Consider the following 115,343-nt stretch of genomic DNA (forward strand, 5'->3'; position numbering starts at 1 on the left):
AGCATATAATGTTGCAGCAGAAGGTATTGATAATCCTGGGCCTTATAAATTACAAAACACTTATTATGATGTTAATTTAGGTAAAAATGATCGTAATGCTGAGATTGTTTTATATGCAGATCATACAGAAACTAGTGAGCTTTATAATGGATCAAGTTTGACTTACGGAGGTGGTGGTGCTCCTGATAATTTTGCAGGTTGGATGATGACTTGGAATTATACTGAACTTAGAAGTTCTGGAAAAAGTACTGTTCAACGTGAAGCTGAACAACACTTGGGAAGACCTTGGACTCGTATGTGCCCTACTATAGGTGTTATCGAAAACACTTTTGCAGATAAAACAAATGATTCTCGATTTGATGGAACATTTACTACAACCTATCGTGCAAATTGGCCTAAAGCTGGAATGACTGATGCAAGTTTAAATAATGCAAATGGATTACCAATTATTCCAGGAGATGCTGTGTTAACTTTCTTAAATAATGAACCAGCCACATCAATAACCTATTCAACTGGCGCTGGTGCAAGTAATATTGGAGCAGGAACTTTACCTGGAAGATCTGATTATGTTATTTCTCCACGTGGTGTAAGTAGAATAACTTATCCTGGACTTTGGAAATTAGGACCATATCGCACAGATGGTGGAACTGGTTTAGGACAACCTAATGCTGGTTCAACACGTCCTTTTAATATTGCTAAATTTTCTGAATTATATTTTATAGCTGCAGAAGCTGCCGTAAAAGGAGCAACAACTCAGGGAGATAAAAGTGCACTAAGTTTAATTAATGTTATTAGAGCACGTGCTGGAAAATGGCGTTTTGATAATAATGGAAATGTAGCAAAAATAGCAGATAATAGTGCTGCAATGATTGCTGCTACACCTGCAAATTTAACTGTAAATTATATTTTAGCTGAACGTTCTCGTGAATATTATGCAGAAGGATATCGTTGGTTTGATTTAGTTCGTACACAAAAATGGGGTGAATTAGCTTCGTCTTATGAAATTTGCGGGGCTACTAAAGGAGATCATACTCCAAAAACAATAACTAGAACAATATCTAATTACTTATATCTTCGTCCAATACCTCAAGGTCAGATTGATGGTATGATTATGACCGCTGAGGAAAAAGCGGCTTATCAAAATCCTGGTTATAAGTAATAGTTTTTAATAAATATTGAAAAACAAATAGCTGTAAATGTTATACTATTAAAACTATTTTTTTTTGATTATAATGTTATAAAGGTTTGCCTCATTGGGTAAACTATAAAAATATTTAGGTAAAGGTTGAGTTTTGAATGTAGAAATTTAACCTTTTACCTTTATAATTAGTTAGTAGTTTGTTTTTACATAAAGTCGAGAGCTGGTTACTCTCGACTTTTTTTTAAACACAATCTTTATTAATAACTAGATATTTAAAAGTTTGTTGAAATTTAGATAAAAACACCTTATTTAATTAGAGTTTATTTTCGTAATACTGATTGTCATTTTAATTGCGCACCATTACTCCATTTTATATGTGAATGAGTTATTAAGTTAGGAATTTCTATTGAAAATCAAGAGCCCTATGATATTCCAACTCTATCTTGGAACAAATCCGTTGTGGATCAAGATAGGTCTAATTATTTAAGTTAAAAGTGCATAAACAGGTTTTCAAATCTTAAAGTTTGGATAATTAAACTAGGTATAGTTCAAAAAAAATATGGATAGATGGTTTTCTACTTTGTTATTTAGGGCCTAACTAGAGTAATAATTAATGTTTTTTTAATATATAAATCATAATATGTTATGGATTTTTGTTTAAATTTTAAGTGTGTTTTTTACACGTATTTTTTTGTATATTTAAAAACTTATTAATTAATCTTATTTTATTAATTAAAATGAAAAAAATAATTTTATTAGCATTGCTTTTTGAATTTTTGATCGCTTCTTCACAGAATGGTCAAAATCTTAAACTATGGTACAATGAACCATCAGGTAAAATCTGGGAAAATGCTTTGCCTATTGGTAATGGTTTTTTAGGAGCTATGGTATATGGAAATGTTGAAAACGAAATTATTCAATTGAATGAAAATACAGTTTGGACAGGCGGACCAAATAGAAATGATAATCCAAAGGCTTTAGCTGCTCTGCCAGAAATTAGAAAATTGATTTTTGATGGAAAACATATGGATGCTGAAAAATTAGCTAATGAAGCTTTTATATCTAAAAAGTCACATGGTCAAATGTTTCAGCCTGTCGGGAATCTTAATTTGAATTTTGAAGGACATGAAAAGTATTCAAATTATAAACGTGAACTTGACATTGAGAAAGCTATTTCAAAAACAAGTTATGTTGTTGAGGGTGTAACTTATACAAGAGAAGCATTTGTGTCATTTTCTGAAAGGGTAATTGTAATACATCTTACAGCGGACAAAAAAGCAAGTATTTCATTTACGGCCAATTATACTTCGCCACATAAAATTAAAAGATTTGCTGTTAGCGGTTCAAAAGATTTGGAAATTTCAGGAACTACAAGTGATCATGAAGGTGTTGCCAGTTTAATTAAATTTAAAGGAATCACTCGTATTAAATTAGATAAAGGGACATTAGAACAAACCGAAAATTCGCTTACCGTAAAAGGGGCAAATTCAGCTACATTATATATATCGATAGCGACTAATTTTAATAATTATCATGACGTAAGTGGTAATGAAAATCAACGTGCTTTAGATTATTTGAATAAGGCTTTTGGGAAGCCTTATCAAAAACTTAAAAAAGAACATATTCTAGCATATCAAAAATATTTCAATCGGGTTAAACTTGATTTAGGAACAACTTCGGCAGTTAATTTGCCTACTGATGAACGTTTGGAAAATTTTAGAAATACAAATGACCCACAATTTGTAGCATTGTATTATCAGTATGGACGCTATTTACTTATTTCGTCTTCTCAACCTGGAGGACAACCCGCAAATTTGCAAGGAATATGGAATAATAACCTTAATCCATCATGGGATAGTAAATACACCATCAATATTAATGCGGAGATGAATTATTGGCCAGCCGAAAAAACAAATCTTTCAGAGTTGCACGAGCCTTTTTTACAAATGGTAAAAGATTTAGCTGAAACTGGTAAAGAAACTGCTAAAACAATGTATGGTGCAAGAGGCTGGATGGCACACCACAATACTGATATTTGGCGTGCAACAGGAGCTGTAGATGGCGCTTTTTGGGGATTATGGACTGCTGGCGGCGGATGGGCAAGTCAGCATTTATGGGATCATTATCTTTATTCTGGAGACAAAGAATTTTTGAAAGATATTTATCCAGTTCTAAAAGGAGCAGCCTTATTTTATGTTGATTTTCTAGTAGATCATCCAAAATACAAATGGATGGTTGTAAATCCTGGTAATTCGCCAGAGAATGCTCCGCAAGCTCATAATGGATCATCACTAGATGCTGGAACAACAATGGATACTCAAATCGTGACTGATGTTTTCAATACAACTATTCGCGCAGCAGAAATACTTAAAGAAGATGCTACTTTGATAGATACTTTAAAAGGAATACGCAGTCGATTGGCACCAATGCATATCGGTAAACACAATCAACTTCAAGAATGGTTAGACGATATTGATGATCCAAAAGACAATCACCGCCATGTGTCCCATTTATATGGATTGTTTCCATCGAATCAAATATCAGCATACAAAACTCCAGAATTATTTGCAGCATCAAAAAATACTTTATTGCAACGTGGAGATGTGTCAACAGGTTGGAGTATGGGTTGGAAAATAAACTGGTGGGCCAAATTGCAAGACGGTAATCATGCTTATACACTTATAAAAAATCAACTAACCCCCTTGGGAGTAAATCGCGGCGGTGGAGGAACTTATAACAACCTTTTTGATGCGCATCCCCCATTTCAGATAGATGGAAATTTTGGTTGTACTTCTGGAATAACAGAAATGTTAATCCAAAGTTCAGATGGCGCTATCCATTTATTGCCTGCATTACCTGATGTTTGGAGTGCAGGAACCATAGAAGGAATTCGTGCTCGTGGTGGGTTTGAAATTGTTGAAATGGTTTGGAAAGATGCTAAAATTTATAAACTAGTTGTTAAATCAACATTAGGAGGTAATCTAAGGTTGCGCTTGCCAAATAGTATGAAAGAAAAATCAGGTGCCGATTTGGAAATTGCCAAAGGAGAAAATCCGAATCCTTTCTATTTTGTAAATGAAACCGTAGAACCAATTATATCAAAAGAATCTACTATAAAGCTGCTGGAACTGAAACCAACCTTTTTGGTTGATATTTCAACAAAAAAAGGGAATATGTACACATTTGTTAGTAAATAAAACAATTTTATAAAATCTAAATACATCACTAAAATGAAAAAAAAATTGAATTTCCTGTTTGTTATAACAGTATTATTTTGTGTGTCAAATGCGTCTGCACAAAATCCAAAATTTCATATTTACTTGTGCTTCGGACAATCGAATATGGAAGGAAATGCCAAGTTTGAACCACAAGATACTCTAGTCAATAAAAGATTTAAGGTGCTAGAAGCGGTAGATTGCGAGAATTTGAATAGAAAAAAAGGACAATGGTATACTGCTGTTCCGCCATTGACACGTTGTACTACAGGTCTTACTCCTGCCGATTATTTTGGTAGAGAAATGATTGCAAATCTTCCTAGTGATGTAAAAGTGGGTGTTATAAATGTAGCCGTAGGAGGATGTAAAATTGAACTTTTTGACAAAGATAATTATGAGTCCTATGTAAGTTCGTCTCCACAGTGGTTGAAATCCACAGTAGCTCAGTACGATGGAAATCCGTATGCTAGATTAGTAGAAATGGCTAAAATAGCTCAGAAAGATGGGGTTATAAAAGGGATATTATTGCATCAAGGCGAATCGAACACCAATGATACTCTTTGGACAAAAAAAGTAAAAATTGTTTATGATAACCTTTTAAAGGATTTAAATCTTAAAGCTGAAAACACACCATTGTTAGCAGGTGAAGTGGTACATGCTGACCAAGGTGGTGTTTGTGCAAGTATGAATACAATTATTGCCACTTTGCCAGAAGTAATTCCAAATTCATATGTGATTTCTTCAAGCGGATGTCCAGATGCTGCGGATAATCTTCATTTTACTGCCGAAGGATATAGAATGTTAGGCAAACGATACGCTACAAAGATGCTTGAGGTATTAAAGAAATAAAAAACAAATTTTGCTTTGTTGCTAAAAATATTCGCTTTCCTATTGAAAAGAAGAATATAAAAAATGAATCATTCAAAACCATGAAGTTAAAAATTATTTTAGTGTCTTTTATTGTACTTAGCTTTTGTAAGGTTTGGTCACAGCAAATAGTATTAGAGTCTCCCAATAAAAAAAATGTGGTAGCTCTGTATGCTGCGGATTCAAATAATAAAGGAGAATGGTATTTGAAAATATCGTATCAAAAAGATAAAAATGCATGTGAAATAATTCCAAAGATAAATTTAGGACTTTCTCGAAGTGATCAAGACTTTTCGAAAGAACTATATTTTTTAAAGGCTTCAAAACCTAAAATGATAAAAGAACATTACACACTTCCTTTTGGAAAAAAAGAAGTGCGTGATAATGAAGCTAATGAAGTCGTTGTTTCGTTTGAAAATCCAAGCAAGGCTAAATTAAATCTTATTATTAGAGCTTATAATGATGGAATTACTTTTCGATATGAATTTCCAGAAAAAAAAGGTTCTTATACAATGAAAGATGAATTTACCTCCTATCAAATACCAAATAAAAGTATGCGATGGTTAGAAAAATGGAACACCGCTAATGAGGGGTTATATGCTGAGTCTAGCGAAGATAAAATAGTGCAACAAGAATGGTGTTATCCAGGATTATTCAATTCAATTGATAAATCTTGTTGGTATTTGCTCCACGAAGCTGATTTAGATAAAAATTATTGTGGTACAAAATTAAGTAATACTCAAGATCTAAATACCTACAAACTTACTTTTCCAGATCCTAAAGACGGTAGAGGAACTGGTGAATCAAAACCGATTATTTCACTGCCATGGCAATCGCCTTGGAGGGTAATCAGTATCGGTAGTTTAGCTGATATCGTCGAAAGTACTTTGGTTGAAGATGTATCTACTCCTACTCGTTTTAAAACTACTGATTGGATAAAACCAGGAAAAGTTTCATGGAATTACTGGTCGAGTAATCATGGTACAAAAGATTATAAAATTGTTTGCGATTTTACAGATTTAGCAGTTTCTATGAATTGGCCTTATACACTTTTAGATTGGGAATGGGATGGAATGACTAATGGTGGAAATCTTGAAGATGCCTTGAAATACATTCATTCCAAAGGAATAAAACCATTGATGTGGTATAATTCTGGGGGAGATCATACTTGGGTTTCTTCTACTCCAAAAAACCGTATGCTTACCCACGAAAATAGAGTTGAAGAATTCACAAAACTTAAAAAATTAGGTGTCGCTGGCGTCAAAATTGATTTTTTTGAAAGCGAAAAACAAAATATGATACAATACTATCTTGATATTTTGGAAGATGCTGCTCAATTTGAAATGATGGTTTACTTTCATGGCTGTATTGTGCCACGAGGTTGGTCTAGAACTTATCCTAATTTAATGACTTACGAAGCCGTTCGCGGAGCCGAATGGTATAATAATGGACCTGAATTCAGTGTTACAGCACCAGAACATAATACTATTTTACCTTTTACAAGGAATGTGGTTGGTGCTATGGATTATACCCCTGTTACGTTTACCAATTCCCAATTTCCGCACCATACTTCTTATGGTCATGAATTGGCACTTTCCGTAATTTTCGAATCTCCTTTACAACATTTAGCAGATAGACCAGAAGGGTATTATGAACTTCCGGATGAGGCTAAATCTTTTTTAAAAGAAGTGCCTACAGCTTGGGATAATACAAAACTTATTGATGGTTATCCAGGAAAAGAAGTTACTATGGCACGCCAAAAAGAAGGTGCTTGGTATATTGGTGGTATTAGTTCTTCTGAACGCGAAGAAAAAACAAAAAAAATCAAGTTAGACTTTTTGAAAGAAGGCATCAGTTATCGGGCGGTTATCATTGCTGATGGCAAGCACGATAAGGATTTTAATTCACAAGTTATGGTCGTAGATAAAACAAGTACTATTGAAGTAAAACTGCTCCGAAGAGGAGGTTTTGTAGTGTCTTTAAATCCAGTCCAAAAATAACATTAAATATCAAAACATCAGAATGAATAAACTAGTATACATTTTATTTTTAGGTATCCTTTCAATATCAATTAATGCCCAGCAGTATAAAAAACACACTTTAACCAAAGAAGGATTATCTATAGATTTAACAGAAGGAGTTTTAAATATCATTCCTCTTACAGACAAATCTATTCGAGTACAATATGAGATCGGAAATGCGAAAGAAGCGCAAGAAATTGTTTTTATTAACAAACCCAATACACCTAGTTTCAAGTTAAAAGAAACTACAAGTAGTTTACAACTTAGTACAAATTCAATAACGGTTGCATTTGATAAAAAAACGGCCGTTATTCACTATAGTGATAAATCGGGTAGAGTATTTCTTAGGGAAAAAGTAAATACGAGATTATTAAAACCAGCAACAATTATGGGAGAACCTTGTTTTGTAGCAGAGCAAGGCTTTGAATCTCCTGAGGATGAATATTTGTTTGGATTAGGCCAATTCCAAGATGGTTTTTATAATTTAAAAAACACTACTAGAAAGTTAATTCAAGTCAATACGCAAATTGCAATTCCTTTTTTGGTTTCCAATAAAGGATATGGTTTATTGTGGCATCAATACGGTTTGACTAATTTTAATCCAAGTAATCAAAGCATTTCATTGGTTAAAAATGATGTAAAAGACGGTGAAAAACGCGAAGTTGAAGTAACAACTACATCAGGAACACAGCGTGTTTCCCAACAACAATCCATATATACAGGTAGTTTTTCTCTAGGAAAAGAAGGCGAATATGCTGTAATGCTGGATCTTGGTGATATGGACAGTCGCCATTTGGTATTAATTGATGGTGTTGATGTAATTAATCAATCCAATTTATGGCTTCCTCCGGCAGTGAGTAAATTAGTAAATTTAAAAGCGGGAGAACATTCCGTAAAAGTGGTTTGTAAATCAAGTAACATACCCACTCTAGGTTTAAAACTTTCGAATAATGAAACTATTTTTAATTCACCAAATGCTAAATCACTTGATTATGTAGTTTTTGCGGGAAAAGACACGGATGAAATTATTGCTAATTATAGAAATCTAACCGGTAATGTACCTATGTTACCTAAATGGGCGTTCGGTTTTTGGCAATGTCGAGAACGCTATACTTCTGGAGAACATTTAGTTTCTACAGTTAAAGAATTTAGAAAACGAAATTTACCTGTAGATGTAATCGTGCAAGATTGGCAATATTGGGGCAAATACGGATGGGGAGTGCCTAAATTTGATGAAACGAATTACCCTGAACCAGAAAAATTTATAAAAGAAATTCATGATCTAAATGCTCATTTTTCTATTTCTGTTTGGGAAAATTTGAATAAAGATTCGGAAATAGCCAAAGAATATTTAGCTAAAAACTTATTCATTCCCAATAGTCCATGGATTGATATTTATAATCCAGAAGCACAAAAAACACATTGGAATGCCCTCAATAAAAATCTTTTCTCTCTAGGTGTAGATTCTTGGTGGATGGATGCAACGGAGCCTGAAAATGATGCATTAAAAGGCAAACAAACTTTTTTTGGATTAGGTGATTTTTACCGATTGACTTATCCATTATTTGTTAGTAAAGCCGTTTATGAAGGACAAAGAAATACCAATCCTGAGAAAAGAGTGGTCACGCTGACTCGTTCGGCATTTTTAGGACAACAGCGTTATGGCACCATCAATTGGTCTGGTGATATTGGCTGGGATTGGGATACGTATAAACGCCAAATAGTGGCTGGTTTAAATTATAATCTTACAGGAATGCCGTATTGGACTACTGATATTGGAGGGTTTTTCCGTCCAGGATCAGGACAATATAAAGATGAAAAATACCATCAAATACTTACGCGTTGGTTTCAATGGGCCGTTTTTAATCCAATATTTCGTATGCATGGATATCAAACAGAAACGGAACCTTGGAAATATGGTGAAAAAGTGGAAACTAATATGAGGTCAATGATGAACCTTAGGTATCAATTAATGCCATATATTTATTCAGAAGCATGGCAGATTTCTAAAAATAATTCCACTTTAATGCGTCCGTTAATTATGGATTTTAATGAGGATACCACTGCAGTAAGTCAAGCTTATCAATATATGTTTGGGAAAGCATTATTAATCGCTCCTGTAACTGCTTCTGATGTTACAACTTGGGATGTGTATTTGCCCAAAAATTATGCCTGGTATGATTTCTGGACAGGCAAGCGATTTGATGGGGGTCAAACCATTGCAACCGCAGCTCCATTAGATAGAATTCCAGTATTTGTAAAAGAAGGTTCTATTGTCCCTATGGGAAAAGTGATTCAAAATACACAGTCAAAACAAGACGAACTTGATATTCAGGTTTATACAGGTAAGGATGCAAGTTTTACGTATTACAATGATGAAGGAGATAATTATAATTATGAAAAAGGCAAATACATAGAGATTCCTATGACTTGGAATGAAAAGAATCAAACGCTTACTATTGGAAAGCAAATAGGTAACTATAAAAATCAAACGGCTACATATACCATGAATATTATTTATGTAACAGCTAATCAGAATAATGCTGTTGCAAAAACAATTAAATATTCAGGTAAAAAAGTAGTTGTAAATAAGTGATTTATAAAAATTTGATTTAAAATGAAATAGTGCTAAAGAACAAGAATGCTATTAACCAACTAAAAAATAAAATTATGAAATCTAAATCCAAGATTTTTGTGGCATTAATATCCTGTCTGTGTATGATAAAAATCACAGCACAAAACCCTATTATTAAGCATATATTTACTGCAGATCCAGCTCCTATTGTTCATAAAGGAACTTTGTATTTATATACAGGTCATGACGTTGCTTCGGAGACAGACACTAATTATAAAATGGCCGACTGGCATGTCTTTTCAACAACTGATATGGCTACTTGGAAAGATCATGGCGCACCACTTTCTCCAAGTACTTTTTCTTGGGCTACAGGTGATGCCTATGCAGCTCAATGCATTGAAAGAAATGGAAAATTTTACTGGTTTGTTTCTACATTTCATAAAAAAGATGAGATTAGTGGTGGCGGAGCAGCGATTGGTGTTGCTGTATCTGATAGTCCAACAGGTCCTTTTAAAGATGCTATTGGCAAAGCCTTAGTGATTAATGAAATGACTACTGATATGAAATACGGTTGGGATGATATTGATCCTACCGTATTTGTTGATGATGATGGACAAGGTTATTTGTTTTGGGGTCATGGAACCTGTAAATGGGTAAAGTTGAAAGAAAATATGATAGAAATGGAGGGAGCTATCTCAACTTTCAAACCAAAAAATTATATCGAAGGTCCATGGGTTTACAAAAGGAAAGATCTCTACTATTTAGTATATCCTGGTGCTGGTACAAAACCAGAAATGATCGAATATTGTACTGCTACTAATATTGCAGGGCCTTGGACCTATCAAGGGATTATTCAGGAAAATGTAACAAATAGTTTTACAACGCATCCTGGTATTATAGATTATAAAGGCAAATCATACTTTTTCTATCATAACGGAAGTTTACCAACTGGCGGTAGTTACAGACGTTCTGTATGTGTAGATTATATGTATTATAATGAGGATGGTACCATTCAGAAAATAATACAAACTACTGAAGGTGTAAGCAAAATCAAGTAAAGAATAATTTCAAATTAAAATAATACCTCATGAAAAATAAAATTAGTTTCATTTTTATATGTTTTGTCTTAATTACGCAAACGGTTGCTTTTGCGCAAGAAAGAAAAGCTCAAAATCCATTGATTTATGCAGATGTTCCAGATATGTCAATGATTCGAGTAGGTGATGTCTACTATATGAGTAGTACTACAATGCACGTTAATCCGGGGGTTCCAATTATGAAATCTACTGATTTAGTCAATTGGAAATTGATTAATTATGCTTATGAAACATTAGAAGATGACAATGATAGACTCAATTTAGAAAATGGAAAAAATGATTATGGAAGAGGCTCATGGGCAAGTTGCCTGCGCTATCATAATGGAATTTATTATGTTAGTACTTTTTCTGGGACAACAGGTAAAACATACATTTATTCAACAAAAAATATAGAAAAAGGTCCATGGAAAAAAAATGTATTAAATGCTTCTTACCACGATCATTCAATTCTTTTTGATGATGATGGTAAAATATATATGGTTTGGGGAGCTGGCAAACTAGAAATTATAGAATTGAATAGTGACCTTTCAGCAGTTAAGCCAGAAACTAAAAGAGTATTAATAGAAAATGCAAGTGCTCCTGCTGGGGGGAATATTATGCTAAATTCCGAAGGTTCTCAGCTTTTTAAAATAAATGAAAAATATTATTTATTTAATATTTGTTGGCCACGCGGAGGAATGCGGACTGTAATTATTCATCGTGCAGATAATATTAATGGTCCATGGGAAGGAAAAGTGGGATTACAAGATCAAGGTGTTGCCCAAGGAGGACTTATTGATACTCCAGATGGTAAATGGTTTTCTTATTTATTTAAAGATGCTGGAGGTGTAGGGCGTATTCCCTATTTAGTACCCGTTAAATGGGAAAAGGATTGGCCAATAGTAGGAGAAAACGGAAAAGTTCCCCAAACTTTAGATTTGCCTCCTAGCAAAGGATTAATTCCAGGAATTGTGAATTCAGATGAATTTACACGTAAAAAAGGAGATGCAGCTTTGTCTTTAGTTTGGCAGTGGAATCATAATCCAGATAATTCGCTTTGGTCCGTTAGAGTAAGAGAAGGCTACTTAAGATTAAAAACCGGTAGGATAGATAGCAGCTTTGTTCAAGCCAGAAACACTTTAACACAAAGAACTTTTGGACCAGAATCTTCAGCTTCAACTTCTTTGGACATTTCTAAAATGAAAGAAGGTGATATTGCAGGACTTTCCTTGTTACAAAAGGAATATGGATTTATAGCTGTAAAAATTGAAAATGGGGCTAAAAAAATTGTAATGATTGATGCTGCAAAAGGACTTCCGAAAGAAATAGCAAGTATTCCTCTAAATCAAAACAAAGTGTACTTCAAAGCAGCATGTGATTTTAAAGAAAGAGCAGATAACGGAATGTTTTATTACAGCCTAGACGGAAACAAATGGATACCTATTGGCAGCACGATAAATTTACCTTACACCCTACCTCATTTTATGGGATACCGATTTGGTTTGTTTAATTATGCGACTAAAAACATAGGTGGATTTGTGGATTTTGATTATTTCCACATTGCTGATACACTTTCAAAAATGAATTAGTTCATTCCTTGATAAAATCTTAATTATTCAATTCTAAATATAGAAAGTATGAAAATTAGTTATTTATTCTTCATAAGTTTATTTTCAATTGTTAGCATAAACGCGCAACAATTCCCTTATAAAGATCCATCGCTTACTTCAGAAGCGCGAGCCAAAGATTTAATTTCACGATTGACTCTTGAAGAAAAAGCAGCATTAATGTGTGATCAATCTGATGCTATACCAAGACTTGGAATTAAAAAATTCAATTGGTGGAGCGAAGCCTTACACGGTTATGCTAACAATGACAATGTCACCGTTTTTCCAGAACCTATAGGGATGGCAGCCTCATTTGATGATCAATTATTGTATCGTGTATTTGATGCAGTATCCGATGAAGCTAGAGCGAAATACAATCAGTGGATTAAAGACGGAAATGAGAACAAGCGTTTTTTGAGTCTTTCGGTATGGACACCTAATGTCAATATTTTTAGAGACCCACGTTGGGGTCGAGGTCAGGAAACCTATGGCGAAGATCCATATCTTACTTCTAGAATGGGCGTTTCAGTCGTTAAAGGATTACAAGGACCTGCTGATGCTAAATACCGCAAACTTTTAGCTTGTGCCAAACATTATGCGGTGCACTCAGGACCAGAATGGAGCCGACACGAATTGAATCTAAATAATGTAAATCCTAGAGAATTATACGAAACCTATTTGCCTGCATTTAAATCCCTAGTCCAAGATGCCGATGTCCGCCAGGTAATGTGCGCGTATCAACGTTTAGACGATGAGCCTTGTTGCAGTAATACGCGACTTTTACAACGCATTCTTCGTGATGAATGGGGCTATAAGTATTTGGTTGTTTCAGATTGTGGTGCCGTTACAGATTTTTATACCACACACAAAGTTTCTTCTGATGCAGTGCACGCTGCATCAAAAGCGGTTTTAGCAGGAACTGATGTAGAATGTGTTTGGGAGAAATATCCTTTTAAAAATTTGCCAGAAGCGGTTGCAAAAGATTTAATTAAAGAAGCTGATATTGATAAAAGTCTGCTTCGTGTTTTAGTAGGTCGTTTTGATTTAGGTGAAATGGATGATGATGCAATTGTACCTTGGGCTCAAATTCCTGCATCTGTTCTTAATAGTAAAAAACACCAACAATTGACCCTTGAAATGGCGCAAAAGTCAATGACACTTTTGCAAAATAAGAACAACGTTCTTCCTTTAAACAAAGCAACGAACAAAATTGCAATTATAGGTCCAAATGCTGATAATGAACCTATGTTATGGGGAAATTACAATGGTACACCTGTTAAAACAATTACCATTAAAGACGGAATAGAGTCAAAAGTAGATGCAAATAAAATCTTTTATGATAAAGCCTGCGATTTAGTAGAGGATAAAGTAACCCAATCCTATTTTGACCAATTTTCATTTGAAGGGAAAAAAGGAATGAAAGCCACCTTTTGGAATAATCCAAACAGAGAAGGTAATAGTGTAACCTCTCAACAAATTCTATATCCTATTAAAACAACTACTGCGGGGCAGCATGAGTTTGCTTCTGGAGTGAAATTAGAAGGATTTTCGGTAAAATATGAAACTGAGTTTACAGCTAAAGCAAATGACACTCTTGTTTTCAAAACAGGTGCTACAGGAGCATTTGAGCTATTGGTGAACGGAAAATCAATTGCAAAATATACGAATTGGCGTACTGTTCCAGGAAATTTTCGTTTTTCAGTTGAGGCAGGTAAGAAATACAAAATCGAAATTCTTTTTGCCCAATCCAACAATTGGCAAGCCAATCTTGAATTCGATTTTGGAAAAGAATATGATATAAATTTTAGCTCCTTGATTAAAAAATTAGATGGAATCGATACTGTAATTTTTGCTGGAGGTCTTTCTACTTTGTTAGAAGGCGAAGAAATGCCTGTTTCTTATCCTGGTTTTAAAGGTGGCGACAGAACGAATATTGATCTTCCAGCTGTTCAAAGAATGTGTTTAAAGGAACTTAAAGCTGCGGGTAAAAAAGTAATTTTCGTAAATTGTTCCGGGTCTGCAATTGCGTTAACACCAGAGACGGCCAGTTGTGATGCGATTTTACAGGCTTGGTATCCAGGAGAAGCTGGCGGACAAGCAGTTGCTGATGTTCTTTTTGGTGATTATAATCCAGCGGGAAAATTACCAATATCATTCTATAAAAACTCCGATAAATTAGGTGATTTTGAAGATTATTCTATGAAAGGTCGAACATATAGATATACAACAGATGTTTTGTTTCCTTTTGGGTTTGGTTTAAGTTACTCCAAATTTAATATCGGTTTAGGCAAATTGAGCAAAACAACTATAAAATCTACTGAAAATACACAATTAAGTTTTCCAATACAAAATAGTAGTAAACGCGAAGGAACAGAGATTGTTCAGGTGTATGTTAAAAAATTAAATGATCCTGATGGTCCTTTAAAAACATTAAAAGCTTTTAAACGAATCGAATTAAAAGCAGGAGAAAAACAAAATGTAACCATCGATTTGCCTGCTTCTTCATTTGAATTTTATGATGCTAATATTATAGGAATGAATGTTACTCCAGGTGAATACGAGGTGTATTATGGCAATAGTTCAGATGCCAAAGATTTAAAAATGACAAAAATATTTATAAAGTAATTAACTAAAAACCAATATAATTATGAATAAAATAAGTTGGCAAAACTGTTTTCGTATTAGCAGAATTATTGTAATGATTCTTGGCCTGCTAGTTCCAGTTTTAGCGATAAGCCAAAACAAGAAGAAATCAGAAAAAATGGAAAGCAAAAGACCTCAATATCGTAATCTTTTCAAAGAAGCGGGCTATAGTCAAGTTGAAATAGACAAGAAATTGGCCAAAGCCTATTATGATGTTTTTGAAGGTCCAGATCACGTTTATTTTGAAGAAGGAGATTCTTTGGGATATGTTTCAGATGTAAAAAATAATGATGCTCGTACCGAGGGTATGTCTTATGGTATGATGGTGGCGGTACAATTAGACAAGAAAGAAGTTTTTGACCGATTATGGCATTGGTCTGTAAAATATATGCAACATCAAACAGGACCAAGAGAAGCCTATTTTGCTTGGAGTGTAAATCCAACAACAAAGAAACAAAACTCACCAGGTTCAGCATCAGATGGTGAATTGTATTACATTACCAGTTTGCTTTTTGCATCTAATAAGTGGGGTAATGACACAGGTATAAACTACTATAAAGAAGCTCGAAGAATTCTTGATGCTATGTGGAAAAAAGACGGTACTGGGAATATTTATAATCTTATTAATGTAGAACACAAACAAATCACTTTTGTACCCGAAGGCAAAAGTTATAATTGGACAGATCCTTCCTATCACTTGCCTGCTTTTTATGAAGTTTGGGCATTGTATGCCAAAGATGGTCACGAGCAATTTTACAAAGAATGTGCTGATGTTTCTCGCGAGTTTTTGCACAGAGCATGTCATCCTATAACAGGATTAAATTCAGATTATACAGAGTTTAGCGGAGAACCACATCCTACACCTTGGATGCCTGGGGGTTTTCGTTATGACTCTTGGCGAGTACCTATGAATATTGCAATGGATTATACTTGGTTTGGTAAAGATAAAAAATGGCAAGAAGATTATGCGCTGAGGTTTCAGAACTTTTTAAGATCAAAAGGTTTAGAAACGTATGATGATCAATTCAATTTAGACGGTTCTACACCAGAGTTTATTCTCCAGGCTGGTCCAGTAAAAAAATTAAGACATTCAATTGGCTTAGTTTCCACCGCAGCAACTGCCTCCTTAGTTAACCATAATAAAGGGAATCTTGACTTTGTTCATGCTGTTTGGAATGCAAAATTAGAACCTTATAAAGACGGCTATTTTGATCCATATTACGATGGTTTAATGCATTTGTTTAGTATAATGCATTTAAGTGGTAAATATCAAATTATTACTCCACAATAGAATTAATTGAAAATGTTTATTAACTATTAAAAACCATAAAAATGAATTACAAATCTTTAGGTATTATCATTACATCCGTTATAACAAGTGGAATCTGTTTTGCTCAGACATCCCCAACTGCGGTTGTTGAAGACTTTAAAATTTCAGAAACGACACAGCAAGGAAAGCAATATCCTCAAGTAAATTCTGAAGGGCGAGTACGAGTGCAACTAGCGGCTCCCGAGGCGCTTAAAGTTCAGTTGGATATTGGCGCTGTAAAATATGATCTTATCAAAGACGCCAAAGGAGTTTGGACAGGAGAATCAGCGCCTCAAGACGAGGGATTTCATTACTATCAATTGAATATTGATGGAGCTGCTGTACCAGATCCAGGAAGTATGTATTATTATGGTGCAAGCCGTTGGGGCAGCGGAATAGAAGTTCCTGCTAAAGATGAAGAATTTTATGCATTAAAAAATGTACAGCACGGAGATGTAAGAGAGCATATTTATTTTTCTAAAACTAATAATGCCATGCGTCGTTGTTTTATATATACACCGCCGGGATATAATAAAGATACTAAACGTTATCCAGTACTTTACTTGCAACATGGTGGAGGTGAAAATGAAACGGGATGGTCGAGTCAAGGTCATGCAAATCTTATCCTTGATAATTTAATTGCTGAAGGAAAAGCAAATCCTTTTATTATTGTAATGGATAATGGAACTTGGACACCTCCTACTCAATCAGCCCCAGTTTCTGCAGCAGATCGTGCCAAAGGAAATTGGCCTCCAAAAGGATGGGCAGATGGGTTTTCTAAAACATTATTAGATGATATTATACCGCTGATTGACGCTAATTATCGTACGATTGCTAATCAATCTAATCGAGCAATGGCAGGATTATCAATGGGTGGGATGCAAACTCGAGTAATTACTTTGGCTAATCCTAGCATGTTTTCGCAAGTTGGTATGTTCAGCGGTGGAAGTATAAGCTTAGATGATCTTAAAGATTCAGTAAGTTTTAAAGAAAAAAATAAACTTCTGTTTGTAAGTTACGGTAGTCGTGAACTTGAAAACCGCAAAGAAGGTTTAGGGGGAGATCCAAAAGTGAATACAGAAAATTTAAAAAAGGCAGGTTTCAATACTCATTTCTATGTTTCACCTCAAACCGCACATGAATGGCAAAGCTGGAGAAGAAGTTTACATGAATTTGCACAACTAGTATTCAAAAACTAATAACCAAAACTATAAATCATGAAAAAGTATTCCATCATCTTAGTAGTATTATTAACTTTCTATGGCTCAGTTTGTATAGCACAAACAGCAATTGTTGAAGATTTTAAACCTTCAACACTTAATCAGCCAGGTCAAGATTATCCACAAGTTAATTCACAAGGTTATGTAAGATTTCGCATCGCAGCACCTGAAGCCAAATCCGTTGTTGTAAGTCTGGGATTGGGTGGAGCAAAAGGAGGAACGGAACTTTCTAAAGCGGAAGACGGTTTCTGGAAGGGAACAACAGCAGGTGCTATGGACGAAGGGTTTCATTATTATCATGTAACTGTTGATGGTGGAGTTTTTAATGACCCAGGAGCTCTAAATTTTTATGGATCTACACGTTGGGAAAGTGGAATCGAAATTCCATCCCATGATCAAGATTTTTATGCACTAAAAGAAGTTCCTCATGGAAATGTACAACAAATTCTTTTTCCTTCAAAAAGCACTAATACTTCTCTTAGAGCCTATGTTTATACACCGCCAAGTTATTTTAAAGATAAATCGAAGTCATATCCTGTTTTGTATTTACAACATGGTTGGGGTGAAGACGAAACAGCTTGGAGCAATCAAGGACGAGTAAATCTTATTATGGACAATATGATCGCCGAAGGAAAAATAAAACCATTTATCATAGTTATGACTTATGGAATGACCAATGAGATTAAATATGGAGGTATGGCTAGTTTTAAAATTGATGGTTTTCAAACGGTGCTTGTAGATGAATTGATTCCTTATGTGGATTCGAATTTTCGAACGATTGCCAATCAGAAAAATAGAGCAATGGCTGGTTTATCGATGGGAGGTATGGAAACAAAAACTATTACACTGAACAAACCTGAAGTTTTCTCTCACTATGCGCTTCTAAGTGGTGGAACTTACAAAGCACAAGATATTAAAGACAAATCAAAAGTGAAGCTTATCTTTTTAAGTTGTGGTAGTAAAGAACGCCCAGATGCAATAAAAAGCTCAGTGTCTGAACTTAAGGCTGCGGGATTTAATGCTGTTTCGTATGTATCTGAAGGAACTGGACACGAATTTCAAACTTGGCGTCGTAGTTTTAAAGAATTAGCTCCACTTTTATTTAAAGATTAGTGCTTTTTAATAATCAATGCATTGAGCAAAATAAGGAGAATAAAATCATTGTAGAACTAGCTATTTGGCTGAATAAATTAAAATTATGCGTAAACTAAAAATTACTTTGCTAGATGTATTTAATCTAAATAGGACTTTTCTAAACAAAACAATTCTCTTTTTTTGTTTTTTTAGTTTGTCAAACATTTCATTTTCTCAAAATTTAGTTTTAAATGAAAAGGAATATTTTGAAACCCAAGGCTTGAATGTTTTGGTTTTTAGTAATGAATATAATGGAATGTTTTTTGATGAAAAAACGGCTGGAGTAGAATTCATTCATCACGGTGTTAGAACGGTTACAGGTGGAGCAGTTAGACTTCACAACACACCCGAGCAATGGGATTTGATTCCTAAAATGCTTAGTCGAAAAGTAGACAAGGCGAACAATTCAATTGAAGTTATATTACGATACGAAGATTTTGATTTTGATTCCAAAATGATTGTTACTCCAAAAGGGAAAGGTTTTGTAATCAATGTTGTTTTAGATAAACCAGTTCCAAAGGAATTGGAAGGAAGAGCAGGATTTAATATGGAATTTTTACCTACCTCTTATGTTGAAGGGAATTACATCGTGGATGGAAGAGTGGGAACATTTCCAAGGTATCCTGCTAGTAATACAGAAATCAAGCCTTCCTCTCAAAAGATTCCACAGTTTGCCGGTCATAATACATTTGATGATCGTGGAAAAAACGAATATATAGTTACACTACCAATAGAGTCGGGTAGGAATTTAATTTTTGCACCAGAAAACCCAGAACGTACCGTAAAAATTCAGTCTGAGGATCAGGAAGTAATGCTTTTTGATGGAAGAAATCTTGCTCAGAATGGCTGGTTTGTAGCGCGCAGCATTCTTCCTTCTAATAAAACAGGCAAAGTACTAACTTGGTATGTGGAGCCGAATGTCATTCCAAATTGGAAAAGAGAACCTGTAATAGGATTTTCTCAAGTGGGTTATATGCCAACTCAAAATAAAGTGGCTGTTATTGAACTTGATTTAAACGATAAAGTAGTAACAACGGCATCGATTTTTAAGCTTTCTGAGGATGGAAAATTTGTTGAGAAATTTAAAGGTGATGTTAAAGTTTGGGGAAATTATCTAAGATATAATTATGCTCAATTTGATTTTAGTGCTGTTAAAGAAAAAGGACTCTATTATATACAGTACGGAAATCAAAAAACAAATACTTTCCAAATTGAGGATCACATTTATGACAATGTATGGCATCCCACTATGGATGTATGGTTTCCTGTTCAAATGGATCACATGGAAGTAAATGAAGCCTATCGCGTTTGGCACGGAAAACCATTTTTAGATGATTGTCTTCAAGCTCCATTGAATCACGAGCACTTTGATGGTTATAAACAAGGTCCTACTACCGATACTAAATACAAGCCTCTAGAACGTATACCGGGAATGTCAGTTGGAGGTTGGTTTGATGCTGGTGATTTTGATATTCAAACGTTTTCACATGTTAGTGTAATCAATAGTTTTGTAGAATCATGGGAAGAGTTCAAAGTAAATAGAGACGAAACCTATATTGATCAAAAAACACAGTACGTAGATATTCACCGTCCTGATGGTCAGCCCGACATACTGCAACAAATTGAACATGGAGTTTTGAACCTTGTAGCCCAAGTAGAAAATATTGGTCATCCTGTAAGAGGTATTGTTGTACCCAACTTACATCAATACCATCATTTGGGAGATGCGAGTACCGAAACGGATAATTTGCCTTATAATTCTTCTTTAAAACCATATGAGTCGGATGGACTTTCTAGTGGTACACTAGATGACAGATGGGCTTTCACAAACCGAAGTTCATTTCTTGATTATAGAACTGCCGGAGCATTAGCAGCTGCTAGTAGGGCTCTAAAAGGATATAATGATGAACTTTCTGCTAAATGTTTGGTCCTTGCTAAAAATTTATTCAACGAAGCAAATGAAGGCGCAAAAGACAAAAAACTAGATAACAGTCCATTTTCCGACTATAGTAGGGGAAGTGATATGGTTGCAATGCTCCAACTGTATTTAACAACGAAAGAAGATCAATATAAAACTGGGTTTTTAAATAAAATTTGGAATTCATTGGATGAAAACTTAAAAGGGAATATGAATTCAGCCCTCCTCGCTATTCCATATATGGATGACAGCTACAAAGCAAAAGTGCATGATTATGCACTTAAGTATAAAGCAAATATTGATAAAGAAACTTCTGACAATCCTTATGCCGTTCCTGTACTAAAGAGAAGTTGGGGTGGCAGTTCTCAGGTTATTACTGGGGCAATAGTAAATTATTATATTCATAAGTTTTATCCAGATGTCCTTGATAAGGAATATGTGTATAGAGGATTGAATTTTATTTTTGGTTGCCACCCTTATTCTAATTTATCTTTTGTCAATGCTGTGGGGAATAGGTCTAAGAAAGTGGCTTATGGAAATAACAGAGCCGATTTTACAACAATTGCAGGAGGAGTAGTTCCAGGACTTAGTTTCCTGAAACCTGATTTTTTTGAAAATAAAGATGATTGGCCTTTCTTCTGGGGTCAAAACGAGTGTATTATTGATGGAGGTGCTTGGTATGTTTTTCTTGCAAATGCCGCAAATGAATTGGCAGAGAAAAAATAACAATCTTAAAAAACTAAAAATGAATCGATTTCTTACTATAGTCATAATAATTTCCAGCTTGTATTTTCAAACAAGTTGGTGTCAAGTTGGCCTACTGACAGTCGATGATTTTAAACCATCTTCGGTAAATCAATTGGGGAAGCAGTATCCACAAGTAAATTCGGAAGGGCGTGTGCGCACAAGCATATCTGCTCCTCAGGCTACTAAAGTACAATTGGATCTTGGCGGTGTAAAATATGATTTAGTCAAAGATGGTAATGGCGTTTGGCAAGGAGAATCAGATCCGCAAGTGGAAGGTTTTCATTATTACCAGTTAAATATTGATGGGGCTTCGGTACCCGATCCAGGAACTATTTATTTTTATGGTGCTGGAAGATCCGGTAGTGGGATAGAAATTCCAGCTGTAGATCAAGATTTTTATGCTCTGAAGGATCTTCCTCACGGACTTGTTAGCGAAAATATTTATTTCTCAAAATTAACCAATTCATTTAGACGCTGTTTTGTATATACTCCAGCTGGTTATACCGAGAATTTAAAGAATCGTTACCCAGTGCTCTATTTACAACACGGAAGTTTTGAAGATGAAACAGGATGGGCTAGCCAAGGAAAAGCCAATTTAATATTGGATAATCTGATTGCTTCAAAAAAGGCAACTCCTATGATTATAGTAATGGATAATGGCTATGCTTATAAAGCTAATGATACAAGCCTTCGTCCAGAATCCGTATTTGAGCAAGTGGTAATCACTGAAATAATTCCGATGATTGATGCTCAATTTCGTACCATTCCAAACCGAGAGAATAGAGCAATTGCTGGACTTTCTATGGGAGCCAATCAAACGATGCGGATTATGATGAACAATCTAAATACCTTTTCATATTATGGAGGATTTAGTGGAACTGCAAATTACCCTAGTGCAGATGTAATCGATGTTGCTACGTTTTTAGATGGAAAATACAAAGATGGAAAAGAAGTCAATTCAAAAATCAAAGTTTTTTGGTTAGGATTGGGAACTAAAGAACCTACCCCTTTTCCAGGTTCTGTTGGAGCATTTAAAAACATGTTAGATAAACAAGGCATTAAATATACATTTTATGAATCGCCTGGAACAGCTCACGAATGGCTAACTTGGCGCAGGTGTTTGTACCAATATGCTCCTTTGTTATTTAAATAATCAAAAAAAAATACTATTACTAACCCAAAAACCCATGAAAAAAATAATTTTAATAATTCTATTGATTGTTAGCTGCAACATTTCAACATTTGCGCAAAAAATTGAAAATGAAGCTCCCAAAGGTTTTGACCAATTGCGCACAGGTATTGCAAAAGGTAAGCTGGACAGCATTCAATATCCATCTAAAACCGTTGGTACGATGCGTAAAGCGTTAGTTTATACTACTCCTGGTTTTTCAAAAAATAAAAAATATCCTGTACTTTATTTACTGCATGGTATTGGTGGTGATGATAAAGAGTGGTTAAAAGGAGGTAATCCACAAATAATATTAGATAATTTATTTGCTGAGGGTAAAATTGCGCCAATGATTGTAGTAATGCCAAACGGGCGTGCTATGAAAGATGACAGAGCAACTGGTGACATAAGATCGGCCGATAAAATACAAGCATTTGCTAATTTTGAGAAAGATCTTCTAAACGATCTTATCCCTTTTATTGATAAAAAATATCCAACTTTAAAAGATCGAGAAAACCGAGCTATAGCGGGGCTTTCTATGGGAGGAGGACAATCACTTAATTTTGGCTTGGGGAACCTAAATACATTTGCTTGGGTAGGTGGTTTTTCGTCTGCGCCGAATACTAAAACACCTCAAGAGTTATTGCCAAATCCTGAAGATGCCAAGAAAAAACTAAAACTACTTTGGATCTCCTGTGGAAATGCTGATGGACTGATTACTGTAAGCAAACGCACTCACGATTACTTATTTCAAAATAATGTACCTCATGTTTATTATTTAGAACCTGGCGGACATGATTTTAAAGTTTGGAAAAATGGACTGTATATGTTTTCGCAATTTTTATTCAAACCGGTTGATGTAGCTTCATTAACTAATTATTCAGTACTAGGAACTCCCGCATCAACTAATATTCGTAATGTCAAGTATCCTCAAATTTTACCAGATAATCGAGTAGTATTTAAAATAAAAGCACCTGAAGCCCAAAAAGCACAAATAGATTTGGGAAAAAAATATGACCTGATTAAAGATGGGGAAGGTTTTTGGAATGTAACCACCGATTCGATCAGTAGAGGATTTCATTATTATACATTGTTAATTGATAATGTAGCAGTAGCTGATCCAGCAAGCGAATCATTTTATGGCATGAGCCGCATGGCTAGTGGTATCGAAATCCCCTATAAAAAGGGTGGTTTTTATGAACTTAAAGAGGTGCCTCACGGTGATATTCGGATCAAAAAATACTTTTCAAAAGCAATGAATTCTTGGAGAGAAATGTATGTTTACACGCCACCAGGTTATGATACATCTACTGAAAAATATCCAGTATTATACCTATTACATGGTGGTGGAGAAGATCAACGTGGATGGGCTAGCCAAGGAAAAACAAATCTAATTCTCGATAATTTAATTGCCGAAAACAAAGCGAAACCAATGATTATCGCCATGCTTGATGGTAACATTGGAATGCAAGGAGGATTGGGCGGATTCAATGAAAAATCGTTAGTTGCTTTTGAAAATGAACTTAAAATTGGCGCTATACCTTTTGTAGAAAGTAATTTTAGAGTGTTAACAGACAATAAAAACAGAGCCTTGGCAGGATTATCGATGGGTGGTTTGCAAACACTTTATGCGGGTATGAAAAACACGGACTTATTTGCTTATTTAGGAGTATTTAGTTCTGGTTGGTGGGATAATAATCCTACTCTTGCAGACCCTCAATATGACTTTATGAAAAATAATGCCGCGACAATTAATTCGAATCTAAAAGAACTTTGGGTTTCACAAGGAGGAAAAGAAGATATAGCTTATGAGAATTGCCAAATAATGATGAGAAAAATGGATGAAAGAGGCATTAAATATAACTATTCGGAATATGCTGGCGGTCACACTTGGCCAGTTTGGCGGCATGATTTATTTCAATTTGCTCAATTATTATTCAAATAGGCTCATTAAAAAACATATTTTTCATCTAAACATTATTACCTATTTTGAACATCAATAACAAAAAATAAAATCATGAAAAAAATAATTTCAACAGTTGCATTCCTTTTTATATGTAGTAGTACCGTTTTTGCACAAAAAATTGAAAAAGAAGGTCCAAAAGGATTTGACCTAGAAAGAGCAACTATTGCTCATGGTAAAATAGAAACAATATCCTATGAATCTACAACCGTTGGTTCAACTAGAAAAGTTACGATTTATACTCCACCGGGCTTTTCGACCAATAAAAAATATCCTGTACTTTACCTTTTACACGGAATTGGTGGGGATGAAAAAGAGTGGTTAAATGGAGGTTCTCCCCAAATAATTTTGGATAATTTATTGGCCGAGGGGAAAATTAAACCGATGATTGTAGTAATGCCTAATGGACGTGCTATAAAAGACGATAGTGCCGCAGGAAATATCATGGCACCAGAAAAAGTACAAGGTTTTGCTAATTTCGAAAAAGACCTTCTTAATGATCTTATTCCGTTTATTGAAAAAACATATCCAACTTTGACTGATAGAGATAACCGCGCTATTGCTGGACTTTCAATGGGTGGTGGACAATCCTTGAATTTTGGTTTGGGTAATTTAGACACATTTGCTTGGGTTGGAGGTTTTTCTTCTGCACCCAATACTAAAGCCCCTCAAGAATTAGTGCCAAATCCTGAAGAAACAAAAAGTAAACTAAAATTACTGTGGATTTCATGTGGTGATGCAGATGGATTGCTAAATTTCAGCAAACGTACTCATGATTATTTACTTAAAAATAATGTCCCTCATGTGTATTATATAGAACCAGGTGTTCATGATTTTAAAGTTTGGAAAAATGGACTTTATATGTTTTCTCAATTTTTGTTCAAGCCAGTTGATGTTTCCTCATTAAGCAAATACACTATTATAGATACTACTAATAAGTAAAATTCAAAGTAGTATTAAGTACGTAACATTAATACTGAATTTTAAAAAAAGTGAATACATTTCATATTATTAAAAAAACAATGACTACATTTTTAAAATTTACTAAAACAAAAAAAATACTGGCCATAGGAATGTTATTTCTTTTGAAATTAACACCTATGATGGCTCAAAAGCCAATAATTCAAACAAAATTTACAGCCGATCCTGCGCCAATGGTTCACAACGACACCATATTTCTTTATACCTCACACGATGAAGATGACGCTAAAGGTTTTAAAATGCTTGATTGGTTGCTTTATACATCAACTGATATGGTCAATTGGACGGATCATGGAGTGGTTGCTTCTTTAAAAAATTTCAGTTGGGCAAAACAAGATAATGGTGCATGGGCAGTGCAGTGTATTGAACGCAATGGTAAATTTTATCTCTATTGTCCTATGCATGGAGGTGGTATTGGGGTTTTAGTTTCTGATAGTCCTTATGGACCATTTAAAGATCCGATTGGAAAGAAATTAATTAATGACGATCACGTTTGGAATGACATTGATCCTACTCCATTTATTGATGATGATGGTCAAGCCTATTTGTATTGGGGAAATCCAGATTTGTATTACGTGAAACTGAATGTAGATATGATTTCATACTCAGGTGAAATCGTAAAAGAACCTACAAAACCTAAAAATTATCAAGAAGGTCCATGGGTTTGGAAAAGAAAAAACCATTATTATTTAGCTTATGCATCTACTTGTTGTCCAGAAGGAATAGGATATGCTATGAGTACTTCGGCTACTGGACCATGGCAATACAAAGGAATGATTATCAATTCCAATAAGAAATCAAATGGGAATCATCCTGGGATAATAGATTATAAAGGGAAGTCGTACGTTTTTGGACATAATTATGAAATAAACAAAAGCCAGACCAGCACATTTTATGAAAGACGTTCTGTAGATGCTGAAACGATGGTGTATAACGAAGATGGTACCATTCAAAATTATGATTTTTTTACAGAAAATGGACCAGAACAAATTGAATCATTCAATCCTTTTAGACGTGTTGAAGCAGAAACAATGGCTTGGAGCAAAGGTGTTAAATCTGATAAAATCAAAGAAACTGGAGTTTATCTTACTCAAATTCAAAACGGAGATTTCACACAAGTAAGAGGAGTTGATTTTGCAAAAGGAGCTACGAAAATCGAGATTATTGCCGCTACGTTAAACTCAGGTAATATTGAGATTCGTTTAGATAAAGAAGATGGTGTGCTTATTGGAACAGTAAAAATAGAAAATACTGGTGGATGGCAAAACTGGAAAACAGTCAAAAATAAAGTAAAAAAAGTAAGAGATGTACACGATTTGTTCTTTATTTTTAAAGGAGGACAAGGTGAATTATATAATTTTGATGCTTGGAAATTGATTAAATAAATTAAAAAAAAGATATGAAAAAAATAATAATTTTATGCTGCTTTATAGTTTCAACGGCAGTTTTTTCGCAAAACACAGTGTCTGTTTCTAGTCCAAATGGAGAACTTACAGTACATGTTTTGGTTAAGGAGGGTAAACCAATGTATTCTGTTAGTTACAAAGGAGCAATTGTTTTAGAAAATTCTCCTTTAGGATTAATAACTAATGAAGGAGATTTTAGTACTAATATGAATTTTGTAAGTTCAACCACTGCCAAAGTAGACGAAACATACAATCAAATTAAAATTAAGCAATCAACAGTAAATTATCAAGCAAATACTTTAAATTGTTTATTCACGGGAGTTAAAGAACGTAAAGTTTCTATTTTATTTCAAGTAAGTAATAACAATATCGCTTTTAGATATGAATTACCTGCTTGGGGAGACACTAAAGTTTGTGTAATTTCAGAAGAAAAAACAGCTTATAAATTCGCTTCATCTACCACTACATTCCTTTCTTCGATGATGAGACCAATGACTGGGTTTGCTCGTACCGCTCCTAGTTATGAAAGCGGTTATGAAGCCGATTTACCATTGGATAAAACTAAATCTTCCGAAGGTTATGTATTTCCGGGACTTTTCCATTTAGGAGATAAAGCTTGGGTTTTATTATCAGAAACTGGAGTAAGTAGTTTATATACCGCCTCGCATTTGAGCAAGTTTAAAGATGGATTATTTACTGTAGAATATCCAAATCCGAAACAAAATAACGGTTTTGGGAGTTCGGGAGCACAAATAAGTCTTCCGGGCGTAACACCATGGAGAACGATTACTGTTGGCGAAACACTTAAGCCAATTGTTGAAACCACGATTCCTTTTGATGTTGTCAAACCACTTTATAAAGCTTCCCAAGAATATAAAATGGGCCGTGGTTCTTGGAGTTGGATTGTTTGGCAAGACAATAGTATGAACTATGAAGATCAAATAAAATATATTGATTTGGCTGCCGCTATGAAGTTCGAATATATCTTAATCGATGCGTGGTGGGATGATAGAATTGGCTATGAAAAAATGAAAGAATTGATTCAATATGCCAAATCCAAAAACGTAGAGGTGTTCTTATGGTACAATTCAAATGGTACTGTTAATGATGCTTTTCAGACTCCTCTCAACAAAATGAACACTTCTATTGCTCGAAAAAACGAGATGAAGTGGTTAAAAGAGGCTGGTGTTAAAGGATTGAAAGTAGATTTCTTTGGAGGTGACAAACAAGAAACGATGAAATTGTATGAAGATATTCTTTCAGACGCTAATGATTATGGCTTAATGATTATTTTTCACGGAGCTACCCTACCACGTGGTTGGGAAAAAATGTATCCAAACTATGTAGGAAGTGAAGCCGTAATTGCTTCAGAAATGCTCATTTTTTCGCAAGATGTACGAGAAAAAGAAGCCTTTTTTGCTTCCTTGCATCCTTTTATTCGAAATGCCGTCGGCAGTATGGAATTTGGAGGCGTATTATTGAATAAATACTTGAATAAAGGAAATCAAAAAGGACAAGAACGATTAACAACTGATGCTTTTCAATTGGCAACAGCAGTACTTTTTCAAAACCCTATTCAAATGTTCGGACTTACACCAAATAACCTACAAGATGTGCCGGCTTTTGAATTGGACTTTTTGAAGGATGTCCCAACTACTTGGGATGAAACCGTTTTTATTGATGGTTACCCAGGTAAGTACAGTGTAATTGCCCGTAGAAATGGAAAAAAGTGGTATGTCGTAGGTGTAAATGCCGAAAAAACAGCCAAAGTATTAAAACTTAAATTGCCAATGCTTGCTGGTCAAACTATCACTATGTATAATGATAAGGCTGATAAAGAAACTTATACAACAACTGTGAAAGTTTCTAAAAAAGGAGAATTGTCTATAACAATACAACCTAATGGAGGATTTGTATTAACAAACTAAAACAAAATGAAGCATCCTTATAAAATTGTAATTATACTAATAACCATTTTGAATTGCAGCATTGGAGAAGCTCAAAATCCTATTGTACAAACGAATTATACTGCCGATCCAGCTCCAATGGTTTTCAATGGTAAAGTATACCTGTACACCAGCCATGATGAAGATGAATCCACTTGGTTCACAATGAATGATTGGCGATTATATACCACAGAAGATATGGTCAATTGGACAGATCATGGAGCAGCATTATCCTATAAAGAGTTTAGTTGGGCAAAAATGAATGCTTGGGCTCCTCAATGCATTGAGCGAAAAGGTAAATTTTATATGTATGTGCCCAATACTACTCGAGATGGAAAAGGAGCTATAGGAGTTGCAGTTGCCGATAGTCCTTATGGACCATTCATTGATCCTTTAGGAAAACCTTTAATTTCTAATGGTAATGCCGATATAGATCCAACCGTTTTTATTGATGATGATGGTCAGGCTTATTTATTTTGGGGTAATCCAGTGTGCTATTATGTAAAGTTGAATGAAGATATGATTTCTTATGACGGAGAAATAAAGCAAATACCCAATACTACAGAAGCTTTTGGTAAACGTGAAGGAAAAGCCAATAATGAAAGACCAACAACGTATGAGGAAGGGCCTTGGATGTACAAACGCAATAGCTTGTATTATTTGTTTTTTGCCGCAGGACCAATATCGGAACACATTGGTTATTCAACCAGTAAAAATATAGAAGGACCATGGACATATAAAGGAATTGTGATGCCTACACAAGGAGGGTCTTTTACAAATCATCCTGGTATAATTGATTTTAAAGGGAAAAGCTATTTTTTCTATCACAATGCTGCTTTGCCTGGCGGTAGTGGTTTTACCCGTTCTGTATGTGTAGAAGAACTTAAGTTTAATAAGGATGGGACAATTGTCCAGATGAATATGACCGAAGGAATCAAGCAGAGTTTAAATCCTTTAAATCCTTATGCCAAAACAGAGGCGGAAACTATTGCTTGGTCTGAAGGAGTAAAATCAATGAAAAATGATGTAGTGGGTAACTTTATTACTGCCAAATACGATAACGCATATACCAAAGTAAAAGAGGTAGATTTCCGTAAGAAAGGTGCTTCAAAATTTACAGCACGAATTGGCACCACTCATAACGGAAATGTGTCTATGGAGATTCGATTAGATAGCAGGGATGGAGAACTTCTAGGAACTGTTAGAGTACCAATGACAGGAGGAAATGACAGATGGGCAGTACAAACAATTGATATTAAAAAAGTATCAGGAATTCATGATTTGTATTTTATTTTCAAAGGAAAAGCGGCGAGTCAGATTTTGTACTTTGATTATTGGATGTTTTCGAAATAGAATATTTTTTAAATAAAAAAACAATCGGTTGCTTGAAAAAGCTTAGATTTAAAACCTAAAAAAAAACACTTAGAATAAATAAAACAATAAAAAAAATAACCAATAAAAATTAACAATTAATATTTAATGTAATGAAAAACACAAAAGCAATTCTATTTTTAATAATAACTTTGTTCTCCTTTTCGGGAATTAAAAGTCAAAACAAAGTGAAAAATAATGCTCCATTATTTTCTAATTTCACATATCAAGGAGATGATCAGGTTTATAAAGATAATCCATTAAAATCAGACGAATTCTATACTCCAATTTTACAAGGATGTTACCCAGATCCAGCTATTACAAGAAAAGGAGATGATTATTATATGGTTTGTTCCTCGTTTGCAATGTTTCCAGGAGTACCTGTTTTTCACTCTAAGGATTTAGTAAACTGGACTGATTTGGGAGGAGTATTAAATGATGTTACTCAATTCAATCCGCATGATACTGGTATTAGTCAAGGAGTTTATGCACCTGGTATTACTTACAATCCTCATAATGATACTTTTTATATGATTGTAACAGCCTTTTCAGGCGGATTGAATAATATTATTGTAAAAACAAAAGATCCTAAAAAAGGTTGGGGAAATCCTATTAAACTTGATTTTGGAGGTATCGATCCTGCTATTTTCTTTGATGATAATGGTAAAGCTTATATTGTGCATAATGATGCTCCTGATAATGGAAAAGAGCGTTACAATGGCCACCGTGTGATTAAAATGTGGGAATATGATGTTGAAAAAGATAAAATAATTCCTGGAACAGACAAGATTATTGTTGATGGAGGAGTTGACCCTACTAAAAACCCAATTTGGATTGAAGCACCACATCTTTACAAAAAAGACGGAAAATATTTTTTAATGTGTGCCGAAGGAGGTACAGGAGGCAATCATACCGAAGTTATTTTTAAAAGTGATAGCCCTAAAGGACCATTTATTCCTGCATCAAACAATCCTATTTTAACGCAAAAATATTTTGGAAGAGACAGAAAAAACAAAGTAGATTGGGCTGGTCACGCTGACTTAGTTAAAGTTTCTGGAGACAAATACTATGGTGTTTTCTTAGCGGTTAGACCAAACGAAAAAAACAGAGTGAATACAGGTCGTGAAACATTCATTTTACCCGTAGATTGGTCTGGAGAATTTCCAGTTTTTGAAAATGGGTTAATTCCATTAGAGCCAAAATTGAAAATGCCACAAGGATCTACTGAAAACAAAACAGGAAAGGAAGGTTTCTTCCCTAATGGAAATTTTACTTTCAATGATAATTTTACATCAAGTAAATTGGATTACCGTTGGATTGGTCTAAGAGGACCTCGTGAACAATTTATCTCAACTTCAAAAAAAGGATTGACTATTACTCCTTTTGAAACTAACATTAAAGAGTTGAAGCCAACCTCTACCCTATTCTATCGTCAACAACACAATAGTTTTTCTTATACAACTACAATAGAATACAAACCAAAATCAGATAAAGATTTGGCAGGTGTTGTAGCCCTACAAAATGAAGGCTCTAATTATGTTTTTGGAATTACAATGAAGGACAAAGATTATTATGTGATTTTACAGAAAAATCAAAAAGTAAGAAGAGATCCAGTAACTTCAACAATTGTAGCGAGTACAAAAATCGATCTTAAGAAACCCGTACAATTGCAAATAAAAGCCAAAGGAGATGAATACACATTTAGCTATTCTCTTAACGGAGTTGATTTTGTTAGTGTTGGAGGTCCTGTTTCTGGTGATATCTTATCTACAGATGTTGCAGGTGGTTTTACTGGTTGTTTGTTAGGATTGTATGCTACATCAGCAAATGATGCTCGACCTGAATAGAAACACTATAAATTTTAACTTATGAAAAACATTTATTGGACAGGTATTTTTTTATTGTTTTTTGCAGTTTGTTCTGCAAACAATGACATACGTACAGATAATGGAATTAAGGCAGAAATAAATAATACAACTGTAGAAATTCAATTTCTTTCCTCCAAAATTGTTAGAATTTTAAAATATCCTAAAAATACCATTTTGGATAAAAAAAGTTTATCGGTTATTAAAATACCAGAAAAACTTAATTTAAAATTTACTAATGATGATAATTTTTATATAGTTAGCAGTAATAATTTAAAAGTAAAACTCGATCGAAAAACAGCTACAGTAAGTTTCTTTGATTTAAATGAAAAATCTTTTTTTCCAGAAAAGAAAGAAGCTTTTGAGTTTTTACCAACCAATGATGCTGGAGAAAAAACATTTGCGGTGAGTCAATCCTTTCAATTAGAACAAGACGAAGCAATTTATGGACTTGGGATTCTTCAAAATAGGAAAATGTCTCAAAGAAATCAAAAAGTTCGAATGATTCAAGGCAATACCGATGACTATGTGCCTTTTTTTCAATCGATAAAAGGATACGGTCTTTTTTGGGATAATTATTCGCCAACCACTTTTGAAGATAATACTAACGGAACTACTTTTCGTTCTGATGTAGGGAATTGTATCGATTACTATTTTATGCTCGGAGGAAATGCCGACGGCGTTATCGCCCAGATGAGAGAACTTACCGGACAAGCACCTATGTTTCCTTTGTGGACATTTGGTTTTTGGCAAAGTAAGGAACGTTACAAAAGCCAAGAGGAGGCTGTAGATGTGGTTAAAAAATATCGTGAATTGCAAGTTCCTTTAGACGGAATTATTCAAGATTGGCAGTATTGGGGAGATAATTATCATTGGAATGGAATGGAATTTTTAAACCCAGAATTTCCTAATCCACAAAAATTTGTAGATGATGTTCATAATCTAAATGCCCATTTAATAATATCTATTTGGTCTTCATTTGGACCTGAAACAAAACCCTATAAAGAATTGAAATCCAAAGGCATGTTGATGGATTTTGCCACTTGGCCTCTGTCTGGGAAAGATGTTTGGCCACCAGATATGAATTTCCCTTCAGGAGTTATGGTATATGATGCTTATAATCCTGAAGCAAGAAATATCTATTGGAAATACCTCAGCAAAGGTCTTTTTTCTTTAGGAATTGATGGATGGTGGATGGATTCTACAGAACCCGATCATTTAAATCAACAAGATAAAGATTTTGATAATAAAACGTTTTTAGGTTCTTTTAGAAAAGTGCGTAATGCTTATCCGCTAATGACTGTGGGTGGCGTTTATGATCACCAGCGTAAAACTTCTTCGGACAAACGTGTTTTTATACTGACTCGTTCTGCTTTTGCGGGGCAACAAAGCAAAGGAGCTAACACTTGGTCTGGAGATGTTACCGCATCTTGGGATGCTCTTAAAGATCAAATTCCAGCAGGTCTTAACTTTTCTATGACTGGTATTCCGTATTGGAATAGTGATATTGGAGGTTTCTTTTTGAATAAGTTTCCAAAAAAATTACAAGATCCAAATTATACCGAATTGTATACGCGTTGGTTACAATTTGGGACTTTTTGTCCAATGATGCGTTCTCACGGAGCCGATGCACCTCGTGAAATATATCAATTTGGCAAAAAAGGAGAGGTAGTTTATGATGCCATCGAGAAATTTATCAACCTGCGTTATAGTTTATTGCCTTATATCTACTCAACTTCTCACGACGTTACAGCAAATCAATCCAGTATGATGAGAGCGATGGTAATGGATTTTCCTTTGGATGAAAAAACACACGACATCAACAATCAATTTATGTTTGGTAAATCGATTATGGTAATTCCAGTTACAGATGCGATGTACACTAAAGACGAGGTTTCCAACGGTACTACTACAAAAGTACGAGATCTTACTACGATAAAATCGACAGCGGTGTATTTGCCTGAAAACACGATTTGGTATGATTTCTGGACCAATAAAAAATTCGAAGGTGGACAAACGATTAGTAAAGAAACGCCAATGGATATTATACCACTTTATGTAAAAGGCGGTGCTATCATTCCGATTGGTCCAAAAGTACAATACGCTGAAGAAAAAAAATGGGACAATTTAGAAATTCGTGTATATACAGGAAAAGACGGAAGTTTTGAATTATATGAAGATGAAAATGACAACTATAATTATGAAAAAGGAGCTTCTTCTTCAATTAAATTCACTTGGGATGAAGCTACAAAAAAGCTTTCTATAGCCCAAAGAAAAGGTACATTTGATGGAATGTTAGAAAGTAGAAACTTCAAAATTGTTTTTATTAGTTCGGAAAAAAATCAGCTAATTAAAACCATTAATTACAAAGGACAAGATATAAAAATAGTTGCTACTGATAAATAGCTAACCAAAAAATTGATAGAATGAATTTTAAAAATTTAAAATACGTATTACTATTTGCCTGCATGCAATCTTCTTTTGCTCAAATGCAACCTTTTAAATTGCAAGAAGTAAAGCTGACAGATGGAGTGTTTAAAAATGCACAAGATGTTGATCAAAAGTACATTTTGGAACTTAATCCAGATAAATTACTAGCTCCCTACTTGATTGATGCAGGTATACCATTAAAAGCCACACGATATGGTAACTGGGAAAGTTCTGGATTGGATGGTCATATTGCAGGACACTATTTGTCTGCTTTAGCTATGCTATATGCCAGTACTGGAAATACAGAGCTAAAAACACGTTTGGATTATATGGTTAATGAACTAGCACTTTGCCAAGCTAAAAATGGTAATGGCTATGTAGGAGGTATTCCTGATGGAAAAGTATTTTGGGACCGTATTCACAAAGGAGATATAGACGGAAGTACTTTTGGATTGAATAACACTTGGGTACCAATTTACAATATTCATAAACTTTTTGCAGGCTTACGTGATGCTTATGAAATTACCGGAAATGAACAAGCTAAAAAGGTTTTAATAGGATTAGGGGATTGGTTTATTGAACTCATAAAACCACTTTCAACCGAACAAATTCAGCAAATTTTGAATACAGAACATGGTGGAATAAATGAAACTTTTGCCGATTTATACATTATTACAAAAGAAAAAAAATACCTTGAAGCTGCTCAGAAACTTTCGCATCTTAAACTTTTGAATCCACTACTTGAAAAAGAAGATAAGCTTACGGGTCTTCATGCCAATACGCAAATACCTAAAGTAATTGGTTATGAAAAAATTGGACATTTGACAAATAATACCGCTTGGGAGCATGCCGCTGATTATTTTTGGCATAATGTCACCGAAAAGCGTAGTGTAGCATTTGGAGGGAACAGTGTACGGGAACATTTTAATCCAACTAACGATTTCAAACAAATGCTTGAATCGAATCAAGGTCCTGAAACTTGTAATACCTATAATATGCTTCGTTTGACAAAAGCCTTGTTTTTGGATAATAATGATGTGAGTTATCTGGATTTTTACGAACGCGCACTATATAACCATATTTTATCTACTGAAGAACCTGAAAAAGGAGGTTTTGTTTACTTTACGCCTATACGCCCAAATCATTACAGAGTGTATTCACAACCTGAAACGAGTATGTGGTGTTGTGTGGGATCTGGTTTAGAAAATCACACAAAATATGGCGAATTGATTTACAGTCATTCTCAAAATGATGTTTTTGTCAATCTTTTTATCCCTTCTGAATTGAGTTGGAAAGAAAAAGGACTGCAATTAATACAAACAAATAATTTTCCAAACGAAAATGCTACTGAATTAGTTTTGAAATTGAAAAAAAGCAAAAATTTTTCATTAAATATTCGTTATCCAAATTGGGCAACAAATGTCAAAATTTTTGTTAATGGAAAATCTCAAGTATTTACAGGAAATCCATCGCAATATATAAATTTGAACAGAAAATGGAAAAATGGAGATAAAATTTCATTTCAATTCAATATGGAAACCAAATTAGAATACCTTCCTGATGGTTCTAATTGGGCTGCTTTTGTACGCGGACCAATTGTTTTGGCAGCCAAAACTTCAACAAATGATTTGACAGGACTTTTTGCTGATGATAGTAGAATGGGACATGAAACGAAAGGAAAATTGTACCCGCTTAATGAAGCCTATGCACTGGTAGATGATGCTAAAAATTATGTTTCAAAATTAGTGTCAATTGACAATATGGACTTCAAGTTGGATTCGTTGACACTTCAACCTTTTTATAAGATTCACGATGCACGTTATCAAATGTATTTTCAGACTTTGACCAATAATGAATATATAAACCAAATCGAAAATCAAAAACAGCATGAAGCTGCAATTTTAGCTCTTGAGGCCATCACTGTGGATAAAATAAACTGTGGAGAACAACAACCCGAGGTGGATCATCAATACAAAGGCGAGCAAAGTAATTCTGGTTATGATGACGAGAAATTTTGGCGTACAACACGCTCTTATATTTCCTATCAGTTGCAAAACAAAAACAAAGCTGGTAAATACATTGAAATCAATACTTTGAACGATATAAATCCTGAAAATTTTGAGATTACAATCAATGGGAATGAAGTCAAAATTAACTCCATAGAAGATAAAACCATCAAAATTCAAATACCAGAGCAAGCAAACTTTCAACTGAAAATTACTGCTAAAAATAAAATACTGACACCTCGATTTTATCAAATTAGGATTTTAAAATAATCAAACAGACAAATGAAAAAACAAAAATCACGCTGGATAGTATTATCTATTTTTATGTATTTTTCTTTTATTGGAATTGCTCAAAATCCAATAATAAGAAATCAATATTCTGCTGATCCATCTGCTAGAGTATTTGGAGACAGAGTTTATGTTTATCCTTCTCATGATATATTAGCAACTGATGGAAAAGGCAGGAAGGATTGGTTTTGTATGGAAGATTATCATGTTTTCTCATCTGATAATCTTACCGATTGGACAGATCACGGCATGATTGTCACTCAAAACAAAGTACCTTGGGTACGTCCAGAAAGTTATAGTATGTGGGCTCCAGACTGTATAGAACGAAACGGAAAATATTATTTTTATTTCCCATCTACACCAAATGATAATGTTGGTAATGGTAAAGGATTTAACATAGGTGTAGCAGTTGCAGATAAACCAATTGGGCCTTTTATTCCTCAAGACAATCCTATAAAAGGAGTGCAAGGTATTGATCCTAATGTTTTTATTGATAAAGACGGTCAAGCTTATTTGTATTGGTCTTCTGGAAATATTTATGGCGCAAAACTAAAAGAGAATATGACTGAGCTAGATTCTGAAGTTAAGACTTTAGGCGATTTACCTTCTAAAGGATTAAAAGAAGGACCCTATGTGTTTGAACGAAAAGGGATTTATTACATGACATATCCACATGTTGAAGATAAAATTGAGCGATTAGAATATGCAATTAGTGATAATCCATTAGGTCCTTTTAAAGTTATGGGAGCAATTATGGATGAATCACCAACGGGTTGCTGGACAAATCACCACTCGATTATAGAATTCAAAAATCAATGGTATTTGTTTTACCATCACAATGACTATTCTCCAACATTTGATAAAGCCAGATCGGTTAGAGCGGATAGTTTGTCGTTTAATTTAAACGGTACTATTAAAAAAGTGATTCCAACTTTAAGAGGTATAGGCATTACCAAAGCTGTTAGTGAAATTCAAATTGATAGATACTCAAAAATCAGTGAAAAAGGAATTTCAATAGATTTTATTGATCCTCTTGATAATTTTAAAGGTTGGAAAACACAATTTAGTACTTCAAATGCATGGGTTGAATACGATTCTGTTGATTTTGGTGAAAATTCTTTAAAATCTGTACTTATAAAAGCAAAGTCCAACACGGGTGGTAGTATAGAGGTAAGGAATAATGGTAAAGATGGAGTTTTAATAGCTGAAGTTAAAATACCTAAAAGTACTCATTGGCAAACCATAACAGTTCCTGTAAAAAAGTTTACAACTGGAATTCAAAACTTGTATGTTGTTTTAATGGATAATAAAAAACAAGTTGAGATTGATTGGATAAGTTTTAAATAAGGCTGTGTTTAAATGGAATACACCATAATTAAAACCTCATATAAGATTACTTTCTTCGATTATTTTCACTGTTTAAATCATTTTTTAAAAAACAAATTAAAATATTTTAAACAACACAATAAATTTTTTAAATGCGAATTTAATAATTTTCATATTAATTTCTGAAAATATAATTGTTATTAAACTAGTCTTTTTTTTTACGTTTTTTACTGTCTAAATTTATTGAAACTGAATTTTTTTCAACATAATGTGTAAAAAGAACACTTATAATGTTTTTTTAAGATTATTTTAGGATTATTTTATTAGAGTAACCATTGTTGATATTTTTGTTTAAAAACCACTTTATTAAATAATTCTCAGTATTTCACTTGTTTTTTTATTTTATGTAAATTTTAATTTTAATTTTTTTGTTTTATTCTTTAAATAAATATTACACAATCGGTTGTTTTTTTATTTTATTATTTTATATTTGTCTAATAGAAATTCACAATAGTTTGTTAATTTAATTCTAGAAACAGATTGAGATATTATTTTATCTCTTTATTATATTTTAACACAACCGATTGTTATTCACTGTTTTTACTAAATTGAAATCTATTATAGTATGTTATAAACTGTTGTTATTTAAATTGATTTTTTACGATTTCTAAATGAAATTTACATTCATCAAAAATACTAGTATATTAAAAATATTATTAACTAAACCACAATAACCAAAAAGCCTATGAGATAATTATTATTTAAATAAAATCACCTTTTAGATGTACTAAATTAATGTTTTTGTATTTTTTTTACTAAAAATTAGTATAGGATCTAAATTAGTAACAGGTGTTTTTTATATCAACGAAATCATATTTTTCATTTTATTAAGATTTTAAGTTAGGAAAATTTTATACATCTAAAATTGATTTAATAAAGTGTAAAGTATTTGATATAAAAGTTAAGTGTTAATTTTTAATAAATTTAAAAATGTCAAAATATTAATATGAAAATACAATTAATAAAAATTCCACGTAAAGGTAAATTCGTGGTAATAGGAGTTTTGTTTCAGTTTATGTTTTCGAATGCAGTGTTAGCTAATGAAGGTCATAAGACTTTATCTTTATTAGTAGAAAAAAAGGTTCAAACTACACAACAACTAATAGTTACAGGCACAATTATTTCTGCTGAGGATAAGTTGCCAGTTCCAGGTGTTACAATAGTAGTTAAGGGTAACTCTACATTAGGGGTTATTTCTGATATTGATGGAAAATATAAAATTATTTTACCTAATTCAGTTGCCGTGTTAGTTTTTAGTAGCATTGGTTTCAATACTATTGAGAAAAAGATAAATGGACAATCGGAAATTAATGTTGTCATGACTCTAAATAAAACCACATTAGAAGAGGTTGTTATTGTAGGGTACGGAAAGCAAAAAAAGGCGAGTGTTGTTGCTGCAATTTCTCAGATTTCTGGATCAACATTAGAACGAGCAGGTGGAGTTCAAAGTATTGGAGCGGCTTTAACAGGTAATGCACCTGGATTAATTACTAGTGCAAGTACTGGTATGCCAGGTGAGGAAGATCCTCGTATAGTAATTCGTGGAACTAGTACTTGGAATGGTTCGTCTCCTCTTATATTGGTCGATGGAATTGAGCGTCCAATGAGTAGTGTTGATATTGGTTCTGTAGAGTCGGTTTCTATTCTAAAAGATGCTTCTGCAACTGCAGTATATGGTGTTAGAGGAGCAAACGGTGTAATTCTTATCACTACTAAACGTGGAAGTGTAGGGAAAGCATTGATTAGAGCTAGAGTTAATACAACTATGAAAGTTCCTTCGCAATTGCCTAACAAATACGATTCTTACGATGCTTTAACTGTTAAAAATCAAGCCATTGAAAATGAGTTAGCATTATCACCATCTTCTTGGAATGACTATCTTCCACAAGCAATAATTGATAAATATAGATTTCCTGCTAATCAAGGAGAAAGAGAACGCTATCCAAACGTGAATTGGGATGATACTTTATTTAAAGATTATACGATGTCTTATAATGCGAGTTTGAATGTAAGCGGTGGTACTGAATTTGTTAAGTATTTTACTAGCGCAGATTTTTTAAGTGAAGGTGATCTTTTTAGAAAATACAGTAATGATAGAGGATATGATCCAGGTTATGGATTTAACCGATTAAATGTTAGAACAAATTTAGATTTTAAAATTACTCCGACCACAACCTTTGTAGTAAACCTTTCAGGTTCACATGCGGTTAAGAAAAGTCCTTGGGGAGCTTCCGGAGGTGAATATACAATGTGGGATGCAGCTTATTCTACAGCTCCTGATGTGTTTTTACCTTATTATGAGTCAGATGGTTCTTGGGGTTATTATGCTCCAAATCCTGGTAAAGCATCAAATTCAGTTCGTAATTTAGCTATTAGCGGTATCCAATATAAAACCACTACACGTCTTACTACTGATTTTGCAATAGATCAAAAACTAGATATGTTAGTAAGAGGTTTAAATTTTAAAGGGACAATAGCTTTAGATAACACTTTTGTAGAAGGTGATCGAGGGGTTAATGATTTGTACAATGATACCCAGCAGAAATATATTGATCCAGTTTCAGGAATGGCTACTTATACACAGAACTACGATACAACCAATAGGTTTGATTTTCAAGAAGGTGTAAAATGGTCTCCTAGTGCCGGTACAGTTCAGAATTGGGGAACACAGAGAAGGCTTTTTTATCAAGGACAATTGAATTATAGTCTAAATATACAGTCTGATCATGATATTACGGCAATGGGACTTTTTAATCGTAATGAAAATGCAACTGGAAGCGAGATTCCTCATTATAGAGAAGACTGGGTTTTCCGTACTACTTATGGTTACAAAGGGAAATATTTTGCTGAATACAATGGAGCATACAATGGTTCCGAACAATTTAGTAAAAAAAATCGTTTTGCTTTCTTTTCTTCTGGAGGAATTGGTTGGATAGTATCTAAAGAAGGTTTTATGAAAAAAACAGAATCTTTCTTAGACCTACTTAAAGTGAGATTAAATTATGGAGAAATAGGTGATGATAATATTGGTGGTAGATTTGGTTATTTGACGCAATGGTCTTATGGAGGACAATCTCAATTAGGAACAAGTGGTGAAGGAGGAGAGGCCAGTCCTTACACATGGTATAAACAGAGTTCTTTAGGGAATGAATCTGTCTCTTGGGAAACGGCAAAAAAATCGAATTTAGGTATTGATTATGGATTCTTTAAAGGCTTAATAAAAGGCTCAGTTGATTTCTTTAAAGAAGATCGTTCAAATGTGTTTTTATCAGGTGGTGGTAGAGCAATTCCATCCTATTTTGGAGCCTCAGCTCCCCCAGCAAATTTAGGGAGAGTGAAAAACGAAGGTTATGAATTTGAGATTAAATTAAATCACACCTTTGCTAATGGTTTGAATTTGTGGGCTGATATGAATGTGTCCCATTCAAAAAACAAAATTATAAATGCAGATAACCCTGAATTATTGTCAGATTATCAAAAGTCTGAGGGTAAAGCCATCGGTCAAGCTTATTCCTATGTAGCACAAGGTTATTATAATACTTGGGATCAATTGTATGCAAGTACCATTCAAGATACAAATGATAATCAAAAATTACCAGGTAGTTACAATATTCTAGATTATAATGCAGATGGTGTAATTAATTCTTATGACAATATACCTTATGGATTTACTGGTACTCCTCAAAATACGGCTAGTACTACCCTTGGTTTTAACTGGAAAAAGTTTAGTGCATTTGTTCAGCTTTATGGAGTTAATAATGTTACACGACAAGTAGTACTTGGAAGTTTAACTTCGCAAAATCACGTAGTATATAATAATGGTTCATATTGGTCTAAAGAAGATACTAATGCTGATTCACCAATGCCTCGTTGGCTTTCTACTCCAAGTGGTTATAACGATGCTCAGCGTTATATGTATGATGGTTCATATTTCCGTTTAAAAAATGCTGAAATAGCTTATACTTTTGATTCAAGTACTTCATTTGTAAAATCGATAGGTATTCAAAATATAAGAGTATTTCTAAATGGTGATAATCTTTATTTCTGGTCCAAAATGCCTGACGATAGAGAGAGTAATTATGCTGGAACTGGTTGGGCATCTCAAGGAGCCTATCCAACAGTTAAACGTTTTAATCTAGGAGCTAATATTATTTTTTAAATTATAGATTATGAAAAATTATTTCAAAACAATAGTAAAATATAGCCTTTTAGTTGGCTTGGTCGCCTTTCCGATATCTTGTGAACAATATCTTGATGTATCTCCTAATACTTTGATTTCAGATACTGAAGCATTTGAGGATTTTACTAAATTTCAAGGTTTTACTGAAGAACTATATCAATGTATTCCAGATTTTACCAATGGATATTGGACAAATTCATGGAATTGGGGAGAAGATGAAATTCAATCTTCAGCTCGTGATTTCCATTTTGTATGTAAAATCGACAATGGAAATTTATGGGGTTGGCAATCGCAACAGGATGGTTGGCAAGCAGGTTGGATGAATCGTAACAATGTTTCAACAGACAACGACCGTTTTCATAAAGATTTATGGACATTAGGTTGGGCTGGTATTCGTAAAGCAAATATAGGTTTAGCCAATATTGATAAATTGAATGCAACTCAGGAAGAAAAAGATTTAATAAAAGGGCAACTTTTGTTTTTTAGAGGATGGTTTCACTTCCAGTTTATTCAATATTTTGGAGGGCTGCCATATATTGATACTGTACTTCCTAGCGATCAGCCTTTGAGATTACCAAGACTTAGTTATGCCGAATGTGCAAATAAAGCAGGGGCAGATTTTAGAGCAGCAGCAGATTTATTACCAGTTGATTGGGATAATACCACTGTTGGTAAAAGAACCCTAGGAAAAAATGCTTTGCGTATCAACAAAATTATGGCCTTAGGTTACTTAGGTAAAAATTATCTTTGGGCAGCAAGTCCGTTGATGAACAAAGAATCAACAGGAAGCGCAACTTATAATATAGAATTCTGTAAAAAAGCAGCTAAAGCTTTTGGTGAATTATTAACTAATACGGAGAAGAGTGATTCTAAATACTCATTATTGCCATTCACTAATTACAGTGATAACTTTTATACCACTGGTAAAAACTGGGCAATTCCTGGAGGAGCTGAAGCTATTTTTAGAGGACCTTATTGGGGAGCTAATGGTTCTAACTGGGGTACAAGTAAGCAATACCAACCATCACCTATACTAGCAGATGGAGATGTGAAATTCTTGCCTACTGCAAACTATGTTGATAATTATGGTATGGCAAACGGTCTTCCAATAACAAGTATTACTCAAGCTGATGCAGAGTCAGGTTATGACCCAACTCATCCTTGGCAAGGTCGTGATCCTCGTTTTTATAACGATATTGTTTATGATGGTGTAAAATGTGTTAAAGGAACATTGCCTGCAGCTTCTGAATCAGATCGTTATGCTAAATTGTTTACGGGAGGTAGTTATCGTAATATAAGTACTGGAAGTAGAACAGGTTATTTACTTTATAAATTTATTCCAATTACTGCTAATAAATACGATGGAGGTTATGACTGGGGTAATAATTTAAATATCCATATTCCATGGATGCGTTTATCAGATATTTACTTGATGTATGCCGAATCAGCCGCTATAGGTTATAATTCTCCAACTGCGAAAGATGAAGCGTATAATAAGACTGCTGTAGATGCTATCAATATTGTTAGAGATAGAGCAGGTGTAGGTCATGTTGCGAACAAGTTCTTAGCTTCTGTTGATCCTTTTATGAATGAAGTAAGACGAGAGAGAGCAGTTGAATTAGCTTTTGAAGGTCACCGCTTTAATGATCTACGTCGATGGATGCTATTTATAAAAAGTCCATATACTTTAAAGAAATCAATTGAATTTGATAGAGATCCAAGTTTTAGTACCGCAAATCCTAAAACAAATAAAGTGCTTAATATTCGCGAAACTGTTATTCTAGAAAGAAATTTAAGTGACAAGCATTATTGGTTACCATTGAAAAATGCAGATGTAAATATGTATTTGGAGTTTGCTCAAAATCCAGGATGGTAATTATTAAGATTATTTTAAAAATTATAAAAACAAATTAGAAAATAATGAGATATATACAACTAAAAATAGTGTTATGTTTTTTAATTATTGCTTTTTCTCCCACAGTTTTAATTGCTCAAGTTGTTAGAAATATTGATGTCAATGGTAGTGTTAGGAGTGCTAAAGGAGAGCCAGTTATGGGTGCTACTTTAGTTAGTAAAAAAGGTAATATTTCCACAACTACTGATTTTGCAGGTAAGTTTACAATTAATGTACCTATAAATTCAAATTTATTAATAAATGCTACGGGGTTTGTTTCAAAATCTGTAGTTGTTACTCCAAAATCGAATGAAATTGAAATATTATTAGATAAGGATCAGTCAGTACAAGTAGCTTTTAGGAAAGTTCAAGAAAAAGACCTTTTAGGAGACGTATCCTATGTTAACATTCCTGAAATTTTGAAAAATAATTACACAACATACAGTTTAGATGGTTTACAAACTTTTGTAGGTGGTTTTAATGGTAATATCTGGGGGGCTGGAGGCTATTTAGTATTAGTTGACGGGATTCCACGTGATGCAACATCTATATTACCTGTAGAGATTGAACAAGTTTCGTTTTTAAAAGGAGTTGCTGCAGTAGCATTGTATGGAAGCCGTGCTGCTAAAGGTGTTGTTTATATCACTTCTAAAAAAGGCGTTATTCAAAAACAACAAATTGCTGTCAGATTCGATGCAGGGATTAATCTAGCTAAAAGCTTCCCTAAATACTTAGGTTCAGCAGAATACATGAGCTATTACAATCAAGCGCGTTCAAATGATGGCTTATCACCATTGTATTCACAGGAGACTATCTATAATTATGCGTCTGGTAGTAATCCTTACCGTTTTCCAAATGTAGATTACTATTCATCTGATTATCTGAAAGATTTTGCTAAAAGATATGATGCCAATGTAGAAATTAAAGGCGGAAATAAAATAGCCCGATATTATACAGTAGTAAATTTCTCTAATACAGGAGATTTGTTGAATTTTGGTGAGGCTAAGAAAAACAATACAAATCGTTTTAATATAAGAGGAAATGTAGATCTTGCAATTAATGATTTCATTTCATGTACAATTGGTACTAACGCTATCTATTATAATGGTAGAGGAGTTAATACAAATTATTGGAATAGTGCAGCAAATACAAGACCTAATCGATTTTCTCCATTATTACCTACGGATATGATTGAAGAAAGCGACCAAGGTTCCCAAGGTATAATAAAAGATAGTAACTATCTTATTGATGGTAAATATTTATTAGGGGGTACGCAATTGGATTTAAATAATTCATTTGCTGCAATTTACGCGGGAGGATATAATACATATACTAATCGTCAGTTTCAATTTAATACAGGTGTAAATGCTAATTTGAATAGTCTTTTAGATGGATTGTCTTTTAAGTCTAAGTTTGCTGTGGATTATGAAACTTCCTATTCTCAATCCTACAATAATAACTATGCGGTATATGAAGCAGCGTGGAATAACTATGCAGGAAATGATCAAATAACATCTTTAACTAAATATGGTGATGATTCTAAATCAGGAATTCAGAATATTTCTAATAGTGCATACAAACAAACCATAGCTTTTTCAGGTCAATTTGATTATGAGAAAAAGATTGAAGGAGGTCATAACTTTTCAGCTATGTTGATAGCAAATGGATTTCAACAAGCCCTTTCACAAGTTTACCATAAGGTAAGTAATGCAAATTTAGGACTTAATTTAAGTTATAATTTTGCTGGAAAATATTACGCTGAATTTAATGAAGCTGTAGTGCATTCTGCTAAATTTGCTAAAGGAAAGAGACTTGCAACTTCACCTACATTGTCTTTGGGTTGGAGACTTAGTCAAGAGAATTTCCTGAAAGATTGGTCCTCTTTAGACAACTTGAAATTGACAGTTTCTGCCGGTATATTGAATACAGATTTAGATGTTTCTAACTATTATTTGTATCAAAGTATCTATACACAAACGGATGGAGCTTGGTTCAGTTGGAGAGATGGTTCTTTAAACAGAAGTACTGATTCTCGAAGAGGTGAAAATTTAGACCTTTCGTATGCTACAAGAAATGAGGTAAACGTAGGTTTAGAGGCGTCATTTCTTAAAAAACTAATAACGTTTAATGGTACTTTCTTTGCTAACAAAATTAAGGGTAATCCCATACAAGCATCTGTTTTATATCCTAATTATTTTAGTACAGGTTTTCCAAATACCTCTTTTATACCTTATGTTAATTATAACAATGATGATCGTATTGGTTTTGATTTCAACGTTAGATTTAATAAAAGAGTTGGTCAAGTAGATTTGTCTTTAGGAGTTACAGGTAATTATTATGACAGTAAAGCTTCTAAAAGAGCAGAACAGTTTGAAAACGACTATCAAAATAGACAAGGGAAACCAATAGATGCTCTTTGGGGACTTAAAAGTGAAGGCTTTTTTATGAATGATTCTGATATTGTTGGTCATGCTTCACAAACATTTGGTACAGTTAAGCCTGGTGATATTAAATACCATGATCAAAATGGAGATGGTGTTATTAATTCACAAGATGAGGTTTATTTAGGTAAAGCTGGATGGAGTGGTTCTCCTTTTACTGGAGGTATTAATTTTACTGCCAAATGGAAAACATTAACATTTTTCGCATTAGCAACTACACAAATTGGTGCTTATGGTATGAAAAACAATTCTTATTTTTGGATAGATGGTGAAGATAAATATTCAGTTATGGTAAGAAATAGTTGGACTGTTGAAAATCAAGCAACTGCTACTTATCCTAGATTGACTACAAATACAAGTGATAATAACTACCGTTCATCAGATTTTTGGATTTACAGTACAAACAGAATTGATTTAGCGAATGTTCAGATTTCATATGATTTTCCAAAAAAGTTGATTCAAAATTCATTTCTAAGTGAATTAGGAGTTTATGTAAATGGTTCTAATTTGTTAACAATCTCTCCAGAACGCGAAACTATGGAGTTAAATATTGGTGGATCGCCACAAACTAGGTTCTTCAATTTAGGCTTAAAAGCTTTATTTTAAATTAACAAATCATTAAAAAATAAATGATATGAATAAAAAAATCTTAATAATATTATCAGTCATCTTTATGTGTGTTAGTTGCGATGATCTCATCGAGCCAGCCATAGAAAACAATAGAGGACTAAGTGATATGTACGATGAGGCAGGTTATGCACAAGGAATTTTACTGAATGCTTATACTAGACTACCTGGAAATGGATGGTCATTTAATGATGTAGCAACTGATGATGCCGTTTCAAACGATGTTAGTAATAATTATCGTAAAGTGGCTACGGGACAATGGACGGCAAATTTTAACCCTTTAGATCAATGGACAAATTCAAAGGCTGCAATTCAATATTTGAATATTTTTCTTGCAGAAGCTGATAAAGTTAATTGGGCAAAAGAAGAAAATGTTAGTAAGTTATTTAGACAACGATTAAAAGGAGAAGCTTATGGATTGCGTGCACTTTATATGTACTATTTGTTACAGGCGCATTCAGGTATAACTGATAGTAATGAGTTATTGGGTGTTCCTATACTTTTAGAGCCAGAAGGGGCATCTTCAAATTTCAATATACCTCGAAATACATTTGAACAATGTATGGCTCAAATTTATAGTGATTTAGCAAAAGCTAAAGAAATGCTTCCATTAGATTTTGAAGAAGCTACTACTTTGCCCCCAGGTTATACTAATTTGAATGATTATAATAGAGTTTTTGGAGATTATGCTAGACAAAGGGTAAGTGGTAGAGTTGTAATGTTTATTAAAGCAAAAGTGGCTTTATTGGCTGCGAGTCCAGCTTTTAGTTCTGGCAACTCAACTACTTGGAGTAATGCTGCTGATTATGCTGGTCAATTACTAGCACTCAATGGTGGTATTGCAGGACTAGATGCAAATGGTTTAACATGGTATAGTAATGCTACAGAATTGACTAATTTAGGAACTGGAAAAAATTCCAAAGAAGTTGCTTGGAGAACGGATATTGCTGAGAGTAATACTTTAGAAGCCGACAATTTTCCTCCTACACTTTATGGTAGTGGGCGTATTAATCCTACGCAAAATCTAGTTGATGCTTTTCCAGATATTAACGGATACCCTATTACAAGCGCATCAAGTAATTTTAATGCTTCTACTCCTTATGCTAATCGTGATCCCCGCTTGAAGACTTTTATTTTAGTTAATCAAGGTACGGCGGGTGTAAGTGGAACGGTTATTACTACAGCTAGTAACGGAACTACAAATGATGCCCTTAATAAGGTAGCAACTTCAACTCGAACTGGTTATTATATGAGAAAATTGCTAAGACAAGACGTGAATTTAAACCCTTCGTCAAGAACTACTCAAAGACATTATAGACCACGTTTGCGTTATACAGAATTATATCTTAATTACGCAGAAGCGGCTAATGAGGCTTGGGGGCCTGTAGCAAATGGCAGCTATGGTTTTTCTGCCTTTGATGTAATAAAAGCAATAAGAAAACGTGCGGGTATTACCCAACCAGATCCTTATTTAGAGTCTATCAAATCAAATAAAGATGCTATGCGTGTTTTAATTAGAAATGAGCGTCGATTAGAATTATGTTTTGAAGGATACCGTTTCTGGGATTTGCGTAGATGGAAATCAAATTTAACTGAAACGGCTAAAGGTATGAACATTCAAGGAACTACTGCTGCTCCTACATATACTTTAATTCCATCTGTTGAGAATAGAGTTTTTAGTGACTATATGTATTATGGACCAATACCATATAGCGAGACGCTTAAATTTAAAGCATTGCAACAAAACAAAGGATGGTAAGGTTTATAGAGCCTATATGTATGCTATTTATTTTAATATAATTTCAAAAAAATGAAAAACAAGCTATTTTTAATGTTTACGATTTTATTTATCACCTTAACATCTTGTACAAATCAAGATGCTGCATTTGATAATTTTGAGTATCAATCGGTTTATTTTGCCTATCAATTTCCTGTTAGAACAATTACTTTAGGAGAAGATACTTTTGACACCTCTCCAGATAATGAGCATAAGTGCAAAATAATGGCTACTTTGGGAGGTGTTTATAATAATGATAAAGATGTCACCATCGATGTAGAAGTGGCTAATTCTTTAACTCAAAGTTTGTTGTTTAAGGCTGCAGGTGATAATATTGTTCCAATGCCTAGTAATTATTATTCTTTATTGTCTAATAAAATAAATATTGGTAAAGGACAAGTTACTGGTGGTGTTGATGTTCAGCTAACTGATGCTTTTTTTGCAGATCCTCTTGCTCTAAAAAACACTTATGTTATCCCTATTAAGATGACTCGTGTTGTAAATGCGGATACTATATTGTCAGGAAAAGCATTAGTTGCTAATCCTAATAAAGCAATTGCTACTGATTGGTCTGTAGCTCCAAAGGATTTTATATTCTATGCTGTAAGATATGTTAATCCTTGGGATGGTAATTATTTACGTAGAGGAAAAGATATTATTGAAGGTAATAATGGAAATACTTCCCTTAATAAAACAATTGTTAGACACAAAACATATGTAGAAAGTGACGAGGTATATAAAATTAATACTTTATCATTAACTAAAATAGATTTTCCAGTTGTTTATAAAGATGCGGCTGGAAATAACATAAACTGTAAACTGATACTTACTTTTGATTCAGTGGGTATTTGTACGGTTTCTTCTTCTAATCCGGCTAGTTATACAGCAACTGGAACAGGTAAATTTGTAAAAGGAGGAGAGAAAAACAGTTGGGGATCAAAAGATCGTGATGCTCTGTATCTTGATTATAAGGTTAATTTACAGAGTTTTAATGTTGCAACAAATGATACATTAGTATTAAGGGACAGAGGTGTTAAAGCGCAAACATTTTCACCAGTTCTTAAGTAATTATCAATTATAAAACTAAATGATATGAAAAAAATATATAGAATTGTGCCACTAGCTGCGTTATTAATAACGTTAGCAGCATGTACAGAACCACATGTGCTTTCTTATGAAGTTGAAAAGCCTGAAACTATTGCTAATCAGGATAAAATTAATGCATATGCAGACTTAAAAACTTATGTTGATAGAGCGGCGAATCCTAATTTTAAATTAGGAGCAGGAATATCATTATCTGATTATACAAGTAAAAGCATAATGTATAGGTTGGTAAATAAAAATTTTGATGAGATTACTTTGGGCTATGAAATGAAACATGGCGCAATAGTTAAAGCGGATGGAAGTCTTAATCTTGATAATGTCAATAAATTATTAAAATCAGCTCAAGAGTCAAATGTTTCAGTTTTTGGCCATACACTTTGTTGGCATGCCAATCAAAATGCAACTTATCTTAAAAAACTGATTGCACCAATTGTTTTATCATCAACAGGTCCAGGTTGGGATTCTGTAATAGCGGTTGACTTTGAAAATGATGTTACGGCAAATTATCAATCTAATGCCAATGCAGTAGCGAGCTTTACGGCTATGGGACAAGGAGCCAATGGAGTAGGAAGAGCATTGAAGATTACTAATGCTAGTGTTCGTGCCAATGATTGGGAAGCGCAGTTTTTCTTAAAATTTTCTCCAGCTGTACAGCAGGGCGAAAAGTATACACTAAAAATGGACGTTCGTTCAGATGTAGCTGCTTCTTATTCTACACAAGCACACGTGACTCCGGGTGCTTATAAGTTTTATGATTTCTTTGGAAGTATCTCATCAACAACAACTTGGGCGACTTACACCAAAGAGATTACAGTTTCAGCAGATATGGCAACTTGTGGTGCTATTGCCTTTAATTTAGGAAAAACAGCCACAAGTTTTTATTTTGATAATATCACCTTAACAAAATATAACGCAACTGGCAGTATTCAAACACAAGAAAAAACTCCTGAACAGAAGAAAACTATTATATCTGGAGCCCTTGAAAAATGGATAAAAGAAATGGTTGTTAATTGTGCTCCATATGTAAAAGCTTGGGATGTCGTTAATGAGCCAATGGATGATGGAAAACCATACGAATTAAAAACAGGCATTGGTAAAACCAATATGGCTGCTGATGACTTTTACTGGCAAGATTATTTAGGAAAAGATTATGCCGTTGATGCCTTTAGACTGGCAAGACAATATGGTAATTCCTCAGATAAATTATTCATAAATGATTATAATCTTGAATATAGTATGGATAAATGTAAAGGTCTTATTCAGTATGTTAATTATATTGAAAGTAAAGGTCAAAAAGTGGATGGTATTGGTACTCAGATGCACATTAGCATAACTTCTGATAAAGCTAAAATTGCAACGATGTTTCAATTGCTAGCTGAAACTGGTAAACTTATAAAAGTTTCAGAACTAGATGTTGCAGCAGGAACTAAAGGAGTAAAGCTTACAGATGATCAACTTCGATTGCAAGCAGAGATGTATCAATATGTTGTGGATATGTATATGAAATATATTCCATCAAGCAAGAGATACGGAATTACTGTTTGGGGCTTAACAGATAGTAAGGATGACGCATCTTGGTTACCAGGTATGCATCAAGGTTTATGGGATGTTAATTTTACTCGTAAACCTTCTTATACTAGTTTTGCCGAAGGACTTAAAACTCTAAAATAATAGTGTATTACTAAACCGGTTTCTTTATCGGTTATTTAAAACAGTTAATTTAAATTTCCCTTTGGATGTGTTTTTTAACAACAGCCAAAGGGATTATTAATTTTAAAATCATTCTAAAATGAAGTTGTATAATTTTTTTCGTGTAGAATTTGTTTTTCTACTGCTTTTTTTTGTATCCTGTTCAAAGGATGATACACCAGCAACATCCCCTCCTTCTACTCCAGTAGTAGAAAAAATAACTTGGCCATTGGGAACACCTAAACTCAAAGTTGTTGGTAAATACCTTCAAGATCCATGCGGGAATATCATTAAATTACATGGTGTTGCAATGACTCCTAGTCCTTGGTTTAATGGTGGAGCAGTTGGTGAATGGCGTTGGAATAATTATGATGTGGCAGGTTGCTTACAATATAATAATGCTATAATAGATAAATTATCTGATGCAAAACAAGGTTGGTACCTTAATTATGTTAGATTGCATATAGATCCTTACTGGACAAATAATTTAGGGATTTCGGGCATTCAAGAAAATGATATTTCACAATTTAATATTGAGAGGTTTAAAGATGCAATAGACAAAGTGATTATTCCACTTATAGCACATGCAAAAACAAGAGGAATGTATGTTATTTTGCGTCCACCTGGTGTTTGTCCTGAGCAAATCGCGGTTGGTGGTGCTTATCAGGATTATTTAAAACTGATATGGGATTATATTTCAAAGCATCCTTCCTTAAAAAATTCAGATCATTTGATGTTTGAATTAGCTAATGAACCCATAAGAATTAAACTTCCGGACGGTACTTATGGCGCAAATACTCAAGCACATTTTGATCAGTTAAAATTATTTTTTCAACCCATCGTTAATATGATTAGAGCTAATGGTGCCAATAATATTCTTTGGATTCCAGGTTCTGGATGGCAATCACAGTATAAAGGATATGCTGTAAACCCTATTGAAGGCGAGAATATTGGCTATGCAGTACATATTTATCCTGGATATTGGGGAAAAGATAATAATGATCCTACTGTATTTAGAGCTAATTGGAATGAAAATATAAAACCTGTGGCCGATATAGCACCAATTGCTATTACAGAAATTGATTGGGGTCCAGATAAATACTCCGTTTGGGGAAAAGGTGGGCTAACAGGAACAGCAGGAGGATGGGGATTTGGTGCTAATTTTAAAGTGCTAACTGATGAATCTGCTAATGTAAGTTGGAATGTTTTGTCTCCAGAAAATCTTATCGATAAAGGGTCAGTTAATGGAGGAATTGCGTATGATAATAATCCACAGGCCTGTGCTAATGCTGTAAATATTTGGTTTAAAGAATATGCCAAAAAGCTGGTGATTTGTAAATAGTAACTATCATTTGTATTTTATAGAACGCTAGTTCATACATTACTGACCTATTTTATGTATGAAAAATAAAGAATTAAAAACAAGAATATTTCGGTAGCTATTAAGCCCCTTAGTGTTACAACATTTGGAATTAAAAGGCAATTCTAATATGGTCAATTAAAATACAATCAGTTGTTTTTTATCAGACTGAAGTTATTTGTTTTAATAAGAACAGTATAAATTCATTAAAAAATAAAGAGAAGTAAGTAATAGAACTATTAACTTTAAACATATGAAAATTTCATGAAAATGAATAAAAAGTAGCAAACTAGTATTATTTTTAAAAGTAGCAATAGGGGCTTTTTATTCTCTTGTCCCTCTTCGGATTAACGACTTTGTTGCTCAAAATAAAACTCTATACTATCATCTTCATAAGCATTTGCACTATCATTCTTTTTTACATCATCTACAACTTTTGCAAATAGATATACGTAGGTATCATCCCACATTTCTTTCATCATAAGGTGCTGTTCCAACAAGAATGGTTTTTGCATCAAAAGTTTTAATAGCAGGATCGTTCCATCCAGCATCAATAGTTCCGTCTTTTGTTGGAGCACTAAAAGACCTATAAACAGGTGTAACTTGCTGAACAACCTTGCCTTTAACAATATTTGATAATCCCTTTAAGGCTGTTGCATCTATTGCCTCAGCAGAAATGTAATAATCACCTCCAGAAACGTTGTTACATGTAAATGAATACGGAGCCGTTGCATCTTCACTTAGTAATACTTTTCCATTAAAAAACTGAACTTTAACTGCATCATTGTTGATGTCAGTAACCTCGGCAGTTATTATTATTGTTGCAGGTTCAGCGTATTATTTTTTATTTGTTGGACTTGTATTAGTCACACTTGGAGTGTTGGGATCTGCAGGAGTTTTCCAACTTTGAATCCACATATTGTAATCCGTGTTCGGATAAGGATGCTCGTGGATATCCGTATTAACAGTTTTATCCTCAAAAAGGAATTTATCCACAAATGCTTTTATTGCTGGAGTTTGAGTAGCTGGAACTGCACAGTGACCATGTCCTCCATCAATATAGAACCCAAATCTGTCTGAAATACCAAATTCCTTGTACACTTCCTCAGTTGCTCTAGCCGACACATAAGCGGATTCATTAGCCAGCCATTGAAAATCAGTATTTGCTGTTACTAATAATGCTCTTGGGGCTACCATGGCCATTAATTCATGATGATCGTGAGGCAAAACACTGGCTCTACCACTAAAAGTACTTCCCATATTGGGTAAAAACCAAGAATAGTTGGTGTTGTCTATTTTTTCAACACCAGGAGTAGTTTCAGATACACGCCAAGAAGGAGCTCCTCCTCCACCCGATTCTTGTGCGATAGTTAATGCGATACGTTCATCAAAAGCACCTGCAAATAATGCCATTTTACCAGCGTACGAACAACCTGTTACAGCAATATGGCTTACATCAGCGTTAATCTGAGCTTTTACTATTTCTATTCCGTCAATCAAGCGACTAACTCCCCAGGACCAAGCACTGTAATTACCCATAGTATAGGTATCAGCATCTGGATGAAATTGTGGATAGAGTTTAAAATATGGATCCGCTGCATTTCTACTTCCTTGCGAATAGGTTACTACCTGATTGTGAATGAATGGGATTTTGATTGCATTTGCAAAAAGGGTTGCAGGTAGGCTTCCTGTTCCACTGTTCATCCCTATTATTATAGGAAAAGGACCAGCACCTGTTGGGATGGTTACATTTGAAATTAAAGTAAGTGTTTGTCCATTTTCGACAACTACTACAGTTAGAACCCCACCAGTATAGGAAGCTGTAATATTAGCGGGACGAACGGGCTTCAATCCTATTTCATATTGTTGAATTTCGGCTTTAATTTCATTCCTTCTACATTCCCAATCATTGAAATTAGTTGACCTCCCACTTCCATTAGACCATGCAAAAGGATCAGGAAGCATTGGGTAGTTTATAAGATTGTTAGGTGAAGGAAGTGGAGTCGCAGCACAAGACACTCCTGTATTCTCACTATTATAAACAGCGGGGTGCTGTGCATAGGTATTGAATGTTATACATGCGCTTGTTATAAGCGCCAATAGGGTTAATTTTTTTTTCATTTTTAAAGGTTTTCCGTTAATTAATTATTTTGGTTTAATCCTATGATTCTCGTTTATAATCCATTGGAATTCCTTTAAATGATTTGTTTTGCACAATCGGTTGTGTTAATGACTTAAAAAAAATCAATTATCCTTACTTAGTATTAAGTATCTATAATTGATAGGCTTAGCTAATTTAAATAAAAATATTTATGAAACACAAGCGATTGTGTTTCGTTTTTAATTATTTCATATTGCTATTCAAATAATTAAGGAAGTTGCGAAGTTGTTATATTAGATAAATTGTTCATCAAAAAGGAGAAGCTTGATTTAATTTTAACAATTTATCTAATACAGTTTAAATCTTGTAAATTATATAAGATAGGGTTGTATCGTCACGATAGTTCCATCTTCATTATACTCAATTTCAGTTACCTTTATAGAACGTAAATGAGTTATTCCTTTTGATAAGCTAGAATCATGATAAAATAAATACCATTTCCCATTTACTTCACAAATGGAGTGGTGAGAAGTCCAACCCACAACAGGTTCAAGTATAACACCTTGATAAGTAAATGGTCCATAAGGAGAATCGCCTGTAGCATAACAAATATAATGGGAGTCACCTGTAGAATAAGAGAAATAGTATTTCCCATTGTATTTATGAACCCAAGCAGCTTCAAAAAACCTACGACTATTATCTCCAGCTAACAAAACAGCACCGTTCTCATCCAAAATTTGGATCTCTTTGGGTACCTCTGCAAATTCTTTCATGTCTTCTGAAAGCATCGCAATAATCGGACCCAAAGAAGCTTGATCTGCTGTTGGTTCTTCATTGGCTTCATCATAGGTATTATTTCTATATTTTTGCAATTGGCCTCCCCAAATACCACCAAAATACATATAGTATTTTCCGTCTTCATCTTCAAAAACAGCTGGGTCTATAGTATAACTGCCTTTTATGGCTTCCTTTTCGGCTAGGAAAGGACCAGCAGGAGTATCACCAATTGCCACACCAATTTGGAATATACCATCTCCACGTTTGGCAGGAAAATAAAGGTAGTATTTGCCATTTTTGTGAGCAGCATCAGGAGCCCACATCTGTCTTTCGGCCCAAGGAACGTCATTTACATGCAAGGCTAGTCCATTATCAACTGCAGGAGAATCTATAGCTTCCATTGAAATAACATGATAATCTTCCATTCCAAAATGATCTCCATTGTCGTTAAATGGGATTCCAGCGTCGATATCATGAGAAGGATAAATATATATTTTTCCGTTAAATACATGTGCAGATGGATCAGCAGTATACATGTGAGAAACTAAAGGTTGTGAAATCGCCTTATTATTTATTATTTCGAAATCCATATTTTCTGTACTTTCTTCAGGCATAATCGTATTTTTTATTTAATGTATACTAATTAAAGTCGTCGTTTTTTTAAATCAGCTTCTATTTCAACTTCCATTTTCTTATTGATTTCATAGAAAAATAAGAGCCCTACTCCTATTATAAATGGTATCGAGGGAATAATGCTTACCAATAATTTAATTCCATTTATAGCACTTTCTGCTTGTTGCAATGAATTGGGAACATAGTTAAATAAGCCTAAAACTGAAGTAGTCATTGCACCTCCAATACTCAATCCCGCTTTTAAACCCACCATCATTGCCGAAAAAATAATGGCCGTTGCTCTGCGATTATTTTTCCATTCAGAGTAATCTGCTACATCAGCGATCATAGCCCATAAAAGTGGGATTGTAATTCCATAGAAAAAACCGTGCAAAATTTGTGAAAAAAACATCAAAGCAACTGATGTAGGTGAAAAGAAATAAAAGGCAAGTATAAAAAGTGTTGAGATGAAAAGGAACAATCCAAATACGTTTCTTTTACCATATTTATCGGCTAAATTTTTAGACAATGTAATCCCAACTATCATAAAAATAATGCCGCCAGCATTAAACAATCCAAATCCAGCTGAAACAGGATCGTTTCCAAAAGTATTCAAACCAATTGTGGAAAGAAAATCTAAAATTGGTTGAATAAATAAAGCCAATTCCTCTTTGTCAACATAGTTTTCAAAATAGTAAACATAAGAGCCTCCTTTTATTGCTAAAGTAATAAATACTAATGTTGTGAGGCTTAACATAATGAGCCAAGGTTTGTTCTTTACCAAATCTCCTAAATCTTCTTTGACACTAGATTTTTGTTCTGATTTTGGAACTATTCGCTCTTTGGTTGTTAAAAAAGTAATTAATAACATTATAGTTCCCACGATAGCCAATACGGTCATTACTTTTTCAATTCCAATGGCTTTGTCCCCATTTCCGGCACTTTTGATAATTCCTAACATAAACACTTGAACAAAAAATTGAGCAAACATCACAGCTACAAATCGGTAGGAGGACAAACTATTTCTTTCTGACATATCACCAGTAATTACTCCACTTAAAGCAGAATAAGGTAAGTTGTTGGCAGCATAAAGCATCAATAAAAAAGTATAGGTTACCACAGCATAAATTACCTTTCCATGATAGGAGAAATTGGGAGTGGTAAAAGCCAATAATGCAATAACTCCTAAAGGTACAGCCGACCATAATATCCATGGTCTAAATTTTCCCCAACGAGAGTTCGTTCTATCTGCTAATACTGCAATAATTGGATTAAATACAAAAGCAGCTATTAATCCAACAACTAACATTATTATGGATGCATGTTTTGGAGATAAACCATAGATATCGGTATAAAAATAAGCTAAATAGGTCATTAAGGTTTGAAACACCAAATTTGCGGCGAGATCTCCTAAACTGTATCCAATTTTTTCTTTAATTGATAATTTTTGTGAAGTAGTGTTCATGAAGTTATTTTTTTTCTTTTTGTTTTAAACTCAAAACTTGATAATATGCTTTCTTTGGTTCTAAATTGGTATCAAATAGTAAAGGATAGTCAGTTCTTCCCCTAATAGGGAAGTTATTTAACCACGATTGAGAATCATTTACTCCCCAAAAAGTTACTCTACTTATTTTGTCTTTGTGTTTTAAAAATAATTTAAAGATTTCATTATAGCGTTGAGCAAGTTTAACTTGCATAGAATCTGGTAAAGTTTTAGGGTAGGGATTCATCTTTTCATTATTTTCAAATCTTTGGCTTACATCTGCGCCTTGTAATCCATAAGGACTTGGTAAAACGGATACATCAAGTTCTGTAATAGACACTTTTACTCCCAAATTAGAATATGCAATAATACTTTTTTCAATTTCTTCAATTTTTGGACTATCAAGATGCCAATGTCCTTGCATTCCAATACCATCAATTTTAACTCCTTTTTCTTGTATTTTTTTTACCATTCGAATTACACCCTCTCTTTTTGCTGGATTAGTCATGCTGTAATCATTATAATATAGGTCGACTTTAGGGTCAGCTGCCGCTGCAAGTTGGAACGATTTTGCAATAAAATCTTCTCCAAGTACTTTTAAAAACACCGATTTTCTTAAACTTCCATCATCGTTAACGGCTTCATTGACTACATCCCAGGAATCAATTTGTCCTTTGTATTTTTTTACAATAGTAGTAATGTGATTTTCTAATGCTGCATTCATTTCTGCGCTGTCTTTTATTTCAGAAAACCACTTAGGTAATTGACTATGCCAAATTAAAGTATGACCATGAATAAACATTTTGTGTTTTTTTCCGAAAGCAACATACTTATCTGTTGTTTCAAAATTAAATTTGTCTTTTTCTGGATGAACAAACATCGATTTCATGATATTTTCAGAAGTAATAGCATTGAATTCTGTTGAAATCAATTTAGTGACTTTTGGGTCTTTCTCTTCAATTTGACTTTCATCTAGTGCTGTTCCTATGTAAAAGTCACCGCTGAATGCATTTTTAAGCGAAACGGTTGAATCAGTTTTTTTTTGTACCGATGAGCAACTACTTAATGCAAGTGTTGCTGTTACTAGTAATAATAGGGTTTTACTTATTTTCATTATTTTTTTGATTTATATTTAGTTATTTTAATCCTTCAAGAAATCCGGTATAGGCAGCTTTGTATCCATAATTTGAGTCAAACAATAATGGCCATTCATATTCTGTTACGACAGGCCAACCTCTTAACCAAGAGTCATTATCTCTAACTCCCCAAAATGTAATTCCAAATCTTTGGGCACTTGGAATTGTTTTATACAAAACCGCTATGCTTTTATACTTTTCCTTTTGAGCATTTGATCTTTCTGCGGTAAAAGAAGTTAACGCTAAATCTCTATTGACAGACATATCCAATTCAGAGAAATGAATTAATAATCCAGTACCCACAAGAGGTGACAAAGTTGTACTTATGGTCGCTATGTCAGGATAAGAATAGCCTACGTGCATTTGAGAACCAATTCCATCTATAGGAATAGCTCTTTTTTTGAAATCGGCCACCATATCAACCACACTCTTAACTTTTGATGTTTGACTGTCTAAATTATAATCATTGTAAAATAATTTAACTTCGGAATTAGCTTCTTTGGCCCAAGTGAAGCATTTGGCAACGTAGTCTGGTCCTAATTTAGCATAAAACGGGCCTGCAAGAGCCTCGTTTGTAAAGGCTTCATTTACAACATCCCAACTTGCTACAACTGACTTTCCATCGGTGGTTTTGGCAAGAGCAAAATGTGCTACCGTTGCTTTTATATATCCCTTCACTTGTGCTTCAAATTCTACATCTGTTCCTGTGAAATTTTTTAACCACGTAGGTATTGATGCATGCCAAACCAAGGCATGCCCATGAACTCTAAATCCATTTGCTTTAGCATAAGCTACAATTGCATCTCCTCTACTAAAATCATAGGTGTTTTGTCCAGTAAACATTGCTCCCATTTTCATGTCGTTTTCCGCTGTGATGCTGTTGAATTCTTTATTTAATATAGAGGTAAAATTATTATCAGAACCAGATAGTCTGTTCGCAGAAACAATATTTCCTATAGGAAATGTAGCGGCTGCTTTTAAGGTAATAGCATTGGGCGCAGGAGTTGGTTTTGGCGTAGTGTATACTTGGTCAGTTTCTAATCCTCCGCCACAACTTACTATGGTCGTGGCAATAATTATTGCAAATGCTGATGAAATTTTGTTGATGTTCATATTCAATAATTTATTTTAGGTTTTGGTTAATTTTTTATGTTAAAATTTTCAGGAGGACCTAAATTTGTTTTTTTTAATTCGCTTTTTTCGGTTTCTATAATAATTTTTTGAAGTACTAAGCCCTCATCGATTCTATAGTAATTTAAAATATGATTTCCAGGAGTTGCAATCTTAAATTCAGTAGTAACTACTTTAATGCTTTCAGAAACATTTTTATCCCAGTATTTAGGAACTTTACCATTGTAATCAAAAATATAAGGATCTGAATCGTAATTTACTTTCACAGGGTTTTCCTTGTCAAAAGATAAACCAAAATACATACCTTCTCTTGTAGAATAATTAATCGTTGGAGAAAAATACATGCTCACTTTTACAGTTCCTGTATTTTTAAAATTTACATTGTAAGAAAGTTTTGGTGAATTGGCATTTAATTCAACTCTACCTTTTTTGATAGGTAAAGAAATGACAGATGAGTTCGTTTTACCTAAGTTTTCAACCGTTTCCCATTTATAAGTTTCAGGTTCAGTTTTGTCTGCATAATGTTCTGCATCTATAGCAATGAATCCGTTGTTTTCTACAAAACCAACATTACCTTCTCGTTTTTCATTGATGATTTTAATTAGAATTGGAATGCTTTTACCATTTCCAGAAACTACAATTGTGCTCGTTTGAGTACCTTGTGGCGCTTTTTCCCAAATGATTCCTACTTTTATACGCTCTTGTTGGTCAATCGCTCCTTTCGATTTAGAAAATTTAATCCAATCTGATTTGGAAAATATAGAAAAATCAAAAGGTTTTGTTCCTCTATTAAAGATATCAATATAGGACGAAGTGTTGTCAAGTGAATTAAACGCTGGCAATATGGATTCTTCAGTTGCATTTGGCCACCATTCAGTAGTTCCTTCAATAGTAACACCCATTTCAGCTGCACTTGGAATGCTAATGGTTTTTGTTGCAGGTATGATATTCGTTTTAGGATCTGACCAAATTGTATAACCAATATGGGTTTGCGACATCATGTGATTCCATTTGCCATTTGCCATTGTTGTATTGTAATAATCCGAAAGCTCAGCATCATTATCAAACAATGTTTTTACTTTGGTGGCATAATTGTTTGTCGCTGCTCTTCCTTGGCTTGCATACAGGCTGTTTTTTGCAACAGCAACATTCAATTCATGTAAATTGGCACTTGCTAGAACAGGATATAAAACCAATTGATAAAAAGCATCTCTAAATTCAGCGGGCAATTGATTATTTACTTCTTGCGCTTTTTTTGCCAAAGCATTATACTCTGAAACGGCCGTTTCAGCCTCGTTATAATCCGTTAGGCTATAGGTTGTAGCATTTAATAATTCGGGTTTTTTTCGTGCATTGTACTTGCTGTACATTTTCAAAAGTGTAGCAATAGCTGTTGCATTTTGCTCTCCAAAATTAGCCGAAGCCCATTGGGTATAATAGTCTTGTAAATTACCAGCATTCCAAGCTTCTGGATTCCAGGCATAATCCATGAAAAATTCAAGCGGAAATTCTACGGGTTTAATATCTCCTACATTCACAATCCATATTTGATTGACATCATGCTCATAAGCCAAATGCATTTGCTCCCAAGTGCGTTCGATTTGGTTGGTGTTAATCCATTTATAACTTCTTGGACCACCCACATAATCAAAGTGATAGTAAATTCCATAACCGCCTTTACGAGGTTTCGCATCTAATTCAGGCAATTTTCGTAAATTTCCCCAATTGTCATCGCACAGCAATAGCGTTACATCATCTGGAACTTGCATGCCTTTGTCATAATAATCCTGAACTTCTTTGTATAAAGCCCACATTTGTGGCGTTTGATCCGCAGGTTTTTTGGTCACACTACTGATAATTTCACGCTGTGTTTTTACAATATTTTCCAAAAGGCTAATTGCAGTTCCTTCGGTCATGGGTTCATCACCATCGCCACGCATCCCGATGGTTACCATGGTTTCTTTGTTGCCCATTCGTTGCATTCCCTCTGTCCAGAATTTTTTTAAACCCTCAGGATTTTTATTAAAATCCCATGCTCCATTAACGGCTTTGTTCCATTCTCCATGGGCTTTTGCTAATGGTTCGTGGTGCGAAGTTCCCATTACAATCCCGTATTCGTCCGCTAAAATTCCGTTTTGTGGATCATCAGCGTAAAATTTTTCACTCCACATGGCAGGCCATAAATAATTGCCTTTCATTCTGAGAATTAACTCAAAAACGGTATCGTAAAATTTAGCATTAAATTTTCCGTAATTGTCACGAACCCATCCTGTTAGTGCGGGAGCTTCGTCATTGATAAAAATGCCTCGGTATTTCACCTTTGGTTCCCCTAAGCTATGAATTCCTGAAAGAGCATGTAATTCTGATTGCTTTTTTGCGGGAACATCAGCCCAAAAATGCCAAGGCGAAACCCCAATTTGACTTGATAAATCATAGATACCATAGATTGTTCCGCGTTTGTCAGATCCAGCAATAACTAAGGCTCTTTTGATAGATTTCGTTGGGTTTTCTACAATTTGAGTAGTAAATTTTTCCCATTTCCCATGCAGTTCTGCGGGGTTTATTTTTCCTTCTTTGGCTAATTGATCGATGATGGTACTGTGTCCTAGTGTACCAATTATTATAGCATATTCAACCCCTGATTTGTTGTTTTGAATTCTGTTTGGATGTAAATTAGTAACAGCGAAAATGTCATTTTCTAAATGTCCTACCACACGTAAAACTCCCCCATAATCATTATCACTGATTACAATTGATGCCAATTTGCCTTTTGATGCAATGGGGAAACTTCCTTTTGAAGCTGAGTTTGTAACATATTTATTAGGATTGATAGCATAGGTATTAGTAGCCATCAAAACCAATAAAGGAAAAAGCAAGCAATAAATATATTTCTTTATACTATTTTTCATTTATTTCATTTTATGTAGAAGACCCATTTCTAAACCTCTTAATTCCGCTAATCCTTTCAATCGTCCCACTAAGGAATATCCGGGGTATTGTTCTTTTCCGTCTTCTATTGAATGTAAAAAACCATGATCAGGACGCATTGGCAAACTGATATTTCTTTTTTGCATCAGCACAATCAATTTTTCCATAATACTTGCAATTGGATTATCCCCATACAAATGTTCGGATTCTCTAAAAATCGCTTTACTGTCTCGAGTCACATTTCTTAGATGTAAAAAATGAATGCGATCGCCGTAATTGTCAATCACTCTTTCTAAATCATTTGTAGGGTCGGCACCTAATGAACCAGTGCAATAACACAATCCGTTGGCATTTATAGGGACAGCTTCAAATAGTAGTTTTAAGTCGGCTTCGTTGCGTACGACTCGTGGTAATCCTAAAACGGAAAACGGGGGGTCATCTGGATGAATTGCTAGTTTTACACCCAATTCTTCGGCAACTGGAGCGACTTCGGATAAAAAGTATATCAAATTGGCTCTAAGAGTATTGTCGTCTATATGAGTGTAATTTTCGAGTAAGCTTAAGATTTGCTCCTTTGTAAAATTGATTTTACTTCCCGGCAATCCTAGCAATACATTTTTAAATAACAAAGCTTTTTCGTCTTCAGAAAGTAGGTTTCCATACGCCAAAGCGATTTGTTTTTCTTCTTCCGTATAATCGTTAGCTACATTAGGTCTTTGTAATAAAAACAAATCAAAATAGTTAAAAGCAACTTGATTGTAAAGTAAGGCTTTGCTACCATCTGGATTTTCAAAAGCATGATGAGTTCGTACCCAATCCAAAATCGGCATAAAGTTATAAGTAATGACTTTGATACCACATTGAGCTATATTCTTTATACTAATCTTATAGTTTTCGATGAAAAGCAAGTAATCGCCGTTGGCTTTTTTAATATCCTCGTGAACTGGTAAACTTTCAATCACCGTCCATTCCATTCCCGCATTTCGAATAATTTCTTGTCGCACTTGTATCGCTTCAACTGTCCATACATCACCAACAGGAATTTCATGTAAAGCGGTTACTATACCACTTACGCCACATTGACGAATATCTTGTAATGAGATGGCATCATTAGGTCCGAACCACCGCATTGTTTGTTGCATTTTTTTCATTTACAATCTAAAATTAAAATCCAATACTATTTCCACCATCAACAGGAAGAATTGTTCCCGTTACAAATTTGGATTCACTTGTAGCAAAATAAAATACTGCATCTCCAATATCCGAAGGTTCTCCTAAAATTCCCATTGGAGTCCTGGAAAGCACCTTGTTTTTTCTTTCTGGGTCACTGTCTAATGCTTTTGCTGACATTTTTGTTTTGATAAAACCAGGTGCTACACAATTGACACGAATTCCCATTGGAGCTAGTTCTACTGCCATGGCTCTAGTCATTGCTTCAATCGCACCTTTACTAGCTGTATAAGCAATTACCTTTGGAATACCATATTGTGACGCCATTGAACTGATGTTGACAATGCTTCCACCTCCATGATTTTGCATCACTTTTACCACTTCACGGCTTACTGCAAAAACACTTTTTAAATTAGTATGAATAATGGACTCGAAATCTTCGTCCGTTACCTCAATAAATTCTTTTTTAGAATTGATTCCTGCGTTGTTTACTAAAATGTCAATGTTACCACCTTTGGCAATATCAGCTATCATGGCTGGAATTCCAGCTAAATTATTCAAATCATATAAAACTGGAATCGCATTTGCACCAATTTCGGCGCAAGCTTCCTCTGTTTTTTCTTTTGTTCTTCCTATTATAAAAGTGGTAATACCGTTATCACATAATTTTTTAGCTGTTGCAAAACCTAAACCAGAATTACCTCCTGTTACTATTGCTATTTTTGTATTCATATTTTTTTTAAGTTTAATCGGTTAACTGTTTAATTGGTTAATTGTGAAATGCCAAAGCGATTAAACAGTTAGCCAGTTGAACTTATATATTTTTTTTATTGCCATTGAAATTGCAATTGATTTTGAACTCAGTTATTTCCCGGTGCGAAAGGGAATTTTAAAGATTTAAAATACTCTAATGAATGTACTGGTTTTTCAACTCCTTTTGGTAATTCTTTTCCAGAAAATTGTTGAAAATACAACAAGCAGGCATCGCGCCACCATTTGGCTTCTTTTTGTTGAATATGGAGTAGCATCTGCACTTCTTTAAAACGATTTTCGTCTACATACGATTTCATTTTTTCCCAAGTCGTTTGCATTGTTGTCACTTGATTTACCCCTTCTTGGTATTTCAATGCCAATCCATTCCATAGGGTTTCTCCGTTTTTCAATTTGTAATCCCAGGGCAAATGATGAAACCATAGCAAGTTTATTTCAGGGCAAGTGGCAACGTTGTTATATTGTTTTGCTACTTCTGGAGCGTATTGTGCAGTAGCATTACTTCCTGTCGAAGAACGGTCAAAACCAATTCCATTATTATCTGCTTTATGATAATATACCGGATTCCATTCTGGTCTCGATAAATCACTAACCCATGGCCCTGGTCCATAGTGATGTCCTGTGTCCATAATGTGATGCAATCCTAGCGGTGTCATATAATTGACTACTGCTTCTCTTGAATCTAACATCATTTTTAGTACAGGACTTACAAAATTGGGATTATTAGAAAAAGTCATTCGCAACCATTCATTGGCAATAGTCTCCGAATCTAAACTGGGGTTCCAAGCCAAACGCCCGAAACCATACCAATTGGCTTGTGCAAAAGGATGACCTGTCCAATTTAAATCATTTCCAATATTTGCTACTCCTGCTATTCCAGTAAGTTTGTGTTGATCAAGGGAACCTTCAATAATTTTAGCAACAGTTGATCCTTTTCCTTTGCTATAGGTATCTGCTTCTAAAACTTCTTGGTATAATTTTGGGAGATAAACTAAATGGGTGCTAAAACCCAAATATTCCTGAGTAATTTGAAATTCCATCATCAAAGGTGTTTTTGGCATTGCTCCAAACATAGGATGAAATGGTTCTCTAGGTTGAAAATCGATTGCTCCATTTTTTACCTGTAGAATGACATTGTCTCTGAACTTTCCGTCATAAGGAACAAATTCGCTGTAGGCTTGTTTGGCTCGGTCATCAGCATCATGTTCTGAGTATACAAAGGCTCTCCACATTACAATTCCGCCAAAAGGAGCCAAAGCATCAGCTAGCATATTAGCACCATCTACATGGTTTCTACCATAATTTTGTGGACCTGGTTGTCCTTCTGAGTTGGCTTTAACTAAAAATCCGCCAAAATCTGGAATTTGTTTGTAAATTTCGGATGCTTTATCTTTCCACCATTGTTGTACTGCAGGATCATATGGATCGGCAGTTTTTAATTTTCCTATTTCAATCGGTGCTGAAAATCGAGCAGTTAAATAAACTTTAATTCCATACGGTCTAAAAGCATCCGCTAAAGCCTTTACTTTTTCTAAATACAGTGGCGTCAATATCAATGCATTCGCATTCACGTTGTTTAAAACCGTTCCATTAATTCCAATTGAGGCATTGGCACGAGCATAATCAATATAACGTTGGTCAATAAAATCAGGTAATTTTTGCCAATTCCAAAGCGATGCTCCAGCATAACCGCGCTCTACTGATCCATTAAGATTGTCCCAATGATTCAGTACTCTAACATTAATTTTTGGAGAATCAATTATGGCTAAATTATCAATTGATTGATTGGTTTGAATCATTCTTAAAAAATGATAAACCCCATATAATACTCCAATATCTGTTTTGGCAGTTATTACCAATAGTTTTTTATTGTTGCTAGTACTTGAAATTATATAACCTTCATTGTTTATTGAAGTTATTTGTGATGCCAACTGCTGTTTCAAATTATCGTCAAGATTGCTAATAGAGCCAATTACTATAAGCCCTTTCGAGTCACTATTTTTTTCTATATTAATTCGAGAAGACAACATGCTTTGCAACCCTAATTGAAGTTCTTTTTGAGCAATTTGAATTGTTTGAGATTCACCAAAAGCAGTAATTCCTTTTATTTGAGAAGTATAAGTGTTTACTAAATTTACATTTTCAATAGGGTAATATTGTAACCACAATTTATAATCTTCCTGTGCCGTAGTACTTTCGCCTATTCCAAAAAAACAAAAGAATAAAAAAAGAAGCTTTTGAAAAAAATTAAATAGTGTAAATTGTAACTTCATTATTTTTATAGTTAAATTTATTTTAAAAAACTTAATTAATTTATTGTCTGAAAAAAAAATCAAGCATATTATACTATTATTAGTATATTTATTTATATTTGCAATCGGTTGCGTAAAAGTAATACTTTATATGAATAATAAAAATATTTTTGGATAAATATTTCTCATACACATAAATAAACCTAATAAAAAATGTGAACTAATTAGGAAAAGTATGTTTATTTTGACTAATTCAGAAAATAATATTATTAATATTTGCAATCGGTTGTGTAAAAGTGTAGTTTTGAATTTAAATATAAATCCTACTTTTTTACAATACTACCATCTTACTGATTATCAACTAAACTTATAGATATAAACCTTATGAAAACAAAATTATTCTCATTAATTAAGCTAGTAGTACTTTTAATATTTGTCTCCTCTAATAGTCAAACTACCGCAAAGACTGATGCCAAAAATTTTGAAACATTTGCATTTTACAATCCTTCACTATCTATTGATACTAGAGTAAACGATTTAATTTCTAGACTAACATTAGAAGAAAAAGCCAATCAAATGATGCATAATACCTCCGCAATCGAAAGATTAGGTATTCTTCCTTATAGTTACTGGAACGAAGCCCTTCATGGTGTAGGTCGATCGGGCGTTGCCACTATTTTTCCACAAGCTATTGGACTCGGTGCTACCTTCGATAATGATTTGGCCTATAGGGTTTCTTCAGCAATTTCGGATGAAGCTAGAGCAATGCACAATATAGCTAAATCCAAAGGCTTTAATTTGCAGTATGATGGATTAACTTTTTGGACCCCGAATATTAATATCTTTAGAGATCCTCGCTGGGGTCGTGGCCAAGAAACCTATGGTGAAGATCCGTTCTTGACGGCTACAATTGGGACTGCTTTTGTAAAAGGCTTGCAAGGAAATAATCCAAAATACTTAAAAACGGCTGCTTGCGCCAAACATTTTGCAGTACACAGCGGACCTGAAAAATTACGACACGAATTTAATGCAGAGGCCAGCCCAAAAGATTTGTGGGAAACTTATTTACCCGCTTTTAAGGCTCTTGTTGAAGCTGATGTCGAAGCAGTAATGTGTGCTTATAATAGTACCAATGGTGCTCCTTGTTGTTCAAATAATCATTTAATTACTGATGTTTTAAGAAATCAATGGCATTTTAAAGGGCATGTTGTGAGTGATTGCTGGGCAATTCAAGATTTTTATACTCCAAAAGGAAAAGGTGGTCACGGTGTTGTAAAAACTGAAGCCGAAGCTGCTGTATTAGCCGTAAAAAGTGGTGTCAGTCTCAATTGTGGAAATTCATATGAAGCGCTACCAGATGCTGTAAAAGAAGGCTTGATAACTGAAAAAGAAATTGACAAACAATTAGCAATATTGCTTCGAACCAGATTTAAATTAGGTTTGTTTGATCCTATGGGAAGTAACCCTTTTGATGCAATATCGTATAATGTTGTAAATAGCTCAGAGCATCGATCATTAGCGAAAGAGGTGGCTCAAAAAAGTATGGTATTGTTAAAAAATAATGGAATTTTACCCTTAAAAAATAACTTATCAAAATATTTTGTTACTGGTCCAAATGCAACTAGCATCGAAGTGCTTTTAGGAAATTATTATGGTATTAATCCCAATATGGTAACTATCTTAGAAGGAATTACCTCGGCAATCAGTCCTGAAAGTCAATTGCAATATAGATTAGGTGCTATGCTGAATCAAAAATCGATCAACCCAATAAATTATGCCACTGGGAATGCAGGAAATAGCGATGTTACAATTGTAGTATTAGGTGTTTCGAGCACGTTAGAAGGTGAAGAAGGCGATTCGATAGATTCGGATACAGCCGGTGATCGATTAAATTATGATTTACCAGAAAATCAAATAGAATACCTAAGAGATTTAAGAAAAGCTGCTGATAAAAACACTGAAGATAAAAAACCAATCATTGCAGTAATAACAGGTGGAAGTCCTATGAATCTGGCTGAAGTTCAAGAATTAGCTGATGCCGTTTTGTTAGTTTGGTACCCTGGTGAAGAAGGCGGAAATGCTGTTGCGGATATCCTTTTTGGGAAAATTTCTCCATCTGGGAAGTTACCCATAACCTTCCCAAAATCATTAGATCAATTGCCTCCTTTTGAAGATTATTCTATGAAAGGACGAACCTATAAATATATGAATGTAGATCCAATGTATCCTTTTGGGTTTGGATTGAGCTACACCAATTTTACATATGGAGAAGCAAAAGTAGCATCAACTAAAATCTCCAAAAAAGACAATCTTAAAGTGGCTGTAAATGTTACAAATTCCGGAAAAGTACCATCAGAGGAAGTGGTACAATTGTATGTTACGGATTTAAAAGCATCTGTAACAGTTCCAAATTTTCAATTAATGACTATGAAACGAATTGCTCTAAATCCTGGAGAAACAAAAGAAGTTGTTTTTGATCTTACGCCAAAAGCATTCGAAATGGTTAAAAATGATGGTTCACGAACAATAGAATCGGGTGATTTTAAAATTTATATCGGTGGTTCCAGTCCAATGAAACGTAGTTTTGAACTTGGTGCTCCAAAAATGGCAGAAAAAATAATTACAGTAAACTAATTTGATAAAAACACACATAATGAAAAGATTCAAAGTACTATTATTGGTCCTTATTTCAGTACAATCCTTTACTCTTTTGGCTCAAATTAAATTGCCTAAATTAATCAGCAATGGATTGGTATTGCAACGAAATGAAAAAATAAAAATATGGGGTTGGGCTGCTCCAAAAGAACAAATCAAATTAGAATTTAAATCTAAAACCTATACTACATCGGCAGATGTAAAAGGTAATTGGAGTATTTTATTGCCTGCACAAAAAGCGGGTGGCCCCTATGAAATGACGTTAAAAGCAAGTAATCAAATTACATTAAAAGACATTCTTTTTGGCGATGTTTGGGTATGTTCAGGTCAATCGAATATGGAACTGCAAATGGAGCGCCTAAAGGAAAAATATTTCGAAGAAATAAAAAACTCCAAAAACAATGAAATCCGACAATTTACCGTACCCGATAAATATGATTTTAAAAGCCCTCAAAACGATGTTGACTCTGGAAATTGGGTTGCAGCGAATCCAGAAACAGTTTTAGAATTTTCAGGAGTTGCTTACTTTTTTGCGAAAAAAATTTATGAAAAAGAACATATTCCTATTGGATTAATTAATTCCGCTTTAGGAGGTTCGCCAGTAGAGTCTTGGATGAGTGATGAAGCTTTAAAAGCATTTCCTAATGCCTATGATGAAGTCCAAAAATTTAAAAACGATCAGCTTATTGCTGATATTGAAGCCAGCGATAAAAAACGAAATGACGATTGGTATGCATTAGTCAATGCAACAGATAAAGGGTTAGCGGATGAAAATCAAAAATGGAGTCAGGCCCGTTTTGATGATACAAATTGGAGCAAAATGGCTATTCCAGGATATTGGAAAGACCAATCCATTGGTAATGTAAACGGTGTAGTTTGGTTTAGAAAAGAAATAGAAATACCCGAATCGATGGCAGGCAAACCAGCTAAATTAATGCTTGGACGAATTGTAGACCAAGATTTTGTTTATGTTAATGGAGAAATGGTAGGAACAACAGGTTATCAATATCCTCCAAGAAGATATGAGGTGAAACTGGGGATTCTGAAACCAGGAAAAAACACCATTGCTATTCGAGTGATCAATAATAGTGGTAATGGAGGTTTTGTTAATGACAAGCCGTATTATTTGGCTGTGGCCAATGATACCCTAGATTTAAAAGGGGAATGGAGATACAAATTAGGAGCAGAAATGAAACCTTTGGCTGGACCAACATTTATTCGTTGGAAACCAGAAGGACTTTACAATGCCATGATTGCTCCTTTATTAAATTTAAAAATCAAAGGGGTGATTTGGTATCAAGGAGAATCTAATACCGGAAATCCAACTGGATATACTCAATTATTTACTACTATGATAAACGATTGGAGATCCAAATGGAATCAAGGCAATTTCCCTTTTTTATATGTTCAACTAGCCAATTATATGGACCACCATCCCAATCCTATAGAAAGTAATTGGGCCGCTTTGCGACAAGCACAATTAGAATCACTTCGAGTACCAAATACGGGAATGGCCGTAACAATAGATATCGGAGAATGGAATGATATTCATCCATTAAATAAAGAAGCTGTTGGAAACCGTTTGGCTTTTTTAGCCCGAAAACTTGCCTATGGGGATGCCAACGTTGTTGAATTAAGTCCAATTCCTTTGAGTACTGAATTCAAATCGGACAAAGTAATTGTTACTTTTAAAAATGTAGATGGCGGATTGATTGCAAAAAATGGATCTGAACTAAAATCTTTTGCTATTTCTAATGATGGCAAAAACTTTGTATGGGCAAATGCCAAAATTGTAGGCAAAACAGTGGAAGTTTGGAATGACAAAATAGATAATCCAACGAATGTAAGGTATGCTTGGGATGAAAATCCGGTCGAAGCTAATTTGTTTTCTAAGGAACGACTTCCAACAACTCCATTTGAAGTAAAAAAGAAATAATAAAATGGTTAAATCTTATCTAAAATAGCGTTCCATTATATTTTTTTTGAAGATTCACGAACAAGAACCTCGGTATTTAAAAAAGTAATTTCTTTAATCTCGTGCCTTTTGAGTGATTTTAAATTTTTCAAAATAATTTCTGCAGAAGCTTTTCCCATTTTTGATGCAGGATGGGTTATTGTAGACAAATTAGGTTCAATTATATGTGAAATAGGGTCGTTATTAAAACCGATAACGGCCAATTCTTCAGGTATTTTAATACCTCTTTTTTTAGCGGTTTGTATTGCACTTACGCCAATAATATCCCCTGAAGCAAAAATTCCATCGGGCGGATTCGGCAAGTCAAATAGAATATTACTTTCCCTCTCCCCTTCTTCATAAGAAACCGATTTTAAATTGACGATTAATTCTTCCTCTATAGGTAAATTAAAATCCTTTAATGCATCTTTATACCCTCTTTTCCTTTCACTATATAAATTTCCAAACTCAGAACCTGCGGTAAGATGTGCAATTCGAGTACAACCTTGTTCTATAAGATGTTTTGTTGCTTTATATCCAGCGGCATAATTGTCTATTATAACACGAAAAGTATTGAAATCTTTTGGTACCCTATCGACAAAAACTAATGGAATATTACTGGTTACAAATTGCTGAAAATGGGATGTATCACGGGTTTCCATTGATAATGAACATATAACTCCGCTAACTCGACTGCTGTATAAGGATTTAGCCATACTTACTTCCTCTTTATACGAGTCATGGGATTGCATTATAATTACATTGTATCCAGATTTTCGGGCTGTTATCTCTATTCCACTAATCAATGAGGAAAGAAAGGGTTGGGTAACTGTTGGAATTAATACTCCAATAGTATTCGATTTGTTTCCTCGCAAACCAGCAGCCAAAGTATTAGGGACATAGCCCATTTCTTCTGCAGTCTTTTTTACTTTTTTTATTGTTTTAGCACTAATTGTTGGATGATCTTTTAAAGCTCTTGAAATTGTTGAGGTGGCAAGATTTAATTTTTCAGCAATGTCATAGATCGTTATATCCTTATTTTCTTCCATAATTTAAAAACTGAGTAAGTAACAAATATACATTTTTTTAATAAATAGCATTCTGATTACTCCCTAAAATAAAATTGTACTTTACTAAAAAAATAATATATTTGAAATTGAAAATTATTCCTAAAAAATCATCGTATGTCAATATTCATTTCAAAATGCTTAAAAACATTTTCTGTACTTATTTTACTGACTTCAACATTTTCATGTAAAAAAATTTTCCAAAAAACACAACCGATTGCGTATTCTGAATATGCGGCTTTTGATTGGTTTGAATATCAAGGAAAAGATGCTGTCTTTAAATCTATCTCAAAATCAGATGATGAATATCTTAATCCAATTTTAGCGGGTTTCTATCCTGATCCAAGTATTTGCAGTGCTAATGGTAAGTATTATTTAATTACCTCTTCATTTGTCTATTTCCCGGGACTTCCAATTTTTGAAAGTGTTGATTTAGTCAATTGGAAACAAATAGGTCATGTGATAGATCGTAAAGAGCAAGCTGATTTTTCTGGAGCGGGTGTTTCCGAAGGGTTGTATGCACCAACAATCCGTTATAACAAAGGACAATTTTATGTTATTTGTACTAATGTGAGTGGAGATGGTAATTTTATAGTTACTGCGACAAATCCTGCAGGTCCATGGTCTGACCCTATTGTTATTCCAGGAGTTAATGGTATTGATCCCGATATTTTCTTTGATGAAGACGGCAAAGTGTACATTACGCATAATGGCCCACCACCCAACAATATTTCGATACATAATGGACATAGAGCCATCTATATGTTTGAGTATGATCTAAAGAATCATACCATTGCAAGCGAATCAAAACTTATTGTGAACGGCGGGACTGATATGGCTATAAAACCAGTTTGGATTGAAGCCCCGCATATTATAAAAAAAGACCAATATTATTATTTGATTTGTGCACAAGGAGGAACTGCCTATGAACATTCTGAAGTGGTATTTAGAAGTAAAAATGTGTACGGTCCCTATTTGAGTTATGAGCATAATCCAATATTGACGCAAACATTTCTAGACCCCAATAGAAAAAACGAAATCTCAACTTCAGGTCATGCTGATTTTGTTCAATTACCTAATGGTGATTGGTGGTCCGTGTTTTTAGCTTGTAGACCTTACGGAATGGAATTGTACAATACCGGCAGAGAAACATTCATGATGCCTGTAGAATGGAAAGAAGGTTGGCCTACAATTGTTGATGGGAAAAAACCATTGCCTTTTGTGAACAAAAAACCAAATTTGTCTCCTTCTAAAGAAAACATTGCTCCAACTACTGGAAATTTTGTTTCACACGATGATTTTAATAATAATCAACTTGATTATATATGGAATTTTATCCGAACTCCTTTGGAGAAATGGTATGAATTAAGTGGTGGCAAACTATATATTAAACCACGTAAGGAATCCATTCATACTGAAACTAATTTTTCATTTATTGGAAGAAGACAACAACATTTGCAATTTGAAGCTTCTACGAAGTTGAATTATACTTTGACAAATACATTACAAACTGCAGGATTGGTGGCTTTTCAAAACGAAAAACAATATTTATTGCTCGGTAAACGTATCAATTCTGAAGGTAAAACAGAGGTATATCTTGAAGAAACAGCCGCAACTGTAAATGCTGGAAAATCAATTATTCTCGCAAAACAAGAATTAAAGGATACATCGAAAGACTTGTTTTTGAAAATTGAAGGAAAAACCCGTTACTATGATTTTTATTATAAGACAACCGAAAAAGGAGAATGGTTGCTATTAGCGAAAGACATTGATGCTGTGATACTAAGCACCAAAGAAGCCAAAGGTTTTGTTGGAACATATATAGCAATGTATGCATCATTAAATCATTTTGGAGAAAAATAAATAATGAACAATTTTTCTCCAAAAAGTTTTAAAATTTTTTAAAAAATATTTTTTCATATCAAAAAAATATATAATTTAGCAGAATGGAACAGAACAGTACGGAACTTGTAAATAGAAAAAAATTTACTTTTACTATTAATCATGAAAGTGACACCCCCAAGTACCAACAATTAGTTGATTCTATACATAATGCTATTGCTGAAAACATCCTGAACAAAGGTGATTTATTACCTTCAGTAAATCAAATTTGTAAAACAAATCAACTGTCTAGAGATACTGTATTTAAAGCTTACTCGATTCTAAAAGATCAAAAAGCTATTGAATCAGTCCCAAACAAAGGATATTATGTAGCTGGAGAAACTAGAAAAGTACTATTGGTTTTGGATACATTCAAAGCTTATAAAGAAGTTTTGTACCATTCTTTTGTCAATAATTTACCTGACAATATTATAACCGATGTACAATTCCACCATTATAATGTTGAAAATTTTAAAACCATTATCAACAATAGTATTGGCAAATATTATAAATATGTTGTCATGAATTTTGATCATAAAGAAGTGGCTTCAGCATTGAACCCAATTTCAAATGACAAGTTGCTATTAATTGATTGGAATATTCACTCAAAAGCTAAAAATAATTATGTTTTTCAGGACTTTGGAAAAGCTTTTTATGAATCTTTAAAAGGTGCTTTGGATTCCTTTAGAAAATACAAGGAAATTAATTTTGTGTATCCTAGTTACACGAATCACCCTATTGAAACAGTGACTTTTTTTAAAAAGTTTTGTGTTGATTTTAATTTAGAATTTGCAATTATTACCAATCCAAAACAATTTAAAATAGAAAAAAATAAGGCGTACATCAGTGTTAGCGATAGAATACTAGGTCAGTTTTTAGAGCAATGCCAAGAAAATAATTTTGAGCCTGGAACAGATGTAGGATTCTTATCTTATAACGAAACCCCGATGAAAAAATTCATTTACAAAGGCATTTCAGTTGTATCAACTGATTTCAAAGAAATGGGCACAAAAATAGCCGAGTTTGTAACAAGTGAAGAAACGATGCGATACTATGTATCGACAAATTTAATATTAAGAGATTCATTATAAATTATGTATTACATAGGATTTGACATTGGTAGTTCGTCTGTAAAAGCCGCTATCGTAGAAATTGCAACCGGAAAAAGCATTGGCGTAGTTCAAGAACCGGAAACAGAAATGGAAATGCTTGCGCTAAAGAACGGTTGGGCAGAGCAAAAACCTGAAGATTGGTGGCTACATTGTTGCAATGCAGTGACTAAACTTAAAAAGAAATACGCCATTTCTAGAACACAAATAAAAGGAATAGGTATCTCTTACCAAATGCATGGTCTTGTTTTGGTTGACAAAAATGGATCGCCTTTACGAAAATCAATCATCTGGTGCGATAGTAGAGCGGTAGCAATTGGAAACGAAGCGTTTAAATCTATTGGTGAAGAAAAATGTGTTTCGCATTTATTAAACTCTCCGGCAAATTTTACGGCATCTAAATTAAAATGGGTAAAGGAAAACGAACCAGAAATCTACAATCAGATTCATAAATTCATGTTGCCAGGTGATTATATTGCCTATAAATTATCCAATGTGATCAACACCACTATATCTGGTTTGTCCGAAGGGATTTTTTGGGATTTCAAAAATGACACCGTTGCTGATTTTCTATTAAACCACTATGGCATTGATCCTTCTTTGGTTCCAGATATTGTAGACACTTTTGGATTGCAATCTGTAGTTGATGAAAAAGGAGCATTAGAAAGTGGTTTAGCCGCTGGGACTCCAATATTTTATCGTGCTGGAGATCAACCTAATAACGCACTTTCGTTAAATGTATTTAATCCAGGTGAAGTTGCTGCAACAGGCGGAACTTCAGGAGTTGTATATGCCGTGACCGAAAGTTTATCCGGAAAAGAAAGCACCCGAGTAAACAATTTTGCTCATGTAAATTATACCAAAAACACACCAAGAATTGGAAAACTATTAAATATCAATGGGGCCGGTATTCAATACAGATGGTTGCTCAATAACTTGGCTGTTCGTTCTTATGAAGAAATGAATAATCTGGCTTCTGAAATTCCAGTAGGATCAGACGGGGTTTGTATGCTTCCCTTTGGTAATGGGGCCGAAAGAATGTTGAATAACAAAGATATTGGCACACGATTGGTCAACATTAATTTAAACAATCACAATAAAGCACATGTTTGTAGAGCTGCTTTAGAAGGTATTGCTTTTTCATTTGTTTACGGAATGGAAATCCTAAAATCCGACGGAATCGAAGTAAATGTAATGCGTGCAGGAAACGACAATTTATTTCGTTCGGAGATTTTTTCTAATACTGTGGCTACACTCATAGGACACGAAATAGAAATATACAATACAACAGGAGCAATTGGTGCCGCAAGAGCTTCTGGACTACACGAAGGAGGCTTCGAGAAATTCGGAAAATACATAACAGACAATGATCATGTTATGACTTATATGCCTTTTAAAGACAAAGAACCTTATCTAGCAGCATACCATCTGTGGAAAAAAGAATTAGAACTTATAATTAATAATAACAAATAAAGAATACCATTATGATAGTTTTAGGAAATAAAGAATATTACAAAGGAATTGGTCAAATCCAATTCGAAGGAAAAGAATCTGACAATCCGTTAGCATTCAAATACTACAATCCAGATCAAGTAGTAGCTGGTAAAACAATGCGAGAGCATTTTAGATTTGCAATAGCCTATTGGCACACCTTCTGTGGACATGGTGGAGATCCTTTTGGACCAGGAACACAACAATTTCCATGGGATCTGTCGAATGACCCTATTCAAGCTGCAAAAGACAAAGCAGATGCAGCATTTGAATTCATTACGAAAATGGGTTTTGGTCATTACTGTTTTCATGATAATGATTTGATTCAAGAAGCAGCTACTTTTGGAGAATCTGAAAGTAGATTGGCTACAATCACCGATTATTTGAAAGAAAAACAAGCGGCATCTGGAGTGAAATTGCTTTGGGGTACAGCCAATTGTTTCTCAAATCCTCGTTATATGAATGGTGCTGCTACCAATCCAGATTTTAATGTTTTAGCTAGAGCGGGTGGCCAAATAAAATTGGCTATTGATGCTACTATTGCATTAGGTGGTGAAAACTATGTGTTTTGGGGAGGACGTGAAGGATATATGTCATTGCTAAATACAGACATGGGAAGAGAATTAGATCATATGGGTCAATTTTTGACTGTTTGTAGAGATTATGCTAGAGCGCAAGGGTTTAAAGGTAATTTCTTTATCGAACCAAAACCAATGGAACCAATGAAACATCAATATGATTTTGATTCCGCTACGGCTATTGGATTTTTACGTCAATATGGATTGGAAAATGATTTCAAAATGAACATCGAAGTAAATCACGCCACTTTAGCCCAACATACCTTCCAACACGAAATTGAAACTGCAGCCAAAGCAGGAATGCTTGGAAGTTTAGATGCTAACCGAGGGGATTACCAAAACGGATGGGACACAGACCAATTTCCAAATAACATACAAGAAACTACCGAAGCAATGCTTGTTTTCTTGAAAGCTGGTGGATTACAAGGTGGTGGTATTAATTTTGATGCTAAAATCAGAAGAAACTCAACTGATATGGCTGATGTTTTCCATGCACATATTGGTGGAGCAGATACATTTGCAAGAGCGTTATTGACTGCCGATAAAATAATTACCTCTTCATCTTATGAAAAACTTAGAACTGAAAGATATAGCTCTTTTGATTCAGGAAAAGGAAAAGAATTTGAAGAAGGAAAATTAGACCTTAAAGCGCTTTATTCTATTGCACAAGACAATGGCGAACTAACACTACAAAGTGGTAAGCAAGAATTGTTTGAAAATATCATCAATCAATATATATAATCTTCTTAGAGGAGCAGCACTAGAGCCTTTTTTCAATAAACCCTCGTCCTGCTCTTCACAGTATCTTTTATCTTGTGGCAAAAATAGCCACAAGATAAAAGGATACTTTGCTCCGATCAGGGCTACAAAGTTCTTTTTTTCTCTAAAAGAACATTTATTAAACTCTTGAATGCTACTTTTTTCTAACAAACCAACCATTTTTTAAATTATGAATACAAATTCCAGTTATTTATGGAAGTTAACCTTAGTGGCAACCTTAGGAGGGCTTTTATTTGGATATGATACTGCAGTAATTTCTGGAACTGTAAGTTCGTTAGATAAGTTTTTTGTGCTACCTTTTGGTTTAGACGAAATGGCTTCTAATGCTCGTTTAGGATTTTTAGTTTCCAGCGCCTTAATAGGATGTATTATTGGAGGTGTTTTTGGAGGATTAATAAGCAAAAAAATGGGGCGCAAAAACGGATTAGTTTTAGCAGCCATCTTATTTTTAATATCAGCTATTGGTTCTGCCATGCCAGAAATGTTAATTAAACCTATTGGTCAAGGAGATCATACTTTTATCTATGTTTTTGTACTCTATAGAATTATTGGTGGAATTGGTGTAGGATTAGCATCCATGTTATCGCCATTATATATTGCTGAAATTGCACCCGCAAAAAGCAGAGGAAAGTTGGTTTCTATGAATCAATTTGCTATTATTTTTGGTATGTTGATTGTTTATTTTGTCAATTATTATATCTCTCACCAAGGGAATTCAACTTGGTTGGATACTATTGGTTGGAGATGGATGTTTGCCTCAGAAATTATTCCAGCCACACTTTTCCTTTTCTTTTTATTTTTTGTTCCAGACACGCCAAGATCTTTAATGTTACAATCACAACCAGAAAAAGCATTGGAGGTTTTAATAAAAGTGAATGGAAAAGAGGAAGCCCATAAAATTTTAGACGAAATAAAAAATACTGTAACCCAGAAATCTGGAAAGTTATTTTCTTATGGCATTGCGATTATATTTTTTGGAGTTCTAATTTCGATTTTTCAACAATTTGTTGGGATAAATGTAGTGTTGTATTATGCTCCCGAAATTTTTAAAAGTATGGGTTCTGGAACTGATACAGCTTTGTTACAAACAATAATTGTAGGAGGAGTAAATCTATTATTTACTATAATAGCAATTCAAACAGTTGATAGAGTTGGTAGAAAACCTTTAATGATTATTGGAGCTTTAGGAATGGCTTTGGCTATGTTTGCTATAGGTACTGCCTTTTTTGTAGGTTCATTAGGCCTGTTTGCCTTAATCTGTATGTTGGTTTATGTTGCAGCTTTTGCCATGAGTTGGGGACCTGTTGCTTGGGTATTATTATCTGAGATTTTCCCAAATGATGTTAGAGGAAAAGCATTAGCAGTTGCGGTTGCAGCACAATGGATTGCTAATTACTTGGTTTCTTGGACTTTCCCGATGATGGATAAAAATAGCTATCTATTGGAGCAATTCAATCATGGTTTTACTTATTGGATTTATGGAGCAATGGGACTTTTAGCAGCCTTCTTTGTTTGGAAATACATTCCAGAAACCAAAGGAAAAACTTTAGAAGAAATGAATAATTTATGGAATGTTAATGAGATTGAAGAACCTGAATTGAATCTTGTTTCTACTTCTCAAATTTTAAAATAATAATCAAATTAAAAAACAAACGAAATGAAATTTTTTATAGACACAGCAAATTTGAATGAAATTGCCGAAGCACAAGCATTAGGAGTTTTAGATGGAGTAACAACAAATCCGTCATTAATGGCGAAAGAAGGGATAACTGGTGCAGATAATATTTTAAAACATTATGTAGCCATTTGTAACATTGTTGATGGAGATGTTTCTGCCGAAGTAATTGCAACCGATTATGAAGGAATGATTCGTCAAGGAGAAGAATTGGCAGCTTTACATCCACAGATTGTGGTAAAATTACCGATGATTGCTGCAGGGGTTAAAGCCTGTAAATATTTTTCGGATAAAGGAGTAAAGACGAATGTTACTCTTGTATTCTCAGTTGGACAAGCGCTATTAGCTGCAAAAGCAGGAGCTACTTATGTTTCTCCTTTTCTAGGAAGGTTGGATGATATTTGCACAGATGGTTTAGGATTAATTGCGGAAATTAGACAGGTATATGATAATTACGATTTTAAAACTCAAATTTTATCCGCATCAGTACGCAACACAATGCATGTAATTAATTGTGCCAAAGTAGGATCGGATGTTATGACAGGACCATTGTCTTCTATTACTGGATTGTTGAAACACCCTTTAACCGATAGCGGATTAGCGCAATTTTTAGCTGATTATCAAAAAGGAAATTAAGTATGGAAATTAGTCAATTACAAGATATAGTATCTCAAACAAGAAGAGATATTCTTAGAATGGTTCACAAAGTAAATTCAGGTCATCCTGGAGGTTCCTTGGGTTGTACCGAGTTCTTAGTTGCGTTGTATAATGAAGTGATGAATCTAAAAGAAGAATTTGAAATGAATGGAATAGGCGAAGATTTATTTTTCCTATCCAATGGACATATTTCTCCTGTTTTTTATAGTGTTTTGGCAAGAAAAGGATATTTCCCTGCCGCAGAATTGAGCACTTTTAGATTGTTAAATTCACGCTTACAAGGCCACCCTACTATTCATGACGGATTACCAGGCGTTCGTATCGCATCGGGTTCTTTAGGTCAAGGATTGTCTGTAGCCATTGGTGCCGCTCAGGCTAAAAAATTAAACGGGGATAAGAATATTGTTTTTACACTCCATGGCGATGGAGAGTTGCAGGAAGGACAAAACTGGGAAGCCATCATGTATGCTTCTGCAAAAAAAGTGGATAACCTAATTGCTACTGTCGACCATAACGGCCAGCAAATTGATGGTTCCACAAATGATGTTTTACATATGGGAAGCTTAAAAGCCAAATTTGAAGCTTTTGATTGGGATGTTCTTGAAATTAAAGAAGGAAATAATCTAGAGGCTGTAATTGCTGGAATGAAAGAAGCTAAATCTCGTACTGGTAAAGGAAAACCAGTATGTGTTATTTTGGATACCATAATGGGGAATGGAGTTGATTTTATGATGCATACTCACGCTTGGCACGGAAAAGCTCCAAATGACGATCAATTAGCAAATGGTTTAGCTCAAAACCCAGCAACTTTAGGTGATTATTAAATTAAGAATATGAAAAAATATACTAATACAGGAAGTAAAGATACCCGTTCTGGTTTTGGAGTAGGTATGACAGAATTAGGTCAAAAGAATGAAAAAGTAGTGGCTTTATGCGCTGATTTGATTGGATCATTAAAATTTGATGATTTTAAAAAGAATCACCCAGAACGATTTTTCCAAATAGGAATTGCTGAGGCGAATATGATTGGAATTGCAGCGGGTTTAACAATTGGAGGTAAAATTCCTTTTACAGGAACTTTTGCTAATTTTTCTACAGGAAGGGTGTATGACCAAATTCGTCAATCTGTTGCTTATTCTGATAAAAATGTGAAGATTTGTGCTTCACATGCAGGATTAACTTTAGGTGAAGACGGAGCTACACACCAAATTCTTGAAGACATTGGTTTAATGAAAATGTTACCTGGAATGACGGTAATCAATACTTGTGATCACAATCAGACTAAAGCAGCAACACTAGCAATTGCCGACTATCACGGACCTGTTTATTTGCGTTTTGGACGTCCAGTTGTACCTAATTTTATGCCAGCTGATGAACCTTTCATAATTGGAAAAGCCATTATGTTAAACGAAGGAACTGATGTTACAATTATCGCAACAGGACACTTAGTTTGGGAAGCTTTATTGGCTGCTGAAGCTTTAGAAAGTGAAGGAATATCGGCAGAGGTGATAAATATTCATACCATAAAACCATTGGATGAAGAAGCTATTTTAAAATCAGTGGCTAAAACAGGATGTGTAGTTACAGCCGAAGAACATAATTATTTAGGTGGATTAGGAGAAAGTGTTGCTGGTGTACTAATTAGAAACAATCCTAGACCACAGGAATTTGTTGCTGTTCAAGACAGTTTTGGCGAAAGCGGAACACCCGAACAATTAATGGAAAAATACGGACTTAATAGCGATGCAATTATAAAAGCAGCTAGAAAAGTGATTAGCAGAAAATAATCATAATAGGGTTAATTCTAAAAAAGAGAATTATGAGTGCGAAAAAAATAAATTGGGGAATTCTAGGATTAGGGAATATTGCGGATCAATTTGCTCTTGATTTGGCAATGGTTTCTAATGCAAATTTGTATGCTGTAGCGTCACGAAGTTTGGTCAAAGCAACTGCTTTTGCAAAAAAGCACAATGCAACCGTATCTTTTGAAGAGTATGATTCCCTTATCAATGACCCGAATGTAGATATTATTTATATTGCTACACCTCATGATTCACATGCGAGTCTCAGCATCCAAGCTTTAAACGCAAAAAAGCATGTGCTTTGTGAAAAACCTGTAGCCATAAATGCTAAAGACGCTATTCGAATGATTGAAGCGTCAAAAAGAAATAATTGCTTTTTTATGGAAGCGTTCTGGACCCGATTTAATCCTTCCTTTGTTGCTATTTTAGCAAAAATAAAAAAAGGTGATTTAGGAGAAATACGCTATATAAATGCTGATTTTGGCTTTATTGTAGAAAACCCCAGTGGCCGACATACCGATATCAACCTTGGTGGAGGTTCTCTTTTAGACATGGGGGTTTATCCCTTATTTTTGTCTTACATGATTTTGGGGCAACCTGAAAAAATAATGGCTTCCTCCTTGTTTTTTGACACTGGTGCAGACCAACAAACCACAATGGTATTTCACTACCCAAAAGCACAAGCTGTTTTGCAAAGTAGCTTTATAGCAAGAACTAATATGACGGCCACAATTAGTGGTACTAATGGTCGAATTGTAATTGATTCAAATTGGCACGCAGCGCAAAGCTATTCTGTTTTTAAAAATGACATCGAAACCGAATTTGTTTTGCCAACCAAGGGCAAAGGATTTACCTACGAAATTGAAGAATGTCACAATTGTATTGAAAAATGTGCAATCGAAAGTCAGATTTGGTCTCATCAAAACAGCATGGACTTAATCGAAATTGCCGATCAAGTTCGGAAACAAGCGGGAATTGTATATCCAGCTGATGCTATTTAAAAAACTTTAGTAAATCAAAGCACTAATGTCCTAGCCCAGATGGTAACGGCATCCTTTGCGGCTGGAGTTCAGCCGTAAAGATAAAGTGTACAGCTGGATAAAGCTCCTCAAAAACTTTATCGTCTTGATACTTTGGTGCTTTGATCCTTTTGGTTACTTTTGTAGCATTATTTTCTCAACTTAAATCTGTTTATAGCATGCAACTGTACAACACTTTGAGCGCAGAAGAGCGAGCCATCCTGATTGATGATGCCGGAAAACAGCGACTGACGTTGTCTTTCTATGCTTATGCGCAAATTTCAAATCCAACACAATTTCGTAACGAATTATTTCTGGCTTGGAATCCTATTGGGGTTTTGGGTAGAATTTACGTGGCTAACGAAGGCATAAACGCCCAACTTTCACTTCCTGCCGACAGTTTTTATGCGTTTAAAGACAGCATCGAAAAATATACTTTTATGCAAGGCATTCGGTTGAATATTGCCGTTGAACATGATGATCATTCCTTTTTGAAATTGACCGTAAAAGTGCGTGACAAAATTGTTGCCGATGGATTAGAAGACGAAACTTTTGATGCTACCAACATCGGAATTCACCTAAAAGCTGCAGCATTCAACGAATTACTCGAAGATCCCAATACGATTGTGGTCGATATGCGGAATCATTATGAGTCCGAAATTGGTCATTTTACCAAAGCCATAAAACCTGATGTGGACACTTTTAGAGAATCTTTGCCTATTATCGAAGAACAACTCGCCGAGCACAAACAGGACAAAAAACTATTGATGTATTGTACTGGAGGAATTCGTTGCGAAAAAGCCAGTGCCTATTTCAAACACAAAGGTTTTGAGAACGTATACCAACTTGAAGGTGGAATTATCGAATATACAAGACAAGTAAAAGCGGAAGGTTTAGAAAGTAAATTTATTGGTAAAAATTTTGTATTCGATCATCGTTTGGGTGAAAGAATTACTGATGATATCGTTTCGCAATGCCATCAATGTGGTGCAGCTTGTGATGTGCATACGAATTGCGCTAACGAAGGTTGTCATTTGCTTTTTATCCAATGTGACTCTTGCAAAACAAAAATGGAAGGTTGTTGTTCCGCAGAATGTGTGGAGGTCATCCATCTTCCAGAAGAAGAACAAAAAGCCATTAGAAGAGGAATTAAAAACGGAAATATGATTTTCAAAAAAGGAAAATCTGCTGTTTTGACTTTTAAAAATAACGAAGAAAGTCACAGCACTTTTGTTGCCGAGCAAGCAAAAGAAGTTGTTAAAAAAGAACCTAAAATTAAGAAACAATATATTGGAAAAGGAACTCACTTTTTCCCAAAACCTAGTGTTGCTCAATTTTTGATTGAGGAAAACGAAATTAAAATTGGCGATAAAATTCTTATCAAAGGAACTACTACGGGAGAACAAACATTAGTGCTGAATGAAATGTTTGTGAATGAAATTGTTGCTGACAAAGCAGTCTCTGGTGACACATGTACTTTTAAAGTGCCGTTTCGCATTCGATTATCGGATAAATTGTATTTAATCACCGTATAATTAATCAGGATTGAATCGGTAAATTTCGCTGTAAAAGATTTTCGTTAGAAAATAATTTCCGTCAAAGAAACATAGAATTTTATTCCATTCGAATCTTAAATCAACCCATCTCAAATTCAATTGTGATGGGTTTTTTAGTATAATTTTATGATTTATTGCCCATTTTACTACTTGTAACATCAAACAAAAAAATACTATCTTTACAAATTAAACGTTTTAAGAACATAAATTGCGCTTGTCGCAATACTACATATATAATTATGGCATGTACAAGTTGTTCAACTTCTGATGGTGGTGCACCTAAGGGTTGTAAAAATAATGGGACTTGCGGCACCGATAGCTGCAATAAATTAACTGTTTTCGACTGGCTTTCTAATATGAGCTTACCCAATGGAGAAGCTCCGTTTGACTGCGTAGAAATACGTTTCAAAAATGGAAGAAAAGAGTTTTACCGTAATACAGAAAAACTGACATTAAGCATGGGTGACATTGTTGCTACCGAAGCTTCTCCTGGACACGACATTGGAATTGTAACCTTAACAGGTGAATTAGTTCGCATCCAAATGAAGAAAAAAGGAGTGAATCACACCAGTGCTGATGTAGCTAAAATTTATCGAAAAGCCTCTCAAAAAGACATCGATATTTGGTCTGTAGCCCGTGATAAAGAAGAACCAATGAAAGTAAGAGCTCGTGAATTGGCTATTGCTCAAAAGCTGGAAATGAAAATTTCAGATATCGAATTTCAAGGTGACGGTTCAAAAGCTACTTTCTATTATACTGCTAATGACAGAGTCGATTTTAGACTTTTAATCAAAGATTTTGCGAAAGAATTTAGTACAAGAGTCGAGATGAAACAAGTGGGTCTTCGACAAGAAGCGGCTCGTTTAGGCGGCATTGGATCATGTGGTAGAGAATTGTGTTGTTCGACTTGGTTGACTGATTTTAGAAGTGTAAATACCTCTGCGGCTCGTTACCAACAATTGTCTTTAAATCCACAAAAACTAGCGGGACAATGCGGAAAATTAAAATGTTGCTTGAATTACGAATTGGACACCTACATGGATGCCTTGAAAGGATTTCCAAGCATGGACACCAAATTAGTTACCGAAAAAGGAGATGCAATTTGCCAAAAACAAGACATTTTCAAAGGAATGATGTGGTTCGCTTACACCAATGATTTTGCCAATTGGCATGTCCTTAAAATTGAGCAAGTCAACGAAATAATTACCGAAAACAAACTCAATAATAAAGTGGCTTCACTTGAAGATTTTGCCATTGAAATAGTGCAAGAACCCGAGAAACACTTCAATAATGCTATGGGTCAAGAAAGTTTAACCCGTTTTGATCAACCCAAGAAAAAGAAAAAAACTAATAAAAAACGCAAACCTGCTGGAGAAAATGTTATTGTAGCAAACAAAAACAATCCAAACCTTAATTCGGATACCAATCCAAATAAAAACAATACTAAAAAACCAAATAACAATTCTAAACCAATTGCTTCTGGAGAAAAAAAACCTGCAGCACCTAGGAAACCAATAATTATTAAAAAAAATGAGAATAAAGAATAGTGCATTACTGCTTTTGGTTGTAATTCTTCTTTTTTCTTGTGATAAAAAAAGAGTTTTTGACCAATATCAATCCGTAGGAAATGCGTGGCATAAAGATAGTGTGGTAACATTCGATTTGCCAGAATTGGATTCCACTAAAAGGTATAATTTATTTGTAAATCTGAGAGACAATAACAATTACAAATTCAACAACCTTTTTTTAATTGTGGCCATTGAAATGCCAAATGGATTTACGAAAGTGGATACACTCGAATATCAAATGGCTAACCCTGATGGATCACTTCTAGGAGATGGTTTTTCGGACATAAAAGAAAGTAAGCTTTTTTACAAAGAGAAAGTACGATTCCGAGGAAAATATAAAGTTCACATTAAACAAGCCGTTCGTGAAAGTGGAAAAATTCCTGGCGTAACGGCTCTTGATGGAATAACAGATGTAGGATTTAGAATAGAAAAATTAGATTAAGATTGAAATATGGCTGTTCAAAAAAACAATAGTAAGGCAAAAAAATCGAATCAAGACATAACCTTTTACAAAAAGAAATTTTGGCAAGTTTTCTTTTTTGGTTTGGGTGGAATATTATTATTTTTCTTATTTGCGTCATGGGGACTTTTTGGTTCCATGCCTTCATTTGAAGATTTAGAAAATCCAGATTCCAATTTGGCCACTGAAATTATCTCTTCTGATGGCGTAGTCATTGGAAAATATTTTCAAACCAATCGTTCGCAATTAAAATACTCCGATTTACCTAAAAATCTAGTAGAAGCACTTGTCGCTACAGAAGACGAGCGTTTTTATGAACATTCAGGAATTGATGGCAGAGGAACATTGAGAGCAATGGTAAGTCTAGGAACAAGTGGAGGAGCAAGTACTTTGACCCAACAATTAGCCAAACAATTATTCCATGGTGAAGGTTCAAAATTTTTACCTTTTAGAATCGTCCAAAAAGTAAAAGAATGGATTATCGCTATTAGACTTGAAAGACAATATACCAAAAATGAAATTTTGGCCATGTATTGCAATGTTTATGATTTTGGAAATTATTCCGTTGGAGTAAGCTCAGCAGCCAAAACTTATTTTTCTAAAGAACCTAAAGATCTAACAATTGACGAATCGGCAATATTAGTCGGAATGTTTAAAAATTCAGGTTTGTATAATCCAGTACGTAATGCTCAAGGGGTAAAAAACCGAAGAAATGTAGTACTTGCCCAAATGGAAAAAAGCCATATGATCACGGAAGGCCAAAAAGTAAAATTGCAAGCATTACCAATTACACTCCATTTTAAATTAGAAAGTCACCGAGAAGGATCAGCAACTTATTTTAGAGAATACCTGCGTGACTATATGAAAAAATGGGTGTCCGAAAATAAAAAAGCAGATGGCTCTGATTATGACATTTATAAAGATGGATTAAAAATTTACACTACCATCGATTCTAGAATGCAATTACACGCTGAAGAGGCTGTCTCTAAGCATATGGCCAACCTTCAACAACAATTTTTTATTGATCAAAAAAACAATAAAAATGCTCCATTTGTAAACATTTCAGATGTTGAAACCCAACGTATCTTGAAACAAGCCATGAAATCATCCAATCGATGGACCGTTTTAAAAAATCAAGATAAAAGTGATGACGAAATAATAGCTTCATTCAGTCAAAAAGTAAAAATGAATGTTTTCACTTGGAAAGGTGAAAAAGACACCATTATGACTCCATTGGATTCCATTCGTTATTACAAACATTTCTTGCAATCTGGAATTATGGCTATGGAACCTCAAACAGGTGCTATCAAAGCTTGGGTAGGTGGCATCAATTATAAATATTTTCAATACGATCACGTAGGTCAAGGCGCCAGACAAGTAGGTTCTACTTTTAAACCGTTTGTCTATGCAACAGCTATCGAACAATTAGGAATGTCTCCATGTGATACCATTGTTGATGGACCTTTTATAATTCGTAAAGGACGTCATCATGTTACAGCCGATTGGGAACCAAGAAATTCCGATAATAAATACCGTGGAATGGTAACTTTAAAACAAGGCTTAGCACATTCCATCAACACTATTTCAGCAAAACTAATCGACAAAACAGGCCCAGAAGCTGTAGTAGAGTTGACTCATAAATTAGGTGTGAAATCTGAAATTCCTGTACAGCCATCAATTGCTCTAGGAGCAGTAGATATTACTGTCGAAGATATGGTAGCCGCTTATGGTACCTTCGCCAATCAAGGGGTTTATGTAAAACCTCAATTTATTTCCCGTATCGAAGATAAAAGTGGTGTAATAATCTACGAACCTATTCCAGAATCACACGATGTACTTAGCAAAGACATTGCCTTTGCAGTTATCAAATTACTCGAAGGAGTTACTGAAACTGGTTCAGGAGTACGATTAAGAACCTCCGGTGGCGGAAGTGGTGATAATCGCTGGACAGGCTATCCTTATATGTTCACCAACCCAATAGCAGGAAAAACAGGTACAACACAAAACCAATCCGATGGTTGGTTTATGGGTATGGTTCCAAATCTTGTAACTGGAGTTTGGGTAGGTTGTGAAGACCGATCAGCACGTTTCAGATCTATAACTTATGGTCAAGGTGCAACTGCAGCATTACCTATTTGGGGCTATTTCATGAAATTATGCTATGAAGACGAAAATCTTAAAGTTTCAAAAACAGATTTCGACAGACCAGCAAATCTATCCATAAAAGTGGATTGTTATGTTGCACCAAAAGTAAAAGACTCCACGGCCACTCATGATACCGAAGAATTTGAATTTTAGTTCCCAACTAGAGAAACTTTAAACTTTATTGTGCTTTAATTTTTGTTTTTAGGCGCTTTTTACTGCTGTACGCTAAATTCCCGATAATCAAAAACTACGGCTAAAAAGCCTTGTTTTTCTAAATCGGGAGATGCCGCTTCCATCAGGGCATTTGTTCCCAGAACAAAAAGGAGTTAAGACACTATTAATTCACTTTAGAATCTATGAGTAGAATTAATTATAAATCACTAAATTAGTGACATCTTTAAACTACTTAGGGCATGATCAACAAAAAAGTAAACAACGTTCTCGACGCACTTCAAGGAATCGAAAACGGAATGACCATCATGCTTGGTGGTTTCGGTTTGTGTGGAATTCCTGAAAATTCCATCGCTGAACTTGTAAAGAAAGAAACCAACAATCTCACTTGTATTTCCAACAACGCCGGAGTCGATAATTTTGGACTTGGATTGCTATTGCAAAAAAAACAAATCAAAAAAATGATTTCTTCCTATGTGGGAGAAAATGCCGAATTCGAACGCCAAATGCTTTCTGGTGAACTCGAGGTAGAACTCATTCCACAAGGCTCTCTAGCCGAACGTTGTCGTGCTGCACAAGCCGGAATTCCCGCTTTTTTCACGCCGGCTGGTTACGGAACCGAAGTTGCTATTGGAAAGGAAACCCGAGAATTCAACGGAAAAATGCATGTCATGGAACACGCTTTCAATGCCGATTTTGCCATTGTAAAAGCTTGGAAAGGCGACACTGCAGGAAACCTCATCTTCAAAGGTACTGCTCGAAATTTTAATCCTGCCATGTGTGGAGCAGCCAAAATCACCATCGCCGAAGTCGAAGAATTAGTCGAAGCTGGAACTTTAGACCCCAACCAAATACATATTCCTGGAATTTTTGTGCAACGTATTTTTCAAGGGGAGAAATACGAAAAGAGGATTGAGCAAAGAACGGTGAGAGAAAGAGAATAGTTATAGTGCATTTTAAAAGGCCAAGACAAATGAGAAGAATTATACTAATTTTGACTTTAATGCTGCTGATAACTTATAACAGTGACGGACAGACAAACATTACCTTTAAAAAAGCAGATCACTATAAGACAAAAAAGTTCGATGTAGCAATCTTTCCAGAAAACTATTTTGAATTTATTTCTGAACAACGTTTCACTCCCTCAAGACAAGAAATTGACAAAGCAGAAATTGCGTTACGTAACAATTTAAAAATTTCAAACAAACAAGTAGCAAATCAATCCTCGACTCCAATTATTCATATAAAATTGAATAAATATAAGCGACAGTATTTCGGTTATATTGATAAAAATGGTGACAGGATTTTGTTTATTAACTGTTTCTGGTCTAAGAACAAAAACAATACTGAGCGCTGGTTGACAAGTGAAATTATGGTTCTTGATGGTGGAAGTTACTACTGGAATGTAAAATTTAACCTCGCCAAAAACGAAATTTTTGATTTGAATATAAATGGATCTGCATAAAAATTGCTATTCACCAACAGAAGAAAAACGCACTAAAACACTTGCTACAATTAATTTAGTCAATTGACTTAATGGAAAAACAGTTTTAATCAACCAAAACTTAAATAACCTTAAATTTCTTAATGGTTCAAAAAACAAAATTATGGCTTTAACAAAAGAAGAAATCGCAAAACGCATCGCTCAAGAAGTCAAAGATAAATACTTTGTCAATCTCGGTATTGGCATTCCAACTTTGGTAGCCAACTACATTCCAAAAGGAATCGACGTAGAGTTTCAAAGTGAAAATGGCGTTCTCGGAATGGGCCCTTTCCCATTTGAAGGCGAGGAAGACGCAGACATTATCAATGCAGGTAAACAAACCATTACCACTTTGCCTGGAGCTTCTTTCTTTGATTCGTCCTTGAGTTTTGCCATGATTCGTGGACAACATGTCGATTTGACCATTCTAGGCGCCATGGAAGTGGCAGAAAACGGCGATATTGCCAACTGGAAAATCCCTGGAAAAATGGTCAAAGGAATGGGAGGTGCTATGGACTTGGTCGCTTCAGCCGAAAACATTATCGTAGCCATGATGCACGTCAACAAAGCTGGAGAATCAAAAATTCTTAAAAAATGCACCTTGCCTTTAACAGGCGTAGGTTGTGTAAAAAAAGTCGTTACCGAATTAGCTGTTCTTGAAGTCACTCCGAAAGGATTCAAACTCATAGAACGCGCACCAGGCGTATCGGTAGAACATATTATTGCCTCCACAGAGGCTACTTTGATTATTGAAGGCGAAATTCCTGAAATGGTAATAGAATAATATGACTGTCCACTAAGCATATTAAATTTTCAGCACACAACGTTTTATAAAAAATTTGTCACGAATTACATTAATTTTCACTAATTTTTTAAAAATTATTGCAGGAATTCGTGTCAATTAGTGTAATTCGTGGCTGAAAGAAATTATTGGTATTAGTAACGAACTGTCATCTAGAATAATATCTTGAACCTTTGCTAAAGTTTAAATCTTTGACAAAGGTTCAAGAAATAACAAGCTTATAGATGATAAATTAATTCTTTTTAAACTCGATTTTCTTAGCCCCTTTTGGTATTTCTGGAATCCATTTTGGAACTTTTCCGAAACTTATAAAATGGATCACATTAGATAAAAACGTCATCGTAATTGTTCCCAATATAGAATGGAAAAAAGCAACCATCTTTAACCCAAAACGTAAGAAGGCAGTTGTTTCGGCCATATGAGAGCCAATAAAAGCAGCTGTTTTTTTAGTGCTAGAATTCAGATGATCTGCACGCCATTCTTTTACAAATTTACCGGTATCAATATTCACAGGACAAGCCAATGCACAAAGTCCATCGGTTGCGCAGGTTTCGTCTAGTTGGTAGGAGACATCTTTTCGAATTGCCACCAATCTATCAGGATCGTCGTTTGATTCCTCTAAACGGCTAATTTCTCTAGCAATCACAATACGTTGTCGCGGTGATAAAGTTAATCCTTCGGAAACGCAATGTGGTTCACAAAAACCGCATTCCATACATTTATCTATGATGCTATGTGATTCAGGAATTGGTTTTAAATTTTTAAGATGCGCTTTTGGATCAGGATTTATTAAAACATCAGGATTTATTTTATTTTGCGGGTCAAAAATGTTTTTGATGCGCTTCATAATTTCATAAGCTTCTGTTCCCCATTCTTTTTCAACAAAAGGAGCCATATTTCTTCCCGTTCCATGTTCTGCCTTTAATGAACCGTTAAAACGTTCTACAACTAATTCGGCCAATTCTGCCATTAGACTTTCATACCGATTTACTTCAGTTTGGTTTGAAAAATCCTGTGAAAAAACAAAATGCAGGTTGCCTTCTAAAGCATGACCAAATAAAACAGCATCGTGGTATTCGTGTTTTTTAAACAAATCTTTTAGAGCAACACAAGCATTGGCCAATTGTTCCAATGGAAACGCAACGTCTTCGATAATAACAGATGTTCCATTTTTTCGTAATGCACCAACTGTGGGCAACAATCCTTTACGGGCTTTCCAATTGAAATAATATTGTTTTGGATTGGAGGTAAATTCATATTCAGTATAGGTTCTAATCGATTCAAAACTTGAACGAATTTTAAGCTGTTTTAATAGCATATTATCCAAATCATTATCGCGACAATCAACAAGTAAAGCACAGGCGGATTCCGGTAAGGTTTTGAAATATTCAGGTGCATCCGGATCATTTTCAACGGAGCGAATCGATTCTCTATCTAATAATTCTACTGCAGCAACTGGGCTTGATTTCAATAAAATAGTGGCATTACACGCCTCTTGAATCGTATTGAAAATAATCAAAGAACAAGATTTAAATTTTTCGTCAATAACAGTTTGCAAAGTAACATTCGAAATAAATGCTAATGTACCTTCGGAACCTACCATTAAATGTTTGATAATTTCAATGGGATCTTCAAAATCCACAAACGCATTGATGCTATATCCTGTAGTGTTTTTTATTTTGAATTTATTTTTAATCCGATTATAAAGCATTTGGTTGCTTTTTATTTCGTCTCTAAGAATTTCAATTTCTTGAATTAAACCAGCTTGATTTCTCTTGAAATCTGATACACATTCTGGATCGGATGTATCCAAAATAGTTCCGTCGTTCAAAACGATTCGGATATCTGATATTGTTTTATAAGCGTTTTGAGCCGTTCCACAACACATTCCACTGGCATTATTGGCAACAATACCTCCAATCATTGCTGCTCCAATTGACGCTGGATCGGGTCCAATTTTTAGTCCATGTTGGGTTAAAAATTGATTGGCCTTTGCTCCAACAATTCCTGGTTCTAGTTTTATTTTTTGATTATTATCAAAAATGGTATAACTTTTCCAACCGTGTGTAGCAACCACTAAAACGGAGTCGGTTATTGCTTGTCCCGATAAACTAGTTCCTGCTGCACGAAAAGTCAAAGCGATATCTAGTTTTTTGGCTTGTTTTATAATTGCAACAACTTCCGTTTCGTTGTGTGCCAAAACTACAATTTTGGGAATTAATCGATAAAAACTGGCATCGGTTCCATAGGCCAAAGTTTGTAACGGATTGTCTAAAATTCTTTTGGAATCAATAGTTTTCGATAATTTTTTTTTAAACTTTTGGTAGGAAGGAGATAACATAATAGCAATAATTTCTAGGATTCAAAAATAGTTAAAAGGAAGTTCTTTTTCGCAATTTCACGTTTAGATTTAAAAAAGTTAACCGCAAATTCGCAAATATAAATAATTTGCGAATTTGCGGTTAACTTTTTTGAAGAACGATTTTTTTTGAAATAAACTAGTTTTTCAAATCCTTAATCACTTTAAAAGCAACATCCACTTCGTCTTCGCTAACTAAAATTGTAAATTCATTTGATGTCGAAATCACTTCGTTGATGATGATTCCTTCCCAAGCCAAACGTTGAAAAATAAAATAATATATCCCTGGAACAACAACATTTTCTTTGGGTAATTTCACTGTAATTGAAGCTAGGTTTTCTAATTTTTGAATTAGCTTTTCGCCTGCAAAATGTTTGTCAACTAAATGATTTACACTGTTACTTACTACAATATTAGTTTCATTAACACCTCTTGAAGAAGTATAAAAAATATCTGAAAAAGCATTGATATCTGTAATTAAATCAGCTTGTTTGTTCAAAACTGATTCAGATACTGCAAAGGTGTAATCTGTTAATTCCGAACGAACCGTGATTTCACCAATGTTTTTTATAACTTTATTTATTTTATGATTGAGTCTAAAATCAAGCTCTTCCGTAAGTCTTTTTAACGCCATTACTACTGCTCCTTGTTTTACTTCTTTGCCAAATTCACTTTCTAATTCGACCATAATGTTTCTCGATAAGGAAGTCAAATTGATAATTCCTAACGATAAAGCATTCAATAAAAATGGTTTAGTTTTAATGTAATTCTCTACTATTGAAGATACAGTTTTCATAGTGTAATAGGTGTTTTTACTTAGTTTTTACTTAGTTTTTGCTTTTAAATTCTGCGCAAAGATATATAAAAAACATTTTGTTACAAATATAACATTGATTATTTTTGTTAAAAATGATAAAAAGCATCGATAAGATGTTCAATTGCAAAGGATTTACCTTCTTTATTGATCGCAATAATGTCAAATCGAACCTCAACATCAAGATTTTTGGAAATTACGTATTCGTTTACTGCTTTTACCAGAAGTTGTATTTTTTTGGGTTTTACAAAATCTTGTGGTAAACCAAAATCTAGAGACGAACGTGTTTTGACTTCGACAACGGCAAGTATATTTTCTTTTGAAGCAATAATGTCGATTTCAGCTTTTTGGAAAGTCCAATTAGTATCCAAAATTTCATAGCCGTTTTTTCTGAGAAATTCAACAGCCATTTCTTCTCCGAGTTTTCCTAATTCGTTATGTTCGGCCATTGTCATTTAAGATTTAAGAGTGCAGATAATAGATTTGTTCTTTGCCACAAAGCCACCAAGAAAAAAACAAAGAAATTCAATAAATTTTCTAAAAAAGTTAAATTAATTTAAAATTTGTGCCTTTACGACTTAGTGGCAAATTGTATTACTCAAATGTCAGCTTAGAGGTTGTTGCATTTAATTCCAGTGAAACCTGTTTGCCTAGAATTAAGGCTCTATTATCACGAAAATGACCTGCCGGAAAATTATAAAGGACAGGGAAGGAATACCCTTTAGTAACATCTGCTATTATTTGGTTCGCATTTTTTCCCCAAGGAATGTCGTTGTCATTCATTTTTGTCATTGTTCCAACAATCAAACCACTCAAACCATCAAAACAGCCACAGCGTTTCAAATTCATCATCATTCGGTCTATATGATATAAATATTCATCTACATCTTCAATGAATAGAATTTTTCCTTTGCAGTCAATTTGTGCATTAGACCCCATCATGCTATATAAAATTGACAAATTTCCACCAACAATTTCTCCTTTGGCAGCCCCTAATCGATTGGCTGGATCAAATGGCAATTGATAATCTAAGGGTTCCCCAAAAAGTGATTTTCGTAAACTTTCAATAGATTCTTCGCTCGCTCTTCCAACTGTAATTGGCATGGCACCATGTAAAGATGCAATATGAAGAGTGTTTAAATAACTGTGAATTACGGTAACATCGCTAAAACCGACAATCCATTTTGGGTTTTGTTTGAATTTGGTAAAATCCAATAAATCAATCATTCGCACCGTTCCATAACCACCACGCATACACCAAATAGCTTTGATGTTTGGGTTGTCCATTTGAGTTTGAAAATCAGCTGCACGTTGTTCGTCAGTTCCAGCCAATTGATTGTCATCTAAACCTATCGTTTTCCCAATTAATACTTCTAATCCCCAACGGTGTAATAGGTCAATTGCCGGTTTTAGGTTATCATCAATGTTTTTTCGAGCTGTTGATACAATAGCTACAGTATCTCCTTTTTGTAAATAGGGTGGTATTTTCATTGGTGTTTGGGCTTGAATGTTCAAAAAATGTAAAACAAAAATAATCATTAGAAGTTTATTAAAACCGACATTGATTGTTTTATAAAAAAATCGATTGGAATGCATATTTAAAATATTTAGAGGGTTTTACTCTTTTTCAAATTTAGAATAAACCCATTACAAATATATTTTTTTATAAGGAACTAATTTATCTGAATAGGGATTTTTAATAAAAACTTTTTAAATAAAGAAAACGAATTTACCTAATAGTAGCTGAAATAAGGTGTAAATTAATTTTTGTATTATATTTTGTATTGTTTAAAAGCTGTTTAGTTTAAATTCAAATGATACAATCCGTTATTTGATTTCAAAAAGCTATACATTTATAACCTATAACCTTAAACTCGTTCTATTGAAAACTACTTTAATTTTCTTAGTTATCTTTTGCACTAGTATTGCAAATGCTCAAACATTAGAAGTTGGTTTACGCGTACAAAAAACTCAAGAAATGTATTGGGAAAATGGTGTTTCGGCACAATTTTCCTTTGCAAAATTTAAACCGGAACAATTTTTTTTAGGTTTAGATTATGTTACTTCAAGATTGGGTACTGCCTATCAATCGAATGCTATTAAACAAGACAGCTATTTGCTTTCCGGAAGTTGGTTATTCAATAAAAACAAACCCTATCACATTGTAACTCGTTTTAATATGGGTTATTTCTATTCTGATTTGGAGGAAGATATGTTTGCAGCAATTCCTAACACTTCATTTTTAGTATCACCAGAAGTTGGTTTAAAATATAATTTCAAGAAAATGCCAATCTCATTAAATCTTGGAGTCGGATTTTATATCATAACTGCAAAAGAAGGATATTCACCTGGAACTTTGCAGCCCCTTTATTACCATTTAGATCTGTATTATTCGATTTTAAAAACTAGAAAAAAATGAAAAAAATAAGCTTTCTCTTTATTTATATTCTTGTAACAATTTCCTTTTCCTGTAGCGGACCTACTATAACAGATGATTTGCTTGATGGTGAAGTGGTATTTGATCCGTCATTATATAATCCTGAACAATTTTTGGTTTCGGCGAAATACCCTATCCCCACTCCTGCTGATTTAAACAAACATATCATCCTCGCTGTTCATGGATATACGGCTACAACATTTGAATGGCAGGAATTTCAAGATTGGTCCGTTACTCCTTCTTATAGAATTTCACAAGTATTATTAGGCGGACATGGCAGGGATTATAATGCTTTCAAAAATTCAACTTGGGAAGATTGGCGTTCCTCTATAACTAGTGAATACGAAAAACTAATTGCTCTAGGTTATACTAGAATAAGCTTAGTAGGGTCGTCAACCGGTGGAACGCTATTATTAGAATTAGTAAATTCGGGTTATTTCAACAACCATTTACATCCAAAAAATATATTTTTAGTAGATCCAATTGTTGTTCCTTCAAATAAATTACAAACTTTAGTTGGAATTATAGGGCCAATGATTGTTTATGTAGAAACTGACCAAACCGCTGCAGAAAACAACTATTGGTATCGTTTTAGACCTTATGAAACTATTAATGAATTGAATAATGTAATGTCAATTGTGCGCAAAGGTTTAGAAAACGGAATGACACTGCCATCTGGAACGTATCTTAAAGTTTTCCACTCCTTGCACGATCCAGTTGCGAGCACTACTAGTTCTGTCTTAATATACAAAGGCTTAAAAACGAGTTCAGGAAGCAAAATTGAAGTTCAATTGATTTATTCTGACATTCATGTTTTTACTCGATTAAATTTACGCACTAAGGTAACGCTTTTACAAAAAAACAATCAACTTGATGTCTTTAATCAAATAGCCAATAAACTAAATTAATTATACTTCTTATTTAATTTTAAAATTCTTTCTGATTGCTGCTCTTTCGAACATTCATATTCATTGCAATACATTACCTCATCATTCAACTATGAAAAAACTAGTTTCATTACTTTTCATAAAATATAATTTTTACCTATGAATTATTTTGATTCTGGTTCTTGCTAACAACAAACAAAAATACCAAGTTAATAAAAAAGTGATTATTGCAAAGTTATATTCATTTGGCTAAAGGAGATATCAAAGGCGCCCTTTTTCCTTTAAATCAATTGTTATTTATGATTTTTTTAAACTAATGATGGAATACTGAAATTGATACATTCTTCATTTAAAATTTAATAGTTCAATCACTTAAAATTTAAAATAAAATATATTTTACCCCAAATTACAAAGGATATTTAATAATTAATTTTACCTTTAAGTACAGCATACCCTATAAAATAATGGGTCTTTAATGATTTATACGTTTTAAAAAAAATACAGATTTTAAAATTATCAGCTAAAAATTCACATAATTGTCAAAATTAATTACTTAAAAAACAGATATCGCATAAGTTACTAAATAGTCAGTTAATCCATATTTTTACTTGAAATAAATCAATATTTTTGTTTAAAATCTTAAATTTTATGAAATAATAAATAAAATATTTGACAATTTAATAATGAGAGATATGATGAAGTTGCCTCCAAAATTAAATCCCAATGGATGGGATGAAATGTTTTCCAATAAAGGTGTGAGAAATTCTTACCGCAAAGTCCTTCAATCACTTCAAGGTCTTACCCCTGAAAATCTAAGTCAAAAACAAAGACAAGCTTCTGATTTTTTCATGAATCAAGGGATCACTTTCACGGTTTATAGTGATGACAATCAAGGAATCGAAAGAATTTTCCCCTTTGATATTATCCCAAGAATAATCACTCAAAATGATTGGAAAGAAGTAGAATTAGGTATAGCGCAACGATTAAAAGCATTAAACTTATTTTTAGAAGACATTTATAATGAACAACTTATTGTAAAAGAAGGTATCATTCCTGCGGTATTAATATCAACTTGTCCACATTATATTCATGAGGTTCACGGAATAAAAGTACCGCATGATATTCATGTTCATATTGCTGGAATAGATTTGATACGCGGTGCAAAAGGAGAATTTTATGTTCTAGAAGACAATCTAAGATGTCCTAGTGGTGTAAGCTATATGTTAGAAAACCGTGAAATTACCAAGAGGATATTTCCTGAAATGTTTGCTACAAATGAAGTGTGTATGGTAGCAAATTATCCGATGCTTTTTCACAACATTCTAATTTCTTTATCTCCTAGAAACATTTCTAACCCAAACGTAGTATTGCTCACTCCTGGAATTTACAATTCGGCTTATTATGAACATACGTTCTTGGCTAGGCAAATGGGAATTCCACTTGTTGAAGGGAGAGATTTAGTTGTAAACAATTCTAAAGTATATATGAAAACCACTTCAGGATTACAACAAGTAGATGTAATTTACAGGCGATTAGACGATGAATATTTAGACCCACTCGTTTTTAAACCCGATAGTGTTTTAGGTGTGCCTGGTTTGATAAGTGCATACAAAACAGGGAATGTCGCTTTAGTAAACGCTGTAGGAAATGGAGTTGCCGATGACAAAGCAGTATATGCTTATGTTCCTGATATGATTAAATATTACCTTAATGAAGAACCAATTCTTAAAAACGTTCCTACCTACCAAATGAGCAATAAAGAAGAACGTGAATTCGTATTTGCAAATATGGGCAATATGGTAATCAAGGAAACTAATGGTAGTGGCGGATACGGAATGGTTATGGGAAATAAGGCCACCGAGAAAGAATTAGAAGACGCAAAAATTGCAATACTTAACGACCCTCGCAACTTTATTGCACAACCTATAATTCAGCTCAGCACTGTGCCTTGCCTGATTGATGGCGAACTGAAACTGCGTCACGTTGATTTAAGACCTTATGCATTGTGCGGCCCAAATGGAGTTAAACTAGTCCCAGGCGGATTAACTAGAGTTGCTCTGACCGAGGGCTCATTGGTAGTCAATTCTTCGCAAGGTGGAGGTAGTAAAGATACTTGGATTGTTAAATAACCAAAAGGACTTTTTTGACTTAATAAAAAAACAAATATATTATGAAAGGAAATATGCTCAGCCGAGTAGCCGATGGAATGTTTTGGCTAAACAGATATATGGAAAGAACTGATGGAATGTTACTTACTCTTAACACATTTTATATCCTGTCTATTGACAAGGATTTGGAAGATTTTCATGGATACAAGCCTATTTTAGAATACTACACTAATTTGTCTGATAAACAAATTGGTGAAGCTCAATTTGACACCAACTTTGTTCTAAAATATCTAGTTTGTGATAATCTAAATCCAAGTTCAGTAAAAAATTTGATTAGAAAAGCTAGAGAAAATGCAAGAGGTTCACAAGATAAAATTACCAAAGAACTTTGGGAACATATCAACTCTTTATACCATTATATAAATAATCCGGATTTGCCTAAAAAATTGGAAACTGCTGAGGCAATGACTATTATAGCCAAACTAAACAAAGATTTTTTACTCTATAATGGAATTATGCAAGTTACGATGCCTAGAGGTTTAGGTTGGAGTTTTTCATGCATAGGAAAGAACATAGAAAGATGTCTTCAAACCATTTCATTAACCCAAGCTTACTATGCTCCAATTCATTATAACCTTGAAGGAACTGAAGATTTATTGTATTGGAGACGATTATTATTATCTCTTTCCGGATATGAATTGTATTTGAAAAGCTACAGCAATATCCCTCACAATCGCAAAGTAGTACAACAAGTTATCTTCAACCCTGATTTTGGTCATTCAGTGATTTACACTTTGGGACTTATCGAAACTTATTTGGATATACTATTCAAAGACAATACCTTAAGTGAGGCGAGAACTTTACACAATCAATTTGGAAGACTTAAAAGTTCTATTAAATTTACGGATTATCATAACTTAACGAATGAACAATTAGAGTATGTGCTTAAGGATACAAAGTCCCAATTAATCCAGTTTTCAACTGATTTTTCAAAATTATTTTTCTCCTATACCTAACATAAAAATGGCAACTTTCAATATTGTACATACGACAAAATACCAATACAATTGGCCTATAAAGGAAAGTATCAATGAGATCCGATTATTTCCCCATGATTTTGAAAATCAAGAGGTAATACAATTTGAATTATTAATTACTAATAATCCACATGTTGATATATCGAAAGATTATTATGGCAACAGGGTCGGGAATTTTAACTCCTTAGAGCCGCACAAAGAATTAACCATTGAAGCTAGATCAATTGTTCGAGTAAATCATTCCCGTAAAATACCTGAAATCGACACTATCAAAGTACAAGATTTGGCCAATGACATAGAAAATAGTATTTATTTACAACGCCTTACTACACCAGAAACAATAGACAATCAGAAAGAAATAAACCTTATTTTAAAAAAATTAAAACTAGCTGAAAAACCTATTACAGCAATAGCCCAAGAATGCAATAAATATATTTATAAAAACTACACCTATACTAAAGGAATTACTAACATCGAAACCACAATCGACGAGATATTAGAAATCAAAAAGGGAGTTTGCCAAGATTTTACAAATTTATTGTTACAGCTCCTTCGAACTGTAGGTATTCCATCAAGGTATGTAAGTGGTTATATTTGCCCGAATGAAAGTGGATTTAGGGGTGAAGGTGCTACACATGCATGGGTAGAAATTTACAGCCCAACTCAAGGTTGGCTAGGCTTAGATCCTACAAATAATATTTGGACAATGGACAGCCATGTAAAACTTTCGGTAGGTAAAAATTTTCATGATTGCACCCCAGTAAAAGGAACTTTCAAAGGACTTGCCAGACAAACGCTATCCGTTTGTGTTTCTATAGGATATGAGGACGGAAGGCACTTTGAAGAAGTTAATGATGTACAACTACCTGAAATATCTATAGAACAACAAGTACAGCTTGACTATATCGAGCAATTACAAATTAAACAAAGACTACATCAACAACAACAATAATATCAATTGAAAATAAAAAAAACAGCCTTGTAAATTAAAAGTATTTACAAGGCGTTATTATTTTAAAAAACAATTATTTTTTACATGTTAAACAACCAGCTTGCAGGATTGTTATACGTAGTATTTTGTGAAATAGTAAACTTAAGTATGGTTCTTCCTGTTTCGCCACTAGTTCTAATTTTTCCGATTTCTTGTTTTATACTAACTTTATCTCCTTTGCTCACATATACTGAGCTCAAATTTTGATACACCGTAAAATAATCTCCATGTTGTATCATTACCGCTTTGTTAACTGGTGATAGGATAATTACACTTGTTACTTCCCCAGCAAATACGGCTCTTGCAGCTGCGCCTTGTTCTGTTGTGATTTCAACTCCACTATTGTGTATTTGTAATGAACTAAATTGAGGGTGTGGCTGGTCTCCATAAGGCAATGAAACAAAACCTTTTTCTACTGGCCAAGGTAATTTTCCTTTATTTGCTCTAAAATTATCTGCTAAGATCTTTGCTTCTGCAGTTAATATTATTCTAGATGATGAGGATGAAGATACTTTAGGGGCAGGTGCGTTTGGATTTGCTTTTGCATTTTCGGCAGCTGCTTTTCTATTGGCTTCGGCAATGGCTTCGCGAATTAAACGGTCTATTTGTCTATCGATGTTCTTCGCTTCTTGTTGTCTTTTTCTGATTTCTGAAGCTATTTTATTCTTATCTTTTTTGATAGACTTGACTACTTTTTCCTGTTCTTGCTTTTCTTTTACAAGTGACAATCTATCTTTTTGGTTTTCAACTATCAGTTTTTGTTTCGCTACTTTTTGAACATCTAATTTACCATTATAATCAATAAGCTGATTCGATTTTGATTTAATTTCTTCTCCTTGTGATTTTCTATAATTGGTATATTGTTTCATATACTGGGCTCTTTTATAAGCTTGCAAAAAATTTTCTGATGATAAAATAAACATAGCTCTACTTTGTTCAGAACGACTTTTATATGATTTTAAGATCATTTTTGCATAATCTTCTTTCAGAACTGTCAGTTCTTTTTTTAATTTATTAATCTTAACTTGATTAATATACATATCATTATTAAGCAATTTTGTTTGCTTTTCAGTAGTATTGATCAGTTTTTCCTTTAGCTTAATTTTATTTTCTTGGATGATAATAACACTTAAAGCTGATTTTTCTTTTTTCTTAACATTTTGAAGAATCTCTTCATTTTCCCGAATTTCTTTTTGAATTTGGGCTTTTCGTTGTTCTAATTTTTCTTGTTGCGACGATTGACTCCACATAAATGAAGATGTACATATAAAAACAAGGCTTATGAGAAATTTTAGCATATTGAAATAAGTTTGAGCAAATTTACTTAATTATAATTCTTTTATAACCATTTGGAACACTATATGGAAAAGAAAGTTCTTCATTAATATTTACAGTATCAAAATCGAAATTAAGTTCGGTTTTGCTTCCTTTTTGATAAGCATCAATATTAATAGTAAAAGGAATATTTAAACCATCTAAATCTTTATTGTTCGAATAGGCAACTTGTATCATTCTGCCTTCGGCTATTTGAGATATTTCTTGTTTTTGTATTAAAAATTTTTCTGCATCTAAATAGAAGGATTTTTTGGTGTTGTTATCTAACGCATTGTCTAATCTGTATAATCCATCAATTATTGATTCCTTGTATTTTCCTTGCTTTAAATCGTCTATTGCCTGTCCCAATAAAATATTTTGAAACTTATTATAATCCAAATCTGTCCCCAAAAACTCACTTAGTTTACTGAAATCTCCTTCATAATAACTACCACCCATTTTTTCATAATAGCTTACTGACGTTGGCGTAATCAACGCTTTTGCCATTGTAATTCCCAAAAATCGAATGCTAATCAAAATCTGTTCGTCCTTTTTGATTCTTATTTCGGCGGTGACATTTTGGGATTGTTTTTCATTTTGAAACCGCACTCTTGACTTTATATATAATGTCGAAAAATCCGTTTTATTGTTGTAATGATTTTCAATTATATTCTTAGCTTTTATAGCAGTTACTGTTGGCGTGGTTGTTAGCAAAACTGCTTTTGATTTACAGGAAACTAAAGTCAGGGAACATATTCCAAAAACAACTACCATTACTTTAAAAATTTTATACATGTTGAATTGTTATTTTTTATTTATTAATAATTGATTGGCTTTATTAAAATACAGCTCTTTTTTCTTACTATCGTCCAATCCGTTATAGGCTTCACCAAGCTGAATATTAAAATTTATTTCTAATGGTAAATTATCTATTACATAATCCATTCCCATTTCAAGCACATTCTTTGCTTTTTTAAATTGTTTCATTTGATTGTTTGCCAATCCAGAAAAATAATAAAACTGAGGCTGTAATGGAAAGGTTTCTATACAAGAAGTTGCTTTTTTAACCACTATTTCAAATTGTTTTGTCTCGACATAAGCCTGAAGCAAGAGCAATTGTGTTTCAACATCATCGTTTGAATTGTTTTTTAAAGTGAGCTCATAATATTGAATCGCTTTATCCCATTGTTGTTTATTGTGATAATATTTCCCGATTTCTTTGGCCACATTTACATCTGGATCTTTATCAAAATAGGCAATAGCTTTTTCCAATTCTGATTCATACTGAGGATTTTTGTTTAAAAAAATCAAAAACTCATTTAAAATCCGATGCTTTATCTTGGAATCCATTTTCGTGCTTGCCAAAACAATATTCATCGAATTGATTGCTTTTTGAGCTTCGTTATTGTCCAAATAATATTTAAACAATCCTACTTGAGCCCATTCTGAACTTGGAATTTCTTCTTCCAGTTTTTGAGTGATTTCTAGTGTTTTTTGTTCTTCATTATTCTCTGAATACAGTTTTATTAATGCAATATAATTAGACTCCGTTTTTGGATATTTATTAATTTGTTCTTTTAGATTTTCTATTTCAGCTGATTGATATTTGCCTTGCGACAAAATAGTCCTTTTAAAGGAATCTCTTCTGTCAGATCTTCCAATTTTATCATTCAACTCGTTGATAAGCGATAATGCTTTATCATATTGTTGCGTGTTCATGTAAATTGAAGTCAAATCTTCCTTGTATATTTGGTCAAATTCTATCAATTTATTTGCGGTTAGAATGGCTTTGTTGTAATCTCCTGTTTGAGAACTTACATCGTACATTCCAACCCAGAACCATTTGTTTTTAGGATCGATTTGAGTAGCCTGTTCGAATGAATTATAGGCTTTATCATATTGCTTTAGCGCGAACTGGTTTTTCCCCAATTCAAAATATACAGTAGCATCATTCGGTTTCAATTTCAAACATTGTTCCAAAGCAATTATTGCTTTATCATAATTCTCGATTCCTTTTTGTAACAAGGACTCATAAAAAAAATCTTCGAATTTATCCGTTTCAGGTATGATTTGCTCGGGTTCCGTTTGTGCCAATAGCAGTGCCGGATTGCAAAGCAAAACCAAGAAGAGAAAGAATAAAGCCTTTTTTTTCATTAAAAGTATGTTTCAAATGGCTCATCTAGATTTGACAACTTTTTGAAAGTTGTCAAATCTTATCTAAACCAGTGTGTGTACAATTTACAATACCTACAAGGTCCAAAAAGACCTTGCAGGAAATTGAAATATTATTCCAATACCGAATAATCCCCTATACTGATACTGGTAAAATTACCGTCAAAACCGGCATGACTACCAATCATGGCATTGTCTAAATTAGCATTTTTAATATGAGAATGAGTTTGCACCAAACTGTTTTTTATCGTACTATTACTCACATGACATCCATCACCTAAAGACACATTTGGACCCACTGTGGCGTTTGTCAAAACCACATCTTTACCAATGTAACATGGAGGAATAATAGTAGAATTGTCTAATTTTACATTCTTTGTCACCAAATCGATCCCATCTTGATGCAAAAACCCTAGCATTCTTGTGTTAGTTTCGACAGTAACCTCTTTATTTCCGCAATCCATCCACTCAGCCACTTCACCCGGTACAAATTTCATGCCTTTTGCCATCATTTGCTTGATTCCATCGTTTATTTGATATTCTCCACCGTGAATAATGTTATTGTCGATCACCAATTGTAATTCGTTTTTTAGTACTGTAACATCTTTAAAATAGTAAATCCCGATAACAGCTAAGTCCGAAACAAAATCCTTTGGTTTTTCGACTAGTTCTACTATTTCATTTGCTTCATTTAAATTGACTACACCAAAAGCTTCAGGTTGCTCTACTTTTTTAACCCAAATGACGCTATCGGCAGTTTGATCTAAATCGAAATCGGCACGGATTAAAGTATCAGCATACGCAATAACGGCTGGCCCGCTCAAAGAATCTTTGGCACACATAATGGCGTGACCTGTTCCTAAGGCTTCGTTTTGGTAATAAATAGTTCCTTTGGCTCCTAACTTTTCAGCAATGGCGATCAAGTCTTCTTCGACTTTTTTTCCAAAACTTTCATGGATGATAAAAGCGACTTCCTCGATATCTTGGTTTAAAACTCCTGCTATATCTTCGACCAAACGGTGAACGATAGGTTTTCCTGCAATAGGAATTAATGGTTTAGGAATAGTTAATGTGTGCGGTCTTAGTCTGGATCCTCGTCCAGCCATTGGTACTATTATTTTCATATTTTATTGTTGCTTTAAACGCAAGATTTGCAAAGTGCTCACAAAAATTACGAAGGATTTTAATTAAATTATTGGCCACGGATTGAACGGATTAAACTGATATCCACTGATTTTTGAAATCTGCAAACTGAAGTCTGAAGTCTGAGTTCTGAGTTCTGAACACTTACTTCACTCCCGTACTTCCAAAACCGCCTTCTCCTCTTGAAGTTTCGGATAATTCCTGAACTTCGATCCATTGGGCTCTTTCGTGTTTAGCGATGATGAGTTGGGCGATTCGTTCTCCGTTTTCGATGACGAAAACTTCGTTTGATAAATTTACTAAAATCACACCAATTTCGCCACGGTAATCTGCATCGACTGTTCCTGGTGAATTGAGTACGGTGATTCCTTTTTTGGCTGCCAATCCACTTCTTGGACGTACTTGTGCTTCATAACCTATTGGTAATTCTATGAAAAGACCCGTTTTTACAATGGCTCGTTCTAATGGTTTTAGGGTTATCGATTCCGTAAGATTCGCTCTTAAGTCCATTCCTGCCGATGCTATAGTTTCATAGTTGGGCAAGGCGTGTTGCGATTTGTTGATGATGTTGATGGTCATTGTTGCGTTTTTGATGTATTATTGGGTTAGCCGTGATGGCAGTGAAAAGCCTTTTGAAATAAAATTGTCTTTTTCTCTGGACAGAAAGAGCGACCAAAGGAAGCTCCTTTATGGACTTGAAAAAAAAAACAATTTTATGAAAAAGCTTGTAACGTACAGCGCGATTAGCTCCTAATTCTTCTTTTTGATAATATTGATTATTGTTTCTTTTTCGTTGTGATATATAAAGTACAGGAATATTAGTAATAACGGGATTCCGACGAAATAATTTTCTCTAAAATAATAAAAAGATAGGACAGAAAAAAAGATGGACATTCCGAGATAGCCTCCAATTTTATTGATGTCGTACGGTATAGGATAATATTTGTTTCCTAGGACATAGGAGATGACCATCATGCTTCCATAAGCAGCTATGGTTGCAATTGCAGAACCATAATAACTCATGGTGGGAATGAGCATGTAGTTGAGGACTAAGGTAACTACGGCTCCAACTATTGAAATGTAAGCACCAATATACGTCTTGTCGATTAGTTTGTACCAAACAGATAGATTAGTGTAAATGCCTAAGAAGAAATTAGCTAAAATGATAAGAGGCACTACTTTCATAGCTACCCAATAGGATTCTTTTTGAATCATTAGCATTTTGAACAAATCAGCAAAAACGATTACAGATAGCATTATAAACGAACCGAAAATGACAAAATATTTGGTCACCATCGCATAGGTTTTCGGTGCATTCTTATCGGATGCATGGCTAAAAAAGAAGGGTTCAATTCCCAGTGTATAGGCCGTTCGATACAACACCATGAATAATCCGAGTTTGTAACAAGCAGAATAAACTCCGACTTCGGCATCCGCGATGTTTGCGGGTAACAATTTACCAAGCAAAATTTTGTCGAACTGCTCGTTGATAGCAAAGGCGATTCCAGCAATCATGATGGGTAAGCCATAACGCATCATCCGTTTCCATAAAGCGAAATCGAAATTCCATTTTAAAGAAAAATAATTCGGCGATAAAGCTATAAATGTGAGCATACTAGCCACGATGTTGGAAATAAAAATATAGCCAATTTCGAAATTATCGGCATACAAAGTACTTAAAAAACCATCGGGATTAGCCTTTACTATTATAGGTAAATATATTAAAAAGAACAGGTTCAAACAGAGGTTTACTACAACATTTCCTATTTTTATTACGGCATAAAACGTAGGTCTTTGAGTTGCTCTAAGCTTAGAAAACGGAACAATCACCAATGAATCAAGCACTAAAATCCAAATGGTGTAGGTTATATATTGCACATCGATTCCAGAAAACTGCGCTAATGAGTTTCGATACAATAAAGCAGGAAACAGAAATATTAGTGTAGTCCAAAATACGGAAACGGTGGTGGTTTCCAGCACTTTTTCTTTATCTTTTTCGTTGTTGTAAAATCTAAAAAAAGAAGTTTCCATTCCGTATGCAAGAATGACATTGAAAAAAATCATATAGGCAAATATCACAGTTATCTGACCATATTCTTCTTTTGGGAGTAAGTTGGTGTAAAGCGGAACGAGTAAAAAACTGAACATACGCGGTAATACTGTTGCGAGTCCGTAAATGGCAGTTTGTTTGAAAAGATTTTTATATAATCCCAATTTTTCCCTTTTAAATTTTATGGGACAAAAATAACTAATTCTTTGGTTTTATATTGATTTTGCTTATTCAATATCTTTAGTAGTTATACACAAGTTTAAGATAAATAGAAAGTTTAGAAAATTGGATTCGGAATTACACAAAAAAGTCCCGCAAAAGCGGGACTCTTCAAACATAACTTATAATTTAATTTTTAATTTTTGATAACTCTTACCGATTTATTTATGTTTCCTTGTTTCAAAACAACTACATAAACTCCAGGAATATATCCGCTACCCATTACTTGGTTGTTGATATCTTCATATCTTATCGTACGAATTTCTAACAATTTACCTGAAAAATCATAAATAGCAACTGCTACTTTTGCATCATTTGTAGAAGTGAAATTTAGTTTGAAACTACTTGTATATGGATTAGGATATACCGTTAAGAAAAACTCTGAAATTACAGCTGTAAAATCTTGAGTTGCTAAACTAGTATCTGTAAAACTAGCACCAGAAGCAGCGATTGAGCTAGAAGATGGTCTGTAATCTAATCCTAAATAGTTTTGAGCATTTGTCAAATCATAAGGCTTGATAAGCAAACCAGTACTTGTAGCCACAGTAATATTGTTATTATTAGCATACCAAGTTGCAGCATTAAAACTTGCGTTGTTACCCGTTGCATTTACATAAGCTACTTTGCCAGAGGTATTAGAAGCCATAATGTTGTTTTTGAATTTTAAGTCATTATTCAAAGCATTTGTTTCAGTAGTAACTCCATCAACATGAAGACCATTGTTGTAATCCATAAAGATGGTATTAAAAATCTTTTGTTTTGAATTTCTTCTCAACTGAGCAGCTCTACCAAAACCATTTGCGATTGTTCCACCATTTGGCAAAGTAACTCTATAATGTGGCCCTACGATGGTAACATTAGAAAACACACAAGCTGTAAATGGAGTTGCAGGATCACTTGTAGCATTGTTATCTGATTCAAATCCGTTTGATGTTGAAATGGTTGGGTTATCTGAAACTTGTGGGTCTCTTATTCCTAAACAAAATTGAACGTTTCCACTAAATCCATTATCTGTATCAAAATCATCATCTAATCCTCTAAAAGCAACTAAGTGTTTACAGTTTACTGTTCCACCAAACCATTCGTAAGAATCGTCATTGGCATGTGATACTTGAACATAATCTATGGTAGTTCCTCTTCCTACAGCTCCGAATGTTAATCCGTTGATTTCAGCATTGGGCGCATAAACATAACCAGCAAATTCTATACGAACATATTTTAATGTTCCAGAGCTATCGTCATCATTTGGTGTTAAACCTCCTCCAAATTCTGTATCAGCAGTTGCTGGAATACCCTCGATATTGTTGATTCCATTATTGATATTGTAGGATGCTTTTCCAAGTAATATAACTCCTCCCCAATCTCCAGTAATTCTTTGTCCAGGAGCTTGGTCTGATGTAAACACAATTGGGTTTGTTGCAGTACCGATAGCATTTATTTTGGAACCTTTAGTTACAAATAAGCCAGCACCAGTAGCTGTTTTATCCCCTTTGATAACTACTCCTGCATCAATAGTTAAAGTAACATTGTTTTTTACATAAATTTGACCTTTCAAATAATAAGTGTTTCCAGCTGTCCAATGTGTATCAGCTGTTATGTTTGCACTAACATTCACATTCGTTGCAGGGTATACAGTGTTTTGTGGGTCAAAGTTAGTCCATGTGTCTGTCCACATTGGCGTAGGAGCTGGTGCAAATGCGCCTCGGTAAGTAGTAGCAGTAAATTGTGCAAAACCAATGCAACTTACTAATAAAAGCATCGATAAAATGTAAGTTTTTTTCATTTGTATTTTTGTTAAGTTATTCAACAAATGTATCATTGGATTGTAAAATCATGGTTAATAAAACTATATAGAAATATCAATATTAGGTTACTAAATTGTTATGAATCAGGAACATAATTTGCAAAAAAACCTTGAGATTAGGCTTCAAGGTTTTATCATTTAAAAATTTAAAAAAAGATCTTTTTTAGAAATTGTAATTTAAAGTAAGTGAAAACGTTCGTCCGAATTTTGTTTTAAAGATCAAATCATCTTCTTTACTATTGAAACCATTTTTGTCTTGGGAATCACCATTGAAAACGGAATTCAATGCAACAGCTACTCCTTTTATTTTTGGTGTGTTTGCTAAATCATTGTTTTGATAAATAATTAGGTCTTGTGCTAAAATGTTTTGAACATTTAATTTTAATTCTAATTTATTTTTCAAAAATGTTTTTGCTAATTGATAATCTAGAAACGCACGACTTTTTTCCCAATAGGCTGGAACAGCTCCATTTGTCGTTTGGTTTCCTTGAATGGCAATTCGACTTCCGATTTTATTATAATTTAAAGTAGAGGACCAACCCATTTCCTTATTCATATATTGAAGTCCAGTATTAAAGACATAAGGCGATTGACCTTGCATTGGAATATCCACTAGTTTAGATGATTGTACTAAATTTGAAATATCCACTTTAGAACGAATAACAGCTATGTTTGTAAAAAAGGTTAAATCGTCAAGAAATTTAGATTCTTTAGAACCAAACATGGAACTCAATAATGTTCTATATTCTAATTCTACTCCAAAATTTCGACCAGATTTTGCGTTTTCGTATTTATTGGTATTATTAGCTTGTGCTTGCAATTCTATAGGATCTGTAAATTCTTTGTAAAATATTGAAGTTGAAAAAATTTGTCCTTTTCCAGGGAAAATTTCATATCTTAAATCAGCATTTAAAATTTGTGCAATTATTAAATTTTTATTTCCTTCTGTATTAAACTTTGTTTGAGCATCATAAAACACAAATGGTGCTAATTCTCTAAATTCTGGTCGATTTAATGTTTTTGAACCACTTAAACGAATATTTTGTTTTTTATTAATACTATAAATAAAATTAACTGAAGGTAATAGATCTAGTTTAGCATCATCGACTACAATTGGAGTGATTCCATTATCTTCTTTTGAAACTAAATGTTGTGAATAGTTCTCTAGTCTGGCGCCCCAAACAATTCTTAAATTATTAAAAACATTATCAATCAGAACATAAGCAGCATCTAATTTTGAATTTGCGATATATGCGTCAGTTCCTTTTGTACCGTCATAAAGAGTCAATCCGCTAGATTTAGGCCCTAGAATTCCCATGTTGGATGCATTAAATATCGTTTTGTCACTTTGAGTATTTATTGATGCTAAATAAGTTGAGTTATAACTAACTCCATTTACAAAACCACTAAAAGGTACATAACCCAATTGTCTTGCCTGAAAATTCCTGTTTCTTTTTTGAGTTATTCCACCAATTTTAATATCTGCACTAAAAGAATCTGAAAAACTAATTTTCTTACTTACATCAACTTTAGTGCTATAAATTGATTCCATATTTTTAGAACTATATATAGATCCTGAATAATTACTTCCAGTATTACCTGCAGCAAATATAGCAGATGATTGAGTAAAAGTTCCATCATCTAATTTAACATAAGTATATGTATTTCTTCTCTCATTAGGTACTTCTCTATTTATTGCGCTATACCCCCCAACCCAGTTAATTTTAATTTTGCTTTCTGGCAAGAAGTGCTCTCCTATTAATTGACCAGAATAAATTTTATTATTTGAATATAATCGAGATGTTGTACTAGAATAGACTTGATCGTTCACCAATACAGGTCCGTTTTTATCCAAAACTCTATTCTCGTTATTTACACTATACAAGTTTTTAAAACTAAATGAATTTTTTGAATTTAACTTTAAAGAAATGTTACCTAAAGCTGCAAAAAGATTTTGAGAGCTATAGCTTTTATCAAATTGGTCTACTTTAAGTGCACCTGGAGTTTCATATTCTCTTCTTACCGTTTCGTTGTAATTATTAGAAACAGTATTAGTTAAAGAAAAAATCATCCCAACTCTCTCGTCTCCACTTAATTTAAAATACCTTCCTAATGTGTATTGAAAACTTGTATTTGGACTAAAGGTTTTGTTTTTTAAACTCCAATCCGATTGGTACTTTTTTGCAAAATCTGCAATTGACAAAATGTTTGTACTTGTTTTTGTGTTTTGCAAAGCTTTAAACTCAGTTACACTTGGTAAAATTGTTGAAGGATTTGATTTTGAATCTTGTGAGTACAATTGATCTTTTCCTGTAGTGATTGTATTATAAGATCCGCCAATCGAAATGGTTTGAAAGTTTTTGTCTGGGGTAGCTTTGGTATTAATTTCTATTACACCCCCTGCAAATTCTCCTGGTAAATCTGGAGAAGCAGTTTTATTAATAATCAAGTTATCTAACATATTAGCTGGGAAAATATCAAATGAAAATGCTTTTCTATCTGGTTCTGTACTTGGAAGTGGCGCACCATTTAAATAAGAAAGGTTGTAGCGTTCATTCAAACCACGAACAATTACAAATTTGTTGTCTTGTACACTGGCTCCACTGATACGCTTTAATACATCAGAAGTAGTTTTATCTGGAGTTCTTTTTATACTTTCTGCCGAGATTCCATCAGATACATGAACACTATTTTTTTGCAAAGTTAAAAGTGAATTGATAGATTCTGCTTTTGCTTTAACGGTTTTAATCACTACTTCGTCCAGTACGCCATGCATTTCGGACAAAGAAACAGTTACTGTAGTTGCTTCATTATCTAAAACTTCAAGTTCTGAAATAATTTTTGTTTCGAATGAAAAAAAAGAAAACTGTAAACTGTATTTACCTGATTTTACTTTTCTAAAACTAAAATTTCCTGCAGCATCTGTTGTTGTATTCAAATTTGTCCCAACTATATTTACATTTACAAGTGGCAAAGGTTTACCAGTAGATTCTTCTATAACAGTTCCTTTAATAATAGATCCATCGTCTGAATTTTCATGTGTGATAGTTGTTTTTTTTCCTTCGCTATTAAAAGGAATTCCTGCAAAGCTACTGGAAACAAAAAAAATGAATACAATAAGGAATGATCTTTTCATTGAAATATATTGATTTTAATTCTTAAAATTTGGTACAAAAGTAGTTTTAAAGAATATTTCGAATGTAAATGATATATTAATATATTTTAGCAAAAATCTTTCATTGTTAATTTATGGTTAACTTAAAGATAATTATATGTTGAATTGAATATTATTTATGATGAATGTGAAAATTATCAATTTTATAATTAAAAAAACATCTTAAATAGTGCCTTCTTTATGTTTTTAGTTAATTAGTACCAACTTTAGTCAAGTCTGAACTTTGAATAATTATACCTTAGTAATTAAACAGAATAAAATTAC

The 115,343-nt window shown here is 33.9% G+C and carries 75 protein-coding genes and 1 pseudogene (1 of these 76 cut by a window edge); 52 read left to right on the forward strand and 24 right to left on the reverse strand.

Annotation, left to right across the window (positions count from 1 at the left end):
• The 29 genes from E0F76_RS01795 to E0F76_RS01935 form a co-directional block, all read left to right on the forward strand.
• Positions 1–1,159 carry the 3' portion of a RagB/SusD family nutrient uptake outer membrane protein gene (locus E0F76_RS01795; protein WP_132000664.1) on the forward strand. It extends 773 nt beyond the left edge of the window, so only the last 1,159 of its 1,932 coding nucleotides appear in the window; its start codon lies off the left edge, out of view; it ends in the stop codon at positions 1,157–1,159.
• Positions 1,160–1,878: 719 nt separating this feature from the next.
• Positions 1,879–4,338 carry a glycoside hydrolase family 95 protein gene (locus E0F76_RS01800; protein WP_132000666.1) on the forward strand — a complete coding sequence of 820 codons (2,460 nt, stop codon included), beginning with the start codon at positions 1,879–1,881 and terminating at the stop codon, positions 4,336–4,338.
• A gap of 33 nt (positions 4,339–4,371) precedes the next feature.
• Positions 4,372–5,205, forward strand: coding sequence for a sialate O-acetylesterase (locus tag E0F76_RS01805; RefSeq protein ID WP_132000668.1), 834 nt, complete (start codon positions 4,372–4,374; stop codon positions 5,203–5,205).
• 80 nt (positions 5,206–5,285) lie between these two features.
• Positions 5,286–7,223: a glycoside hydrolase family 97 protein gene (locus tag E0F76_RS01810; RefSeq protein WP_132000670.1), complete on the forward strand. Its 1,938-nt coding sequence runs from the start codon at positions 5,286–5,288 to the stop codon at positions 7,221–7,223.
• A gap of 22 nt (positions 7,224–7,245) precedes the next feature.
• A complete protein-coding gene (locus E0F76_RS01815) occupies positions 7,246–9,840 on the forward strand; it encodes a glycoside hydrolase family 31 protein (protein ID WP_132000672.1) in 2,595 nt (864 codons plus the stop codon).
• 74 nt (positions 9,841–9,914) lie between these two features.
• Positions 9,915–10,877 carry a glycoside hydrolase family 43 protein gene (locus E0F76_RS01820; RefSeq protein ID WP_132000674.1) on the forward strand — a complete coding sequence of 321 codons (963 nt, stop codon included), beginning with the start codon at positions 9,915–9,917 and terminating at the stop codon, positions 10,875–10,877.
• Positions 10,878–10,906: 29 nt separating this feature from the next.
• A complete protein-coding gene (locus E0F76_RS01825) occupies positions 10,907–12,484 on the forward strand; it encodes a glycoside hydrolase family 43 protein (protein ID WP_132000676.1) in 1,578 nt (525 codons plus the stop codon).
• Between the two features lie 48 nt (positions 12,485–12,532).
• Positions 12,533–15,127, forward strand: coding sequence for a xylan 1,4-beta-xylosidase (xyl3A, locus tag E0F76_RS01830; protein ID WP_132000678.1), 2,595 nt, complete (start codon positions 12,533–12,535; stop codon positions 15,125–15,127).
• Between the two features lie 22 nt (positions 15,128–15,149).
• On the forward strand, positions 15,150–16,436 hold the full coding sequence (locus E0F76_RS01835; RefSeq protein WP_132000680.1) for a glycosyl hydrolase family 8: 1,287 nt from the start codon (positions 15,150–15,152) through the stop codon (positions 16,434–16,436).
• Between the two features lie 41 nt (positions 16,437–16,477).
• Positions 16,478–17,653, forward strand: coding sequence for an alpha/beta hydrolase (locus E0F76_RS01840; RefSeq protein ID WP_132000682.1), 1,176 nt, complete (start codon positions 16,478–16,480; stop codon positions 17,651–17,653).
• A gap of 18 nt (positions 17,654–17,671) precedes the next feature.
• Positions 17,672–18,787 (forward strand): alpha/beta hydrolase-fold protein, encoded by a 1,116-nt coding sequence (locus E0F76_RS01845; RefSeq protein ID WP_132000684.1) that lies wholly within the window; start codon positions 17,672–17,674, stop codon positions 18,785–18,787.
• An 85-nt stretch (positions 18,788–18,872) separates the two neighbouring features.
• Complete coding sequence (locus tag E0F76_RS01850) at positions 18,873–21,452, forward strand: glycoside hydrolase family 9 protein (RefSeq protein WP_132000686.1); 2,580 nt, start codon at positions 18,873–18,875, stop codon at positions 21,450–21,452.
• A gap of 19 nt (positions 21,453–21,471) precedes the next feature.
• Entirely contained in the window at positions 21,472–22,626 is a 1,155-nt protein-coding gene (locus tag E0F76_RS01855) for an alpha/beta hydrolase-fold protein (RefSeq protein WP_132000688.1), read from the forward strand.
• A gap of 34 nt (positions 22,627–22,660) precedes the next feature.
• Entirely contained in the window at positions 22,661–24,586 is a 1,926-nt protein-coding gene (locus tag E0F76_RS01860) for an alpha/beta hydrolase-fold protein (RefSeq protein ID WP_132000690.1), read from the forward strand.
• 72 nt (positions 24,587–24,658) lie between these two features.
• On the forward strand, positions 24,659–25,546 hold the full coding sequence (locus E0F76_RS01865) for an alpha/beta hydrolase (RefSeq protein WP_132000692.1): 888 nt from the start codon (positions 24,659–24,661) through the stop codon (positions 25,544–25,546).
• A gap of 80 nt (positions 25,547–25,626) precedes the next feature.
• Positions 25,627–26,970, forward strand: a complete 1,344-nt coding sequence (locus tag E0F76_RS01870) for a glycoside hydrolase family 43 protein (protein WP_246021954.1) — start codon at positions 25,627–25,629, stop codon at positions 26,968–26,970.
• 14 nt (positions 26,971–26,984) lie between these two features.
• Positions 26,985–28,919, forward strand: coding sequence for a glycoside hydrolase family 97 protein (locus tag E0F76_RS01875; RefSeq protein WP_132000694.1), 1,935 nt, complete (start codon positions 26,985–26,987; stop codon positions 28,917–28,919).
• Between the two features lie 6 nt (positions 28,920–28,925).
• Positions 28,926–30,290, forward strand: a complete 1,365-nt coding sequence (locus E0F76_RS01880; protein WP_132000696.1) for a glycoside hydrolase family 43 protein — start codon at positions 28,926–28,928, stop codon at positions 30,288–30,290.
• 131 nt (positions 30,291–30,421) lie between these two features.
• Positions 30,422–32,155: a glycoside hydrolase family 43 protein gene (locus E0F76_RS01885; protein ID WP_132000698.1), complete on the forward strand. Its 1,734-nt coding sequence runs from the start codon at positions 30,422–30,424 to the stop codon at positions 32,153–32,155.
• A 21-nt stretch (positions 32,156–32,176) separates the two neighbouring features.
• Positions 32,177–34,579, forward strand: a complete 2,403-nt coding sequence (locus E0F76_RS01890; RefSeq protein ID WP_132000700.1) for a glycoside hydrolase family 31 protein — start codon at positions 32,177–32,179, stop codon at positions 34,577–34,579.
• A 20-nt stretch (positions 34,580–34,599) separates the two neighbouring features.
• Entirely contained in the window at positions 34,600–36,879 is a 2,280-nt protein-coding gene (locus E0F76_RS01895) for a glycoside hydrolase family 127 protein (RefSeq protein WP_220398888.1), read from the forward strand.
• Positions 36,880–36,891: 12 nt separating this feature from the next.
• Positions 36,892–38,244, forward strand: a complete 1,353-nt coding sequence (locus E0F76_RS01900) for a family 43 glycosylhydrolase (protein WP_132000702.1) — start codon at positions 36,892–36,894, stop codon at positions 38,242–38,244.
• Between the two features lie 985 nt (positions 38,245–39,229).
• Positions 39,230–42,442, forward strand: a complete 3,213-nt coding sequence (locus E0F76_RS01905; protein ID WP_132000704.1) for a SusC/RagA family TonB-linked outer membrane protein — start codon at positions 39,230–39,232, stop codon at positions 42,440–42,442.
• Positions 42,443–42,452: 10 nt separating this feature from the next.
• A complete protein-coding gene (locus E0F76_RS01910; RefSeq protein ID WP_132000706.1) occupies positions 42,453–44,339 on the forward strand; it encodes a RagB/SusD family nutrient uptake outer membrane protein in 1,887 nt (628 codons plus the stop codon).
• 44 nt (positions 44,340–44,383) lie between these two features.
• Complete coding sequence (locus E0F76_RS01915) at positions 44,384–47,404, forward strand: SusC/RagA family TonB-linked outer membrane protein (protein ID WP_132000708.1); 3,021 nt, start codon at positions 44,384–44,386, stop codon at positions 47,402–47,404.
• A 28-nt stretch (positions 47,405–47,432) separates the two neighbouring features.
• Positions 47,433–49,184, forward strand: a complete 1,752-nt coding sequence (locus E0F76_RS01920; RefSeq protein ID WP_132000710.1) for a RagB/SusD family nutrient uptake outer membrane protein — start codon at positions 47,433–47,435, stop codon at positions 49,182–49,184.
• A 51-nt stretch (positions 49,185–49,235) separates the two neighbouring features.
• Complete coding sequence (locus E0F76_RS01925; protein WP_132000712.1) at positions 49,236–50,270, forward strand: DUF5627 domain-containing protein; 1,035 nt, start codon at positions 49,236–49,238, stop codon at positions 50,268–50,270.
• 24 nt (positions 50,271–50,294) lie between these two features.
• Positions 50,295–51,977: an endo-1,4-beta-xylanase gene (locus E0F76_RS01930; RefSeq protein ID WP_132000714.1), complete on the forward strand. Its 1,683-nt coding sequence runs from the start codon at positions 50,295–50,297 to the stop codon at positions 51,975–51,977.
• Positions 51,978–52,095: 118 nt separating this feature from the next.
• Complete coding sequence (locus E0F76_RS01935; RefSeq protein WP_132000716.1) at positions 52,096–53,337, forward strand: cellulase family glycosylhydrolase; 1,242 nt, start codon at positions 52,096–52,098, stop codon at positions 53,335–53,337.
• Between the two features lie 365 nt (positions 53,338–53,702).
• Here E0F76_RS01935 and E0F76_RS19530 read toward each other — a convergent pair whose 3' ends face one another.
• From E0F76_RS19530 to E0F76_RS01985, 11 genes and pseudogenes are all read right to left on the reverse strand, one after another.
• Positions 53,703–53,933 carry a sugar-binding protein gene (locus E0F76_RS19530; protein ID WP_132000718.1) on the reverse strand — a complete coding sequence of 77 codons (231 nt, stop codon included), beginning with the start codon at positions 53,931–53,933 and terminating at the stop codon, positions 53,703–53,705.
• Positions 53,934–54,036: 103 nt separating this feature from the next.
• Positions 54,037–54,174: pseudogene (locus E0F76_RS19995) on the reverse strand (Ig-like domain-containing protein); the annotation flags it as partial.
• 18 nt (positions 54,175–54,192) lie between these two features.
• Positions 54,193–55,476 carry a glucuronyl esterase domain-containing protein gene (locus E0F76_RS01945; protein ID WP_181954027.1) on the reverse strand — a complete coding sequence of 428 codons (1,284 nt, stop codon included), beginning with the start codon at positions 55,474–55,476 and terminating at the stop codon, positions 54,193–54,195.
• A 351-nt stretch (positions 55,477–55,827) separates the two neighbouring features.
• Positions 55,828–56,847 (reverse strand): glycoside hydrolase family 43 protein, encoded by a 1,020-nt coding sequence (locus E0F76_RS01950; RefSeq protein ID WP_132000720.1) that lies wholly within the window; start codon positions 56,845–56,847, stop codon positions 55,828–55,830.
• A 29-nt stretch (positions 56,848–56,876) separates the two neighbouring features.
• Complete coding sequence (locus E0F76_RS01955) at positions 56,877–58,310, reverse strand: MFS transporter (RefSeq protein ID WP_132000722.1); 1,434 nt, start codon at positions 58,308–58,310, stop codon at positions 56,877–56,879.
• Between the two features lie 4 nt (positions 58,311–58,314).
• Entirely contained in the window at positions 58,315–59,442 is a 1,128-nt protein-coding gene (locus E0F76_RS01960; RefSeq protein WP_132000724.1) for an endo-1,4-beta-xylanase, read from the reverse strand.
• Positions 59,443–59,464: 22 nt separating this feature from the next.
• A complete protein-coding gene (locus tag E0F76_RS01965; protein ID WP_132000726.1) occupies positions 59,465–60,577 on the reverse strand; it encodes an endo-1,4-beta-xylanase in 1,113 nt (370 codons plus the stop codon).
• Positions 60,578–60,603: 26 nt separating this feature from the next.
• Positions 60,604–63,504 carry a glycosyl hydrolase 115 family protein gene (locus tag E0F76_RS01970; RefSeq protein WP_132000728.1) on the reverse strand — a complete coding sequence of 967 codons (2,901 nt, stop codon included), beginning with the start codon at positions 63,502–63,504 and terminating at the stop codon, positions 60,604–60,606.
• Positions 63,505–64,674, reverse strand: coding sequence for a mannonate dehydratase (gene uxuA, locus E0F76_RS01975; RefSeq protein WP_165932616.1), 1,170 nt, complete (start codon positions 64,672–64,674; stop codon positions 63,505–63,507). It abuts the gene before it with no gap.
• Between the two features lie 13 nt (positions 64,675–64,687).
• Entirely contained in the window at positions 64,688–65,425 is a 738-nt protein-coding gene (locus E0F76_RS01980; protein ID WP_132000730.1) for an SDR family NAD(P)-dependent oxidoreductase, read from the reverse strand.
• A 128-nt stretch (positions 65,426–65,553) separates the two neighbouring features.
• Complete coding sequence (locus E0F76_RS01985; protein ID WP_132000732.1) at positions 65,554–67,737, reverse strand: alpha-glucuronidase family glycosyl hydrolase; 2,184 nt, start codon at positions 67,735–67,737, stop codon at positions 65,554–65,556.
• Between the two features lie 363 nt (positions 67,738–68,100).
• Here E0F76_RS01985 and E0F76_RS01990 point away from each other — a divergent pair, with 363 nt between their 5' ends.
• Together E0F76_RS01990 and E0F76_RS01995 are read left to right on the forward strand one after the other, a co-directional pair.
• Entirely contained in the window at positions 68,101–70,350 is a 2,250-nt protein-coding gene (locus tag E0F76_RS01990) for a glycoside hydrolase family 3 C-terminal domain-containing protein (protein WP_132000734.1), read from the forward strand.
• A gap of 19 nt (positions 70,351–70,369) precedes the next feature.
• Positions 70,370–72,307, forward strand: coding sequence for a sialate O-acetylesterase (locus tag E0F76_RS01995; protein WP_132000736.1), 1,938 nt, complete (start codon positions 70,370–70,372; stop codon positions 72,305–72,307).
• A gap of 35 nt (positions 72,308–72,342) precedes the next feature.
• On the opposite strand, the gene E0F76_RS02000 is transcribed toward E0F76_RS01995, so the two are convergent.
• On the reverse strand, positions 72,343–73,374 hold the full coding sequence (locus E0F76_RS02000) for a LacI family DNA-binding transcriptional regulator (RefSeq protein ID WP_132000738.1): 1,032 nt from the start codon (positions 73,372–73,374) through the stop codon (positions 72,343–72,345).
• 135 nt (positions 73,375–73,509) lie between these two features.
• On the opposite strand from E0F76_RS02000, the gene E0F76_RS02005 reads away from it, so the two are divergent.
• From E0F76_RS02005 to E0F76_RS02080, 16 genes are all read left to right on the forward strand, one after another.
• A complete protein-coding gene (locus E0F76_RS02005) occupies positions 73,510–75,255 on the forward strand; it encodes a glycoside hydrolase family 43 protein (protein ID WP_132000740.1) in 1,746 nt (581 codons plus the stop codon).
• A gap of 83 nt (positions 75,256–75,338) precedes the next feature.
• Positions 75,339–76,364, forward strand: coding sequence for a GntR family transcriptional regulator (locus E0F76_RS02010; protein ID WP_132000742.1), 1,026 nt, complete (start codon positions 75,339–75,341; stop codon positions 76,362–76,364).
• Positions 76,365–76,367: 3 nt separating this feature from the next.
• On the forward strand, positions 76,368–77,855 hold the full coding sequence (locus E0F76_RS02015) for a xylulokinase (protein ID WP_132000744.1): 1,488 nt from the start codon (positions 76,368–76,370) through the stop codon (positions 77,853–77,855).
• Between the two features lie 11 nt (positions 77,856–77,866).
• Positions 77,867–79,192 carry a xylose isomerase gene (gene xylA / locus E0F76_RS02020; RefSeq protein WP_132000746.1) on the forward strand — a complete coding sequence of 442 codons (1,326 nt, stop codon included), beginning with the start codon at positions 77,867–77,869 and terminating at the stop codon, positions 79,190–79,192.
• 208 nt (positions 79,193–79,400) lie between these two features.
• On the forward strand, positions 79,401–80,864 hold the full coding sequence (xylE, locus tag E0F76_RS02025) for a D-xylose transporter XylE (protein WP_132000748.1): 1,464 nt from the start codon (positions 79,401–79,403) through the stop codon (positions 80,862–80,864).
• A gap of 24 nt (positions 80,865–80,888) precedes the next feature.
• Positions 80,889–81,542, forward strand: a complete 654-nt coding sequence (gene fsa, locus E0F76_RS02030; protein ID WP_132000750.1) for a fructose-6-phosphate aldolase — start codon at positions 80,889–80,891, stop codon at positions 81,540–81,542.
• 2 nt (positions 81,543–81,544) lie between these two features.
• Positions 81,545–82,387, forward strand: coding sequence for a transketolase (locus E0F76_RS02035; RefSeq protein WP_132000752.1), 843 nt, complete (start codon positions 81,545–81,547; stop codon positions 82,385–82,387).
• Between the two features lie 9 nt (positions 82,388–82,396).
• Entirely contained in the window at positions 82,397–83,350 is a 954-nt protein-coding gene (locus E0F76_RS02040; protein WP_132000754.1) for a transketolase family protein, read from the forward strand.
• 32 nt (positions 83,351–83,382) lie between these two features.
• Complete coding sequence (locus E0F76_RS02045; RefSeq protein ID WP_132000756.1) at positions 83,383–84,366, forward strand: Gfo/Idh/MocA family protein; 984 nt, start codon at positions 83,383–83,385, stop codon at positions 84,364–84,366.
• A gap of 197 nt (positions 84,367–84,563) precedes the next feature.
• A complete protein-coding gene (gene trhO / locus E0F76_RS02050; protein ID WP_132000758.1) occupies positions 84,564–85,919 on the forward strand; it encodes an oxygen-dependent tRNA uridine(34) hydroxylase TrhO in 1,356 nt (451 codons plus the stop codon).
• Between the two features lie 260 nt (positions 85,920–86,179).
• Positions 86,180–87,487 (forward strand): PSP1 domain-containing protein, encoded by a 1,308-nt coding sequence (locus E0F76_RS02055; protein WP_132000760.1) that lies wholly within the window; start codon positions 86,180–86,182, stop codon positions 87,485–87,487.
• A complete protein-coding gene (locus E0F76_RS02060) occupies positions 87,471–87,950 on the forward strand; it encodes a gliding motility lipoprotein GldH (protein ID WP_132000762.1) in 480 nt (159 codons plus the stop codon). Before E0F76_RS02055 ends, E0F76_RS02060 begins: the two co-directional genes overlap by 17 nt.
• Positions 87,951–87,959: 9 nt before the next feature.
• Positions 87,960–90,266, forward strand: a complete 2,307-nt coding sequence (locus E0F76_RS02065; protein ID WP_132000764.1) for a penicillin-binding protein 1A — start codon at positions 87,960–87,962, stop codon at positions 90,264–90,266.
• Between the two features lie 260 nt (positions 90,267–90,526).
• Positions 90,527–91,228: a CoA transferase subunit A gene (locus E0F76_RS02070; protein ID WP_132000766.1), complete on the forward strand. Its 702-nt coding sequence runs from the start codon at positions 90,527–90,529 to the stop codon at positions 91,226–91,228.
• A 29-nt stretch (positions 91,229–91,257) separates the two neighbouring features.
• On the forward strand, positions 91,258–91,749 hold the full coding sequence (locus E0F76_RS02075) for a hypothetical protein (protein WP_132000768.1): 492 nt from the start codon (positions 91,258–91,260) through the stop codon (positions 91,747–91,749).
• A gap of 142 nt (positions 91,750–91,891) precedes the next feature.
• Positions 91,892–92,551: a CoA transferase subunit B gene (locus E0F76_RS02080; RefSeq protein WP_132000770.1), complete on the forward strand. Its 660-nt coding sequence runs from the start codon at positions 91,892–91,894 to the stop codon at positions 92,549–92,551.
• Between the two features lie 250 nt (positions 92,552–92,801).
• Here E0F76_RS02080 and E0F76_RS02085 read toward each other — a convergent pair whose 3' ends face one another.
• The 4 genes from E0F76_RS02085 to E0F76_RS02100 all read right to left on the reverse strand — a co-directional run bounded on the left by E0F76_RS02085 (position 92,802) and on the right by E0F76_RS02100 (position 97,281).
• Positions 92,802–94,910, reverse strand: coding sequence for an FAD-binding and (Fe-S)-binding domain-containing protein (locus E0F76_RS02085; protein WP_132000772.1), 2,109 nt, complete (start codon positions 94,908–94,910; stop codon positions 92,802–92,804).
• Positions 94,911–95,067: 157 nt separating this feature from the next.
• A complete protein-coding gene (locus tag E0F76_RS02090; RefSeq protein ID WP_132000774.1) occupies positions 95,068–95,724 on the reverse strand; it encodes an aspartate kinase in 657 nt (218 codons plus the stop codon).
• 107 nt (positions 95,725–95,831) lie between these two features.
• Positions 95,832–96,191: a YraN family protein gene (locus tag E0F76_RS02095; RefSeq protein ID WP_132000776.1), complete on the reverse strand. Its 360-nt coding sequence runs from the start codon at positions 96,189–96,191 to the stop codon at positions 95,832–95,834.
• 145 nt (positions 96,192–96,336) lie between these two features.
• Complete coding sequence (locus tag E0F76_RS02100; protein WP_246021956.1) at positions 96,337–97,281, reverse strand: S66 peptidase family protein; 945 nt, start codon at positions 97,279–97,281, stop codon at positions 96,337–96,339.
• A 343-nt stretch (positions 97,282–97,624) separates the two neighbouring features.
• Here E0F76_RS02100 and E0F76_RS02105 point away from each other — a divergent pair, with 343 nt between their 5' ends.
• The 5 genes from E0F76_RS02105 (at position 97,625) to E0F76_RS02125 (ending at position 103,163) form a co-directional block, all read left to right on the forward strand.
• Entirely contained in the window at positions 97,625–98,161 is a 537-nt protein-coding gene (locus E0F76_RS02105; protein WP_132000778.1) for a hypothetical protein, read from the forward strand.
• Positions 98,158–99,087 (forward strand): alpha/beta hydrolase, encoded by a 930-nt coding sequence (locus E0F76_RS02110; RefSeq protein ID WP_132000780.1) that lies wholly within the window; start codon positions 98,158–98,160, stop codon positions 99,085–99,087. The genes E0F76_RS02105 and E0F76_RS02110 overlap by 4 nt, the downstream gene beginning before the upstream one ends.
• Positions 99,088–99,758: 671 nt before the next feature.
• Positions 99,759–101,195, forward strand: a complete 1,437-nt coding sequence (locus tag E0F76_RS02115; RefSeq protein ID WP_132000781.1) for a circularly permuted type 2 ATP-grasp protein — start codon at positions 99,759–99,761, stop codon at positions 101,193–101,195.
• A 41-nt stretch (positions 101,196–101,236) separates the two neighbouring features.
• On the forward strand, positions 101,237–102,190 hold the full coding sequence (locus E0F76_RS02120; RefSeq protein ID WP_132000783.1) for an alpha-E domain-containing protein: 954 nt from the start codon (positions 101,237–101,239) through the stop codon (positions 102,188–102,190).
• Positions 102,191–102,197: 7 nt separating this feature from the next.
• A complete protein-coding gene (locus E0F76_RS02125) occupies positions 102,198–103,163 on the forward strand; it encodes a transglutaminase family protein (RefSeq protein ID WP_132000785.1) in 966 nt (321 codons plus the stop codon).
• A gap of 80 nt (positions 103,164–103,243) precedes the next feature.
• On the opposite strand, the gene E0F76_RS02130 is transcribed toward E0F76_RS02125, so the two are convergent.
• The 8 genes from E0F76_RS02130 to E0F76_RS02165 form a co-directional block, all read right to left on the reverse strand.
• On the reverse strand, positions 103,244–104,500 hold the full coding sequence (locus E0F76_RS02130) for a murein hydrolase activator EnvC family protein (RefSeq protein WP_132000787.1): 1,257 nt from the start codon (positions 104,498–104,500) through the stop codon (positions 103,244–103,246).
• Positions 104,501–104,522: 22 nt separating this feature from the next.
• Positions 104,523–105,311 (reverse strand): DUF4292 domain-containing protein, encoded by a 789-nt coding sequence (locus E0F76_RS02135; protein WP_132000789.1) that lies wholly within the window; start codon positions 105,309–105,311, stop codon positions 104,523–104,525.
• Positions 105,312–105,320: 9 nt separating this feature from the next.
• The gene (locus E0F76_RS02140) at positions 105,321–106,670 is read right to left on the reverse strand and encodes a tetratricopeptide repeat protein (RefSeq protein WP_132000791.1); all 1,350 of its coding nucleotides are present in this window, start codon (positions 106,668–106,670) and stop codon (positions 105,321–105,323) included.
• Positions 106,671–106,801: 131 nt separating this feature from the next.
• Positions 106,802–107,812 carry a sugar phosphate nucleotidyltransferase gene (locus E0F76_RS02145; RefSeq protein ID WP_132000793.1) on the reverse strand — a complete coding sequence of 337 codons (1,011 nt, stop codon included), beginning with the start codon at positions 107,810–107,812 and terminating at the stop codon, positions 106,802–106,804.
• A gap of 163 nt (positions 107,813–107,975) precedes the next feature.
• On the reverse strand, positions 107,976–108,410 hold the full coding sequence (gene dut / locus E0F76_RS02150; RefSeq protein WP_132000795.1) for a dUTP diphosphatase: 435 nt from the start codon (positions 108,408–108,410) through the stop codon (positions 107,976–107,978).
• Between the two features lie 171 nt (positions 108,411–108,581).
• Positions 108,582–110,045 (reverse strand): lipopolysaccharide biosynthesis protein, encoded by a 1,464-nt coding sequence (locus tag E0F76_RS02155; RefSeq protein ID WP_132000797.1) that lies wholly within the window; start codon positions 110,043–110,045, stop codon positions 108,582–108,584.
• Positions 110,046–110,236: 191 nt separating this feature from the next.
• Positions 110,237–111,883 carry a T9SS type A sorting domain-containing protein gene (locus E0F76_RS02160; RefSeq protein WP_165932617.1) on the reverse strand — a complete coding sequence of 549 codons (1,647 nt, stop codon included), beginning with the start codon at positions 111,881–111,883 and terminating at the stop codon, positions 110,237–110,239.
• 184 nt (positions 111,884–112,067) lie between these two features.
• Positions 112,068–115,040 (reverse strand): TonB-dependent receptor, encoded by a 2,973-nt coding sequence (locus E0F76_RS02165; protein WP_132000801.1) that lies wholly within the window; start codon positions 115,038–115,040, stop codon positions 112,068–112,070.
• Positions 115,041–115,343: the final 303 nt, after the last annotated feature.

Origin of the sequence: Flavobacterium cellulosilyticum, assembly GCF_004349355.1 — a bacterium.
GTDB lineage: Bacteria > Bacteroidota > Bacteroidia > Flavobacteriales > Flavobacteriaceae > Flavobacterium > Flavobacterium cellulosilyticum.

Bases quoted from the DNA above. Each gene is read 5' to 3' on its own strand.
- E0F76_RS02065 (WP_132000764.1), top strand. From the start codon at position 87,960: ATGGCTGTTCAAAAAAACAATAGTAAGGCAAAAAAATCGAATCAAGAC.
- E0F76_RS01935 (WP_132000716.1), top strand. From the start codon at position 52,096: ATGAAGTTGTATAATTTTTTTCGTGTAGAATTTGTTTTTCTACTGCTT.
- E0F76_RS01950 (WP_132000720.1), bottom strand. From the start codon at position 56,847: ATGCCTGAAGAAAGTACAGAAAATATGGATTTCGAAATAATAAATAAT.
- E0F76_RS02160 (WP_165932617.1), bottom strand. From the start codon at position 111,883: ATGAAAAAAACTTACATTTTATCGATGCTTTTATTAGTAAGTTGCATT.
- fsa (WP_132000750.1), top strand. From the start codon at position 80,889: ATGAAATTTTTTATAGACACAGCAAATTTGAATGAAATTGCCGAAGCA.
- E0F76_RS01905 (WP_132000704.1), top strand. From the start codon at position 39,230: ATGAAAATACAATTAATAAAAATTCCACGTAAAGGTAAATTCGTGGTA.
- E0F76_RS01850 (WP_132000686.1), top strand. From the start codon at position 18,873: ATGCGTAAACTAAAAATTACTTTGCTAGATGTATTTAATCTAAATAGG.
- E0F76_RS01865 (WP_132000692.1), top strand. From the start codon at position 24,659: ATGAAAAAAATAATTTCAACAGTTGCATTCCTTTTTATATGTAGTAGT.
- E0F76_RS02090 (WP_132000774.1), bottom strand. From the start codon at position 95,724: ATGAAAACTGTATCTTCAATAGTAGAGAATTACATTAAAACTAAACCA.
- E0F76_RS02100 (WP_246021956.1), bottom strand. From the start codon at position 97,281: ATGATTATTTTTGTTTTACATTTTTTGAACATTCAAGCCCAAACACCA.
- E0F76_RS01930 (WP_132000714.1), top strand. From the start codon at position 50,295: ATGAAAAAAATATATAGAATTGTGCCACTAGCTGCGTTATTAATAACG.
- E0F76_RS02005 (WP_132000740.1), top strand. From the start codon at position 73,510: ATGTCAATATTCATTTCAAAATGCTTAAAAACATTTTCTGTACTTATT.
- E0F76_RS01910 (WP_132000706.1), top strand. From the start codon at position 42,453: ATGAAAAATTATTTCAAAACAATAGTAAAATATAGCCTTTTAGTTGGC.
- E0F76_RS01995 (WP_132000736.1), top strand. From the start codon at position 70,370: ATGAAAAGATTCAAAGTACTATTATTGGTCCTTATTTCAGTACAATCC.
- E0F76_RS01970 (WP_132000728.1), bottom strand. From the start codon at position 63,504: ATGAAAAATAGTATAAAGAAATATATTTATTGCTTGCTTTTTCCTTTA.
- E0F76_RS02135 (WP_132000789.1), bottom strand. From the start codon at position 105,311: ATGTATAAAATTTTTAAAGTAATGGTAGTTGTTTTTGGAATATGTTCC.
- E0F76_RS01925 (WP_132000712.1), top strand. From the start codon at position 49,236: ATGAAAAACAAGCTATTTTTAATGTTTACGATTTTATTTATCACCTTA.
- E0F76_RS02045 (WP_132000756.1), top strand. From the start codon at position 83,383: ATGAGTGCGAAAAAAATAAATTGGGGAATTCTAGGATTAGGGAATATT.
- E0F76_RS01900 (WP_132000702.1), top strand. From the start codon at position 36,892: ATGAAAAAACAAAAATCACGCTGGATAGTATTATCTATTTTTATGTAT.
- trhO (WP_132000758.1), top strand. From the start codon at position 84,564: ATGCAACTGTACAACACTTTGAGCGCAGAAGAGCGAGCCATCCTGATT.
- E0F76_RS02120 (WP_132000783.1), top strand. From the start codon at position 101,237: ATGAAAGGAAATATGCTCAGCCGAGTAGCCGATGGAATGTTTTGGCTA.
- E0F76_RS01855 (WP_132000688.1), top strand. From the start codon at position 21,472: ATGAATCGATTTCTTACTATAGTCATAATAATTTCCAGCTTGTATTTT.
- E0F76_RS01960 (WP_132000724.1), bottom strand. From the start codon at position 59,442: ATGAAAATAAGTAAAACCCTATTATTACTAGTAACAGCAACACTTGCA.
- E0F76_RS01860 (WP_132000690.1), top strand. From the start codon at position 22,661: ATGAAAAAAATAATTTTAATAATTCTATTGATTGTTAGCTGCAACATT.
- E0F76_RS02125 (WP_132000785.1), top strand. From the start codon at position 102,198: ATGGCAACTTTCAATATTGTACATACGACAAAATACCAATACAATTGG.
- E0F76_RS02110 (WP_132000780.1), top strand. From the start codon at position 98,158: ATGAAAAAAATAAGCTTTCTCTTTATTTATATTCTTGTAACAATTTCC.
- E0F76_RS01840 (WP_132000682.1), top strand. From the start codon at position 16,478: ATGAATTACAAATCTTTAGGTATTATCATTACATCCGTTATAACAAGT.
- E0F76_RS01800 (WP_132000666.1), top strand. From the start codon at position 1,879: ATGAAAAAAATAATTTTATTAGCATTGCTTTTTGAATTTTTGATCGCT.
- xylA (WP_132000746.1), top strand. From the start codon at position 77,867: ATGATAGTTTTAGGAAATAAAGAATATTACAAAGGAATTGGTCAAATC.
- xyl3A (WP_132000678.1), top strand. From the start codon at position 12,533: ATGAAAATTAGTTATTTATTCTTCATAAGTTTATTTTCAATTGTTAGC.
- xylE (WP_132000748.1), top strand. From the start codon at position 79,401: ATGAATACAAATTCCAGTTATTTATGGAAGTTAACCTTAGTGGCAACC.
- E0F76_RS01845 (WP_132000684.1), top strand. From the start codon at position 17,672: ATGAAAAAGTATTCCATCATCTTAGTAGTATTATTAACTTTCTATGGC.
- E0F76_RS01965 (WP_132000726.1), bottom strand. From the start codon at position 60,577: ATGAACATCAACAAAATTTCATCAGCATTTGCAATAATTATTGCCACG.
- uxuA (WP_165932616.1), bottom strand. From the start codon at position 64,674: ATGAAAAAAATGCAACAAACAATGCGGTGGTTCGGACCTAATGATGCC.
- E0F76_RS02040 (WP_132000754.1), top strand. From the start codon at position 82,397: ATGAAAAAATATACTAATACAGGAAGTAAAGATACCCGTTCTGGTTTT.
- E0F76_RS01805 (WP_132000668.1), top strand. From the start codon at position 4,372: ATGAAAAAAAAATTGAATTTCCTGTTTGTTATAACAGTATTATTTTGT.
- dut (WP_132000795.1), bottom strand. From the start codon at position 108,410: ATGACCATCAACATCATCAACAAATCGCAACACGCCTTGCCCAACTAT.
- E0F76_RS01825 (WP_132000676.1), top strand. From the start codon at position 10,907: ATGAAAAATAAAATTAGTTTCATTTTTATATGTTTTGTCTTAATTACG.
- E0F76_RS02145 (WP_132000793.1), bottom strand. From the start codon at position 107,812: ATGAAAATAATAGTACCAATGGCTGGACGAGGATCCAGACTAAGACCG.
- E0F76_RS01980 (WP_132000730.1), bottom strand. From the start codon at position 65,425: ATGAATACAAAAATAGCAATAGTAACAGGAGGTAATTCTGGTTTAGGT.
- E0F76_RS02015 (WP_132000744.1), top strand. From the start codon at position 76,368: ATGTATTACATAGGATTTGACATTGGTAGTTCGTCTGTAAAAGCCGCT.
- E0F76_RS01870 (WP_246021954.1), top strand. From the start codon at position 25,627: ATGACTACATTTTTAAAATTTACTAAAACAAAAAAAATACTGGCCATA.
- E0F76_RS01885 (WP_132000698.1), top strand. From the start codon at position 30,422: ATGAAAAACACAAAAGCAATTCTATTTTTAATAATAACTTTGTTCTCC.
- E0F76_RS02095 (WP_132000776.1), bottom strand. From the start codon at position 96,191: ATGGCCGAACATAACGAATTAGGAAAACTCGGAGAAGAAATGGCTGTT.
- E0F76_RS02165 (WP_132000801.1), bottom strand. From the start codon at position 115,040: ATGAAAAGATCATTCCTTATTGTATTCATTTTTTTTGTTTCCAGTAGC.
- E0F76_RS01820 (WP_132000674.1), top strand. From the start codon at position 9,915: ATGAAATCTAAATCCAAGATTTTTGTGGCATTAATATCCTGTCTGTGT.
- E0F76_RS02075 (WP_132000768.1), top strand. From the start codon at position 91,258: ATGAGAAGAATTATACTAATTTTGACTTTAATGCTGCTGATAACTTAT.
- E0F76_RS02085 (WP_132000772.1), bottom strand. From the start codon at position 94,910: ATGTTATCTCCTTCCTACCAAAAGTTTAAAAAAAAATTATCGAAAACT.
- E0F76_RS02080 (WP_132000770.1), top strand. From the start codon at position 91,892: ATGGCTTTAACAAAAGAAGAAATCGCAAAACGCATCGCTCAAGAAGTC.
- E0F76_RS01985 (WP_132000732.1), bottom strand. From the start codon at position 67,737: ATGAAGTTACAATTTACACTATTTAATTTTTTTCAAAAGCTTCTTTTT.
- E0F76_RS01955 (WP_132000722.1), bottom strand. From the start codon at position 58,310: ATGAACACTACTTCACAAAAATTATCAATTAAAGAAAAAATTGGATAC.
- E0F76_RS02140 (WP_132000791.1), bottom strand. From the start codon at position 106,670: ATGAAAAAAAAGGCTTTATTCTTTCTCTTCTTGGTTTTGCTTTGCAAT.
- E0F76_RS02070 (WP_132000766.1), top strand. From the start codon at position 90,527: ATGATCAACAAAAAAGTAAACAACGTTCTCGACGCACTTCAAGGAATC.
- E0F76_RS01915 (WP_132000708.1), top strand. From the start codon at position 44,384: ATGAGATATATACAACTAAAAATAGTGTTATGTTTTTTAATTATTGCT.
- E0F76_RS02055 (WP_132000760.1), top strand. From the start codon at position 86,180: ATGGCATGTACAAGTTGTTCAACTTCTGATGGTGGTGCACCTAAGGGT.
- E0F76_RS01890 (WP_132000700.1), top strand. From the start codon at position 32,177: ATGAAAAACATTTATTGGACAGGTATTTTTTTATTGTTTTTTGCAGTT.
- E0F76_RS01990 (WP_132000734.1), top strand. From the start codon at position 68,101: ATGAAAACAAAATTATTCTCATTAATTAAGCTAGTAGTACTTTTAATA.
- E0F76_RS02115 (WP_132000781.1), top strand. From the start codon at position 99,759: ATGATGAAGTTGCCTCCAAAATTAAATCCCAATGGATGGGATGAAATG.
- E0F76_RS01835 (WP_132000680.1), top strand. From the start codon at position 15,150: ATGAATAAAATAAGTTGGCAAAACTGTTTTCGTATTAGCAGAATTATT.
- E0F76_RS01945 (WP_181954027.1), bottom strand. From the start codon at position 55,476: ATGAAAAAAAAATTAACCCTATTGGCGCTTATAACAAGCGCATGTATA.
- E0F76_RS02000 (WP_132000738.1), bottom strand. From the start codon at position 73,374: ATGGAAGAAAATAAGGATATAACGATCTATGACATTGCTGAAAAATTA.
- E0F76_RS02060 (WP_132000762.1), top strand. From the start codon at position 87,471: ATGAGAATAAAGAATAGTGCATTACTGCTTTTGGTTGTAATTCTTCTT.
- E0F76_RS01875 (WP_132000694.1), top strand. From the start codon at position 26,985: ATGAAAAAAATAATAATTTTATGCTGCTTTATAGTTTCAACGGCAGTT.
- E0F76_RS02035 (WP_132000752.1), top strand. From the start codon at position 81,545: ATGGAAATTAGTCAATTACAAGATATAGTATCTCAAACAAGAAGAGAT.
- E0F76_RS01810 (WP_132000670.1), top strand. From the start codon at position 5,286: ATGAAGTTAAAAATTATTTTAGTGTCTTTTATTGTACTTAGCTTTTGT.
- E0F76_RS02010 (WP_132000742.1), top strand. From the start codon at position 75,339: ATGGAACAGAACAGTACGGAACTTGTAAATAGAAAAAAATTTACTTTT.
- E0F76_RS01880 (WP_132000696.1), top strand. From the start codon at position 28,926: ATGAAGCATCCTTATAAAATTGTAATTATACTAATAACCATTTTGAAT.
- E0F76_RS01920 (WP_132000710.1), top strand. From the start codon at position 47,433: ATGAATAAAAAAATCTTAATAATATTATCAGTCATCTTTATGTGTGTT.
- E0F76_RS01815 (WP_132000672.1), top strand. From the start codon at position 7,246: ATGAATAAACTAGTATACATTTTATTTTTAGGTATCCTTTCAATATCA.
- E0F76_RS01895 (WP_220398888.1), top strand. From the start codon at position 34,600: ATGAATTTTAAAAATTTAAAATACGTATTACTATTTGCCTGCATGCAA.
- E0F76_RS02130 (WP_132000787.1), bottom strand. From the start codon at position 104,500: ATGCTAAAATTTCTCATAAGCCTTGTTTTTATATGTACATCTTCATTT.